Below are 114304 nucleotides of genomic sequence, written 5' to 3' on the forward strand. Positions count from 1 at the left end.
CTCATTTTTATTCAAAAACCTTTTTTATAATTTCTTGTTGTTGGGCAAGATGTCTTTTTGCATAACCTGTAGCTGGAGACGCGTCTGGGCTTCTTCCTATATAAGAAATTCCAGTATTATTAGCGTTAATAGTTTCCAATGTCCATTGTATATAGTCTCTTACAGAAAACCATGCTCCCATATTTTTAGGTTCTTCTTGACACCAATAAAATTTAGCATTTTTAGCATAAGGCTTAAGTTCTTTAACAAGAGTTTTTGCTGGGAATGGATACAATTGTTCTATTCTGAACAATATCACATCATCTTTTTTTAGTTTTTCTCTAGCTTCTAATAAATCAAAATAAACTTTACCTGAACACATTATTACTTTTTTTATCTCTGGAGCTTTTCTTAATTTTATAAAACCATTAGATTTTGGGTCTACTGCATGGTCCCATAATATTCTATGAAATGAATTTTCTTTACTAAAATCTTCTAGGTTGGAAACACAGTACTTATTTCTTAGTAAAGATTTTGGGGTCATCATAATTAGTGGCTTTCTAAAATCTCTATGCATTTGCCTTCTTAATGCATGGAAATAATTTGCAGGCGTAGTACAATTCATTATTTGCATATTGTCATTAGAACATAATTGTAAAAACCTTTCTAAACGAGCTGATGAATGCTCTGGACCTTGACCTTCATATCCATGTGGTAATAGCATTACTAACCCTGATGCTCTTGTCCATTTTCTTTCTCCAGATGCAATAAATTGGTCAATGACAATTTGTGCTCCATTAGCAAAATCTCCAAACTGTGCTTCCCAAAGTGTAAGAGTATTAGGCTCAACGAGACTGTAACCGTACTCAAAACCTAAAACTGCTAATTCTGATAAAAAACTATCTACTACTTCAAACTGCTTTTGATTTTTTGAAATATTATTTAATGGAACATAGCGGCTATTATCTAATTGATTTCTTAAAACTGAATGTCTTTGACTAAAAGTTCCTCTCCCAGAATCTTGACCAACTAATCTGACAGGATATCCTTCTTCTAATAAAGACCCAAATGCTAATGCTTCTGCAGTTGACCAGTCTATATTTGAACCATTTTTAACTGCTTCTTTTCTAGAGTTTAATATTTTAATAATTGTTTTATGTAAATTTAATTCTTCAGAAGAAGAATTTATTTTTTCTGAAATCTCTAAAAGTTTTTTAGTATCTGAGCCTGTTACTCCTCTTTTATCTTTTCCTTTTTCAGGTTTATATGCTGACCATGTGCCTTCAAACCATTCGATTTGGGGTTTATAATTTTTTGCATTTTTAAATTGATCATCAAGTAAATTTTTAAATTCTTTTACTGAATTTTCTAAAATACTATTAGTAATTATATTCTCAGCTATCAATTTATTTCCATAAACATTTACTGGAGAAGGGTGAGATCTAATTTTTTCATACATCAATGGTTGAGTAAATGATGGCTCATCTCCTTCATTATGACCAAATCTTCTATAGCAAATCAGATCTATAACCACGTCTCTATTAAATTTTAATCTAAACTCCGTAGCGATTCTAGCCGCATAAACAACTGCTTCTGGATCATCTCCATTAGCATGAATAATTGGAGCATCAACCATTTTTGCTACATCAGATGGATAAGGTGAAGATCGTGCAAATCTTGGGCTTGTTGTAAAGCCTATTTGATTGTTAACTATAATATGAATTGTTCCACCAGTGTTATGACCTGGCAAACCAGACATTGCAAAACATTCTGCTACTACACCCTGTCCAGCAAATGCAGCGTCACCATGTATCAATATAGGTATTACTTTATTTCTTTCTTTATCTTTATGAAAAAATTGTTTTGCTCTTGTTTGTCCAAGAACTACTGGATTAACTGCTTCTAAGTGAGATGGATTATCTGTTAAACTAACATGTACAGAATTTCCACCAAAATCTCTATTTGAAGATGCTCCTAGGTGATATTTAACATCTCCAGCTCCTTCTTCTGATGATGCATTTATTTCTCCAGCAAATTCATTAAATATTCTTTTATAAGATTTCTGTAAGACGTTTGCTAACACGTTTAGTCTTCCTCTATGGGACATTCCAATCTTAACCTCTTTAACTGCAGACTGACCACTAATCTTAATAATTTGCTCCAAAGCAGGGATTAAACTTTCTCCACCATCTAATCCAAATCTTTTTGTTCCTACATATTTTTTATGTAAAAACTTTTCAAAGCCTTCAGCTTGAATTAATTTATTTAAAATAGCTTCTTTACCATTTTTTGTAAAATTTATATTATCGTCTGATTTTTCAATCCTATCTCTAAACCACTTTCTTTCAGTTGGGTTTGATATGTGCATGTATTCATACCCGATTGGTCCACAATAAGTTTTTTTCAAAAATGCTAATATCTCTTTAATATTTGATTGGTCTTTATTTATAACTCCACCCAAATAAATATTTTTTTGATAATCTTCTTTTTTAAAGCCAAAAGACTCAGGATGAAGTTCATCCAGATAATCTGACTTAAGCAATTCTAATGGATCTAGTTTAGCAATAAGGTGTCCTCTTTGACGGTATGATCTAATCATTGAAACAGCTTTAATTGAGTCTTCATTTGATCTTGGTGAATTTATTTGATTTACATTAATTTGTTGGGCTTTGTTTAATAAATTTTCATCCTCTTGTTCAATTCTTTTTTGAAGTTCGTCTATATCAATTTTTTGTTTTATGCCCCATGATGGACCATTAATTTCCTTAGCAATCATACTTAAATCTTCACTCATACCCTCAAAATAACTTTGCCAGCTTTCAGGAAGATCTTTATCTTTATTAATAAATTTTAAATACATTTGCTCTATAAATGCACTGTTAGATTTACTAAGAAATGAAGTTTTTTCGAATTCGAGATTTTTTGATGATGACATCTATTTTATTGATATAATATCAGATAAATAATTTTCAATTAGATAATTTATTAAATAATGTTTTGCCTAGTTCAGATGGTGATTTTGCAATCATAATTCCACATTCTTCCATTTTTTTTATCTTATCCTCTGCTCCACCTTTGCCACCTGAGATAATAGCTCCTGCGTGTCCCATAGTTCTTCCTGGGGGTGCTGTTATTCCAGCAACAAATCCAACCATAGGTTTTTTTATTTTGTGGTTTTTAACAAATTCAGCTGCTTCTTCTTCTGCAGAACCACCAATTTCTCCTATCATAAGAATAGATTCAGTCTCATCATCATTTAAAAATAAATCTAAACAATCAATAAAGTTTGTTCCATTTATTGGATCTCCACCAATACCTATGCAAGTAGATTGTCCTAATCCATTTTCAGTTGTTTGTGCAACCGCCTCATAGGTTAAAGTTCCAGATCTTGAAACAATTCCCACTGAGCCTTTTTTGTGGATATTTCCAGGCATAATCCCAATTTTACATTCATCAGGAGTAATTATTCCTGGACAGTTAGGTCCTATCAATCTGCTTTTTGAACTATTTAGCTTTTGTTTAACACGAAGCATATCTTGAATTGGTATACCTTCAGTAATACAAACTATAAGCTCAATAGATGCATCAATAGCTTCTATTATGGCTGCTGCTGCAAATTTTGCTGGCACATAAATCATAGTTGCATCAGCACCTACTTCATTTTTTGCTTCAGCCACAGTATTAAATACTGGACGTTCAAGATGTTTTTGTCCTCCTTTTTTAGGAGTAACCCCACCTACAAGATTAGTTCCATATTTTAATGCTTGTTCAGAATGAAAAGTGCCATGTGCACCTGTGAAACCTTGGCATATAACTTTTGTATTTTTATTAATTAAAACTGACATTCTATTTTATAGCCTCTACTATTTTTTGTGCAGCATCATCTAAATTTTCTGCTGAAATTAATTTTAATCCTGAATTATCTAAAATTTCTTTTCCTTCTTTAAAGTTAGTTCCTGCAAGTCTAACTACCAATGGAACACTAATATTTATTTCTTTAGCTGCATCAACAACGCCTTGAGCAAGGACATCACATCTCATTATTCCACCAAAAATATTTATTAGTATGCCTTTAACATTTTTGTCTGAAAGAATTATTTTTAGAGCAGCAGAAACTTTTTCTTTTGAAGCTCCACCACCAACATCTAAAAAATTTGCTGGCTCTTCTCCATATAATTTAATTATATCCATTGTTGCCATTGCAAGACCTGCTCCATTAACCATGCACCCAATGCTTCCATCTAACTTTATATAAGCAAGATCATGTTTGCTTGCTTCTATTTCAGCTGGATCTTCTTCATTTAAATCTCTCAACTCTATAATTTCAGGATGTCTAAATAGTGCGTTAGAATCAAAATTAACCTTTGCATCTAAGCAGATTATATTTTTTTCTTTAGTTAATATTAGTGGGTTAACCTCAACCATATTAGCATCCGTCCCTAAAAACATATTATATACTGATTTAATTAGTGCTATTGCTTGTTTTTTAGCATCATCAGTTAAGCTGTAAATTTTAATTATCTTTTCACAATCAGCGTCTGAAATTTCTTTAACAATATCTACTTTTGTTGTTATAATTTTTTCAGGCGTACTATCTGCAACCTCTTCAATATCCATTCCGCCTTGATCACTTGATATAAATACAATTTTTGAACTTGCTCTATCAATTAAGCAGGATAGATAAAATTCTTTATCTATATTAGAAGACTCTTCCACATATAATCTTTTTACTTCTCTTCCTTCAGGACCAGTTTGATGTGTTACAAGTGTTTTTCCTAATAATTCTTTTGCAGCAACGCCTAGTTCTTCAATAGTATCTAATATTTTTACACCTCCCGCTTTACCTCTTCCACCAGCATGGATTTGTGCTTTTAATACAAACTTTTCTGTTTTTAATGATTTTGCTTTTTCAATCAACTCATCAACTGTGAAAGCAAAAATACCTTCAGGAACAACTGCCCCATATTCTTTTAGGATTTTTTTTGCTTGGTGTTCATGAATGTTCATGATTTATTTAGATAGATCTGGGTCTATTTTTGATGCAGCTTCCCATAATGCTTTCACAGCATCTATCGAGTGCATAAATTCTTTTTTTTCTTTTTCATCCAAGTCTATTTGCTCTATTTTTTCAACACCATCTTTACCAATTATTACTGGTACACCGGCATAAACATTGCTAACTCCATATTCTCCGTTTAAATGAACTGCGCATGGAAGTAATTTTTTTTCATCTTTTAAATATGCTTCTGCCATTTGTACACCTGAAGCTGCTGGTGCATAAAATGCAGAACCTTTTTCTAAATATTTAACAATCTCAGCTCCTCCATCTCTAGTTCTTTGATTAATTTCTTCTAACCTTTCTGGAGATATTTTTCCTTCTTTAACTAAGTCTAATAATGGTTTACCTGAAACTTTTGTGAATCTTGGTAGGGGAACCATTGTGTCTCCATGACCTCCCATAACCATTGCTTCAATTTCTTTTACCAGAACATTAAGCTCTAGAGATAAAAATAATTTAAATCTTGAGCTATCCAAAATTCCTGCCATTCCAACTACTTTATTTACTGGTAAACCTGAAAATTTTTGAAAGGCCATCACCATAACGTCTAACGGATTTGTAATACATATTACAAATGCATTGGGTGCATTTTTTTTAATGCCCTCTGCTACTTGTTTAATAATTTTTAGATTAATACCCAATAAATCATCTCTGCTCATTCCTGGTTTTCTTGGAACTCCTGCAGTAATTATTATTACATCTGAATCTTTTATATCTTCATAATTGTCTGTACCTGAAAATTTCACATTAAAACCATCAACAGAGGAAGATTGAGCTATGTCTAGAGCTTTTCCTTTAGCTATACCACTTGCAACATCAAAAAGTACCACCTCATCAGCTACTTCTTTGGTTCCGATTAAGTGAGCAAGAGTGCCCCCAATTTGACCAGCTCCTATTAAAGATATTTTTTTCATTTCTCTCCTTATTTCATTGTTGGCATGACAAATTCTGCATTAGATCTTATTCCAGAAGGCCATCTTGATGTTACTGTTTTAAGCTTTGTATAAAATTTAATTCCTTCAGCTCCATGCATTGCACTATCTCCAAATAATGATCTTTTCCATCCACCAAAACTATGGAATGCCATTGGTACTGGTATTGGAACATTAATTCCAACCATACCAACTTGAATTTTACTAGCAAACGTTCTTCCAGCATCACCATCTCTTGTGTAAATGCTTACTCCATTACCATACTCATGGTCGTTAATTAATTTTGTTGCTTCTTCAAAAGTTTTAACTCTTATGACTGATAAAACAGGTCCAAATATTTCTTCTTTATAAATTCTCATATCTTTTTTAACATGATCAAATAAACAACCCCCTATAAAAAAACCATTTTCATATCCTTGAAGTTTTATATTTCTTCCATCAACAACTAATTTTGCACCTTCTTCAACTCCGAGATCAACATAACTTTTTACTTTTTCTAAATGTTCTTTGGTAACTAGTGGACCCATCTCAGATGTTTTATCCATACCAGGTCCTACTTTTAATGCTTCAGCTTTTTTTGATAAACGAGCAACTAGCTCATCACCTATATCTCCTACAGCTACTGCCACTGATTGTGCCATACATCTCTCTCCTGCAGACCCATATGCAGCACCCATTAATCCATTTACCGCACCATCAAGGTCACAGTCAGGCATTACAACTAAATGATTTTTTGCACCACCTAAAGCTTGAACCCTTTTTTCATTTTTTGCAGAGTTTTCATAAATATATTTTGCAATTGGTGTTGAGCCTACAAAGCTTACAGCTTTGACATCTTTGTTTGTTAAAATTGCATCAACAGCTTCTTTATCTCCATTAACAACATTAAAAACACCATCTGGTAGTCCTGCTTCTGTTAGTAATTCTGCTAATCTTAGTGGGCAAGATGGATCTTTTTCTGACGGTTTTAAAATAAATGTATTTCCACATGCAATAGCAATAGGAAACATCCACATTGGCACCATTGCAGGAAAATTAAAAGGTGTAATTCCAGCAACAACTCCAAGTGGTTGTCGCATAGACCAACTATCTACATTTGTTCCTACATTTTCTGAAAATTCTCCTTTAAGTAAATGTGGAATCCCACACGCAAATTCAACAACTTCTAGTCCTCTTGTTAAAGAACCTTTGGCATCTTCATAAACTTTCCCATGCTCTGAGACTATTAACTTTGTAAGTTCATCGGCATTTTTTTCTATTAACTCTTTAAATTTAAACATTACCCTTGCTCTTTGAAGTGAAGGTTTTAAAGACCAAGTTTCAAAAGCTTTTTGGGCTACTTCTACAGCTTTATCTAGATCTGCTTTACTGGCTAATCTTACCTCAGACTCTTGTTCGCCAGTTGCTGGATTAAAAACTTTGCTTTTTCTGTCAGAGGAGCCTGAAATTAGCTTTCCGCCAACAAAATGTTCTAATAAATTCATGAATGGTGTTATTTAAAGAGGTAATTAGCTTGTTGCAAGCATTTTTTTCAATTCAGCTATAGCTTTTGCTGGATTTAATCCCTTTGGACAAGCATTAGTGCAATTCATAATAGTATGACATCTATAAAGTTTAAGCTCATCAGCTACTTTTTTTAATCTCTCTTTTTTTTCATCATCTCTACTATCAACTATCCATCTATAAGCCTGAAGTAAAACTGCAGGACCTAAATATTTATCACCATTCCACCAATAACTTGGACAAGATGTTGAGCAACATGCGCACATGATACATTCATATGCACCATCTAATTTTACTCTATCTTCTTTAGTTTGTAATATCTCAGTAGTTTCAACTTTTGTATTTGTTTTTAACCATGGCTCGATTGATTCATACTGTTTGTATAATCCACTTAAATCACCAATTAAATCTTTTTTAACTTTTAAATGAGGTAATGGATAAATATTTATATCACCTTCAATTTCTGAATGAGGCTTTGTACATGCTAAACCATTTTTGCCATCCATATTCATTGCACAAGATCCACAAACTCCATGTGCACACGATCTACGATAAGCTAATGATGGGTCAATTTCGTTTTTAATTTTATTTAAAATATCTAATACTTTTGAAGGACAATTATCCATATCCACTTCATAGGTATCTACTCTTGGGTTTTCTCCATTTGAGGGATCCCATCTGTAAACATTTACTTTTCTAATATTTTTTGACCCAGTCTTATCTTGGTAATAGTTACCTTTTTGAACTTCTGAATTTTTAGGTAAGTTTATTTGAACCACTAGTAAACTCTTTCTTGAGGTGGAAAGTATTGAACTTCATTTGTTAAAGTTGTTTTAGTAACTGGTCTATATCCAATTTTTGAATCTTTTCCATTGCACCAAGCAATAGTGTGTTGCATAAATTTTTCATCATCTCTTTTTGGGAAATCTTCTCTTGCATGCGCACCTCTACTCTCTTGTCTATTATAAGCAGAATCCACTGTTGTAATTGCTTGTCTTATCAAATTATCAAATTCCAATGTTTCCACTAAATCAGTATTGAAAACAAGTGACTTATCTTTTACAGAAATTGATTCCATTCCATCGTATGCTTTTCTAATATTATCAACACCTTCTTTAAGCGTTTTTTCTGTTCTAAAAACAGCACACTTTGATTGCATAGTTTTTTGCATTGAAAGTCTAAGTTCTGCAGTACTATTTTCACCATTAGAGTTTCTTAATTTATCAAATCTTTCTAAACATTTTTCTGTTTCAGTCTCTCCTATATCCTCGTGTGGAGTTCCTGGTTTTACAAGTTCTGCAGCTCTCTTGGCTGCAGCTCTTCCAAATACAACTAGGTCAATTAAAGAATTAGATCCCAATCTATTTGCTCCATGAACAGAAACACAGGCAGCCTCACCAATTGCCATTAATCCTGGAACTGTTTCAGAATCATTTCCTGTTAATACTTCAGCTTTATAGTTTGTTGGGATACCTCCCATATTGTAATGAACAGTGGGCACTACTGGTATTGGCTCCTTAGTTACATCAACATTTGCAAATAATCTTGCTGCTTCCGTTATTCCTGGAAGTCTACTTTCAATAATATTTTTGTCTAAATGACTTAAGTGTAAATGAACATGATCCTGTTCTTTACCCACACCTCTTCCTTCGTTAATCTCAATTGACATTGATCTACTTACTACATCTCTAGATGCTAAGTCTTTAGCTTTTGGTGCGTAACGCTCCATAAATCTTTCACCTTTTGAATTAACTAAATATCCACCTTCACCTCTAACACCTTCAGAGATTAAAGTTCCGTGCCCATAAATTCCTGTTGGGTGAAATTGTACAAATTCCATATCTTGTAATGGTAAGCCTGCTCTTAAAACCATTGCATTTCCATCTCCAGTACAAGTATGTGCTGAAGTTGCAGAATAATAAGCTTTTCCGTAACCCCCTGTTGCAATTATTGTGCTGTGCGCTCTAAATCTATGAATTGTTCCATCATTTAAATTCCAAGCAATAAGACCTTTGCATTCACCATCCTTCATTAATAAATCTAAAGCAAAATATTCAATAAAAAATTCAGTGTTATGTTTTAAAGCTTGTCCATAAAGAGTATGAAGTATTGCGTGTCCAGTTCTATCTGCAGCTGCACATGTTCTTTGAACAATTCCATTACCATAATTTTTTGTCATTCCACCAAAAGGTCTTTGGTAAATTTTGCCATCATCAGTTCTGCTAAATGGAACTCCATATTTTTCTAACTCTATAACAGCAGCTGGAGCTTCTTTACAAAGATACTCAATACTATCTTGGTCACCTAACCAGTCAGCACCTTTAACAGTATCATACATATGCCAACGCCAATCATCTTCACCCATATTCCCTAAAGATGCAGAAATTCCTCCTTGAGCAGCTGAGGTATGACTTCTTGTTGGAAATACTTTTGAAATGCAGGCTGTTTTTAAACCAGCTTCACTTAAACCAACAGCAGCTCTTAGACCTGATCCTCCGGCACCAAGTACGATGACATCGTATTCATGGTCTATTATTTTATATGAGCTCATTAGTTTAAATTCAATATTACAGTTATTGTTATAGTTGGCATTATTATAGCAAAAATATTAAGTACTTTGTTTGCGGCATTTTTGATTTTTTCATTCTGAATATAATCTTCAAATACCTCGCTAATACTTAGGGCAGAAAAAAAGTAAGCAAATACTAGTGTTAAAGAAACTAAAATTTTAGATGGTTGAGTGGTAAAGAAATTAACAACCTCAATATAATCTTTATCAAAAATTGAAACTAAATTTAGAATAAACCAGATCATTAAAGGTACTAAAATTACTGAACTAATTTTCATGAACAGCCATTTTTTTGTTACAGAGTTCATTTTAAATAAAATTCCTTCCTAATAGATAAAATAGAATTGTAAAAAAAATAGATCCAAAAATTACCAATAAACCTGTAATCTTTGTGGTCTTTAGTTCAAAACCATAACCAAGATCCATTACTAAATGTCTTATTTCACTCAATACCTGAAAGCTAAAAGACCAAGTTAAACAAATAATAATAAATTTTCCAAAAATAGATTGCAAAAATAATTTTGTTAGATCGTAGCTAGATTCTCCTAACAACAAAGAAAATATCCACAAACAAATTACTGTTATTGCAAATATATTAACTATTCCTGTAATCCTATGAGAAATAGAAACCAAAGAAGATATGTGCCATCTATAAATTTGAATGTGTGGTGATAAAGGGTTGTTATTATCCATTATTCTTCCTAATTAAAAGCTCAGCTATTTCTACTGCATTCAGTGCAGCACCTCTTAATAAATTATCTGATACTATCCACATATTGAGTGTATTTTTTTTTGTTTTATCTTCTCTAATCCTAGAAATATAAGTTTCATTTTTACCTTCTGCCTCTAAAGGAGTAATGTAGCCTCCATCTTCTCTTTTATCATACACCTCACATCCCTCTGCACTATCTAATAAAGAGTGTATTGTTTGTAAGCTAAATGGTTTTTCAAATTCAATATTTACAGATTCAGCATGAGAAACTAGCACTGGAATTCTTACGCATGTTGCAGTTAGCTCAATTTTGTCATCTAAAATCTTTTTTGTTTCGTTAACCATCTTTAATTCTTCTTTTGTGTAACCATCATCTGCAAAAACATCTATGTGAGGAATTGCATTAAATGCAATTTGTTTAGTAAAATTTTTAGAATTTATTTTCTTTTTATCTAATGATAATTTAGTTTGTTCAATCAATTCATCCATTGATGCTTTACCACCACCAGATACGGATTGATAAGTTGATATAACTACTCTTTTTATATTAAATTCATCATGTAAGGGTTTTAGAGCTATTACTAATTGTGCTGTAGAACAGTTTGGATTAGCAATAATATTTTTTTTTAAAACATTAATTGCTTCTGGATTCACTTGTGGAACAATTAAAGGTACATCTTGATCCATTCTGAAAAAGCTAGAATTATCAATTACTGTAGTATGTTTTGCTGCTTTTTCTGCATATTTTTCTGATATTTTTCCACCAGCTGCAAAAAAGGTAATTTCAGCTTTTGAGAAATCATAAGTCTCTAAGTTAGAAATCTCATGCTCCTTACCATTAAAATTTACTTTTTGACCAGCACTCCTTGGAGAGGCAACTAAAAATAATTGGTCTATTGAAATTTTTTTCTGCTCTAATACTTCGAGCATTTTTCTTCCAACATTACCTGTGGCTCCTACAATTGCTATATTCATGATATTATTTTACTTTTATACTAGATGAAGGGTAAATCACAAACGTTTCCATTAATGGTATTATCGTTTATTTGAATTTTAAAGCCTTGAGATGCTTCCCAGTGGGATTTCTTTATCATTGCTATGCCTATAACCTTTTGAAAATGAGGTGAATAACAAGCCGATCTTAATTCACCAATTACATTATTATTTTCATCATATATGTTTTTTGATCCAGTAAGACTAATTTCTTTTATATCAATTTTAACTCCCCTTAATTTTTTTTGGGGTCCTTTTAATTTTATTTCTTTCAATTTTTCTTTTCCTAAAAAATTTATATCACTATCTAAGCTAACATATTGATCAAAACCACATTCAAATGGATTGTCGTTATTATCAAAGTCATTACCATAAGATAACAGTGCACTCTCAATTCTCTCTATTAAATTCGGACATCCTGGCCCTACATTAAATTCTTTTCCAACTTCAAAAAGATGGTCATACAATTTTTGTCCTGACTGTGTATTTTCAACGTATACTTCATATCCTCCTTGTTTAGACCATCCTGATCTAGCTATAAGGTGCTTTGTGCCTTCAAAATCAAAATAATCAAACCCAAAGAATTTTAGCTCAGTAATTTTTTTTCCAAAAACTTTTTCCATTAACGCAAAGGATTTTGGACCTTGTATTGCCATAATATCAACTACTGGTTCTACAATTTTAACATCAAATTTGTGTCCTGATGCTAAGCCTTTGGCAAAAAAGATTACATCCGAATCTGCTATTGATATCCACCATTTATTTTCATCAAGTTTTAAAACAACTGGGTCATTAATTAAATTTCCATTTTCGTCTATTATTGGACAATAATAACATCTGCCTATTTTAGATTTTGATAGATCCCGACATGTCATCAATTGTACTAACTCTGCCGAGTCTTTTCCTGATATTTCTACTTGTCTTTCTGCAGCGACATCCCATATCTGAACATGTTCTTTTAAATGTTTGTAGCTATCCTCTATTGATCCAAATGCAGCAGGTAACAACATATGATTATATATTGTGTATGCTGTAACTCCTTGTTTCTCTATTCTTGAGGTGTAAGGAGTACTTCTTAATCTTCTTGATTTTGCTATTGAAAAATTTTTCATTTTTTTAAAAATTCAGAGATCTTTTCTCTCATTTCAAAAGCTTTTTCAAACATAATCATATGTCCACAATTTTTAATTATATGAGTTTTTGAATTAAGAACGAGCTCTGCAAATTTCTTACCTTTTTCAATATTAACCATCTTATCTAGCTCACCAAAGATAAATAATGTCGGACACTTGATTGACTTTAACGCCTCAGATCCATTTTTATAATTATTACATGCTATAAGATCGATAGCTAAAACTTCTCTAATATTTCTTGGAGAATTAATAATTTTTTCCACAGGATTACCTCCAATGAATTTTTTATAATTCTCATAGCTCCATTTCATCATTAACTGAACTGCTTTATCATCTCCATTTTCAGCAAGATCAATTAAATCTTGATTAACAGGCATTCTGTAAGAACCACCTATAAATATTAAATTTTTAACTCTTTTAGAATACCTTAATGAATATTCCAATGCTTCCAAACACCCTTGGGAATGACCTATTATTGTTAATTCAGAAACATTAAGTTTTTTAAAAACTTTTTCTAACCAATCTGAAATTTCTTCTATTGATTTTAAACAATCACCTTCAGAATTTCCATGTCCAGGTAAATCTATTGCTAAAACATTATAATTTTGATTTGATAAATACTGTTCTGTTAAGGACCAAACAATATGTGAGAGACCACTTCCATGCAGCAAAACTATTGTGGATTTTTTTTTATCAATACCTTGGCCTGAATCTGATGCAAAGACTTTTTTGTTGTCTACTTGAAAGATCAACTTAATTCCTTAACTTTCTTTCTAAGTTCAAATTTTTGAATTTTTCCTGTTGAAGTTTTTGGTAAATCACAAAAAATAACACTCTTAGGAAGTTTAAATCCTGCCAATGTTTCTCTACAAAAATCTATTATTTCTTTTTCTGTTGCTGGCTTATCTTTAATTAATTCAACAAAAGCACAAGGTGTTTCTCCCCATTTTTCATCTGGTTTAGCAACTACAGCTGCTAAAGAAACTGAAGGGTGTTTTGCAATTGCATTTTCAATTTCTATTGAAGAAATATTTTCTCCTCCAGAGATAATAATATCTTTAGATCTATCTTGAATTTTTATATATCCATCAGGATGGGTCACAGCTAAATCTCCTGAATGAAACCATCCACCTGCCATTGACTTATCTGTTGCTTCTTTATCCTTGTAATATCCCTTCATTACAATATTCCCTCTAATCATAATTTCACCCATAGTCTTTCCATCTTTAGGTACTGGCTTCATTGTTTCTGGATCCATTACAATAGCGCCCTCTGTGTTTGGGTAACGTACACCTTGCCTTGCTTTGATTTCATTCTTTTTATCTTTTTCTAAAGAATTCCAATCATCATTCCACGCACACTGCAACATATGACCATAAGTTTCTGTTAATCCATAAACATGCATAACCTCAAAGCCAAGATTTTCCATTTTTTCAAAAATAATACTAGGTGGAGGTGCACCTGCAGTTAAAACATTGACTTTTCTTTTTAAGGCTTTTTGATCTTCCTTAGGAGCATTAACAATCATATTTAAAACTATTGGAGCTCCACCAAAATGTGTTACTTCATATTTATCAATTAGTTCAAACATCTTTTTAACATCAATATTTCTTAAACAAATTACTCTTGCGTGCAGCATTGCTAATGTCCAAGGATAACACCAACCATTGCAATGAAACATTGGGACAACACATAAAAAATTTAATTTGTTAGGCATATTCCAAGCTGTAATACTACCAGTTGCCATCAAATATGAGCCTCTGTGATGATAAACTACTCCTTTTGGGTTTCCAGTAGTTCCTGACGTGTACCCTAATGAAATCGCTTCCCATTCATCTTTTGGTTTTTTCCATTCATAATTTTCATTACCTGTGTTTAAGAAACTTTCATATTCAAGTTCACCTATTTTTTTAAAAGAACTTGTGTCTATGTCCTGGTCGTCAATATCAATAATTGTAATTTTATTTTTAACATTTTTTAAAGCCTTCTCAATTACATCATGAAATTGTCTATCTACAATTAAAACCTTTGCATCACTATGTTGTAAAATATAACTTATAGTGTTGGGGTCTAGTCTTGTATTGATTGCATTAATTACTGCCCCCACCATAGGTATTGAATAATGTGCTTCAAAAATTTCTGGTGTATTGAAAGCCATTATAGAAACTGTATCTCCAGTTTTCACACCCAATTTATCTAATGCGCTAGCAAACTTAACACATCTTTTATAAACTTCTTCCCAAGTATACGACCTACTTTCATAAACTAAGGCTTCATAATTTGGATATATATCTTTAGTTCTTTCTAAGAATGTTAAAGGAGAAAGAGGAACATAATTAGCCTCATTTTTATCTAAATTTGTATCGTAATGACTCATATTAACTAAATTTAAAATTCATTATATAGTCACTTCCTGATGTGGCTGTTTTAAAATGACTTTCGGCTCTTGGTAAAACTCTTTTAAAATAAAAATTTGCAGTCTGTATTTTATCTTCATAAAAGTCTTTGTTTTGTTCATAATCTTTAAAACTTACCTCTAAAACTTTTATCCACGCATGTGCTATGGACACAAACCCCAATGCTTTTAAATAGTCATTGCATGCTGCGCTTGCATCGTCTTTTGAGTTTTGCACTTTTTCTTTAATCCAATCAGTAAAAGTAGATAATATCTCTAGATGCGTTTTTAATTCTTTTATAAAAGGTTTTAATTTTTCATTTTCAGTACTGCAATCATTCTTGATCAGTTCCAAATATTTATCGATTATATCACCATTTTTATTTACCAATTTTCTAAAAACTAGATCAGCTGCTTGGATAGAATTTGTTCCCTCATAAATTGGGGTGATTCTATTATCTCTATATAATTGCTCTATACCTTGATCTTTCGTATAGCCATAACCACCATGAACCTGCATAGCCTCACTGGTTATTTCCATTCCCATATCACTAAACATCGTTTTAACCACAGGTGTCATTAACGATACAAGATCTGAAGCTTCTTGTTTAATTTTTTCATCTGGGTGATAAAGGCTAACTTCTGTTTGTTGAGACAGCCAAAAACATAAAGCTCTTTCGCCTTCAATAATAGATTTCATATTAAGCAAAGATTTTCTAATATCTGCATGTTCAATTATAAAATCTGCTCCATTAGTTGATTTTGTATTATTTGTTTTTCCTTGTTTTCGTTCTTTTGCGTAACTCAAAGAGTTTTGATAGGCAATTTCAGAAATCCCCAAGCCTTGAATTCCTACAACAATTCTCTCTAAATTCATCATAGTAAACATTGCGTTTAAGCCTTTATTCTTCAATCCGATCATATAACCAGTTGCACCATCAAAATTTAATACACATGTAGCAGAACCTTTAATTCCCATTTTACTTTCTATAGATCCTGTAGAAACTCCATTTCTAGCTCCAATAGATCCATCTTCATTTACTAAAAATTTAGGCACTAAGAATAAACTTATTCCTTTTGTGCCTGCTGGTGAGTCAGCTGCTTTTGCAATAACTAAGTGGATAATATTTTCAGTTAAATCTTGATCACCTGATGTAATAAAAATTTTCTGTCCACTTAACTTAAAAGTTCCATCAGATTGCTCAATAGCTTTAGTTTTTAAAAGACCTAAATCAGTTCCACAAACTGGTTCAGTAAGGCACATCGTACCACTCCATTTTCCTTCAACCATTTTTGGAAGGTATTTTTCTTTTATTTCATCTGTAGCGTGATGAAAAATACAATTATATGCACCAATACTTAACTCACTATAAAGTTTAAATGATAAACTTGCAGATGATAACATTTCGTCAAAAAAAGCACTTACGGTTTTTGGCATTCCTTGTCCTCCATATTTTGGATCACAAGAAAGTGAAGTCCAACCATCTTCTATATATTTAGAATAAGCTTCTTTGTAGCCTGGTGGTGTTCTAACCACACCATTCTCTAGAACTGTTGGATTTTCATCACCTGATTTTGCTAATGGTAATATTAAGTTTTGATTAATCTTGGCTGCTTCTTCTAAAATATCTTTTACTAATTCTGAATTAACCTCTTTATACTTTTCAAGATCATTATAATTTTTATTATTTCTTAATTTATCAAAAAGAAACATCATGTCTTCGACTGGAGCAGTATAATTTGGCATTCCAGAACTCTAGAATAATTATTTAATTATTGCAATTTTGAAATGATTGCATCACCCATAGCTGATGTTGATACTTCTTTTTTTCCCTGAGAAAGAATATCTTTTGTTCTAAGACCATCATTTAAGACATCTTGCACAGCTTTTTCTAAAGCATCAGCTTCACTATCTAAATCTAAAGAGTATCTTAAAGCCATTGCAAAACTTAAAATTGAAGCTATTGGGTTTGCGATTTCTTTTCCAGCAATATCTGGTGCAGAACCATGAATAGGCTCATACATAGCTCTCATTTCTCCATCTTTATTTTTTGCACCTAAAGAAGCAGATGGTAATAAACCTAGAGATCCCGTTAACATTGAGGCTTGATCGGAAAGCATGTCTCCAAATAAATTGTCCGTAACAATTACATCAAACTGCTTTGGGTTTTTTAATAATTGCATTGCACAATTATCAGCAAGCATATGACTTAATTCTACATCTTTATATTCTTTGTCGTGTAGTTCTTGAACTTCTTCTTTCCAAAGTTGTCCTGCTTCCATTACATTTGACTTTTCACATGAAGTAACTCTTTTTGATCTCTTTCTTGCTAAATCAAAAGCTACTTTTGCAACTCTAACTATTTCGCTAGTTGTGTATGAATGGGTATTAATCCCTTTTCTTTCACCATTTTCTATCGGCTTAATTCCTCTTGGTTCACCAAAATAAATTCCACCTGTTAATTCTCTGACTATCATAATATCTAATCCAGACACGATTTCTGGTTTTAAGGTTGAGGCATCAACTAATTGTTCAAAACAAATTGCAGGTCTTAAATTTGCAAATAGTTTTAATTCTTTTCTTAATTTTAATAAGGCTCTTTCAGGCTTTTTTGAAAACTCTAAGTTATCCCATTTTGGTCCACCAACTGCACCTAACATAACAAATTCACTTTCTAGAGCTTTGTAAAAAACTTCATCCGTGATTGGTGTCCCATGTTTGTCATAAGAACAACCTCCAGCTAAATCTTCATCAATTTCAAAATCTAGAGATTTATTTGAATTCAACCATAAAATAACTTTTTTAACTTCTTGAATAACCTCGGGTCCAATACCATCCCCAGGAAGAAGTAAAATTTTTCTTTTTTTAATTTTTATCATTAAATATCCATGGTTTATTATTTTTTAGATTTTCTTCAAAAGTTATAATTTTTTCTTTTTTGGCTAACGATAGTGCAATATCATCAAGTCCTTCTAACAAACATTTTTTCTTAAAAGGATCAATATCAAACTTGATTTCACTATTTCCAAAAATTATTTTTTCTTCATTTAAGTCTATTGAAATTTCTTCTTTTCTTTTTGAATACTCTGATAATTCTTTTATTTTTTCTTCTGGCAGAGTAATTGGTAAAATTCCATTTTTGAAACAGTTGCTGTAAAAAATATCGGCATAACTAGAGCTTATCACACATGTTATTCCAAAATCTAGAAGTGCCCAAGGTGCATGTTCTCTTGATGAGCCACAGCCAAAATTTTTTCCTGCGATTAATATTTTTGATTGATTGTGAGGTTTTTGATTTAGAATAAAATCTTTAATTTCATTTCCATTATCATCGTATCTCATTTCAAAAAATAAGTTTTTTCCTAACCCTGTTCTTTTAATCGTTTTAAGAAATTGTTTTGGAATAATCATATCTGTATCAATATTTACTATTGGTAAATATGCTGGGATACTAGTAAGTGAATTAAATTTTTGCATTTTAGTTTTGATACTTTCTAACATCATCTAAGTTTCCAGAAATTGCAGCTGCAGCTGCCATTCCAGGACTTACTAAATGTGTTCTTCCACCTCTACCTTGTCTTCCTTCAAAGTTTCTGTTTGAAGTTGAGGCACATCTTTCTCCTGGTTTTAATTTATCAGCATTCATTGCAAGACACATAGAACAGCCAGGCTCTCTCCATTCAAAACCTGAAGCTATAAATATTTTATCTAAACCTTCCTGCTCTGCTTGTTCTTTAACCAAACCTGAGCCCGGAACAACCATTGCCTGAACATGGGACGCTTTCTTTTTATCTTTTAATATTTTGGCAGCTTCCCTTAAATCTTCAATTCTACCATTTGTGCAACTTCCTATGAAAACCTTATCAATCTTAATATCTGTAGCTAGTGTATCAGCTTTTAAGCCCATATAATTTAATGATCTTTCTAAAGAGTTCTTTTTATCTTCATCTTGTTCATTTTTAGGATTTGGAACTTTGCCATCTATAGTGATTACATCTTGTGGAGAGGTTCCCCAAGTAATCATCGGTAAAATATCTTCTGCAACTAAGTTGATTTCTTTATCAAATTTAGCTCCATCATCAGTTTTTAAACTTTCCCAATATTTCATAGCCTTATCCCAATTTTCATTTTTTGGAGACATCGGTTTACCCTTTAAATATTCAAATATTTTTTCATCAGGAGCAATTAACCCTGCTCTTGCTCCTCCTTCAATAGTCATATTGCAAATAGTCATTCGTTGCTCTACGCTTAAAGATGAAATTAGACTGCCGGCATACTCAATAACTGATCCTGTTCCTCCCGCAGTTCCAATATTTCCTATAATTTGTAAGATTACATCTTTAGAGGTAACTCCAATAGGAAGTTTTCCGTTAACATTGATTCTAAAATTTTTTGCTTTTTTTTGTACTAATGTTTGCGTTGCTAGAACATGTTCTACTTCTGAGGTCCCAATTCCAAATGCCAAAGCACCAAATGCACCATGTGTTGCCGTGTGGCTATCTCCACAAACAATTACTGTACCAGGTTGTGTAAAACCTTGTTCTGGACCAATTATGTGAACAATTCCTTGTCTCTTGTCATTCATTCCTAAATATTGAACTCCAAATTCCTTACAATTGCTTTCTAAGGTATCTACTTGAATTTTAGACTCTGCATCCGCTATTCCTTTAGATCTATCAGTAGTTGGAACATTATGGTCTGCAACTGCTAGTGTTAAGCCAGGTTGTCTAACTTTTCTATTAGAGTTTCTTAATCCTTCAAAAGCTTGTGGGCTTGTTACTTCATGTACTAAATGTCGATCAACAAATAATAGTGCTGTACCATCATCTTGTTGATCTACTAAATGATCATTCCAAATTTTATCGTAAAGAGTTAAAGGCATTGAAAAAAAAATTATTTTTTTTCTTCTGATTTTTCTATTTTTGGTTCTGCTTGAACTTCTGCTTGTTTTACAGGTTCTACTTGAACTTCTGTTTGTTTTTCTGCTTCTACAGCCACTGGTGCTAAAGTTTCTTCTGTTACCATTTCTGGTTTGACATCAACTTCTATACCAATTTTTTTTCTAATTTTTTCTGCAATTCTAGCTGATTTACCTGTTCTGTCTCTTAGGTAATATAATTTTGCTCTTCTAACTTTACCATGACGGATAACTGTAATTGTATCTATAACAGTACCATATAGTGGAAATGTTCTTTCAACACCTTCACCAAATGAAATTTTTCTAACTGTGAATGAAGAATTTATATCTCTGTTTTTTCTAGCTATACACACACCTTCAAAATATTGAATTCTATCTTTTTTACCCTCTGTAATTCTAACACCAACTTTTATTACATCTCCTGGAAAAAAATCTGGGATTTTCTTCTCAGATAGTATTTTTTTAACGTTTAGTTGATTTATTTCTTCAATTGTTTTCATATTAGTATTTATCAAATTAATTTTTCTTATATTTTTCCCATAAATCTGGTCTTCGGACGCGTGTTATAGCCTCTGATTGTGATAAACGCCAGTCTTTAATTTTGTTGTGATCTCCTGATAATAGCACTTCTGGAACGCTTTTTTCCTCCCAAATTTGAGGTTTTGTGTATTGAGGATACTCCAAAAGTCCGTTCTCAAAACTCTCATCAGTCTTTGATTGTTCATTTCCCAAGACACCTGGAAGCAATCTTAGAACACTATCTAGTACAACAAATGCTGCTGTTTCACCTCCTGATAAAATAAAATCTCCTATGCTAAGTTCCTCTATATTCCTTGTAGATAACAACCTTTCATCAACACCTTCAAAATGACCACAAATTAAACTAATAGATTTTTCTTTAGACAGTTCTAGTGCTAATTTCTGATCAAGCTTTTTTCCTTTTGGTGATAAATAAAAAATTCTTTCTCCTTCTTTTTTATTTTCATCAAGAGATTTTGCTAAAATGTCAGCTTTCAACAACATTCCAGATCCACCTCCAAAAGGGGTGTCGTCTACTGTTTTATGTTTGTCCTCAGCAGCCTCTCTAAAATTTACAACTTTTAAATCCCAAATTTTATTTGTTAAAGCTTTTCCATATAGCCCTTTATTTAAAGGGCCAGGAAAAAAATCAGGATAGAGTGTGAATATCTGAGCTTGCCACATGAATCCAACTATTTAGCTTCTTCCTTTGGAGCTTCTGCTGCTGGTGCTGCTTCTGCTTTAGGAGCTTCTTCCTTTGGAGCTTCTGCTGCTGGTGCTGCTTCTGCTTTAGGAGCTTCTTCCTTTGGAGCTTCTGCTGCTGGTGCTGCTTCTGCTTTAGGAGCTTCTTCCTTTGGAGCTTCTGCTGCTGGTGCTGCTTCTGCTTTAGGAGCTTCTTCCTTTGGAGCTTCTGCTGCTGGTGCTGCTTCTGCTTTAGGAGCTGCTGCTGGTGCTGCTTCGTCTCCTTCTTTTTTTCTTTCTTTTTTAGGAATAGCTTTACTTGGATTACTACCGTTTGCAGGCATTGCTATAATACCATTTTCACCTAAAATTCTTGCAACTCTAGTAGTTGGTTGAGCACCTTGACCTAACCAATATTTAATTCTTTCTGCTTCTAGTCCTACTCTTTCTTTTTTATCTTTTGGTAAAAGTGGATTAAAGAATCCTACCTTCTCAATAAATCTTCCATCTCTTGCACGACGACTGTCAGCTATAACTACTTTATATACTGGTCTTTTCTTTGTTCCACCTCTTGATAGTCTTATTTTTATCATTTTTTTTCCTTTTTTTATTTAAGTTGATTTAGTAGCTCTGGAGGTATTCCTTTATCAGACATACCCTTCAGGTTTCCTTTTGACATCTTCTTCATCATTTCAGACATCATTTTAAATTGCTTAAGCAATTTATTGATAGTGGCCGCATCTGTTCCAGAGCCATTAGCAATTCTTTTTTTCCTAGAACCATCTATGATTTTAGGATTCCCTCTTTCTTTTTTGGTCATAGACAAAATTATTGCTTCGTTTTGAGTAATAATACTTTCATCAATTCCCGCAGCATCCATCTGTGACTTCATCTTTGAAACACCTGGCATAAATGACATTATTCCCTCTATACCACCCATTTTTTTCATTTGTCTTAATTGGGATAGATAGTCCTCCATAGAAAATTGTCCTTTTTTCAAATTTTCTTCAGCTTTTTTTAAATTTTCTTCACCAAGATCTTCTGCTGCTTTTTCTACAAGGGAAACAATATCTCCCATTCCTAGTATTCTATTTGCTATTCTGTCTGGATGAAAAACTTCTAAGTTTTCTATTTTTTCTCCTACCCCTAAAAACTTAATTGGCACTTGAGAAACATATTTCATACTAAGAGCTGCACCACCTCTTGCATCACCATCGGCTCTAGTTAAAACAATACCTGTTAAGTTTACCGTATTTTTAAATTCTTTTGCAACTTCTGCAGCAACTTGCCCTGTTAAAGAATCTGCAACTAAAAATGTTTCAGTTGGATTGATTATATTCTCTATTTGTTTAATTTCGCTCATCATCTGAAGGTCAATTTGAGTTCTACCAGCTGTATCAAACAATATAATTTCTGCTCCATTTAAGCTTGCAGCACTAACTGCTCTTCTACAAATGTCTGCTGGTAATTGTCCTTCAATTATAGGAAGTGTTAAAATATTATTTTGTTCTCCTAGAGACCTTAATTGTTCTTGGGCAGCAGGCCTGTAAACATCAAGGCTAACCATCATTATCTTTTTCTTTTTATTTTTTTCTAAGTATTTGGCTAATTTTGCTGTTGTTGTAGTTTTACCAGAACCTTGAAGACCAACTAGCATCATTGGAACTGGTGGAACTGCATTTAAATTAATATCTGTATTGCTTTCGCCTAAAAGGCTTACTAGTTCATCATAAACAATTTTAACAACCATATCTCCTGGTGAAGTTGATCTGATTATCTCTTGACCTAATACTTTAGGTTTAACTTTTGTTATAAAATCTTTAGCTACATCTAAAGAGACATCAGCTTCTAAGAGGGCCTGCCTAATAGCCCTTAAACCTTCATCTACTTGCTTTTCGTCAAGTGAAGGTGCTTTTTTTAAAGAAGAAAAAATTTCTTCGAATTTATTTGTTAAGTTTTCAAACATATTTATTACGCACAGCAGTTTCGCACTAGTGGGCGAATATCGCTGACTAGTGTTGATCTCTTTGTTTCCAAAGACACCACAAATTTAACGTTTTTGTGGAAACGAAATCAACCTATAATAGAGGTTCAAAAAGTCAATAAATAAGTTAAATATCTGTATATGGATATTAAAGCATTTAAAATGGATGGTTTAGGCAATGATTTTGTAATTATTGATCAAAGAAGCCAAGATTTTAATTTAGATAAAGATCAAATAATTAAGATATGTGATCGTAGTTTTATTGGATGCGATCAACTCATCCTAATTAAGAAAAATAAAGAAATAGATGCAAATGTAGAATTTTTTAATTCAGATGGAAGCATATCTGGTGCTTGTGGAAATGGCACTAGGTGTGTGGCAGATCTTCTATCAAAAGAAAGTGGTAAAAAAGAAATAACGCTCTTAACAACTTCTGGCTCACTAAAATCAAAAATTTTAGGAAATAATTTAGTCGAGACTGAAATTGGAATACCAAAAGTTAATTGGCAAGAAATTCCATTAAGTAAGCAGCTAGATACTCAAGACTTAAAAATTGAAATTATAGATAGAAATACTACCAAACATATTGGTGGAATAGCCATAAATGTAGGCAATCCGCACATAATTTTTTTTGTAGATGATATTGAAGCATTTGACTTAAAAAATATTGGTCCGAAAATTGAAAATCATCCTCTATTTCCTGAAAAATGTAATGTGACCCTGGCCAAAGTTATAAATAGAAATTTAATAAAAGTAAAAGTTTGGGAAAGAGGAGCTGGACTTACCAAGGCTTGTGGGACGGCAGCTTGTGCAACAGCTGTTGCAGCTAACATTAATAATCTGGTAGAAAAAACTACAGATATAGAGTTTGCATTAGGTAATTTAACAATTTCTATTGATGAAAGAAATAGCATTCATATGAAAGGACCTGTGTCTGATATTAAAAATATCAACATTAAGTTATAATGGGAATTTTTGATAAATTTAAAATTGGTTTTAAGAAAAGTGCTTCTGCATTTACATCTGGTTTAAGAGATATAATTGTAAAAAAAGAAATAGATGACAAAACATTAGATCAAATTGAAGAATATTTGATTCAATCAGATGTTGGTCTTGTTGCAGCTGAAGAAATTAAAAAAATTATTGCTCAAGAAACAATTAACCCCAAAAAAGATATTATGCATGAGGTAAACTTGATTCTTAGAAACTATATAGTTACTTTAATGAAACCTTTGGAAAATGAGAATTTTTTTAATAAAAAAGAAAAACTTAATGCAGTCCTAGTATCTGGAGTTAACGGGGTTGGAAAAACAACAACTATTGGAAAAGTTGGTAAAATTTTAAAATCTAATGGTAACAAAGTTATGTTTTCTGCCTGTGATACGTTTAGAGCAGCTGCTATAGAACAATTAGAAAGTTGGGCTATTAAAATTGATGTGCAAATTACAAAATCTACTCAAGGATCTGATCCAGCATCAGTTGCCTACAAGGCAATAGAAGAGGCATTAAAGAACGATTTTAACCATGTTTTGATCGATACGGCAGGGAGATTACAAAATAAAAAAAATTTAATGGAAGAATACAAAAAAATTGCCCATGTAACAAAAAAAATAGATCCAGATGCTCCTCACGATGTAATCCTAGTACTTGACGCAACCTCTGGCCAAAATGTTATCAGTCAAGTTGAAGAGTTTAACAAAATTATACCTCTTACTGGTTTGATAATGACAAAATTAGATGGTACTGCAAAAGGAGGAATTTTATTAGCCCTTGCTAAAAAATATAAACTTCCAATAATCGCTCTTGGACTTGGTGAAAAAGAAGATGATTTACAAATTTTTAATGCAGAAAAATTTGCAGAAGCATTTACTCAAATTAATTGATTAAATTATTCGAGATTAAAGGTTTATAATAATTACATTTATAATTTTCTTTTAATTGTGAGTGACCACAGTTTTTTGCGATCGATGAAATTATAAATTCAAATTTTCCACTAGAAGGATATTGATTTAACTTTTTATTAGTAATATCGAATTGAAAATTTTTATTAATATTTTTAATAGCACTAATCATAACTAGTGTATTATTATCTTTTAATAAATAATAAGCAAAATCCTCTGGGAACACTGGAAAATCATACTCTTCTAAAAAAAATTTAGCCTTTGAAGGAAACCACTCGTATGAAATTAGAGGAAGTGAAGTTTTTGTTTTATAGTTATAGATATAAAGATCCTGAGGAAAATCAGTTATATAATTAGATTCTTCACCTCGTGCTAAAATAGGTTTTTCTCTAGTTTTAAAATAAAGACTAAAATTTTCATCATGTGAATTCATCTGACCTATATGAAAAAAATTATCTGCAGAATAATCTTTTTCATCCGCATAAGTAAAATTAGCTACAAAGATTATAATGAATAAAGTCCTAACAATTTTTTTCATACTTATTGTATAAATATGAAATTTGTAAATTATTTGTTTAGATTGTGGCTTAATTTATTTAAACTTTTCTCTTAACTATATATACCCCGCCAAAAACAAGAGCTGTTCCTATGTAATGATAATACTCGAGCTGCTCATTGAAGAATAAAACTCCATAAATGGCACTATAAACTGTAAAAATGTAAAAAGTAAAACCAGTTATAGATGCCCCAAGTTTTTTTTGCGCCATTGTGTACAAGGTAAAAGCTATAATTCCTGGTGAAATAGCTGCAAATAAAACCCACATAAAAAAATCAGAATTAAATACAGTTCTTACAAAAAAAGCCTCTTCGATTAGATAAAATGGGAGCAAGCTAACCACTCCAAAAAATGCAATCAAAGTGAATCTATCAAAAATTTTTAGATTAGTTTTCCAATAAAATAGATAGATAGAATAAAGAGCCCAACCTATTGCAGAAGCTAGCATCCAGAGGTCGCCAATTGTGAATTTAAGACTAATTAATAAAGATAAATCACCTTTAATAATAATGGCAAAAACACCTATTAAACATGAAACTAGTCCAATAATTCTAAGAAGATTTATTTTTTCCTTAAAAAATAAACTTAAGATTATGATTATAAAAATTGGAGAAGAGGAATATATAATTCCCATGTTGGTAACGGTTGTTGTTTGACCAGCTAAAAATGGAAAAGCTCCACAAACTCCACAACCCATCGATCCAATGAAAAATATTCTTTTATATTCTTGTTTTACAAACTTAAAATTTTTTTTTAAAGAACTGTATGTAAATGGTAGTAATATTAAAAAAACTGCAGTCCATCTCTAAAAAGCTAAAGATATTGGAGGAACATACTCAACCCCACCTCTTGCAACGATTAAGTTGCTAGCCATAAAAATTGGTTGAATAAATAATAATAAGAAAGGTAAATAGCTATTTTTAGAATTATTCACTTAAAGGAAGATTTAATTCTTATCGAAAAAAGCTTCGTAGAACATCATAAAAATTGCTACTGCCATTAAAATAAACACTGGCAATATATCCCAAAATCCTATCATTGAAGATCTAGTTAAAGTTGTTGCAAGACCTATAAGAAATAATGTTGCAAGACCTGATCCTAATAGAGTTGTTATTTTATTTAGCATATTTTTTACAATTTTTTTCCAGCCAGTTGGCTACACCTAGAAATCTTAAATCATCTAGCTTGTCTCCAATTAACTGTATACCTAATGGTAAATTATTTTCTCCAACAAGTAAAGGTAATGAAATAGATGGTAGACCCATATAAGTCCAAATAGTACAAAATTCGGGGCTACCAGTGCTCTTGAGACCCTTAGGTGCAACCCCTGCTGATGATGGAGTTAACACCCCATGGTAATCTTCAAAAACCTCTTTATAAGACTCATAACTTCTCTTCATAAAATCTATCGCTTCAGCATATTCTTTGGCTGAGTATTTTAGTCCTCTTTCAATTGCACTGACCATTTCTTTAGAAAGATGTTTTTTTGATTTTTTATAATAACCTTGAAAATTATTTGCCATATCTGTTTCATGAATTATTTTATGGTATTTTGGAATATCATCAAAATAAGAAGGGGTATCGAATACTTCAATATTTTTTTTAAAAGTTTTTATAAAGAACTCAAAAGATTTTTGAGATTCTTTATCAATATTTTTCCAATTTTTAGTTTTATAAAAAATAAATTTTGGCTCATAAAGTGGTCCTTTTTTACAAACAGTTAACATTTCATCTGCCGCATAATGAATAGTTGATGGATCGTATAAATCTTTTTTTATTAGTGATTTTGCAAATAGGGCAACATCTTCTACCGTTTTTCCAAATACTCCGATGTGATCTAATTTATCAGATTGTCTCATCACTCCACTTCGTGAAATTAACCCATAAGAGGGCTTATAACCAACAACTCCACAGTAAGAAGCAGGTCTAATAATTGAGCCGTTAGTTTGTGATCCAATTGATAATGGTGCCATATGTGCTGCTATAACAGCCGCAGAGCCACTTGATGATCCTCCAGGTGTTCTTGAATTATCATGTGGGTTAGTAGTTTTGCCTGGGTGAAAATATGCAAGTTCAGTGGTTACAGTCTTTCCCATTACTATTGCTCCCTCAATCTTAAGTAGATTAACAACTTCAGAATCTTGTGAGCTTGGCATTTTTTTTCTGACAGGAGAACCACATTCAGTAGGCATTTCAAAAGTACCTATTATATCTTTAACTGCTATTGGTAGACCGTGCAAAGACCCAAGAGGTTTTCCTGATTTTCTATACTCATCTGCTTCAGCAGCTTTTTCTAAAAGCTTTTTTTTATCAAAATATTCCCACGCTTTTACATCTTTTTCAAATTTTTCAATTCTCTCAATATATTGATTACAAACCTCTACTGAAGAAATCTGACCCGATTTTAAGTGCTCAACTAATTTATTAGTTGTTAGAGTAAATATATTTAACATTTTAAATTATTTAGTTTGCAAATAACGTTTCTGGTAGCCACAAAGCAATACCTGGAAACATATACATAAGAAACATAGCAAATATTACTATTCCTAAGAAAGGCATAATTCCGGCAAATATTTCCATCAATTCAACATTTTTCTTTTGAACGCCCTTTAAGTAATAAGCGGACATGGCCATAGGAGGTGTTAAAAATGATGTTTGTAAATTTAGAGCGATTAACATTGCAAAGAAATATGGATTAACATCAAACACCTCAAGTAAGGGTAAAAATATTGGAACAAATATAATTAAAATTTCAGTCCATTCTAATGGCCATCCTAAAAGAAAAATTATTACTTGAGTAATAATTAAAAATTGCCAAGTTGATATTTCAATTGATGTAAAAAAATGTTCAAAAATTTCATGACCTCCTAGATAAGAAAATACAGAAGAAAAAGTCCAAGAACCAATAAACAACCACATGATCATTGCTGTAGTTTTTGCTGTTAGAAAAACAGATTCTTTAAAACTTTGCCACTTAAGTGTTTTGTAAAACCAAGATAACAATATAGCACCAAACGCTCCTGCTGCTGCTGCCTCTGCTGGCGTTGCAATACCTGCTAAGATTGTTCCAAGCACTAACATAATTAATCCAAAAAGAGGAACAAAAGAAACCAATACTTCTTTTAAAATTTCAGCTCTTGGCGGAATATCTTCTGCTCTTGGCTTAGGTGCAATTGATGGTTGGAGCCAAGCTCTACCCACTGCATAAGTTATATATAGTCCTGCAAGTAAAAGTCCTGGAAAAATTGCTGCAGCAAATAATCTCAAAGGAGATAGCTGAGCAATTACTGAATAAACAATTAACATAATACTAGGTGGTATTAAAATACCCAAACATCCACCCGCACAAATTACTCCTGAAGCAAATTTTTTATCATATCCTGCTTTAACCATCGCAGGCCAAGCAAGTAGACCCATTAAAGTTACAACAGCACCAATGATTCCAGTTGCTGTTGAAAATAAAGTACACGTTATTAGAGCAGCTACTGCCATTGAAGCTGGCAATCTATGAGCCGCAAGTCTTATTGCAAAAAATAATTTTGATACAATTCCGGCTCTTTCAACTAAATATCCCATAAATAAAAATAGTGGGACGGCGGTGAGCACGTTATTATCCATAACGGTGTATGTATTTTTTACAAATAATGAAAATATCCTATTATCAAATATGTGATCCATTAAAGCAGGATCGTAATAAGCATAATATCCAAAACCTATTCCCATTGCCATTAAAGTGAAGGCAATTGGAAAACCTAATAGCACTGCAAATAAAAATAGCCCCATCATTAAGATGGCAACTTCTGGGTTTGTTAGACTAAATAACATCTTTTTGATCCTCGTCTTGTGCTGTTCTCATTAAGATTTGTTCTGTTTCTTCTGCAACAACCATTCTTGCTGGCCAATGTCCAGTTTTAATACAAATAATTGCTCTAAACACTTCAGCAATTCCCTGAATAACCAAAAATACTCCTGCAGCTGGTATCAGAGATTTTACCATATAAATATTAATTTGGGCTGGGCTACTCCAACTAGTCTCTTTTATCTTCCAAGCAAGTGCTGCATATTCATAACCATAAAATGCTAAAGCCACGACGCCAGGAAAAAAGAAAATAAAATAAAGTACTAAATCAATATAGCCTTGTGTTCTTGGTTTAAATAATCTGTAAATTACATCACCTCTAACATGAGATTCTGTCGCTAAACAATAAGCACCTGACATCATCAATATTGCACCATACATCTGCATACTAAAGTCAAAATTCCAAAGTGTTGGCTTATTAAATACGTATGCCATCATAACTTCGTAACAAGTTCCACCCATTAAAATAACAATACACCAAGAGAAAGCCTTGCCTATTGAGGTACTTAATGTGTCAGCAAATTTTATGTAGGCTCTCATCATGGTTTAAATAGGATACTCTAATTTTGTTAAAAACTGTACTATAAAAAAGGGGGCCGAGACCCCCTTTTTAAAATATTAAAAAGTTAATTAGATTTTAACTTTTCCAATTGGACCAAACTCATTTTCATAAGCTAGTTTGTAATTAGGCTGATTCATCAGCAAGTACTTCATTACTTTCTTAGCATATGCTTTTTGAGAGTCGATTACCTTCTTGAAGAATGCATCTTTTGCAGAGAATTCTCCAACAATTTTATCCCAACCTTTTAACTGTTCAGCTAAAATGGCATCAGACGTTTGGTAAACGTTAACCTTATGTGTGTTCATCAAATCAGCTAAACTGTCAGAATATCTAACAAGCGCTTTGAAGTAGTTATCTGTATTCGCAGCATAAGCAGCGTTTTTTAAGATAGCTTGATGAGCAGGTGAAAGGCTGTTCAGTCTCTTCGTGTTCATAGGAATTTCAAACATCTCTTGAGATTGGTGGAAACTTCCTAAGTGATAGTGTTTAGAGACATCTTGCATTCCAAACTGTGAGTCTGATGTTGGGTTGTTAAACTCAGCAGCATCAATCAAACCAGTTTTCATTGCTGGTTGAATCTCACCACCTGGTAATTGTCTTACGACCATTCCCATAGCAGTTAAAACGTTAGTCGCTAGACCAACTGTTCTATACTTCATACCTTTAACATCAGATACTTTAGTTACGTTCTTTTTGAACCAACCAAAAGGTTGTGCTGGCATAGGCATATGAAAGAAACCTGTGTAGTTAAATCCAACACTAGCTACTGCTTCTTCATATAGTTTTCTTCCTCCACCATACTCCATCCATCCCATAACTTCTTGAGATGACATTCCGTATGAAGGACCAGTTCCAAAAAGTGAAGCTGCAGCGTTTTTACCGTACCAATATGCAGTCACCCAGTGACCCATATCAACGATTCCATCGCTTACCGCCGCTCCGATTTCTGAAGTTTTAACAATTGCGTTTACAGGCTGAAGATCAATTTTAAGTGATCCACCTGACATATCGCTAACCATGTTACAGTAGTCTTGCGCCATTTCAAAAAAGATGTTTGCGCCTGAAGGCCAAGCAGCTTGCATTTTTAATGTAACGTGTCCGTCTGCAGTTGCAATATTAGGCATTGCTACAGCTGTTGCTGCTGCTGCACCTGTAACTGCTGCTGCTTTAAAGAACTTACGTCTTGAAGGTGTTGTAGCCTTCAAAGATTTTTTATCTTTAATCATTATTTCTCCTCTATTAGTATTTGTTAATTAACAATATGAACTTAATTATAATTGAGCTTAGGAGTCTAGGGAGAAAATGACGCTTTAATGTCATTTTACAATCTGAGATAGAAAAATAATGCTAAATTTAAATTAATTTTTCATCTTCATATACACAACATCTTTCAGCAGGAATATGTAAGCTTATACTGTCTGAAGGTACTTCAGTTTCTCTATTGATTTTAGATTTGATTGTAAGATTTCCAGCTTTAGCCGTTAGAAGTTTATAATTTCCAAGATCTTCTACTTTATCTACCTTTGCAGATAACACATTGTCTTTTTGTTTTTCTGCTAATTTTATATATTCGGATCTTATTCCCAATTTAACATTTTTATTTTTTAACTTTGTTAGATCTGTTGTTGTTTTAATTAAAGTATCATTAATTTTAACACTATTATTAGATGATACTTCTGTTTCAAATAAATTCATTGCAGGAGATCCTATAAAGTATCCAACAAAAGTAGTATTTGGTCTTTCAAACAATTCTTTGGGAGTTCCTGTTTGAACCACTTCACCCTCACTCATAACTATTATATTATCTGCAAAAGTCATCGCTTCATTTTGATCATGGGTTACATAAACTAAAGTTGTTTTATATTGCTCATTTATTTCTTTAAGATTTCTTCTTAATTTAAATTTTAAATCAGGATCTATAACTGTTAATGGCTCATCCATTAAAACTGCTGCCACATCTTCTCTTACAAGTCCTCTACCAAGAGAAATTAATTGTTTTTGATCGGCAGTAAGTTTTCTAGCAGGCAAATTTAAGAAAGATTTTAAATTTAATGTTTCTGCAACAGAATTAACTCTTTCCTGAACTATTTCTTTAGAAAAATCTCTACATCTAAGTGGAAAAGCTAAATTATCATATACTGTCATAGTATTGTAGATCACTGGAAATTGAAAAACTTGAGCAATATTTCTACTTTCAGTTTTAAGATCTGTAACATCTTTGTCGTCAAATAATATTTTGCCAGATGAAGGCCTTACTAGACCTGATACAATATTTAACATTGTTGTTTTACCGCATCCAGATGGACCTAAAATTGCATATCTCTTTCCATCTTCCCAAGTCATTGAAAAAGGGTTTAGTGCATAAGTTGGGTTAGCATCGTTTGGATTATATGAATGAGATATCTTATTTAAATTAATTTTAGACATTACTGCCCCCAAATGGAGATGAAGCTAAATTTCCAGTTTCATCAAATGCGTAAGCTTTGTTTGATCTAAAATTAATTTTAACTTTATCGTGGATTTTAAAATCCATAACTTCTTCTATACTGGTTATAATTTTTGCATTTCCTCTAGTAAGATGGAGTAAAGTTTCTGAACCACTAATTTCTGCAAGCTCTACTTCAAACTCAAACCCATTATCATTTAATTCAACATCTGATGCTCTTATACCAAAATTAAAATTTTTATCTTTTATTTTAGATAGATGATGTGGAATATCTATTTCAATATCTTCGAATTTTATTTTATTAGAATCTATGTCAGCTTTTAAAATGTTCATTGGTGGGTCATTTGAAATAGCTGCAACCTTTAGATTTTTAGGGTTTTCAAATATTTCTTTTGCAGCACCCACTTGGAGTACTCTACCATCATCAAGAACAATGACTTCACCATTAAGTTCCATTGCTTCTCTAGGATCCGTCGTTGAAAAAACTACAATACTCTCTTCTGATAGGCCATTAATGAATATGTTTTTAAACTCTTCACGCAACTGCTCTCTTAACTTGTAATCTAAATTAACCAATGGCTCATCCAATAATAAAATTTTAGCATTTTTTACCAGTGATCTTGCAACTGAAACTCTTTGTTGTTGACCACCTGATAATTCTTGAATTTTTCTTTTTTCATAGCCTTCTAATCCTACTAATTTTAAAGAATTAAAAACTTCATCGTTAATCTTTTGAGAATCTAAACCTCTCTGTTTTAATGGAAAGGCTATATTTTCAAAAACATTTAAGTGAGGGTAGTTAATGAATTGCTGATAAACCATAGCAATATTTCTTTCCCATACTGGTATCTCTAAAAAATTCTTACCTTCAAATTTAATTGTTCCACTATCTGGCATAAGTAGTCCAGCTATTGTTTTTAATAAGGTCGTTTTCCCAGAAAGTGTTCTTCCTAAAATCGTATATAATTTTCCCTTTTCAAAATTAAAAGAGATTTTTCTTAACTGTAGCTCTTCAGTTAATTTGTATGATAAATTTTCTCCAACTAAATTCATTATTTAATTGCTCCAGACAAATTTCCTTTTGACAAATATCTTTCAACAATAAATGCAACTACAATTAATGGTGCAACAGAAACTAATGCAGAAGCGGATAAACTCCACCATGGTGTAATTGAAGAATTTAAGGCAACTATTTTAACTGGTAATAATTGTACTTCGGTAAAAGTTAGAATAAATGCAAAGAAGAAATCGATCCATCCAAATATTATACAAAACATTCCAGCAACAATTAAACCTGGTATTGAATTTGGTAATACAACTTTAAAAAATGCTTGGTAAGGATTACATCCATCTATTAATGCCGTTTCATCTATTTCTCTCGGTACCTTATTAAAGAAATCAACCATAATCCAAACTGCTATAGGCATTAACAAAACGATATAAACAACTATCAGCCCAATTAGACTGTCTAATAAATTGACTGCTCCTAAAAATAAGAAGAAAGGTATTGATAAAACAATTGGTGGCATAATTCTTTGAGATATAAAAAAGAAGGTAATGTCATTATTTTTTATGGGACCTGCTTTAAAAGTATATCTTGAAAGTGCATAGGCAGATAAAGTTCCAAGGATTATGCTTATTAAACTAGCAGTACATGTTACAAACAGACTATTAAAATAAGGCTCAACAATATCTACCCCTCCTTGTGCTGGTGATTTAATTAAGACCCTCCAACCTTCTAAGTTTGGTTCAAAATCAACCCATGGAATATAAGTAACACCTCCATTAACTGAATTAAAATCTTTGAAGGAAGTTGTAAGCGCCCAAAGAAAAGGTGCCACAACAAATACTGTCCAAATTGTTATAAAAAAATATTTTAAGAATGTGTATAATTTTCCCATATCTAATCTTTGAGTAATAATTTAGTTAATACTTTTGCAATAACAGTTAAGCTTATGATCATTATTATTAAATATGTGAATGACATTGAAGCTGCATAGCCCATTTGAAACTCTCTCAATCCCTTAATAAAAATATAAAAGCTTGAAGTCTCAGTTGAAGTTCCTGGACCACCAGAGGTTAATACGTAAACCGTATCCATTATCTTTGAGGCTTCAATCAATCTGATAATAATTGCACCAATAGATATAGGTGCCATTAATGGAAATGTTACATAAATAAATTTTCTAATTGGGCTAGCTCCATCAATTGCAGCTGCCAAAAAGGGTTCTTTTGGAAGTGATAAAAGACCTGCTAGTAATAATAAAAACATAAATGGTGTCCACTGCCAAACCTCAACAATAATAACTGTGAATTTAGCTAAGGTAGGATCTGTAAGCCATTTTGGTGAAAAACCAAAATTCCCTAAAATATCATTTACTGGGCCAAGAGACTCATGAAAAAAAGTTCTCCAAATAACAGTCATAATAACTGGGGTAGTCATCATAGGAATTAAAAACAAAACTCTAAAAAATCTTTGAAATTTAATTTCTTTCCAAACCATATGAGCCAGTGCAAAGCCAATTACATATTGAAGAACAACAGTTGTAACTGATAAAAAACTCAATCTAAAAAATGATTCCCAAAACCGTGGATCATCAGTAAATAATCTTATGTAATTTTCAAGACCTATAAAGTTTAAACCATTATAACTATTCCAGCCTGATAGACTTAAACGAACTACAAATATTATTGGGAAAATTAAGATACCTATAAGAACAAATAAACCTGGGAATAAAAAAACGTATTTATGTTTAAAGTTCATGTAATTGGATTTTGAATATAATGTATGTGGCCACCAATTAAAAGTGGCCACATAAAGTTATTTTTATAACTTGTTGTCTTCCATTTTGACACCAACAGCATAGTCTTCTTGTACTGCTGATTTACCAACTCTTTTGACAATTGCTTCCCACTCTTTAGCAACTTCATCTAAAGCTTCTTGAGGAGATAGCTGACCAGCTAAAGCCTTAGAAGTTCCAGTTGCAACTGCACTAGTGAATTCAAACACACCACGAACTCTTAAAGGGAAAACTCTATTTTTACTTTTTTCCATATCTTTAAGTGTCTTAGTGTATGATTTTGCAATGTCTGCATCCCAACCCATTGTATCTATATAAAGATTTGGATCGAAATCAGAGTTTTTAAATGGATTAACACCAAAGTTACCAATAGCTAAGTCAGCTTGGTGGTTTGCTCCATTAGAAAAGAAACAAAGATAATCAAACGCCATCTCTTGCACTTTACTTTTCTTAGCAACACCTACTGCCCAACCCCATACAATGTACGGTGCTTGGTTATATTTGTTATCCCATTTTCCAGATACTCTATTCCAAACTTTATCTGCACCTGGAAGAGGAGCTGTACCTACTTTATTTTTAATAGGACTATCATCTTGCATCGCTGCAATAAAAGCATCATCCCATGAAAAACTAAATAGAGTTTGTCCACCACCAAATGATCCAATTTCATCACCTAGTCCAAAGTTAATTCCTCCTGGAGGAACATACTTAGTAGCTTCTACCCAATCAGTTAAAGCTTCAACAAACCCTGGATTATTAACATTTGGTTTCATAGTTTCTAAATCAAAAAAGAAACCACCTGGAGTTCTAGGATTTTTAGCATACGCTACTGATCTACTGAAAAAAGCCGCGAACATTAAGTCGTCTTTTTTCATAACTTCAGCTGAACCGTATTCTTTTTCTCCATCTCCATCCCAGTCCCAACCGTTAAAGAATTTAGCCATTTCGCCATACTCTTTCCAAGTCGTAGGAACTTTTAACTCTTTCCCAGTAGCATCTTTATATTTTTTTTGCATTTCAGGATTATCTATTACGTCTTTTCTGTATTTTAGATAATGTCTGTCTCCATCAACTGGATATTGGTACATAGTTCCATCCCAAGAAGAAACACCCACATGAGATTTTGTAACGTCTTTCATCTCTTTTGTGTTCATGTATTTTTTTGGAACTGGTGCTAAATACTGTCTCCAGTCATTTATAAAGTTAGAAAAACCAAATACGATATCGTATGGAGCTTGACCAGCTTTAAAAGGAACCATAGCTTTTGCGTACAAATCACCTGCAGGTGTATGTGTTACATCAACTGTTGCGCCCGTTAGTTTTGCAAACTGTTCAGCATGAAGAGCTGTAGGCTGTCCGATTACTGGAACGGCATGCGTATTTATTTTTAGAGTTTTTCCTTTGTAGTTCTTTTTTGAAATCTCTTCATAAGAACAGTCACCAGAAATATCTCCTGTTGCTTTGATATGTGGAAATTGATCACTCCACTTATCTGCATAAGCTGGACTAAATATCAAAATTCCTGATATCATAGCGCTTAGGCAAGTTTTTATTATTTTCATTACTCTCTCCTTTATTTATTATTATGGAACTAAAACGGCTCTTCCCTTAACTTTACCCTCGTTAAGATCATGAAGCGCTTTATTAGCATCACCTAATTTATATTCTTGCATAGAAAGTGTAACTAACCCTTTGTTAGCTAACTCCATCAGCTCATATAACTCAGACCACGTTCCCACTAAATTTCCAACAATTGTTTTTTCTGAAATAATTACATCAACAGCTAGAACTCTGATTTCTTCACCATAACCTACGATATAATAATATCCACTTCCTGCTGTCATTTTAATACCCATTGCAGTGGATCCTTTTTCACCAACAAAATCGATTACAGCTTCACCACCTTTACCTTTGGTAAGCTCTAGAACTCTTTCAACTTCATTTCCATCAATTAAAACTCCTTCATCACCACCTAAATCCATTGCATGTTTTAAGGCTTGAGCAGATTTTTCAACGATAATAATATTTGCAGCACACATTGCTTTTAAACATTGAATTGCTATATGACCCAGTCCACCCGCTCCAATAATTACACAAGTCTGACCTGGTAATAAATGTCTAGTAGCTTTTTTAACAACTCTATAAGCGGTAAGTCCTGCATCAGAAAATGGTGCCACATCTTTTGGTGCTAATATTGTGGGCAATTTGATTAAATTACGAACACTTGTTTTAAGTAATTCTGCATAACCACCTTCTTTAATGTTTAGTCCTGGAAAAGCACCTTCTTCAGCATGCTGATCTAAGCCTCTACGACAACTTAAACAAGTTCCATCTGTTCCAGAAATGATTGGGTGCAAAATTACTGGATCACCTTTTTTAAATCCAACAACATCCTTGCCTACTTCTTCAACCCAACCTGCATTTTCATGACCCATAACCATAGGTAATAAATCTCCTTTAGGATCTTGGATATGTTCCCAAACACCTTCGATAATGTGTAAATCAGTTCTACAAACTCCCGCAGCACCAATTTTAACAATAACATCTGATGATTTTTCTAATTTTGGATCTGGCATTTCTTGTTCTGTAACCCAAACTTTTTCATCCATTTTTGGATTGTACTTATGTAAAACCTGTGCCTTCATAATTTCTCTCTATTTTTTTAGTTTGTTAATATTTTTTAATAACAAACCCTATCCAATATTGAGGTCAACAGAGAGTCAACTGCGCAAAAAAGTGTTCATAAAGTTAACAAAATACAACTCCTGGTTGGTTGTTCATTTTTAATAAACTCGTAAAATAAGATATGTCAAATTTAGTTTCTGTTGAAAAAAAATTCTCTGACCTAACTAAGAGAAGAGGCTTTTTACCTTCTCTGATTGATAAAGATATATCTGATAGCTGGAAGAGATGTATTTCAACTGGACTAGATCCACTTAAAAACCCAAAGAGAACAATTCTTACTTCTAAAGAGCTTGAAGAGCTTAAAGAAAAAAATGAATATATTAGAAGACTAGTAAACCCTGAACTTGAACTTCTATATTCACAAATAGCAGGGACAAATTTTATGGTAGCATATTCTGACAACACTGGATCAGTTATGGATACTATTTATGATAAAACCTGCCTTAGAACTGATGTTGGAAAAATTGTAATACCAGGTTCAATTTGGAGAGAAGAAATTGGAGGTACAAATGGATTGGGACAAGTTGTTACTCTGAATAAAGATTCCATAGTTTCAGGTAAGGAACATTTTTTTGAGTCACATGGAAAGTTATCTTGTTTTGCAAGTCCAATACTAAATCATGAGGGAAAAACTATTGGTATAATAGATGCCTCTACTGATGTGCATTCAAGAGAACAGCATACCTTGGCACTAGTTAAGCTTGCTACAAAAAGCATTGAAACAAAATTATTTTTAAATCAATTTAATAATGAATTAATTTTATCATTCCATCCACGTCAAGAATACTTAAGTACCAATAGTGTTGGTCTACTTGCAATTAATGGTGACGGATTTGTTGTTGGCTCAAATTCTAATGCAAGAATAATGTTGCATGGACTCGTAACATTAAAGAATGAAAATTTTAATAATATTTTTACAACTTCATTTTCTTCAATAGCAAATGAACTTTTACAAAATAAAATAATGAAAATTTCTGATCATTTAGGCTCATCTGTTTTTGTAATAAAAAGTCAAAATTTTAAGAAAAAAATATCTAAAGAAATAAAAATAAAAAATTATGCATGTAAAAAATGTAAGGGATCAAAATTTAAAGAAGATAGATGTATTTTAATTAAATCTACTTTTTTAGAAAACGGAAATATTAGTGCAGTTTCTCGAAGACTTGGTGTTTCGCGAACTACAATTTACAAACACTTACAATAGAATTAATTCTTTAAATTTTTTATTAAGAAAAATAGGTAAGAAAATAAAGAGGTTAATAAAAAAAATATCATTGCAAATCTAAAACCTGAAATTTCTGAAAAGCCAAAATTCATTGTGATATCAATAATGATACCAATAATCCATTGAAGTGCAAATGCCCCAATAAAAAGAAGTAAATTAAAAGAAGTCAGTGCTTTTCCAGCATTTGAAAGTGAAAAAGCCATCCCAACAGCAGGCTGACTTAATGATAAAAATACTGAACTTACTGCGAAAAATGCCCAATGAAATGCTCCTGCTTTTGGACCTAGATAAATTATGAAGGCTAATACCATTAAGTTTAATGGTGCACCAAATTTTAATAACCTTATTGCATCAGAAACATTTTTAGAAAATCTTGGTACAAAATACCCCCAAGTTAAAAAAGAAAAAAGTAAGGAAAGATAAATAATAAACAAACCGTTTGCACTTTCTTCTGGAGTATATCCAGACACCTTAACCATCCATGGTCCTGCCCATAAAGTTTGGATAGCAAATAAACCACCGTAATTAAAGAAACCCATTGGCACTAAACTTTTAAAAAATTCATTCTGCCATACTTCTTTTAAGGAGCCTTTCTCATTATCTATATTTTCTTTGTCCCAATTGGGAATAAAAATAAGAATTAAAACGATGCTAAAAAAAGTTAGAATTGCTAAAATTCCAAATATTGACCTCCATCCTATTATTGGTAAAAAAAATTGTACTGGCAAACTAGAGGATAACATTCCTATTGCACCAGTCATTAACATCCACGAATTTGCTCTTTGTTGAGTCTCGTCTTGAAACCAAACTCTATAAGCAGTTAACGGTCCCATCAAACATGCTCCAACTCCTATTCCAATTAAAATTCTTGAAATTAAAAGAGAAGTAAAATTTTGTGACAAAGAAAATGAAATTATTCCTACAATTGCAATTAATAAAAAGTATGAAACTATTTTTTTTGGGCCTTTATTGTCTAATAGATAGCCAAGTGGAATTTGAACAGAAGCAAAACCTAAAAAATATCCACCACCCAAAAGTCCTAACTCACCAGCTGATAGATTAAATTCAGATACAAGATTGGGCGAAATAGTTGCTGTAATTGCTCTTAATAAATTAGAGATATAATAACCAAGGGCAAATACTAAAAATATACTAATTGCTTTTTGTTTTGGTAAAATAACTTTATTCATAATCTAAAATTATAAAGAAATTAATTTACTTTATTTTTGCAATTTCCTGTTTTAAAAAACTCATCAATATTGTCTATAGCTAGATTGGCCATAGCAATTCTTGTGTGCTTAGTAGCGCTTCCAAGGTGAGGTAAAATAAAAACACTTTTAATTTTTAAATAACCTGGGTTTAAATTTGGTTCCCCTTTGTAAACATCAAGACCTGCTGCATAAATTTTTCTTCTATTTAGTGCATCAATTAAAGATTCATCATCAACAATATCTCCACGAGCTACATTTGTTATAACAGCACCTGTTGGAAAATATTCTAATGTTTCTTTATTAATTAAATTTTCTGTTTCTTTTGTTGCAGGACAACAAATAGACAATACATCCGAAACTCCAAAAAGACTTTTGATACTGTCGTGATATATAGCGCCCTGTTCTTTTTCACCACTTAGTTTTGATCTGTTGTGATAATGAATAATCATACCTAGAGATTTTGCTATTTTTGCAATCTTTTGTCCTATTCTTCCCATACCTAAGATTCCAAGTCTTGAACCTGTTAACTGTTTTCCTATCAAATAATCTGCTGACCATTTCCAGTTACTTTCTTTTGCAGATTGAATACCTTCTGGAACTCTTCTACATGCTCCAAGAATTAATAAAATTCCAATCTCTGCTGTAGCATCCGATAAAACTTCTGGCGTATTTGTTACTGCTATTCCTCTTTTTTTAGCTGCTTCTAAATCAATGTTTCCAAATCCAACTGCAAAATTAGAAATTACCTTAATACTGTCTGGTAGTTTGCTTATAGTATCTTCATCCATCTTATCAGTTAAAGAAGTTAAGATTGCATCATGGCCTTCACTTAATTCAATAAGTTTTGACTGAGAATATAGCTCATCATTACCATTGAGCTTTGCATCAAATGTTTTAGAAGCTTTTTCCTCAGATTCTTTTAACAATCTTCGTGTAATTATAATTTTTTTCATAGTTAATTCTTTTGTAATATTTTTGGTTTTGGACCACCAGTATACCAATCTAATATCTCAATGGTATGTAAAATTGGAGTTTTGGTTCCATTAGAAATTTGGGTAATACAACCTATATTTCCAGTTGATATAAAATCTGGTTTCAAACTTTCAATATTTTTTACTTTTTTACTTAATAGTTCTTTGGCAATTTCAGTTTGCAAAATATTATAAGTTCCAGCAGACCCACAACAGATGTGTCCTTCTGGAATTTCCATAATTTCATTATTTGTTTTTGAAAGTAATGACATGGGTTGACTGTGTACTTTTTGTCCATGTTGCATTGAACATGCAGAATGATAAGCAATTTTATATTTCTTTTCTTTTGTTTTAAAGTTTAATTTTAAATTGGTATCTAAATATTCAGAAACGTCTTTTGTTAAATCAGAAATCACTTTTGCTTTCTTTTTCATTTCTTCATCATCTTTAAAAATGAAACCATAATCTTTCATGGTGGTTCCACAGCCAGAAGTGTTAGATAAAATAGCATCTAAATTACCTTTTTGATGTTCATCATACCAAGTATTAATATTATTTCTAAAATCTTGGTGGGCATCATCTTCTTTTCCTAAATGATGATTTAATGATCCACAACATCTAATCTTTTTAGGCACAACCACTTCAACTCCATGTCTGTTTAAAAGTCTAATGGTTGCCTCATTAATCTGAGGAGAAATTTCTTTTTGAACACAGCCAGTTAAAAGAGCAACTCTTGCGATTTTATTTTTAGCACTTACAGAATAAACTTCTTTTTGTTTTATAGTTTTTTTAGGAAAACTTGTTGGCATCAAGCTGATCATATCTTTTATTTTTGTTGGCATTAAAAACTGAAAGGGTTTAGCTAATTTAACCATATAACTTGCTAATCTAAAGTATCCAGTATTCGGTAATACTACTGATAAAAAGTTTCTAATTGTTCTATCAAAAAAAGATCTTTCATAGTTTTTTTCAATATATTTTTTACCATGATCAATGATGTGCATATAATTTACTCCAGCAGGACAAGTGGTCATACAGCTGTAGCAAGATAAACATCTATCTATGTGCTTTACTGTCTTTGCTGTTGGCTTTTTTTGATTTTCCAACATGTCTTTAATCAAATAAATTCTTCCCCGTGGTCCATCTAATTCATCACCAAATATTTGATGAGTTGGACAAGTTGCATTACAAAAACCACAATGAACGCACTTTTTAAAAATTTTTTCTGTTGCAGCGTTATCACTGTCTTTTAATTGTTTTTCTGTAAAATTTGTTTGCATTAAATTCCTCTATACATTTTTCCAGGATTAAAAATTCTTTTAGGGTCAAAACTTTTTTTGATCTTTTCTGATATTAAAAGTCTTGTATCATCTACTGTAAAAATTGTTTCTTCGTAATCATATTCATCCGATGTCTTTATAATAGTTAAATAACCACCTAATTCCTTAGTTAATTTTTTAATATCACTAACCTTAGAGTTCTTCTTAGATTGAACCTCTATCCAATATAATGAGCCACACCAGTCAATATAATATTTATACTTATTGCCTAGAAATTGTATCAACTTAGGGCCTTTTGAAGGGGGCACTACTACTCTTAAAAGATTATTTTTTGTTTGTTTGAATAATTCAAGGTTATTTATTTTTTTCCAAAATGGTGTTGATTGATGAACATCTAAAACTGTTGTGTTCAGCTTACTAAGCTCAAGCTCAATTGTTAGAGCTTTTATTTTTTCATCTATTGCAATTTTATCTCCCTCTATTCTTAACGCTAAAAATGAACCTTTGTATTTTAGATCATTAAACTTAAAAACCATTTCTTTATTTTGGTCATAACTTTCATCTTTGGGTTCATCAGGAATATAAACAGCACCAGAGACTTCACTGCTTGAACTAGATATCTTCTCGAATAAATCTTTAATTAATTTTTTATCATCAGTGTGAATTGTAATTGTATTAGATGATTTTTTCTTTGGTAAAACTTTTAAAGTTATTTCTGTTAAAGCAACTAAAGTTCCAAAAGACCCTGTAACTAGCTTTGATAAATCGTAACCCGTAACGTTTTTTACAACTGTGCCACCTGATTTAATTATATCTCCTTTACCATTCACACCTCTAAATCCTAAAATATGATCTCTTATACTTCCAACTTTAAATCTTCTAGAGCCAGCAAAATTACAAGCTAAATGACCTGCTATAGTGCCCTTGTTTGATTTTCCATTTTCAATAAATCCAAAATCAATAGGCTCAAAAGCAAGTTCTTGATTATTTTTTTCTAACTCCTTTTCAACTATCTCTAATGGAGTGTTGGCTTTAACCTTAATGTAGAGTTCTTCAGGTAAATATTCGACTATTCCTGATACCTTAGAAAGAGATAATTTTTTCGCAGATTGTATTCTATTACCAATAAAATTTTTTGATCCTGTACCAATTATTTCTGTTGGTTGGTTTTTTTTATAAAGCTCTTGAACTATATTTGAAACTTGAAGTTCATCTTCTGGATAATAAGTATTATTAGAATCTTGGAAGATCTGGGAATTTTTCTTCATTTCTATGGACATGTACCCTTCCTTCCTCTGCACATTTTCTTAATATTGGATAAACTTTTCCAGGATTTAGTAAGTTTTTTTCATCTAGCGATTTTTTAATATCTAATTGTTGTTGAATATCTGTATTATTAAACATCTCACACATTAGTTCTCTTTTCTCAACTCCAACTCCATGCTCTCCAGTGATCACTCCACCTAATCTCACACACGTCTTTAGTATTTCAGCTCCAAATTCTTCTGTTTTTCTTAATTGCTCTTTATCACTTCCATCAAACATTATTAATGGGTGTAAATTTCCATCTCCTGCATGAAAACAATTTGCTACTGGCAACTCATATTTTTCAGAAAGTCTTTTTATTTCAAGTAAAGCTTCCGCAAGTTTTCCTCTTGGTATGGATCCGTCCATACAATAATAATCTGGTGCCATAGCTCCACATGCTGGAAATGCTGCTTTTCTACCTGCCCAAAATGATAGTCTTTCTTTTTCATTTTTACTCAATTTTAAACTTGAGCAATTATTTTTTTCACAAATACTTCTGACTTGTTTTAATAATTCATCTACCTCAGATTCGGTTCCATCTAATTCTACAATCAATAAAAGTTCTGCATCTCTTGGATATCCTGCTTTACTAAAATTATCTGTTGCCTCTATCAAAGCTTTATCCATTATTTCCATACCTGCTGGAACAATTCCACTTGAAATTATTTCTGATGCTGCGTTTCCACCTTCTTCAATTGTTGGAAAGCCTATTAGCGCTGCTTTAACGACTTGAGGATTTTTTAAAATTTTTACTGTGACTTCAGTAATCACTCCTAATAATCCTTCTGAACCACAAATTAATCCCATTAGATCATACCCTTCTTGATCAAGAGTTTTTCCACCAACTCTACAAACTGTTCCATCCATCATTACCATTTCAACACCTAAAATATTATTAGTTGTTGTTCCATATTTTAGAGAATGGACGCCTCCAGAATTTTCAGCAACATTGCCTCCTATTGAGCATGCCAGCTGACTTGATGGATCTGGTGCATAGTAAAAATTTTTATGTTGGACAGCATGAGTAATTCCTAGATTTGTTACACCTGGTTGGGTTATTACACATTTATTTTCAAAATCAATTTCTATAATTTTATTAAATTTCCCAAGACTTAATAAAATTGCATCATTTAAAGGTAGTGCACCACCTGAAAGGCCAGTGCCAGCACCTCTTGGCACAACTTTAATATTTTCTTTGTGACAAAACTTTAAAATGTTACTTACTTCTTCAGTATTTTCTGGCATCACAACAGCCAATGGTGTTTGCGTGTAGGCTGCTAATGCATCAGTTTCATATGGTTTAATTTCATCCGCATGACTTAAAACATTTTCTGGATTGATAATTTTTGCAAGATTTTTAAAAATGTATTCTTTTTTATTAATCGTTGCTTTGTCAATCTTTGGCAGAACTAATTCACTCATTAGTCTTAGCCTAGCATTTTTTTGATATTTTCCAATGCGTTAGATATGTTGTCTTGTGAAGCTGCATAGCTAAATCTTACGTAATCTTGGCAAGTTTTACCAAAAGCTGTTCCTGGAACTATTGCTACCCCTGCTTCATGCATGCATTTTTTTGCAAATTCTGAACCATTCATTCCTGTTCCAATAACTTTAGGAAATGCATAAAAGGCTCCTCCTGGTAAGCTGCATTCCACACCTGGTAAACTGTTTAAACCCTCGTGAATCAATTTCCTTCTTTGATCAAATTTTACCATCATTTCATGGATTGCATCATCTGGTCCATCTAAAGCTGCAATTCCTGCAAATTGTGAGGGAGCATTAACACATGAAACACTATTAATAATTAGTTTGTTTACATGTGGTATTAATTCTTCTGGCCACACACTCCATCCCATTCTCCAACCTGTCATAGCGTAAGCTTTGCTCCAACCATCTAAAACGATTAATCTATCTTGCAGATCGGGGTAATTAAAAAATGTTGGCATTTCTTTTCCATCATAAATTTGTCTACTATAAATTTCATCGCTAAGGATTGCTACATGAGGATGTTTTTTTAACCCTTCTGCTAAAACATCTATTGCAGATTTTTCAACAAAACTTCCCGTTGGATTATTCGGGTTAATTAATATTAGCAATCTAGTTTTATCTGTAATTAAAGATAGAATCTTTTCTGGATCAAATTTTAAATCTTTATCTTCTGTTAAGTCATAAGGAACTGCAGTTGAACCTGTATAATTAATCATTGATTCATATATTGGGAATGCTGGTGTTGGATGTATAATTTCTGCACCTGGTTCACCAAAACATTGTATCGCATAATACATTGTTGGCTTCCCACCTGGCATTATCAATACTCTTTCAGGGTCAATATCCTTATTATAAAGTTTTTTAATTTTTCTAGTGACAGCTTGTCTGCACTCTAAAATTCCGTTTGATAAAACATATCCATGATGACCCTCGTCTAATGCTTTTTTTGCAGCATCTACTACATGTTGAGGTGTCTTAAAATCAGGCTGACCTAAACCTAAGTGAATCATTGGTTTGCCTTGTGCTTCTAATTTTTTTGCTTCAGCTAAAACACTAAATGCAGATTCTGTTCCTAGTCTTTGTAAATTTTTTGCTAATTTCATAATAATTATATTCTAGTGTTAATATTTTATAATTTAATTTATTTTTTTTATATATAATTTTGATAAGTAAAAACTATTTTCTATAAATTAATTTTGATGCGTCTAATTCTTTCAAAGTCTTACAGCCCATTAATATCATATTTCTATTGATTTCATCATGCATGTTTTGCAATAGACGTTCAACACCTGGTTGACCCCCAGCACTTAAAGCAAATAAAAACATTTTTCCAAAGCTGCATGCTGTTGCACCAGCTGCTAAAGCTTTTAAAACATGAGTTCCACGTCTTATTCCGCCATCTAAAATAATTTCTAATTTATCACCTACAGCTTCTCTAATTGCATTAACTTGATCAAAGGGTGATCTTGAGCCATCTAATTGTCTGCCCCCATGATTTGAAATCATAATAGCCGTACAGCCTATATCTATTGCTCTTTTTGCATCTTCAACTGACATCACACCTTTAAGTGCAAATGGGCCATTCCATCTTTTTACACAATATTCAGCATCCTTCCAATTCATAGCTGGATCATATTGTTCATTTATATATTCGATAACTGATTTTGAAATATTGGTTCCTTTATCTGTTTTATTTTTAACATTGGATAATTCAAATTTTTTATGAGTAAAATAATTAAATACCCATTTAGGTCGCATGGCAAAACTCATTAAGCTTTGAAGTGTCAATTTTGGAGGAGTAGTAAAACCAGTTCTGTGATCTCTTTCTCTGTTTCCAGCAACTAACGTATCAACTGTCAAACACATGCCATTAAAACCAGACACTTTGCATCTGTCTATTAGATCGTCAGTAATTGATTGATCTTTGTGAACATATAATTGAAATAACTTTGGTCCATTTGAAATATCAGCAATCTCTTCAATAGTATTGTTAGCCATTGAAGACATACTATAAAAGGTCCCAAATTTTTCAGCAGCTCTTGCTGAGGCTTTGTCACCTTCATGATGGTAGAGTCTTTGCATTGCAGTTGGTGAAATAAAAATTGGCATATCAATTTTTTTTCCAAAAACAGTTGTTGAAAGATCTGGTTTACCAACACTAGCAAGAATATTTGGAATTAAATCACAATCATCAAAAGAATCTGTATTTCTTTTTAAGGTTTTTTCATCATCTGCACCACCATCAATGTAGTGAAAAATTGGAGAAGGTAATCTTTTTTTTGCTAATTTTCGAAAGTCATTAAAATTATGACAATACTTTAAGTTCATAACTAAAATTAAAAATTCTTAAGAAAATTAAACATATAACTATTGGCACCAGGATTTTTATCTCCTAAACTGGCATTTGATATATGATTATATGACATTCCTAAATTTGTACTTTCTGAAATTGCATAAGACAATTGCACCTCAGTTTTAAACTCTAAAGCATGACCTAAGTCTTTACCATCACCTTCATGGTAAAATCCTGGGGCAAAACTTGGAGTAAATTTAATTTTGTCTCCCATTGCGTAGTTCCACTCAACACCTGTATACACATAAGCAGCTGAGTTTTCAGTTATAAATCCTCCCGTAATAGGAGATGCATTTCCAAGGAAAGTATTTCTTTCTAAATTTTCATTTTGATGTTGAAATCCAAAAAGTATAGCTTTTTGTTTATCATCACTGAAATCAAAATTTCCAGTATAAAAATTATATTGATGCTCACTAACATTTTCCTCAGCACTAACAGTCAAAGAAAATAGTGTTAAAATTACTGCGGATAAAATTTTAATGTAAAAGTTATTTTTCATTTTTTTTTTGAATTTTTTTATACAGTATCGCACCACCAAAGAAAAATAACAATAATGGTAATAACCATAAAATATAAGTGTTTTTGTTTAGTTGAGGATCAAAAATCACCCAATCACCGTACTTTTCTCTTAAAAATTGGTATATTTGTTTTTCTTTTAATCCTTCGTTAATTTTTCTATCAACAATTAATTTAATACTAGAAGCAAACTCAGATTCAGAATCATACACTGACTGACCTTGACAAATTAAACAACGAATATTCTTTAAAATTTTATTTTTTAAAATATCATTTGTTTCAGTTGATTTTAACTCTGAAAAGTTTGCAACTACAAATAGGATTATAAATATTTTTAATACTTTCATTTAATAATTAATTTAATTTCATTAACAATTTCTTGATTGATTGGACCAACAAATTTTTTAATTATATGTTTATTTTTATCTATTAAAAAAGTTTCTGGAACTCCATAAGCTCCAAATTCAACTCCTAGAGTTCCATCTTTATCAATTAAAATTCTTGAATATGGATTGCCAAAGTCATTAATAAATTTTTTTGCATTATTAAAATTGTCTCTATAATTTAATCCAATTAGTTTAATTGATTGGTTTTTACTTAGTTGCATTAATAAGGGATGTTCTGTTCTACAAGGTACACACCAGGAAGCCCAAATATTTACAATATAAAAGATGTTCTCTTCAAAAATTTTCTCTGAATTTATATAATTGTTTGAATAAAAGTCTTTTGCTTTAAAGGTTGGGATATTTTTTTTCTCATTAACCTTGGGTGTGTAGTTATTTGGAGTATTTAATCCTTTATAAAAAATAATAAAACAAAAGCTTAAAAAAATAACTACAACAAATAAGCTAAACTTATTTTTCATATCTCTCTTTTAAATAAACTCATTAATCCACCAAGACTTAACAATAAAACTGATACCCATATCCAAACCATAAATGGTTTTATTTGATATCTAATATTAAAATATTCATTACCCTTTACAAGGTTCATTACTAAAAACTTATCCTCTAATAGTGTTGTTCTTATATCTGCTTCACTAGTAATAATTATAGGCTGATTGTAAATTCTAATCTCAGGTTTTAATTCTATAGTTTTGCCATTTTTGTCTTTTATTTCAAAAGAGGCAATGATGGAGTTAAAATTAGTTTCTTTTCTTTCTTCTACCTTTTTAAAAAAAATTTCACCTTTATTATAATCATATCTTTCACCAATTTTTATGTTGGTTATAATTTCTGAGGATAAAATACTATTAAATAGAATGCTTAATATTAATAAACTAAAACCAAAGTGTGAAACCGTTTGAGAAATATTATTAAATTTTTTAATAAATAATTCTTTTAAAGTTGTAAAGAAAAGAAAAAAAGCAGCTGAAATTAAAACTGTATAAAAAAGTAAGTCAGCAGTTAAATTTTTTATAATAAAAAAGGTTAACATTACCGAAATTATAAATGTGATAATAAGTGAGTTCTTATTTTCAATTTTTGATTTAATCCATTTAAGTCTGGGTCCAAGAGACATAAATAATAGAAATGGTATTAAAAAAGGAACAATTAATTTTTGATAAAAAGGAGGCCCTACTGATATTTTTTCACTAGATATTACATCTAGAAAAATTGGATATACCGTACCTATTAAAACAACAGCTAAAAAATACATCATAAACCAATTGTTTATTAAAATAGAAGTTTCTCTGCTTAGCCAAAAAAAATTATTTGAACTTTTATTATTTTCTTTGTGAAATATAAAAAATATTCCTAACGATAAGACAATTAGTGCAAATAAAAATATTAATATAAAAATACCTCTTGCAGGGTCATTAGCAAAGGTATGTACAGAATTTAATATTCCAGATCTTACTAAAAAAGTTCCACACATACTTAGGGTGAATGTTGTAATAGATAGTATAACCACCCAAGATGTTAGTGATGCTCTTCTTTCTAACACTACAATGCAATGCAACAATGCAGTAAGTGTTAGCCATGGCATTAAAGAAACGTTTTCAACTGGGTCCCAAAACCAAAAACCTCCCCATCCTAGTTCGTAATATGCCCAAATTGATCCAAGCATAATTCCAATAGTTAGAAAAATCCAAGAAACTAAAACCCATTTTTTAATATGCTGCCCCCATTCTTTGGTGACATAATTTTGCGTAACTGCAGCAAGAGATGATGAAAATATTATAGAGGTACCAACATACCCTAAATATAAAATTGGGGGATGAATTGCCAAAGCTGGATCTTGTAAAATTGGGTTAAGACCAAGACCTTCATTGGGAATTGGAAATAAATAATTAAAAGGATTAGATGTCATTAATACAAATAAGAAAAACCCAATAATTATTATTTGCTGAAATAATAAAGTTAAAATTCTATATTTTTTAGGCTGCTCTCTTGATTTAATTAAAAACAAAAAAATAAACAAAGTTAATACTAACAACCATAACAATAAACTTCCTTCATGGTTTCCCCAAGTTCCTGAGATTTTATAGAATAATGGTTTAGTTGTGTGAGAATTATTAAAAACTGTCTCATTACTAAAGTCTGAATTTATAAAAGATATAATCAAACTCAAAAAACTCACAATTACAAAAACTAACTGTAGAAATGATAGAGATAATATATTTTGGTTAATTTGCTTATTAGTTTTATTAAAGTCTTTAATCGAAACTCCACAAAGCAATACCGAAAGTAACAACCCTAAAATTAAAGAATAATAACCTATCTGATTAGCTAGCAATTTATTTATCTCCTAAAGCTTCTTTAACTTCTGGGGGCATATAATTTTCATCATGTTTTGCTAAAATTTTAGTAGCTGTAAAATAATTCTTATCTTTTAAAAAACCTTCAGCAACTACTCCTTTTCCTTCGGCAAATAAATTGGGGACTGCCCCTGTATAGACAACATTAATTTCATTTTGAAAGTCAGTAATAACAAAATTAACTTTATCAGAATCTATAAAAATCGATTGTTCTTTAACCATCCCACCCACTCTTATTTTCTTTTTATTTAATTCTATTAAAGATTTTATTTCAGATGGAGACTGAAAATATACAACGTTTTCTTTTAATGATTGTAAAACTAAAAAAACTGTTAAAATTACTGAAGCTAAGATTAAAGCTAAGAATACAAATCGTAATTTAACCTTTTTACCATACATGGTTTATTAGTTAAATATTTGATGTATTGGATAATATTTCTCTATTAATATTTTGTGATCTTGCAGCTCTAGCTTTCTCAACATTTAGAGAACCAAATTTAGAAGCAAATCTTTTTTGCTCTTTTGAAAGTTGTAATTTAGTTACAAAGTACAGGGCTGTAAAACTAATCAATGTAAAGGAAAAAGCTGACCAAACGTAAGCTCCGTATCCATTCATTGAAATTATTTCATTTATCATAATCTATCTAATCCTTTATTTTTAACTTTTATCAGTTCGGTATTATATTTCATCAAAAAAATGAGTAATGAAAAAAGGGCAAATGCCGCAGTCATAATGCCCAATGGGACTAACATTGATGGATGAATTGCTGTGTTGGTTGATAAAATATTAATTGAAGCTGGTTGATGTAACGTGTTCCACCAGTCTACAGAAAATTTAATGATGGGAACATTTACCACTCCTAAAATTGCAATTAAAGACGTAACCTTTATTACTTGTTCTTTGTCCTCATAAATTCTCCAAGCCAATAAATACATTCCATAAAACAAAGCTAAAATTAACATAGAAGTTATTCTTGCATCCCAAGCCCACCAAGTACCCCAAGTTGGTTTTCCCCAAATTGATCCTGTAACTAATGCTATAATATTAAAAATGAATCCAGAAGGTGCTAAACTTTTAGCAATTAATGCAAAATTTTTATTTTTAAAAACAAAACTTCCAACAGACAAAAAAGCTAAACTTGTAAATATTCCAAGTGATATCCATGCAGCTGGCACATGAACATACATAATTCTTACTGCATCACTTTGTTTATAATCTTCAGGTGAAAGTATAAGCGCTTCTGTTAAACCAATTGTTAGGACAATAATAAATAAAAATAGAACGTACTTTGGTGCTTTAGAGGTTATTGCAAAAATTTTATTAGGTTCAAAATATTTAAACATTTTTAAATTATATATATTAAAAAAAGATAATTTAATTTTTTTTATGGAAGGTCATCCTGATCAAGAATGCAGAGGGAGTCAATAATGATAAAAACGTTATTTAACACTCTTGATCAGAACATAAGTATAGATAGCAACTATATATGTCGAAGATTTGAATTAATTGTGTTTGAAAAAAGAATTAATTAGAGGGCTTAAAGTAGCTAGAGCCTCTTTTGCCAGAAAAAATCTCTTCAATTAAAGGATGTTTAATTGGATCTTCAGAATCGTCCATTAATAGATTTTGTTCTGAAACGTATGCTTCATATGTAATTTCATCATTTTCGGCTAACAAATGATAAAAAGGCTGATCTTTTCTAGGACGAACATTCTTTGGAATAGATTGATACCATTCTTCAGAATTATTAAATTCGAAATCAACATCATAAATTACACCTCTGAACTCAAAGTGTTTATGTTTTACAATGTCTCCTATTGAAAATTTTGCTTTTTGAATTGCCATTGCTATTAATATGGGGGTTTAAAAATAAAAATCAATAAAAAACATTTATATTTTTTTTATTATGTTAATATCTGTCAAGTGAATAAATCTTTTCTTAAATTTGCAACAGACTTTGGGCCTTTGGCCATTTTTTTTTATTATTATTATAATAATGATAAGAATCTAGCAGTTGCGATTCCTCCACTTATAGTTGCAACATTAATTGCACTAGCAGTTGTTTGGTTTTTTGAAAAAAAAATACCTATGATGCCATTAATAAGTGGTATCTTAATTACATTTTTTGGGGGTCTAACAATTTATTTTAATGATCCAGTTTTTATTTATGTAAAGCCAACGATCATTAATATTTTATTTGCCCTTGCTTTATATTTTGGAAAATATTTTACAAAAGAACCTGTCCTTAAAAAGATTATGGGTAAATCAATTGCTCTAACTGATATGGGTTGGGAATTATTAAACAAAAGATGGATGTATTTTTTCTTCTTCCTTGCAATCCTTAATGAATGTGTCTGGAGAACGCAAACAGAAGAGTTTTGGGTAAATTTTAAGGTATGGGGAATGTTACCAATAACTCTTGTCTTTACAGCATTTCAAATATCATTGATTAATAAATACAAGCTTGATGAATAGAAACTTAAAGCTAGTTGTAAATAATCCTCACAAACAAATAGAAGAAAGACAATTTTTTGAAAAAAATGAACTTAAAATCATTTTAGATCTATATGCAAAAATGGTCTCTGAAGGATCATGGAAAGACTATGGTCTAAACATTTCTAACAGGCAGGTTAGTTTTAGTGTCTTTAAAAATGCAGCAGAGAATGCCTTGTATAAAATTTGTAAAAACTTTAAACCCAATAATAAAAATCTAAAGTATTTAATTACAGACTCTAATGGGAAAGTTTTAAAAAATTCTTTTGATCTAGAAGTTTTACTTAAAAATACTAATTGGAAAAACCTTAAGAAATAAAAAGACTATCGTCTTTGACCAAATAATCTTAACAACATTATAAACAAATTTATAAAGTCTAGGTAAAGAGTTAAAGCACCCATTACAGCTTTTTTACCCATCAACTCACCCGTATCACTTGATACGTACATATTTTTAATCTTTTGAGTGTCATAAGCAGTAAGACCTACAAAAATTAAAACACCTAGAATTGAAATTACAAAGTCCATCATCGAAGATTTTAAAAACATATTAACTACTGATGCTACGATAATACCAATTAAGCCCATCATTAAAAATGATCCTAATTTTGTAAGATCTCTTTTAGTTGTGTAACCATACAAACTCATTGCACCAAAAGTAATAGAGGTAATAAAGAATACTCTAGTGATACTCGCTCCAGTATAAACTAGGAATATTGAAGATAATGATAACCCCATTAAAGAGGCAAAAACCCAAAAAGTAGTTTGAGCAGCCGAAGCTGTCATTTTATTAATTCTAGCACTCATGTAAAAAACTACTCCAAGTGGAGCAAGCATAACCACCCATTTAAAACCTGAAAGAAATATAGTATTTCCTAAGCTTGTTAATGCTGTAATTGATCCATTGGCATCTGTTACTACAGATAGTTTGAAAAATATTAAAGATATAAGTCCTGTTAACAAAATACCAGAAGCCATGTAGTTATAGACTTTTAGCATGTAGGCTCTTAAGCCCTCATCCATTACTACAGTTGATTGCTGAGCTTCTTTTACTTTATTTAATATGTTTTGCTTATTGAATTCCATGTCACATATATAATAGCCTTTTACTATTATTTCAAGATGTCTTAATAAGGTTAAATTATTGTGAATTATAAAAAATTAGGAAATACAGATTTAAAAGTAAGCACTATTTGTCTCGGTACAATGACTTGGGGTGAGCAAAACTCTGAAAATGAGGGTTTTGAACAGATGGATTATGCCTTAGATCAAGGTGTAAATTTTTGGGATACTGCAGAGCTTTATGCTGTTCCTCCAAGAGAAGAAACTTACGGTCATACAGAAATCATAATTGGTAATTGGTTTAAAAAATCTAATAAAAGAGACAAAGTTATTTTAGCAACTAAAGTTGCTGGACCTATGAGAGCCTATTTAAGAGGTGGTGGAAATAATTATGGAATAGAGAAAATGACTCAAGCTGTAAATGATAGTCTAAAAAGACTACAAACAGATTATATCGACCTCTATCAACTACACTGGCCAGAAAGAAATACCAATATGTTTGGAAGGTTGGGTTATGAACATAAAGATAATGGAGAATGGAATAAATTTGAAGATGTTTTAGGCAACTTACAAAAATTTGTTGATGCTGGTAAAATTAGAGAAGTGGGTTTATCTAACGAAACACCTTGGGGTGTCTCTAAGTTTTTAGAGTTATCAAAAGAAAAAGGTCTTCCAAGAATGATGTCAATTCAAAATCCTTATAACTTATTAAACAGAACTTATGAAGTTGGTCTTGCTGAAATTTCGGTAAGAGATGAAATTGGTTTATTGGCCTACTCTCCTTTAGCAAGTGGATATTTATCTGGAAAATATAGGAATAATCAAATGCCAAAAAATTCAAGAATTGAACGTGATGGTAGTTTTTGGACTCGGTACGCAAAACCTAATACTGGTAAAGCAGTAGATGCATACTTTGAAATAGCTAAAAAACATAACCTTGATTTAACTCAAATGTCTTTAAAGTTTTGTGAAATACAGTCTTTTATGACAAGTGTTATTATTGGGGCAACTACAATGGAGCAGTTGAAAACCAACGTGGAAAGTGTAAATATAGATTTAACTGATGAAGTAATTAAAGAAATAAATGAAGTACAAACAATTTACCCTAATCCATGTCCATAATTAAAAATTTCATAATCCTAATTATTGTAAGTGTGTTTTCTCTTAGTGCAAATTCACAAGAAGTAAAAAAAATTGGTAAATTTAAAGACTGGGAAACAATGGTTATCACTGAACAAGCAGGTAAAGTTTGTTTTGCTCAATCAGTTCCGGTATTACAAGCTCCAAAATCTAACCCTAGAGAAGCAAGGATGTTTGTTTCATTTAGACCAAGTGAAAAAGTGAGTAATGAAATAAGCATTACTGGTGGCTATGAATTTAACAACAAAAATTCTATTATAGCTACTTCAGGTAAATCTAAATACAAATTTGATATTGCTCAAGAGGGATTTGCTTGGATTGCTGATAACAAACTTGAAAACAAAATGATTAAGACCATGAAGAGAGGATCAAGAATTATGATCACTGGTCATAATCAAAAAGGCTCTCAAACTATAGACCATTATTCATTGTTAGGATTTACTAAAGCCTATAATGCTGCAAAAACTAGCTGCAGTTAATTAAATGAAATCTAAAAAGAAAATTGTACTCGCATATTCTGGCGGACTAGACACTTCTATTATTTTAAAATGGCTTCAAGAAAATTATGATGCAGAAGTTATTTGTTATACTGCAGATGTTGGGCAAGAAATTGATAGAAAAAAAATTATAAAAAATGCCAAAAGACTAGGTGTTAAAAATATCATTATTGAAGATTTAAAAGATACATTTGTAAAAGACTATGTCTTTCCAATGATTAGAGGACACGCAATTTATGAGGGTGTTTATTTATTGGGTACTTCAATTGCAAGACCTTTAATTGCAAAACGTCAAATTGCTGCTGCTAAAAAATTTGGAGCTTATGCAGTTTCTCATGGTTCAACTGGCAAAGGAAATGATCAAGTGAGATTTGAATTAGGATATCATTACTTTGGTCCAAAAGTAAAAATTATTGCACCATGGAGAATATGGAAATTAAACTCTAGAACAGATTTAATTAAATACGCAAAAAAAAATAATATTCCAATTCCAACAGATAAAAAAGGTGCTCCTCCTTTCTCTATTGATGATAATTTATACCACACATCAACTGAAGGTAAGGTTTTAGAAAACCCAAAAAATTCAGCTCCTGAGTTTCTTTTTCAAAGAACAGTGTCACCTGAAAAAGCACCTAACAAAGCTTCATTTGTAACTATAGGCTTTAAAAATGGAGATCCTATAAATGTTAATGGTAAAAAATTATCACCTGGAAATTTATTAGAAAAACTTAACGATGTTGCTGGTAAAAATGGAATAGGTAGAGTTGATCTAGTTGAAAACAGATTTATTGGAATTAAATCTAGGGGTGTTTATGAAACACCTGGTGGAACACTTTTAATGTCAGCGCACAGAGCAATTGAGTCTGTTACTTTGGACAAAGAAACTATGCATAAAAAAGATGAAATTATGCCTAAATATGCTGAACTTATTTACAATGGTTACTGGTACTCAAAAGCAAGATTTAAACTTCAAAAAATTGTCGATCTTAAAAAGAATAAAGTTAATGGGTCTGTTAAGCTTAAATTATACAAAGGTAATATCACCATAATGTCTAGACAGACAAAAAGTAATGCTTACTCAATGAAAAAAGTTTCTTTTGAAGAAAATAAAACCTTTAATAAATCAAATGTAGAAAGATTTATTAACTTTCATAAACAAAAGCTTCGTTCATAAATTAATGAAAATAAAAGTATTTGCTGACACAATTTGTGGGTGGTGTTTTATTGGTCAAACAAGATTAAATAAAGCATTAAAAAATTTTCCTGAAACTAAGTTTGAGATAGAGCATGTTCCATTTCAACTAAATACTGACATGCCTAAAGAAGGAATTGAAAGAAACAAGTACTTAGAAATAAAGTTTGGTGGAAAAGAGTTTGCTCAACCAATGTATGATCGAATGATAGAAGAGGCGAATAAAGAAAATCTTAATTTTAATCTAGATAAGATAAAGAAAACACCCAATACAGTATTTTCTCACTTATTAATAAAATTAGCCGAACAATCTAATGTGCAAAACGAAATTAAAGAAAAAATATATCAATCATACTTTATTGAAGGTCTTGATATTGGAGATAAAGAAATCTTAATTAATATTGGCAAAGAATTTAATATTAATGGAGATACAATCAATAATTTTTTTAATTTAAAAAATATTGAAGAAATTAATTCATATATTTCAGTCGCAAGAGAGAAAGAAATTAATGGAGTACCCTTCTTTGAAATAGGAACAGATTTTATTTCAGGCGCCCAAAGCTCTGCAAATTTAGAAAGTGTAATAAAGTCCAATTTAAGCTAAAAATTAAAGGACACTTTATCCTTTGCCTTTAACATATAAATATCTATTCTAGCTATATGGAAGCACTAAAAAATTGGATGAAAGATGCCGCTAACATTTTATTTGATGATAGCAAAAATGATCTAAGATCTTTACCAAGATCTGTTAGATTACAAATTTTATTAGTTCTGAGTTTCGTTTGGACAACTGTTTTTAGTTTATACATATTTTCTTATACAACTTTTGCATTTGGTTGGGCCGGTTTATACGTTGCTCATATTGGATTGATATTTGCAGTTTATATGACATTCAAACATTTTCATAAAGCAGAGGCGCAATCTAGCAGTGTATTCAAAACTAAAAACTTTGATCCATTTAAGATTATGGTTATTGTTTTTGTAATTGTATTCATCTTTGTATTTTCTAAGGGAATAGAAATTTTAACAAGTCCAAACCCTAGCTCTTATTCAATTCCATATGATGGACCAGTAAAATCAGTGTTTGAAAAATGGCTACCATTTAGTAAAGATAAGTAATGGATAAAATAGCAAAAAATTTACAACTAGCTCTAATGTGCATTATTTTAGTGAGCACTGTAATTGCTGTTGGTATGGAAATTAATAATATGTTTCTAAATCAATCTGTAATGCTAGCAGATTTACTTTTAATGTTTCTTTATTTAGAAGTCTTAGCAATGGTTCGTGTTTTTTGGAGTCAGCAATCAATCAGTATAACTTTACCTCTTTTAATTGCCATCACTGCTCTCGCACGATTTATTATATTACAAGGAAAAGAAATGGATCCATCAGCATTAGTCTATGAAGCTATAGCTATAGTTCTAATTGCATCTGCAATAGTTATTTTAAGATTAAGACACAGTGATAAATTGGGTCTAAAGAAAAGAAAATCTAAATAGTTTAAAATGATTTTTGAAGCTTCAAGGGCTAAAGCCGTTGATAAATTAAATACTTTTGTCGAACAAAATCTTTCAGATTATTCAAAACTAAGAAATTTTGATTTTGGGCCTAGTAATAGATCTAATGTTTCTTGTTTATCCCCCTATATAACTCACGGAATAATTAATGAATTAGAAGTAATTAATAAATCTCTTAAAAAGTTTTCATTTGCAAATAATGAAAAATTTATTCAGGAAGTTCTTTGGCGTGTTTATTGGAAAGGTTGGCTAGAACTAAGACCTGATGTTTGGTCAGATTACTTAATAGAATTAGATAAAATTAAAAAAGAATTTAAAAACAATCAAAGCTATTTGGATGCAACTGAAGGAAAAACAAATGTAGATTGTTTTAATCAATGGGTAAGTGAACTTAAAGAAAACAATTATCTTCATAACCACACAAGAATGTGGTTTGCTAGCATTTGGATTTTTACACTAGAATTACCATGGCAGTTGGGGGCTGAGTTTTTTATGCAACATCTATATGATGGAGATGCTGCATCAAATACCCTTGGTTGGAGATGGGTAGCCGGAGTTCAAACTCAAGGCAAGCATTACCTCGCAAGTGAATGGAATATAAATAAATTTACAAATAATAGATTTGAAAACATAAAACTTAATGAAAATGCCAAACCTATATCCAATGATAAGATATATTCTGTTATTAACAAAAGCTTTAAAAATTCTGAGATTTTGGAAGATAAAACTTTATTAATATTTGAAAATAATATGACATTTGAATTTTCTGATTTTAAAGAACATAAGTTTAAAAAAATTTTGTTAATCTCAAATAATACAGATAGAACTATCAAATTAAGTGAAAAGGTGTTGAAATTTAAAGCAAATCTTTTAGAGGATCAAAAAAAAAGATTGAAAGAAAAATCAATAAATTGTGAAACTATTAACATTAATGATTTAAAAAATATTACTGAAGAAGTTTATGCGCTTTATCCAACTGTTGGTGAAAATTTAAATTTTATTCAAAATAATCAATTAAAAAATATAAAATTTTTATATAGAAAGTTGGATCAGTTTTCTTGGCAATATTGTAATAAGGGTTTTTTTAATTTTAAAAATTATATTCCAAAAATTATTGGTAATTTTAATTAAAACCAACGTATCATTCCAATTATACCTGCTGTTGCATAAAAAAATTGCAACACAAGTATTCCCTTGTGACCTCCTCTATATGCCCAGATACCAATTAAAATGGCAGATAATAGTAACAAACAAAATCCTAAAAACTCTATTCCAATGTTTAAGGCTACAAACATAGAATAAAGAATTGCTGTAAAAACCCCTGTCCATTCAAAAAATTTATTATTCATTTTATAATTTTTTTATTTGTTTAAAATTTTTATCAAAATTTATTTTTTTTAAATAATTCAAAAATCTTTTTTTATTTTTAGGCCATTCTTTATCCAAAATAGAGAACCAGGCCGAATCTCTGCTTCTACCCTTAAAAATAAACATCTGTCTAAACACACCTTCAAATTTAAAACCCAATCTTAGAGCTGCTTTTTTTGAGGATGAATTTAAATTATTACATTTCCACTCATATCTTCTGTTACCCAAAACTTCGAAGGCATTTTTCATCATCAAATACATCGTTTCAGTTCCTTCAACTGAATTTTGAAGAAGTGGAGAATAATTAATGTGCCCAACTTCAATTGATCCATGATCTGGTTCAATTCTTAGATAGCTTGCCATTCCACAATATTTTTTGTGTTTTTTGGAATAAATTGAATAAAAAAAAGGATTCTTGTTTAAACAAAATGATTTCATCCAATTTCTAAAATTTAAATAAGTTTTAAATGGCCCATAAGGCAAGTATGTCCAAATTATATTTTTTTTATCTTTTAAATATTCTGAATATATGTCTTTTGAATGTTTGCTAACATTTAAAGGTTCAAGAATTGTATAATTGCCAACTAATTTTTTCTTTAATGGTAACTTTGCTTTTTTAAATTTTACCTTAGGGCCTAGTTTTAATTTATTCATAATATTTTTTTAAAACTCTTATAAAGAATCTTGGAATAATTATTCATATCAGACATATTATTTTTTGCAGCTTGATCAAATTTATCTAAAGCTCCCTCACCTAATTGACTTTCAAGAGCTTTTTTATATTCAGGCACACACCCCCATTCATTAACTGTTGTATCTTTAATCTCTATATGAAATTGAATTGCATATGCGTGATTTTGGTATTTAAAAATTTGATACTTGGTTACTGGAGATGATGCTAACAAAGTAACATCTTTGTTATTATCTATTCCTTGCACTTCATATGAATGCCACTGCAAACTTTTAATTTGATCTGGAAATTTTGAAAATAAAATATCTTCCTTTTTTTCTTTAGTAAAATTTATATCCATTATTCCAATTTCTGCTGGATTTGATCTAACTACCTTACCACCTACTACCTCGCCTAATAATTGACACCCAAGACAAAAACCTAAATAAGGTTTTTTTAAATTAACAACAAATTCTTTAATTGCTTTTTTTTCTTCAATTAGCCATGGATATTCTTGTTCCATAAAAGTATCCATTGGACCACCCATACAAAACATTCCATCAAATTTTCTTAGATCACTTGGAATTTTTTCACCTTCATCCAGTTCTATGGTGGTTAAGTTAAAACCATCAGCTAACATTAAATCTTTGATATAGCCTGGGTCTTCAATCTTTATATGTTGTAAGATAATTATTTTCATTATTCTTATTTGTTATTTTAAAATGTTTAAAAAACTAAATTAATCTCTGAGCTCAAAAAATCCATTGAGTCCATCCGTTTTTATTAAATCATAGTTATATTTATTTAAATAATCCCTAAGTTTTTTTTCTTTTATATTATTTTGATTATTGGTCATTTCTACACATAAAATTTTTGCATTAAATAATGATAGATCTATACCTTCTAAAACTTCTAAATCATGCGCCTCAACATCAATATTAATAAAATCAATTTGCTTTATTTTGATATTATATTTCTGAATAATTTGGTTAAATTTATATGTATAAATTTTTTTTTCTTTTTGCTTCCTAATTGAAAATTTTTTAGATGCAATAACAGAAAATTTTTTATCTAAAGTATTAATGGGGCTAAAGAGATGATCAAAATACTGAGTAGTTTCTCCGCTAGTATTTGAAATAGCAGCACATATATTTTTGTCTCTTTTCCTCAGTATATTAAATAAATCTATAGATGTTTGATTCATATCAATATTGATACCATGCCAGCCCTTATTATAAAGTAATGCTGTATTGCTGTACTTAATTGGATGATAACATCCTATGTCAATATAAAAGCCCTTATCTTTTTCTTTAAAATAATCATTAATAAATAAATCTTCTTGGTTTTGTGAGTATGTACTTTTTTTTTTTAAAGCTTTATGTCGAATATATAGATTATAATATAAATATAGTTTATAGAAAATATTTTTTTCAGAAATTCTACTCATATTACTTCACCCTATAAAGTTTTTTATTCCATCTAAAATATACTGAACACTTAATCCAACTAGAATAATTGCTATTACTCTTGAAATTACACTAATAACTTTTTTGTTTATTATCTGAGAAAATTTTGAAGCAGTAAAAAAAAATATAAAAGTTAAAAGCAAAACTGAAGCTAAAGCAATCATTCCAACAGATTGGTTTGTAAAATTACTTCCCATATCTGAAACAGAAACAATAACAGATGTGATTGCAGCTGGTCCTGCTATAATGGGTGTTGCTAAGGGAAATACACTTACATTTTCAGAATTAAAATCAATGTCATCTTCTTTTCGTTGTTGTCTTTTATCAAACAACATTTCCATGGAAATTATTAATAAAATGATGCCTCCACCAATTGTAAATGCTGGAAAAGATATATTCAAATAATTTAATAAAGTGCTTCCAAGAAATGCAAAGAATAGCAATATGATTGATGCAATTATTGTTGCGCTCAATGCAGTTTTAACTCTTTGTTGGCTGCTCATATTTTGAGTTACTGCTAAGAATAAAGGTGTATTTCCTAGTGGATCAATAACAATAAAATATAAAAAGAAAGTTTGAATAAATATTTCAAGCATTCACTTTTCTAGCATAGTTACCTGGATAAATTCAGTAAATATTAAAACAAATAATAAATTAAGACGTACCTACTTACTTTTCCAATTGCCACTAAAATAATAAAATCTAAAAATCTAACTCTTAATAAACCTGCAACTAAAGTCAGTGGATCACCTATTATTGGAACCCAAGCAAATAATAATGACCATTTACCAAATTTATTAAACCATTTTGAAGAGCTTTCTATTTGTTTGTCTTTAAACGGAAACCACTTTTTTGTACTAAGATTTCTTGAATAAAATCCCAAGACCCAGTTAACAACTGATCCCAAAATATTCCCAAAACTAGCAACAATTAACAATAATAAATTATCAAAATTTGATGTTGCAATTAATCCTGCCAATGTGAGTTCAGATGAAAATGGTAAAATGGTTGCAGCTAAAAAAGATATAGCAAATAAAGATAGGTAAATCACTTAGAGCACTTTTTGGAGCAATACTTTACCTTATCCCAATTAAGCTTCCATTTCTTACGCCAAACAAAAGGTCTTTTACAAACGGGACAAACTTTTGAAGGTAGATTTTCTTTTTTCATTAAATAGTATTTTGTTTAATAAATTTATCAGCTTCAGATAAAATCATTTTCTTTCTTTCATCTTTCATTTTATCAAAAACATAAACCATCATAGACAATCTAGGGTTCTTTAAAAAAAATTTTCTATTTTTATCTATAAACCTCCAATAAAGACCATCCATCGTATTACACCATTCCCCTTTTTTAAAATCCATCATTTTCATAAAATAACTTGATCCACAAATGTATGGTTTCGTTGCAAAAATACCTCCATCACTAAATAAGCCCATTCCATAAACATTAGGAACCATCACCCAATCAGAAGAATCGACAAACATTTCCATAAACCACTTATAAACAATTGTTGGTTTCACCTCACAAAGGTTCATTATATTTGATAAAATCATCAATCTTTCAATATGGTGAGACCAGCCATGATTAAGGGCATTTTTAATTGCATGATCCAATGGAGGCAAACCTGTTGTGCCTTCATACCAAGACTTTTTCATTTTTCTCTCATGGTTGAAAAAATTTTTTGTTTCCATTTCATCAGAGTAACCTTGATAAATTCCACGCATGAACTCTCTCCAGCCTATTATTTGACGAATATAACCTTCAAGTGAGTTCATTCTAATTTTGTGTTTTTTATGAAATTCTAAAATTTTTTGAATGATAATTTCAGGGGTTATCAATCCTAAATTAATGTACGGGCTTAATGCGCTATGAAATAAAATATTGTCTTTTTGATTAACAGCATCTTCATAATCGCCAAATAAATTTGATTTTTCTTTAATAAAAAAATCTAAAAGTTTGACCACATCATTGTATTCTGTTGCTAACCAAAAATCATTTGTGCTACCAGGATGATCTTTAAATAATTTTTCAATAATTGGTTTTAATTTTTTAGTATGATTAGTTTCGTAAATTTTTGGAAATTTTGGTATTGATATATCTTTTGGTAATTTATTTCTGTTATCTTCATCAAAACTCCATTTACCCCCAATAGGATTTCCATCTGCTCCCATTAATATTCCAGATTTTTTACGAACTTCTTTGTAAAATGTTGCCATAAAAGGTTTTTTTGATTTTACTAAATAATTTTTAAACTCATCTCTTGAGTTTAAAAACATTGGAGTTTTAATAATATTCCAGTTTATTTTTTCTTTTTTTAAAAATTGATAAATTTTCTTTTCAAAAAATTTATCCTCAACCTCAAAACTTGAAATTTCAGTAATTTTTTTTTGATTAATGATAATTTTTAATTTTTTAAAATAAGTATCTTTAAAACCTTTGTCCTCAATTTTAGAATATTCAAGTTTGTATTTATTTGCTCTAAGCTTATCTGCATAAGACCTCATAGAAGAGAGAAATAGCAGTATCTTTTGCTTATGATGCTTTTCATAAGTACATAATTCATAGTCTTCTGCCATGTAAAAAGAGTGGTCCTTTTTGAAGCGGTCTACGTATTTTAATGGAAATAATTGATTGCCAAGTATAAAAAACAATTTCATAGTTAAATATAACTAAATAAAAATTATATGTCAGAAAAATATCTTATTTTTGGTGCGACAGGTTCTGTAGGCTCTAGCTTAGCTGAGCAATTAAAAAATTCAGGTAATGATATTCATCTAGTTGCAAGAAATGAAAGTGAAGTTAAAGCAATTGCAGAAAAATTAGGTTGTTCTTATACAGTTGCTGATGTCTTAGAAGATGGGTTTATAGAAAAAGTAAAATCAGATATTAATGATATCAAGGGTATCGCTTACTGTGTGGGCTCTATTGATTTAAAACCATTAAGAATGGTTACAGAAGCAGATATGAATAAATGCATGAAATTAAACCTTTATTCAGCCATTGAAGTGATAAAAGGATTTCAAGAAAGTTTAAAAAAGAACAAAGGCTCAGTTGTTTTATTTTCAACTGTTGCTGCTCAAAGAGGTTTTACTAATCACACAATTATTGCTTCTGCTAAAGCAGCTGTTGAAGGATTAACTGTTACACTAGCTGCTGAGTTTGCTCCACATATTAGAGTGAATTGTATTGCACCCAGTTTATCAAAATCTAAAATTGCAGAACCAATGTTAAAAAATTCTGCAATTGCAGAAGGAATTGCTAAAGCTCATCCTCTTAAAAGATTGGGTGAAGGAAAAGATTCTGCAGCACTTGCAAAATTTTTGATTACTGAAGATAGTTCTTGGATTACTGGACAGATAATAGCTGTTGATGGTGGTAGATCAAAACTTTCTTAAAGTGAAAAAATATTTTTTATTAGTAATTTTTTTTCTTTTATTTGCTTCAAAAAGCTATTCCAATAATTATACATTCACTAAAATTATAGAGTTAAATGAACCTTGGGGATCATCCTTTATTAACAATGATGAAATCATTATTACTGAAAAAATTGGAAAAATTAAAATTGTTAATGTTATTTCAAAAGAAGTTACAGAGATTAAACATAATCTCAATTTTTTAGAAGTCGGCCAGGGTGGGTTATTAGATATTATTCACCAAGATAATACTCTATGGATTTCTTATTCAGAAGATAGGGGAAATTTAAAAACAAGCACATCAATTGCAAAAGCACAATTAAACAAACAAGAATTAAATTTTAAAAATATTTTTCAAGCAAACCCTCCTATAGATTCTGGTTATCATTTTGGTTCAAGATTAGCGATTAAAGATAGTTATATTTATGCATCAGCTGGTGAAAGAGGCCAAGGTATGATTGCTCAAGATCCCACAAAACATCCTGGTAGTATTATTAGAATTCATACTGATGGTCGTATTCCCAAAGATAACCCAAAGTTTACTGGTAAACCAGATTGGTTGCCTGAAATTTATCAAATAGGTGTTCGTAATCCACAAGGTTTAACACTCTCTGATTATGATGGAAAAATATATTTAAGTAATCATGGAGCAAGAGGTGGTGATTGGTTTGGAGAGGCTAAAAAAGGAGAAAATTATGGATGGAAAATTTTAGGTTGGGGTGGAAAAAATTATTCTGGAATTCCTATTGGCCCAAAATGGAAACCAGGTTTTACTAAAGCAATTCAATATTGGGTACCTTCCATAGCTACAAGTGCTATTACAATTTACAGAGGAAATGAGTTTAAAGAGTGGAATGGGCATGCACTAGTTACTTCTTTAAAAGATAGATCTTTAAGAAAACTAATATTTAATGATCCAACTAATGTGAAAGAAGATGTTATATTTAAAGATAATGTTGGAAGAATAAGAGATATTCAAGTTCATCCATCTAATGGTAAAATATTTTTTTTAAGTGAAAATGCTTTATGGTTAATGGAAAAAAAATAATCTTAATTTGATAATATATTTTTTAAAGAGTTTATCTCTCCAATTTTAAAGATAATAGCATCCTCTTTTTTAAAACCATATTTTTCTGCACTAGCTTTAAATCTTACTGGTGGTTCCATAATAGGTTCCAGTGATAAAACAAAAGTTCCCCAGTGTGTTCCCATAACCTTTTTACTTCTTAAATCTTTTGCTACATTTAAAGCTTCTTCTGGTGTTGTGTGATAAATCGATTTATCAAACATAGGCTTAAAGTCATAAGCTCCAATATTAATCATTGTTAAATCAATTGGACCATATTTTTCACCTAATTCTTTGTAAATATTTCCATAGCCAGTATCGCAAGCAAATAAGATTTTTTTACCCTTATATTCAATTAAGAAATTGCCCCAGAGTGTTTTGTTCATATCTGTAAGGCTTCTCTTCGACCAATGGACAGCTGGGAGTAATGTTACTTTCAGATCATCATTAACCTGAATTTCCTCATACCAATCCATTTCATTTACATCTTTAAATTTATTTTTTGTAAAGTATTTTCCAAGATTTAGTGGTATCAAAACTTTTGTATTCTTAAACGGATATTTTCTAATGGTGCCCATATCTTGATGATCATAATGATTATGTGTTAATAATAATAAATCTGTCTTTGGAATTTCATTTAAATTTAAGGCAGGCTCAGTAAATCTATCTGGGCCAAAAATTAAAGGTCCCGCATTTTTTGAAAACACTGGGTCAGTTATAATTGTTGTATCTCCAAGTTTAATTAAGTAAGTAGCATGACCAATCCAAGCAATATAATCTTCATTTTTATACTTTTCTAAATCAGATAAAACTTTTTCTTTATCAACAACGTGTTCTTTTGGAACAGTCATATCTATTTTTTTTTTCAATTTAATGAATTGTGTATATGAAAACTTCGCTTGACTAGTTCTAACAGGTGATCCTTCTGGATTTCTAAAAGTTCCATCTGGTAAATGATGATAAGGTTTTTTTTCCATAGTAATTATTGGTGAGTTATAAATTGTAATTATAATTAGAAAAGTTAAAAATTTTTTCATCTATCTTTTCTTAATTTTACAATCTTTTAAAAATATGACTAAAAACTCCTGACCATAATAATTTATAGTTTTTATCAATTAAAAAATTATAGATATCACTTTTTTCTATTTCTTTTGCGTGAATTTCAACACACACTAATTCTGGTTTAAACTTATCAAAAGATAGTCCCCTTAGAACTTTTAGGTCAGCCCCCTCTACATCAATATCTAAAAGATCAATTTTAGAATCTTTATATTTTTCTCTGCTCAGTATTTCATCCAATGTAAAAGCTTCTATTTCTTTTTCTTTAACCTCGCCTTGGAACACACTTTCTGCCTGACTCTTTTCTATTGTGCTTAACTGACTAAGTTCTTTTTGATAAAATAGTTTTATATTTTTATTTTTATCTGAGATTGCACAATTATAGTTAAGATCTCTTGGTCTCATAAAGTTAAAAAGGTCAATAGAAAATTTACTTGTATCTATATTAACTCCACTCCAATTCTGCATATGTAATAGGTGAGTATTATTTCTATGTATAGGGTGATAGCAGCCAACATCTACATAAAAACCATTTTTTCTGTCTTTAAAATAGTTTAAAATAGCGGTGTCTTCATTATTCATTGAATAAGATTTTTTTTTGATAAAAAATTTATGCTTAATATAAATACTATGAAGTATATGAAGTTTTTTGAATATTTTTTTTAACACCTATTTTTGTGATCTTTTAAAGCACTCAATAGTATTTTTTAATAAACAGGCAATAGTCATTGGTCCTACTCCACCTGGAACAGGTGTTAAAGCTCTTGCAACTTTTGAAACTTCTTCAAAAGCAACATCACCAACAATACCATTTTCAGTTTTATTGATCCCAACATCTATTACAATTGCATCTTTTTTAACCCAATCAGCTTTCACAAGTTCTGGAATACCAACAGCAGCAACGATAATATCTGCCTCCAAGCATTCTGCTTTTAAATCTTTAGTCTTTGAATGAGTAATTGTTACCGTGCAATTTTCTTTTAAAAGTAATTGCGCCATTGGTTTACCGTTTAAATTTGATCTACCAATCATAACAGCTTTTTTTCCACTCAAATTTGGTTCAATTTTTTTGATCATTAAATAACATCCTAAAGGAGTACAAGGAACTGAACTTTCATAGCCTGAAGAAAGATTTCCAACATTCATTGGGTGAAACCCATCAACATCTTTTCCTGGTAAAATAGTTTCAATCACTTTTTGCTTATCAATATGTTTTGGTAAAGGTAGTTGAACTAAAATTCCCGAAATACTTTCATCTTTATTTAATTCTTCAATTTTATCTAATACTGTTTTTTCTTCCACAGCTTCAGGGTATCTAATTACTTCAGATTTTAACCCTACTTCATTCGCAGCTTTCTCTTTCATACGAACATAAATTTGACTAGGGGCCATTTCTCCAATTAAAATAACTGTAAGTCCTGGAATTTTGTTGTGTTTAGCTTTTAGCTCTACGACCTCTTGTCTTAATTCTTCTCTAAGTTCAGCTGCTATTTTTTTTCCATCTATTAAAATCATGTGTTCCCTTAAAAAATCATTGGCGCAATGTACAACTTCATACACATTTCTATAAACCAAATCAATAAAAGTAATATAACTGGTGAAATATCTATTGATCCTAAATTAGGTAAAAAACTTCTTATTTTATTAAGTGCAGGATTTGTTAATCGATAAGTCACCTCTAAAATAGAATAAACAAATCTATTTTGAGTATTTAAAACATTAAATGCAACCAGCCAGCTGATAACTACATTTGCAATTACCACATAAGAATAGAGCTTTAATATTTGAAGAACCAAATAAAAAATTGCTATCATTTTTTCTCGATATAAATTGACTGACTTGGGAATGCAAATGAAGCTTTGTTTCCTTCTACTATTTCTTTAATTGCAATCGCTAATCTTTCTTTAACTAAAAGAGAGTCGCTCCAACTGTTGCTGGCCGTAAAACATCTAACTAATAAATCTATTGAGCTATCAGAAAACTTTTCAATTCTTACCGCAACACCAACACTTTGGCTGAAGTCCTCGCTTTTATTAATATAGTTTTCTATTTCTTCTCTTACTTTTTTTAACTGTGCAACAGTGGTATCGTATTGAAGAGTAATGGACCATCTTATTCTCCAATTGGTTGTTTCACTAATATTAACTACTGAGTTTTCAGCAAATTGAAAGTTTGGAATTATTGCTAAAGATTTATCAAATTTTCTAATCACTGTTGATCTAAATCCAATTTTTTCAACAATACCTTCAATTGTTCCTTCAACTAAAATCCAATCTCCAATTTTAAATCTTTTTTCAACTAAAACTAAAATTCCTGATATTAAATTTTTAAATAAGTCTTGTGCACCTAAAGCAACTGCAACACCAAATAAACCCAGTCCAGCAATAATTGGTCCAATTTTTATTCCCCAAAGTTCAAGAACAGCCGCTAAACCTAGAATGAAAATCAAAATTTTTAATGATTTAATAATCCAGCCAATTAACTCTCTAGTTAACATTTTATCTAAACCACTTAAAATATAAGAGATGGGTTCAACAATTTGATGTATCACCCAAAAAATAAAAATAGTTATTAAAGTTCTATTAATTGTATCAATAGCTACTTTGCCATCTTCTCCAAAAGACATGTAATAACTTGCAATAAAAAAACCTAGAACAATGGGAAGAAATCTTGCTGGCCCAACCATTGCATGGACGAAAGTGTCATCTAGTTTATTGGTTGTTCTTTTAGAGATACTTTCTAATCTTTTAATAATTACTTTACTGATAATTCCTCTAAAAATTAAAAAAATAAAAAAAATCCCAATTCCAATTAATATTTGAAAAATATCAATACCGTGAATTCCCTTTGACCAAACTGAAAAAAATAAGTCACTAAAATTGTTAAAAATTTCCATAGCTAAATTTTATATAGCAAAAATTCCTCTTCTCCAGGGTTAAAAAGAAAAATTTTTTTCCACTTTATTTCATTAAGAATTGAAGAGGTTTTTTCTCCAATACACATTAAATTAGTATTCATCCATAGGGTTTCTAGCTTATAATTTTTAATTACTTTTAAAAAATTAATCGCACTATTTTGCGAATAAATGTAAGTAATTTCAGGCATCTTTAATTTTAATTTTTCGATAAAGCTTTCATCGTATTTTTCAATTGGGTTAGCTCTGTAATTAATTAATCGTTCTATCGTATACCCACTCGAAACAAGCTCTTTGTCCAAATCGCTAGAGATTATCTCTCCACTTATATAAATTAGCTTTCCTTCAGAAGGTTTAAAATTTTGCAAGATTAATTCCTTAAGATTATTAACATTTCCTTCGGCTGCAAAAACATTTTGAAAACCAACACTTCTAGCTTTTTTTTCAGTAGCACTTCCAACACAAAAACATTTTAATTTTTTATCAATGTTCTTTATATCCAAAAATTTAACAGCATTAGCACTGGTAAAAATAATTGCTTTAAACTCCGAATAGTTTGGTGCTTCGTATTTTAAACCTTCAATATTAATTAAAGGTAAATGAGATATTTCATGACCCAATGATTGAAATTTTAATATCATTTCATGACAATCTTCTAGAGGTCTTGTAAATAAAATATGCATATTATTTTTTGTAAGAATTATTAGACATCTTTTTAAGAGTTTTTCCCATCTCTATTCCCAATTCTTCTGCTTTATCTACACTTTCAGATGATTTTAAATAAAATCTTTTACTGCCATCTAGTGAAAAAAGCTCTACTTCAAGATTAATTTTGTTCCCCTCAATGTTTGCAAATGCTCCTACTGCTGTTTCACAATCTCCTTCTAAAACTTTTAAGACGTTTCTTTCAGCTTTTATTGAACTGTGTGTTGATTGATGATCAACTTGTTTTAATAATTCAATTAAACTTTCATCGTTATCTCTACACTGCAAGGCAATAACTCCTTGTCCAGCACAAGGTATAATTTCTGAAGTAGAAAAAGTTTGAGAGATATTTTGATTTAATCCTAAAGAATCGATTCCAGCATAAGATAAGATAATTGCATCATATAAGTTTTCGTTAAGTTTTCTTATCCTTGTATCAACGTTTCCTCTAATTAATTTACAATTAAGATCATTTCTTATTTTTTTAATCTGAAATTCTCTTCTATATGAGGATGTTCCAATAATTGAATTTGATGCTAAATCTTTTAGATGTTTATTGTCTTTGCTAATTAAAATTTCTCTAGGATCATTTCTTTCTAAAAAGCAATCTGTCAACAATCCTCTAGTTTCTTCAGAAGGCATATCTTTTAATGCATGTACCGCTATATCTATTTTTTTTTCTAATAATTCAACCTCTATAGTTTTTGAGAAAAGTCCCTTACCCCCTACTTCAGATAACCTTTTGTCTTGAACTTGATCGCCCTTAGTTACAATTTCTTTAATGATTACTTCTTCAATTCCAAAATCTTTTGAATGTTTGAGAATTTTTTCTCTAGCCTTTTCAGCATAGATTATTGCTAATTTGCTTCCTCTAGAGCCTATAATAATTTTTCTATTTTTCATTTAATTGCTTTATACTTCATACTTATATTGAGAATGTATTATTAATAAAAACTAATTTAATGAATAAAAAACCCATAATTTTAGGAATTGAATCAAGCTGTGATGAAACAGCAGCCTCTATCATAACTGAAAATGAGGAAGGTATGCCAACAATTTTATCAAGTATTGTTTCAAGTCAGGTGGATGTTCATAAAGAGTTTGGTGGTGTTGTGCCAGAACTTGCCGCAAGATCCCATATGGAAAAAATAGATTTAATCACAAAAAAAGCATTTGATAAAAGTGGAGTAAAAATGGAAGAACTGGATGCAATAGCAGCCACAGCAGGACCTGGTCTTATGGTCTGTCTGTCTGTTGGTTTAAGTTTTGGAAAAGCAATGGCCTCCTCGCTAAATAAACCTTTTATAGCTGTTAATCATTTAGAAGGACATGCCTTAAGCCCAAAACTAAATTCTGAATTAAATTATCCTTATTTATTACTTTTAATCTCTGGAGGTCACACTCAGTTTTTAAGTGTGCAGGGCTTGGGAAATTATAAAAGATTAGGAACAACTATTGATGATGCTGTAGGTGAGGCATTTGATAAAACGGCAAAATTATTAGGAATAGAATTTCCTGGTGGTCCCCAAATTGAAATATACGCAAAAAAAGGTGATCCCAATAAATATGAGCTACCAAAGCCAATTTTTCATAAAGGAGGATGTAATTTATCATTTGCAGGTTTAAAGACTGCTGTTTTAAAAATATCAAAACAAATAAAAACTGAACAAGAAAAATATGATCTTGCAGCATCTTTTCAAAAAACAATTGAAGAAATACTATATAAGAAAAGTAAAATTGCTTTTGAAGAATTTAAAAAAATGAACACAACAGATAAAAATAAATTTGTAGTTGCAGGTGGTGTTGCTGCTAACAAGAGAATTAGAGAAGTTCTAACTAATCTTTGCAAAGAAGAAGAGTTTGAAGCGATATTTCCACCTATTAATTTGTGTGGAGATAATGCAGCAATGATTGCAATGGTTGGATTAGAAAAATTTAAGTTAAAACAGTTTAGTGAATTAGATAGTCCTGCAAAACCTAGGTGGCCCCTAGATGCAGATGCTGCTTTTTTAAAGGGTGCTGGAGTAAGATTGTAGTGCAGTTTGGAAAAAAATAGTAGATCCACGATTAAAACAAAAAACGTTATGTTCTTGTTTAAGTAGTTGATTAACTATAGCTGTACTAATATGACCTGTACCACCTACTATACATATTTTCATAATCAGTTATATATCAGAGTTTATGTGTAATTTTTTATCTAAAAAAAGTAAGACATAAAATTACAATAGTATGATTTTGGGTGCTTAAAGTAATATTGCATAATTATAAAAAAATTGATTAAATTATTCAATTAAAATGTTAAATATTAACTAGACAAATTTAAATGAAAATTGCAATAATTGGAGAACAAAGCAGCAAAGGTGGGGGTTCTTACCATCAATCGTTAAAATCATATAAATTGCTCTCTGACATAAAAGGATTTGAATTTATACTTATAAATATAAATTCAGAAAATAAGTCCGATGAAAAAATTACTCACTCTATTGATTACAATACAAATTTAATAGATAAATTATTTTTTCTATTCAACTCTTCAAAAGTATTAAAGTCATTATTAAAAAAGTATAATATCCACAATAGATTTGAGAAACTTGTCAAAAAAGAGGGTATAGATTTGATATTATTTTTAGGTAACACTAGACTTGCTGAGTTTTGTGATAGAATTAATTACGCAACCTACATATATGAATTTCATCATATTTTTAGACCAGACCTGCCAGAGTATAAAGAATGGACAGACTATGATTTCAGAGAGCACATATTAAACACAAATATTAAAAAATCAATTTCATTAATTGTGGATACGAAGAAAAAAAAGGATGCTATTGAAAAGTATTACAACTGTTATGAAAAAAAAATAAAAGTAATTCCTTTAAGTTCTAATATTTCAACCTCAAATAAACAGAACACAAAACTTAACTTGGAACAAATAAAAAATTGGGTTGGTGAAACTAACGAGTTTTTTTTTTATCCAGCTCAGTACTGGTCACACAAAAATCATTATTATATTTTAGAGGCTATTAAAGTTCTAAATAGAAAATATAATAAAAAAACAAAATTTATATTTACTGGTCATAAAAAAAATAACTTCAGCTATATAAAAAAAAAAATAGATGAGTTGCATCTTAACGATCAAGTAGTTTGTCTAGAATACCTTGGTGATGAAGAAATAAGAAATTTATATAGAAATTGTAAAGCACTAGTGATGCCTTCATTGATTGGCTACTCATCATTGCCTCTCTATGAAGCTTTTTATTATAAAAAACCTGTTTTTTATACACTGGGTCTCTTGGATGATTCGCTTAAAGAGTTTGTGACTGAAATTGATATTGAGAATCCAGAAAATTTAGCTGAAGAAATAAATAATCTTGAGAATAATATAGAAAAAATTAATAAAAAAAAATTGAATGCATACGAGTATTTTATTAAAAATTTATCTGATGAAAAAATAAAAAACTATTATACTGATTTTTTTATGGAAATAAAAAAACAAATGAAGCTCTATAGATAAATTTTTAGATAAAAATTTTAATAACAAACTTATAGATTATTTTTCTATTGATATTGAGGGTAGTGATTTTGAAGTAATTATGGCTCTTAATTTAAAGAAATTTAAAATCAAAAATATTTCACTAGAATATTTACATTTAACCAAAATTCAAAAAACAAAAATATTAAAAAACTTTTGGATAATGGATACTCGTATTTTGGTTTTGGAGTAGATCACATGAAAATAGACTGGTTGTTCAAAAAGGAATATAATTGGTGGAAAAATAAAATTTCAAAACTACTACCCATAATTCACAGAAAACATTATAAGAGATTAAATAAATTATTAATAAAAAATAGTAAAGTCTGAATGCAATACTGGTTAATGAAATCAGAACCTGATGTTTGGTCAATTGATCAGCAAAAAAAAGCTGGTGCTAAAGGTGCTCCTTGGGATGGAGTAAGAAATTACCAGGCAGCTAAAAATTTAAGAGGAATGAAAAAAGGAGACCTTTGTTTTTTTTATCACTCAAATATAGGTAAAGAAATTGTTGGTATAGTTGAGGTTATTAAAGAAGCTTTCTTAGATAAAACTGACAAAGATGGACGATTTGTAGCTGTTCAAGTAAAGTTTAAGGAAAAATTAAAGAAAAGTGTAACTCTAGAAGAGGTTAAAAAAACCAAGTCTCTTAGCCATTTATCACTTATTAAACAAAGTAGATTATCTGTTATGCCAATAGACTCTAAAAGCTGGAAAATTTTAAACAAGATGAGTAATATTTAGAAATATATGCCAAAAAAAAAATCAATATCAAAAGTTAAAAAAGTTTCTAAAAAAACCAAGGCTAAAAAAAAAGTAAAGCCTTTTAAGAAAAAGGTTTTAAAAAAAATCGAAGAAAATGAATTAATCATAAAAACTAAACTTGAGTGGGTAAAAAGTGCTTTAGTAAATAAAACAAAATATCAAAAAAAATACTCAGACTCGATTAAAAATAACAATGACTTTTGGAAGAATGAGGGGAAAAGAATTACTTGGACTAAACCATATAAAAAAATTAAAGACGTTAAGTACAGTAAAAAAGAAGTTAGAATTAAATGGTATGAAGATGGGACTTTAAATGCTTCTGCTAATTGTATAGACCGTCACCTTAAAGATAAAAAAGATAAAACCGCTATTATTTGGGTGGGGGATGACCCAAAAGATACAAAAAAAATTTCATACAAACAATTACATAATGAAGTTTCAAAAACTGCAAATGGTTTAAGAAAATTAGGAATTAAAAAAGGTGATAGAGTTACAATTTATTTAACTATGATTCCAGAGCTTGCAGTAACAATGCTTGCTTGTGCTAGAATTGGTGCCGTTCATTCTATTATTTTTGGTGGATTTTCAGCAGATTCTATTTCTGGCAGAGTTAATGATTGTGAATCAGAATATATTATTACAGCTGACGAAGGAGTTAGAGGTGGAAAAACTATTCCTTTAAAAGAGATCACAGATGAAGCTTTAAGAAGCTGTCCAAATGTTAAAAAATGTATAGTTGTTAAAAGAACTGGAAACAAAGTGAACTGGAATAAAGATAGAGATATCTGGTATGACAATTTAATTAAAGATGTTCCAAAACATTGTGATCCAGAAGAAATGAATGCAGAAGATCCTTTGTTTATTCTCTACACATCTGGTTCTACTGGAAAACCAAAGGGGGTTTTACATACAACGGGTGGTTATATGGTTTATGCATCTATGACCCATCAATATGTCTTTAACTATAAACCAAAAGATATTTATTGGTGTACAGCTGATATTGGTTGGGTTACTGGCCATAGTTATATAATTTATGGTCCTCTTGCTAATGGTGCCACAACAATAATGTTTGAAGGAATTCCAACCTACCCTGACAGCTCAAGATGGTGGGAAATCATTGATAAATATAAAGTTAATATTTTTTATACAGCACCCACTGCTATTAGAGCTTTAATGAGAGAGGGAGATAAACCTGTTAAAAAAACCTCAAGAAAATCTTTAAAATTATTAGGTACTGTTGGAGAGCCAATAAATCCTGAAGCTTGGATGTGGTATTATAAAACAATAGGAAATTCTAAATGCCCAATAGTTGATACATGGTGGCAAACTGAGACAGGTGGAATATTAATTAGTCCACAAACAGGTGCTATAAATTTAAAACCAGGGTCGGCTACTAAACCATTCTATGGAATTAAACCTTCAATAGTCGATAAGGACGGAAAAGAAATTAAAGGAGCTGGTGAGGGAAGACTGTGCATTTCTCAATCTTGGCCTGGACAAATGAGAACTGTGTACGGTGATCATCAAAGATTTATTGATACTTATTTTTCTCAATTTGATGGCAAATACTTTACTGGGGATGGGGCTAGAAGAGACAAGGATGGCTACTACTGGATAACTGGTCGTGTAGATGATGTAATTATTGTCTCTGGTCATAACCTTGGAACTGCTGAAATTGAGAGTGCATTTGTTGCTCATCCAAAGGTTGCCGAAGCTGCTGTAGTTGGATACCCACATGACATTAAAGGTAATGGCTTATACTGCTATGTCACTTTAAATGTTGGGGAGATAGCTGACCTAGATCTTGAGAGAGATTTAAAACTTTGGGTAAGAAAACAAATCGGTGCACTAGCGACACCTGACATTATTCATTTCTCACCTGGTCTTCCAAAAACTAGATCTGGGAAAATTATGAGAAGAATTTTAAGAAAAATTGCCGCTAATGAGCATGACCAATTAGGGGATACAACAACTTTAGCAGACCCAAGTGTTGTGCAAAGTTTGGTGGATAATAGAAAGAATATTTAAAATTCTATTAATTTCTCAAATTCTTTTTTAATAATATCCCATTTCAATATCATAGAATTCAATACGATTTTTCGATCTAAAGTTTTAAGCTCTTCAGCAATTGGGGCCCATTTGTATAATGACAAAGCACTAGGATTAAAAGGTAAATCTTTATAATAAATTTCCCAGTTTATATTTTGAAGTCTTTCATTAAAAGTTTTTTTTGCTTCCTCAATAATATCAAGTGGCATCTTATTAGAAATCTCATCATCTAAAATTTTAGAAAAAATCTCTTTAGACTGGTCAACGTTTTGAAAATTAAAGTTAACTTTTAAATAAGAAAACGTAAATAACATCAAATCTTGTAAGGCTACAGAATAAATATTCCATTTGGCAATATTAAGGGAAGACATGAACACATCATTATCAAAGTGAAGAACATACCTTGTTCCCATCCTGGTTTTTAAATAACTATATAAAGTTACTTGTGTTACCCAAGCAGATTTTGTTTGAATAAAGTGTTCAAGCTCATCTAAATTCTTAATTTTTTTCTTTGGAATAAAAGCCCTAAACATGGCAAACAAATAAACTTTAAAATCATCAAACGATATGTCTTTCCAGGAGAGTTTATATTTTTGCATAAAAATTCATATATGCTCATTATACCTTAAAAAGGTAGGTAAATAAGCACCTAATATGAACAATTTTAAGTCTTTTAAAAACTTACAGAATGGTTATGGTTTAGGGTAGTTATAACTAAAAATAGAGAGGTATAAATGTCAAACGCAACAAAACACTGGGAAAAAACTAGGTCATTGTTATTCGTAACACTGGCTATTTGGTTTGTTTTCTCAATCGGCATCTTCCTATTTGCAGCTGAAATGAATGAGGTTACAGGACCTTTCGGTTATCCATGGACATACTGGTTTACATGTCAAGGATCTCTTGGAATTTTTGTAATTTTATGTTTCTGGTTTGCTAATAGGCAAGAGAAAATCGATGAAGAATTCGGCTTCAACGAAAGAGGAGATCAATAATGATTAAAGGTAAATTTATAGACAATTTGCCAAAAGTTTACGGAATCTATACAGGAGGTTTTATAGGTTTCATAATCTTAATGGCAATTGGTGAGCAGATGGGTATGACTGCTAAAGCAATAGGTGTTGCTTTTGTAGCCTTTACAATATTCATCTATGCACTGATCGGTTATCTATCAAGAACAGCTCAAGCAGACGCATATTACGTGGCCGGAAGACAAGTGCCCACTGTATTTAATGGAATGGCGACAGCAGCAGACTGGATGTCTGGTGCTTCATTCGTTGCAATGGCAGGTGGTATTTACTTTAAAGGTTACGGATATATGGCCCTACTTGTTGGTTGGACTGGTGGTTACATATTGGTTGCAACTTTATTAGCACCATACTTAAGAAAATTTGGATGTTACACAGTTCCAGATTTTGTAGGTACAAGATACGGTGGTAATTTAGCAAGATTGTGTGCAGTAATAGTTTTAACTGTTGCTTCGTTCACTTATGTGACTGCTCAGATTAACGCTACTGGTACTATTGCATCTGTTGCTCTAGATATCGACTTTAAATACGCTGTATATATTGGACTAATAAGTATTTTACTTTGTTCAATGTTAGGGGGTATGAGAGCGGTAACTTGGACACAGGTTGCGCAATATATCGTGCTAATTATAGCTTACTTACTTCCAATTTTTTGGATCAGTAACAAATTGGGTGCGGGTTTCTTCCCTCACTTTATGTTGGCTGATGAAGTAGCTAGAATTGGTGAGTTAGAGCAACAGTTTGGGTTTATTAAAAACTCTGCTGCTGATCTAGCAACGGTACCTAAAGGGTTAGCTGGAATAACTAAAGCACACTCTGCAGTAAACGCTACGCCTTGGGCATTTATTTCATTAGCACTTGCGATGATGATGGGAACAGCATCATTACCACACGTGATGATGAGATACTTTACTACTCCAAGCGTAAAAGCAGCAAGAAAATCAGTTGGTTGGTCGTTATTCTTTATCTTCCTTCTGTATTCTTCTGCGCCAATGTTAGCAACACTGTCTAAACTATCATTAATTGATCCAACTTTACCTACAGGTATTATTGGTAAATCATTTGCTGAGGTTCAAGCTTTGTCATGGTTCCAAAACTGGAATAGTGCAAACTTGATGTTCATCAGTGACTTTAACGGTAATGGAACTCTTGAATTAAACGAGTTTTTTATGGGCGGTAAAGCAGTTGTGTTAGCAACACCAGAAATAGCTGGATTACCATATGTAATCTCAGGTCTGGTTGCTGCTGGAGGTATGGCTGCTGCCATGTCAACAGCTGATGGTTTGATTCTAGCAATTGCTAATGCGATCTCTCATGATGTTTATTACAAAATGATTGATCCAAAAGCAGAGACTGCAAAAAGACTACTTGTTGCAAGGGTATTACTTGTAGTAATTGGTTTTGCTGGAGCAACTATTGCGGCAATGGAGATCCAAGGTATCTTAGGTTCAGTGATCTGGGCTTTTGACTTTGCGATGTCTGGATTGTTCTTCCCACTTGTACTTGGTGTATGGTGGAAAAGAGCTAACAGAGAAGGTGCTGTTGCTGGTATGGTTTTAGGTCTTGGTTCTGCTATTTGGTACCTAGTTTGGGTACGAACTGGTGGAAGTGGGTTCTTAGGACTTACTCAGTTAACATTTGGTATCTTCGGAGCAGCTGTTAGTTGTATAGCAATGGTGGTAGTGAGTTTAATGACTTCTGCACCTGAAGCTGCAATTCAAAAAATGGTTGATGAAGTTCGTATACCAAGTGGTAGAACTGTCACTGGTAAATAGAGCCAATAAATCTTAATTCTAGGGGCGATTAATTTCGCCCCTTTTAATTCAAACTTTTTTCAAATATAAATTCTAAATGTCTGCTAACTTTCATCCTCTAGTTTATTTTATAGATTATCTCCTTGGAGTTATCATGTGGACTTTAATAGGAAGAGTTGCGATGAATATTTTTCAAAAAGAAGATTCGGAATTTTTTTTTATGAAGATATTTGTAAAATATACTAATCCATTAATAAAAACTTTTAAACCAATTACCCCTTCTTTCATTATAGGACCTCTGGTTCCTTTATATGTTGCTTGGTTCTTTTATATGATTAGATTTTACTTTATGCCCTGGGTCTTGGGTTATTCTGTGATGGGGATGTTGTCCTTTCCTCTAGAAAGTGAAATTTCTAAGCAAATTTATCAATTATTTAATTCAATTAAATTTTAAAAATTGATATTAGTAGAATTACTAATCAATGAAAAAAATACAAATATCACCTTCAATTTTATCTGCTGATTTTAGTCAGCTAGGAAATGAAATAAAAAGGCTTGAAGAAGGTGGGGCAGATATGATCCATGTGGATGTGATGGATGGCCATTTTGTTCCAAATTTAACAATGGGACCTCCAATTATTAAGGCTTTAAGAAAATACACAAAACTCCCGTTTGATGTTCATTTAATGATTTCTCCCGTACACAAATATATTAAAGATTATGCAGATGCTGGAGCAGATATAATCACCATACATCCAGAGGCTACTGAGAATTTAAAAAGTTCAATAGATCATATAAAGAGCTTAAATAAAAAAGTAGGAGTTTCTTTAAATCCAGAAAGTAAAATTAATTTAATAACTGGCTTACTAAACGAGATAGATTTAGTGCTAATTATGAGTGTAAACCCTGGATTTGGAGGACAAAAGTTTATGCCAGAAGTTTTAGAAAAAATAAAAGAATTAAAAAAGATAAGGGATCAAAAAAATTTAGATTTTGATATCGAGATTGATGGTGGAATTAATTTTGATAATAATAAACTAGCAATAGAAGCTGGTGCAAACATTTTAGTATCTGGGACAACTATATTTAAAAACAATAATGGAGATATAAAAAAAAATATAGACCTTTTAAAATCAAGTTAGAATAATGATTTTAAACAATTCACTTAAGCTTATCAAAAAAAAAATTCGTCATTTTTATTTAAATTCTAATCTATATAATAAAAAAATTACACCCCCCTCTATTGAGTTAATAGAATATCAACCAAGCCCTAGCTTGCTAGATGGTCTTATAAAATATGACAAAAAAAAAATTAATATAGAAAATTATTCATTAAATGAAATTTGGGATAATCCAAATTTAAAAGAAAAAGACCAACAGAATTTAAACAGTTTTTTTTGGTTATTTAGTCTAGACCTTAGATCTTCAAAAAAAGATACTCAAAATGTCATTTATCAATGGATTAATACAAATAACAGATACAACTCTAAAAATTGGAAAATTGATATAATTGGAAAAAGAATAATAGCTTGGATTTCAAATTCTAGGCTTACCTATGAAGATGGTAGTATTGATTATAAAGACAATTTTAATGGCATTATAAAGAAGCAAATTAATCACCTTATTAATGAAATTGAAACCTCTGAATTAATCAATGATAAGGTTATAGGGTGTGCTGCTATCATTTTAACTGGTCTATCATACCCTCAAAATAATAATTATTTAAATACTGGGTTAAATTTACTAAAAAAATTAGCAAAATATTCATTGGATAATGATGGCTTTCCAAAATCAAGAAATATCAGACAGTTAAGTTTTTACTTAAAATATTTTATATTAATTAGAGAGTGGTTTAAAGAATCTCAAAATGAAATACCTGATTTTATAAATGAAAATATATATTATTTGGGTCAGGCTTACGCTTTTATTTGGCAAAACAATAAAATAGATTTTCTCTTTAATGGCAATCATAAAACAAATAATCATAATTTTGACCTTTATTTAAAAAGACTTGGCTATAACTTTAAAAATCAAAATAATGAATTGGGTGGCTATGTAGTACTTAACAATAAAAAAAATTCTCTAATAATGGATATTGGATCAAGCCCCGATACAAAATTATCTACAAATTATCAAGCTGGAGCTTTATCTTTTGAGATTGTATCAAATGGTAAAAAATTAATTAGTAATTGTGGTTATTTTCAAAAAGCTGATCATCAACTAAATGAAATATCTAAATCAAGCGCAGTCCATAGTACACTAATTGTAAATGACAAATCCTCTTGTAATTTTAGCAAAGTAAAAGGTAAAAAATCTAAAATTAATCAAGGTTTAAGAATATTAAAAAAAAAATAGTATTTGAAAAAAATTATTGGAAAATTAATGCTTCTCACGATGGTTATTTAAAACTAAATGGTATTGTTCATGATCGAGAAATAGAATTTTACCCAGAACAATTAAAATTCATTGGTCATGATAAAATAATTTCTAATAAGGGTATTAAGAATTTAAAATTTGATATTAGATTTCATTTGGAGCCAAATATTAGATTAATGAAAACACAAGATGGAAAATCAATACTTATAGATCTTGATGGAGAAGGCTGGAAGTTTAGCTCAGAGAACTCAATGATGAATATTGATAAAGGGCTATATTTTGGAGAAAAAAATTCTTTTACAGATAATCAAAATATATTTATTTCAGGAATGACTAATGAAGAAAATCAAACTATAAGATGGGAAATCACAAAATTATAATGAAAAAAATAAAAAAAGCTCTTATTTCAGTATCTGATAAAAAAAATTTAGGCAGCCTTTTAAAAGTTTTAGCTAAATACAAAATTGAATTAATCAGCTCTGGAGGAACCTATAAAGAAATAAAGAAACTTAAATTTAAATGCCAAGAAGTTTCTGAGTATACTGGTTCACCAGAAATTCTTGGTGGAAGAGTTAAAACACTACACCCAAAAATTCATGCTGGTATATTAAGCAAAAGAAACGACAAATCTCACACTAAAGAACTAAAAGCTAATCAATATGATGAAATTGACCTTGTTATTGTTAACTTTTATCCTTTTGAAAAAACTTTAGATCAAACAACCAATCATTCAAAAATAATAGAGAATATTGATGTTGGAGGTCCCACTATGGTTAGGGCAGCTGCCAAAAACTATAACGATGTTACTGTTATTACATCCTCAGATCAATATCAGACTCTAATTAATGAATTAGAATATAATAAAGGATCAACATCTATTGAATTTAGAGAAAAGATGTCTTTAGAGGCCTTCTCTGAAACGGCTTATTATGATGCTGTAATTTCTAACTATTTTAATAAAATTAAAAAAAACAATTTTCCCAAAAAAAAAATTATTTATGGAAATTTAATTGAAAAATTAAGGTATGGAGAAAATCCACATCAAGAAGCTGCAATTTATTCTAAAACTCAAAATCTTAATATTAAACAAATTCATGGTAAGCAGTTAAGTTATAATAATTATAATGATATTTTTTCTGCATTAACAATATCAAAATCTTTACCAAAAAACTCCGGAACCGTTATAGTTAAACACGCTAATCCTTGTGGTGTTTCGATCAATAAAGATGGTTTAAAAAGTTATAAATTGGCTCTTGCTTGTGATCCAGTTAGTACTTTTGGTGGAATAGTTTCTTGTAATTTCAAAATAAATAAAACTCTAGCATTAGAGCTTAATAAAATTTTCTTAGAGGTTATTATTGCTAATGGTTTTCAAGCTGATGCTTTAAAAATTTTAAAAAAGAAAAAAAATATAAGAATTATTGATGCATCAGAATTTATGATGAAGGATTTAATAAGATTTGGCTCTGTGAATGAATCTATTTTAACACAATCTGAGGATTTAAAAGTATTTAAACCTAAAGATTTCAAAGTTGTTTCAAAACTAAAACCAAATAAATCTCAGTTAAAAAATTTAATTTTTGCATTTAATGTTTGTAGATATGTAAAATCAAATTCAATTGTTCTTGCAAGCCAAGAAGCAACAGTTGGTATTGGTTCAGGGCAACCAAGTAGACTTGATAGCTGTCAAATTGCTATAGATAAAATGAATAAATTTCAAAACTTAAATGAAGATGTTGTGGCAGCCTCTGATGCTTTTTTTCCATTTGTTGATGGTATTGAAAAATTAGTACAATCAGGAGTTTCAGCTGTAATACAGCCTTCTGGATCTATTAGAGATAAAGAGATAATAAAATTTGCAAACCAAACTGGTACTATTTTAGTTTTTTCTAAAACAAGACATTTTAGACATTAAAAATTTGATCAATTTTAGCTGCTAGAATAAAATCATTTTCTGACAGTCCTTCAATAGCGTGAGTAGTAATTATAATTTTAGCATATCCCCAACCAAATGAAATATCTGGATGATGATTTTCATTTTCCGATATTTCACCAACTTTATTTATAAAATTTTGACTATTAATAAAATTCTTAAAAATAAAATTTTTCTCTAAAAAATATATTTCTTTTGCATTTTTTTTAACATCCCAACCATCAACTTTTTTTTGATATTTGTGAATTTCACTGATATCAAAAGGCAAAATTCCACCCTCACATGGTACACATTTCTTATTAAGTAAATCACTCATTGATTAATATGTTTCAAAATTTTGGAGCGGGTCAAGGGAATCGAACCCTCTACCTAATCGTTGGCAACGATTCGCTCTACCAATGAGCTAGACCCGCTTATAAAAGACACTATAAATAGATGGTTTTTTTAGTTCAATCAATAATAAAGTGTTTCATTGGTATATAGATTTTCAAAAATTTGCTAAAAGAAAGAATGAAAAAACAAGATTTACCAAAAACTATCCCTGTATTTCCATTAAGTAACTTTATTATATTTCCTCATACAACAGTTCCATTAAATATATTTGAACCAAGATATATTGAAATGATTAATGATAGTATGAAAACAAACAAGATGATTGGTTTGATTCAACCAAAAAATAATGATGATAATTCAATCCCTGGTCTTCATAAGGTTGGCTGTTTAGGTAAAATAACCAATTTTAAAGATACATCAGATGGTAGATATATGATTGATCTAAATGGTATAACGCGGTTTGAAGTGACTAAAGAAATTAAAAGTTCAAAACCTTATCGTATTTGCGAAACTACTTATGATAATTTTGAGCTAGATTTAACTTCTGAAAAAAAGAAATTAAAATTTTCTGATCTAGAGTCAATATTTAAAGATTTAAAATTATTATTTGAAAAAAAAGGATATATTATAAATTGGAAATCTTTAGAGAAACAAGATTTAAATGAAACGATAAATGCTCTAGCAATGGCATCTCCTTTTTCACTAGAAGAAAAACAAATTTTATTAGAAAGTAAAAATTTAGAAGCACGAAAAGATAAAATTTCCGAAATATTGAGTACTTACAGTTTTGATGATTTTCACAATACAACTATTCAGTAAACTTAAAAATTTATTCCTGCATCCGCTAGTTTAATAAAATAATTATTTAGATTTTTATTTTTTCCAATGTTTTTAATAATTTTGCTAAAGCTTTTATTTTGAACTTTTTTATCTAAATTAAAAGATTCATAAATTAAGTCTATGGCTTTAGAAAAAACAAAGTTTTTATCCTTCGTTTTTTTTTCAAATTCATCAAATATCTGTGAATCTAACTGCATACCTAATTCAATTTTGTCTTCAATAATTTTAGTTAGAATTCTAAGATCTCGTATTGTCATATTAAATCCTTGTCCTGCTAATGGGTGCACTCTGTGAAGCATGTCTCCAAAAGCTAAGATATTTTTATGATAATAGTTTCTTAAATTTGAAGAACTCAACTCGAAACTATTTAATTTATCAATTTTATTAATTAGATATTTGGGGTTATTTTTATTAATTAAATCTATTACATCGCTATTATCAAATTTTTTATTCTTAATATCCATCGAGTATACTACAGACGTTTCAGTGTTAGAGATTGGTAAAAATGCAATTGGACCTTGCTTTGTAAAAATTTGAGTTGCTGTATTATTCACTATTTTTTTATGTTTTAAAATAGTGGTATAAGCAAGATTATAATAATTTTTACTAATTTTTTTAGTGAAGTACTTTTTTGCTAAAAAATTATTTACATCACAATTTATTATTAAATCATATTCTTTTTTATTTAAAAACTCCTCATTAATATTTTTGCTTAATATTATTTTTTTAAAAAATTTACTTTTAATAAGGTTACTATTTAACGATTTTAGAAGCTCATCATTTTTTATAATATAAAACAGATCATTTTTATCATTTTCAAATTTTAATAAATTTTCTGTATCAATTTTATCAGTATAAATTTCTATTCTATTTATTTTCCAGTAATTATTTTTTGAAATCTGAAAAATTTTTTCTTTGAAAAATTCAAAATTACTTTTAGATATTCCTATTGTTCTATTGGAGGAAAAATTACTATTTCTACTTTTACAATAATAATGAACATTTATTTTTTTATTTATAAGGCTTTTAGCTAAAGATAGAGCAGTTAGACCTTCACCAATAATACAAACATTCATAATAATTTTAATTTTAACAATAAAAATTAGATGATACAAAGTGATTAATTAGACTCATTTATTTATGGAATTTAAAAAATTAGCCAACAATACAATTAATTTCGGTATAAACAGAATTATAGAAACTGCTGGAATTGCTTTTGTTATAATTGGTCTTCTTTTGTTGATTTCCCTTGCAACTTTTTCTCCCGATGACCCTAATTTTATTTTTCCAGATAATACAGAAATTAAAAATTTGCTTGGTTTTAATGGAAGTTACACAGCTGATCTTTTTTTTCAAACCTTTGGGCTCATTGCTTTATTAATTCCATTTACGCTCATATTTTCTGGCATAAATATAGTTCTGAATAAGAAAATTTTTTTGATATTTGAAAGTATTTTTTATTCAGTTCTTTATTCTTCATTTGGTTCTTTATTTTTTTCTTTTTTTTACCCAACTGCCTTCAACCTTTACATTAATGGAAATGGTGGTTTTATTGGAAAATATTTAGAAACAACTTTTTTAACTTCTTTAATTAATATTAATTCTCAAATTTCTTATTACTTTTTAATTTTAATTATTTTAATTTTATTTTTAATTAGTATCCATTTTAAAATAATTTATTTTTATAAATTAATAAAAAAACTTTTTAAATTAATCTTTATAAAAAAAGAAAAGAGTTATACTAATGAAAATGAGATAATTAGTGAATTTATACCACAAGAAGAAATTACAAATTTAATTCAAGAGGATTTACCTTTTATAAAAAGTGAAAATAAATCTCCAAGTAAAAAAATTCGCTTCAAACTACCTACTATCGACTTACTCAAAATCCCAACACAAAAAGATAGGGGAAAACTAAAAGATGAAGATTATATTGATAGTGAGTTTTTAGAAAAAATCTTATTAGATTTTGGGGTTAGTGGGGATATAAAGAAGGTTAGTCATGGCCCTGTAGTAACACTCAATGAATTTGAGCCTGCAGCAGGTGTTAAAGTATCAAAAATTATCAATCTCTCAGATGATATTGCTCGAAATACTAGCTCTGAATCTGCAAGAATTGCTACTATTCCAGGACGTAGCACCATCGGTATAGAGCTTCCAAATTCTAGTCGTGAGAATGTTTATTTAAGTGAAATACTCTCTAACTCTGATTTTAATAAAAAAGATATTCGATTACCAATTGCACTTGGCAAGAACATTTCTGGTGTTCCTATTGTTGGAGACTTAGCTTCTATGCCTCACTTATTAATTGCAGGAACTACTGGATCAGGTAAATCTGTTTGTATAAATACTATAATCTTGTCTTTACTCTACAGGCACACACCAGACAAATGTAAGTTCATACTAATCGATCCTAAAATGCTTGAACTATCAACCTATGAAGGCATACCTCACTTATTGTGTCCTGTGATTACTGAGGCAAAGAAAGCTGCTTCTGTCTTAGGTTGGGTTGTTAAAGAGATGGAAAATAGATACCGACTTATGACCAAAGAAGGAGTCCGTAATATTGATGGCTATAATGCTAAGCACACTTTGGCTATGCCCTATATTGTTGTTGTAGTAGATGAAATGTCTGACCTAATGCTTGTTGCTGGTAAAGAGATAGAAAATTATATTCAAAAATTATCACAAATGGCAAGAGCTGCTGGAATTCACATTATAATGGCCACTCAAAGACCAAGTGTTGATGTTATTACAGGAACTATTAAAGCAAATTTTCCTACAAGAATATCTTTTCAGGTAACATCAAAAATAGATAGTAGAACAATTTTAGGTGAACAAGGTGCTGAGCAACTACTTGGTAAGGGAGATATGCTTTATATGTCTTCAGCAAATAAGATCGTTAGAATTCATGCTCCATTTGTATCTGAAACTGAAATTGAAAAAGTTAATAATTATTTAAGAAGTCAAGCAGAGCCAGATTATATAGATGAAATCTTAAATTTTGCTGATGAGAAAGAATTGAGTGGAGAAACTTCTAGCTCTGGAGATAAAGATGAGTTGTACCAGGCTGCACTTGATATTATTAGATCTGAGGGCAAAGCATCTACCTCGTTTTTACAAAGAAAATTACAAATAGGGTATAATAGAGCTGCAAGAATTATTGATATGATGGAAGCTGACGGGGTTGTGGGTAAAGCTAATCATGTTGGTAAAAGAGATGTGCTTTAATGCTTAAAGTAATAATCATCTTATTGTTTTTCAGTTTTTATCTTCCAGCCAACTCATCCCCAAAAGATAAAATAATTTTGCAAATGAAACTTACTAATAATTTAAGTTTTAATTTCAAACAAACCATTAATGATAAAAGTGAAGATGGAAAATGTATCATTGAATATCCTAAAAAAATTTTTTGTGTATACAATAATGCTAATAAAAAAATTTTAGTTTCAAATGGAAGTTCTTTAGTTATTGAGACTAATAATAAAGGAAGTTATTATCGTTACCCACTTAACAAAACTCCTTTAGAATTTTTACTAGATAAAGAATATCTAATTTCTGAGATAGAAAAACTGGAGCCAAGGGATATTGACAATAAGTATTTAAATTTTAAAATTTTTGAGAATAATAATGAAATTAATATTTTTTTTGATAAGAAAGATTTAAATTTAATTGGATGGCAAACCGAAGATATTTATCAAAATTTATCAATAACATTTATTTCTTCTGTTAAAAAAAACCAAGAGATAGATGAAAAGATTTTTAAATTACCTGAAAATAATTAATCATCTAATTAAAGTTTCAAACTTAAAATTTTTCATACCTCTGGCTAGGTAATTTTTTAACGCATTTTTGTGATCTAGAGAACAAGTGTGAAGCCAAACTCTTACACCACCCATATTAAATGAGTACTTAATTGCCTCACTTAATAAATATCCTCCTAATTTTTTTCCAAAATATTCTTCTAAAATTCCAAAATAAGCAATTTCAGCTTCTTTGCTTTGTTTATTAAATAACAGTTCAAAATAGCCAGCTATTTCACCTTTATCTTTAAGAATGTATGTAAATAACTGATCATTAGAAACATAATCTGTCCATTTTAAATCTGTCCAAATAAGTCTATCAATCCATTGACAATTCTTACCAATAGATTTGTAAAAAAATTTATTTAATTGAAAATCTTTTGGCTCTACAAGCTCTACAGAATAATTCTCTGCAGGCCTCTTAACTTCTTTTAATTCATCTAGGGATCTTATCTCTAAATAACTTCGGTAAATTTTTTCTGTCACTCAACCATTTTTCCAACTTTTTCTCCTCCAAATAAATGGAAGTGTAAATGTGGAACCTCTTGACCGCCATCTTCACTCAAATTTGTTAAAGCTCTATAACCTTTACCTGTGTCTGTTGAGATATTTAATATTTTCGAAACTTCTGAAATAGCTTTACTTAATGCAACTATCTCTTGATCTGAAGCTCTAGCATTAAAATCATCTAAATCAATGTACTCACCTTTTGGAATAACTAGTGCATGTATTTTTTTTTGAGGACTTATATCATGAAAAGAAAGAACATGTTCATTTTCAAATATTTTTTTACAAGGAATTTCTTTTCTCAAAATTTTTGCAAAAATATTATTTTCATCATAATTCATTTTTTTCTTTCATCTAATTCTGACATCACGTCTTCGATTTTTACATCATTTGCTTCAAGATAAATTAATAAATGATAAAAAACATCTGCAGCTTCATGAATTTTATTTGAATTTTTTTCTACTGCTTCAATTAACTCATAAATTTCTTCTATTACTTTTGCCTTACTTAAAAGTTTATCTGTAAGCAACTTGTTAGTATAAGAGTTTTCGACAGGGTTAAACTTTCTTTTTCGCGCTAGTAAAACAATATTTTCTAAAGATTTTAACATTTATTACTTTTAAATATTTTAATTATCTAAGTATATTTGATCTATAACTTTAATCAAATTAACATTGATCATTTTTGAACCTTTTTTACTTAAATGATCTGTATCAACAAAATATATGTCTTCTGAAGAATTTCCCAAACATTTGTCTTTTATGATTTCATTACAAAAAATAGATTCTGGAAAAACCCTATATAAATTTTTATGTTCTAAATAATTTAAATTCTGAATTATGCTTTTTACATCTGAACTAAATTTGTCATAATCTAAACTAATATAATTTTCTTCCTTTGAAATATTATTCAAAAAATTTTTTTTATCTTTATGATATAATTCATACAATGAACTTGATACATTGTTTTGAAATTGTGGTATCGGATAAATCAATATTATATTATAATCTAGATTTAAATATTTGTTCACATTTTCCAAAAAGAGATTTAATTTTATATTTTCAGCATCAAGATTTTGATAATTTAGATGTAAAATAATTGTTGAATTTTTATATTTTTTAATTTTAATTTCCCTTTGTTTTTGTATTTTAGAATTACAAAATTTATTTTTTTTTATTCGTTTATCAATTATTAAAAAATCACAACCTGCATTTGTCATTATTATAAAATTTTTATTACGTTTTTTTAAAGAAAGTCTTAATTCCTCTTGTAAAGATGCCATTATAGAGTCTCCAACTAAAAAAATGGTGTCTTTATTGTCTTTATCACCAAAGTCACAAAAAATAAATTTTCTTTGAAAACAAGGTTTAAAAAATTGCTTTGTTGTCCACCAGGTTTGATTTTTAATATCTGTTAAAATTTTTGGATATCTTAATTTATGGCTAGAAGGTAAATAAACAGTAAATAAAATTAAAATAGTAATAGTCGAAATTAAAATTACAAATAATTTTTTAAATGAAATAAAATTTGAATTCCTTAATTTTTTTTCAACCATATGATATGTTAGAGCTGACAAGACAAAAGACAAAAGTATGAGTAAAATTTTAAAAAAAATACTCCCATCTGTAATTCCTGAAATTTTTCCAAATGATAAAATTGGATGATGCCACAAATATAACGAGTAAGAGATTAACCCTATATTTACAAACCATTTGTAAGATAAAAATTTGTTTATTGAGCTATTTGAGTCTTTATCGACTATAATCAGGCAACACCCAAAAACTGGTATTAATGTTAAAAAAGAAGGATGCCGATGAGGATCTTCAAAAAATATGAATGAGAAGATAATTAAAAAAAAACCTAAATATGACAGAAAATTATAATGATTTCTTTTCTTTTCTTCTAAGTGATATAAAGCAATGAGCGCTCCACACATCAGCTCCCACGACCTTGTGAAAAGCATATAAAAATTAAAAGAAGGATGATTTTCACTTATATAAGATGCAAAAATTAATGAGAATAAAATGATTAAATAAAAGAGAATTTTTATTTTTTTTTTAAACAGATAAATACTAAAGATTAAAAAAATTGGATACAAAATATAAAATTGCTCTTCTACTGCTAAAGACCATGTGTGTAATAAAGGTTTTGTTGACAAAATGGTCTGACCGTAAGCTTGGCCTGAATAATGAAAGTAGAAATTTGAATAGAAGAATATAGAAGAAATAATAGAGTCTAGATATGATTTAAACTCAACTGGCAAAAATAAAAAATATGAAAAAATTAAACTTACAAATAAGACTACTAGGAGAGCTGGAAGAAGTCTTCTAATTCTACGTATGTAAAAATTAATAAAAGAAAATTTTTTGACTTTATTTTCTTTATAAATTATTGATGTAATCAAATATCCCGAAATAACAAAAAAAATATCAACTCCAAGAAAACCTCCAGAAAATATTAATACTTTATTAATTAAAATTTCAGAATGATAAAAAACGACTCCTAGTACTGCTAATGCACGAAGTCCGTCAATATCTCTTCTATAACTTTTTTTTTTTGCATTGTTAAATTCTAATTGGAATGTTTTTCGATGATAAGTATTCTTTTGCTTCTTTTATGCTAAATTTTCCATAATGAAAAATTGAGGCTGCCAAAACAGCGCTGACATTTCCTAATTTTATCCCTTCAACTAAGTGCTCTAAATTACCAACTCCACCAGAGGCAATTATGGGTATATTAACTGTTGAAGATATTTTAAACATTAAATCATTATCATAACCAATTTGGGTGCCATCTCTATCCATTGAAGTCACCAGTAACTCCCCTGCTCCACTATCTTCCATTTTTTTTGCAAATTCTATTGCATCTATATTTGTGTTGTTTCTTCCACCATGAGTAAAAACCTCCCATTTATCGCCATTTTTTTTAGCATCTATTGCAACAACAATGCACTGTGATCCAAATTTTTTTGAACTTTCAATTATCATTTCAGGGTTTTGAACTGCCGCAGTATTGATTGAAACTTTGTCTGCACCACAATTTAATAATTTATTAATATCTTCAACTCCTCTAACCCCACCCCCAACCGTTAACGGCACAAAACATTTTTTGGACGTTCTTTCAACAACATCATATATTGTGTCTCTATTTTCATTGGAAGCAGTGATGTCTAAAAAACAAATCTCATCAGCACCACTATCACTATAAATTTTAGCTTGCTCAACTGGATCACCGGCATCCTTTAAATCTACAAAGTTAATTCCTTTAACAACTCTCCCATTTTTAACATCTAAACAGGGTATAATTCTATTTTTAAGCATCTAATTCTTTTACTAATTCTTCCAATTTAATATCACCATCATAAATAGCCTTACCAACTATTATTCCTTCAATATTTTTTAAACCTTTTGCTTTTTTAATGTCATCAATTGAAGACACCCCTCCTGAAATAATTACTGGGCAATTAGATGCATTTGCAACATTGGTTGTTTCTTCAAAATTAGGACTTTGTTTGGTGCCGTCTCTATTTATGTCTGTATAGATTAATCTGCTTGCACCATAATCGTTTACTTCTTTTAAAAAATCTAAAGTCAATTGCTTAGAATTTTCCTTCCATCCCGAAACTGACAAGTATCCATCTTTAGCATCTAGACCTAAGGCAATTTTGTTAGGAAATTTTTGACATGCTTCTTTTAAAAAATTTTTATCCTTTATAGCTGCACTTCCTAAAATAACTTTTTCAACTCCTACATCTATGTATTTTTCAATACTATTAATGTTTCTAACGCCTCCACCTACTTCAATTTTTAAATCAAATTTATGAACTATTTCTTTAATAATACCCAGGTTAACTGTCTCTCCCGTTAAGGCGCCATCTAAATCAACAATGTGTAAATTTTTAAAGCCATGATCTTTGTATTTACCAGCTTGATCAATTGGTGATATTTCATATTCGGTTTTATTATTAAAGTCCCCTTTAATTAACCTCACACATTTTTTGTCTTTAATATCTATAGCTGGAAATATTTTCATTTTTATAAATTTAAAAAATTTTCTATGATTTTAAGTCCTAATTTATCACTTTTTTCAGGGTGAAACTGAGTTCCAAAGATATTTTCTTTTTCAACTGAGCAAACAATATTTGATGAATAATCTGTTGTTGCTGAAATTACACTTTTATCATCAGGTATAAATTCGTAGCTGTGTACAAAATACATGTGTGATTTATTTTTTATGTTCTTAAAAATTTTACTTTCTTTAACAATATTAATTTCATTCCAACCAATGTGCGGAAGTTTGAATTTATTATTTTGATTATCAATCTTTGAAACTTTTCCTGAAATCCAACCAAGCCCTTTTGTTTCAGTTTCTTCATATCCAAGATCTGCAAACATCTGTAAACCAACACAAATTCCAAGAAGAGGTTTTTTATTAGTAAGTGTAAACTCACTTAGTGTCTCTACTAGACCGTTTATGCTGTTTAATGCATCGACACAGCTCTTAAACGACCCCTGTCCTGGTAAAACTACTTTATCACATGATTTAATATTATTTAAATCTGAAGTCACTTCGATATTAACTTTATCTTTAGCGACTTCTTTAAAGGAATTTATTACAGAGCTGATATTTCCTGAATTATAATCAACAATTGTGACATTCATTAAACTTATAATGAGCCTTTAGTTGATGGAATGCTCTTCTTATTTCTAGGATCTATCTCTAAAGCTGTTCTTAATGATCTTGCTAGAGCCTTATAACAAGACTCAATTATATGATGACTATTATCTCCATAAATATTTTCCATATGCAAAGTTATTCCTGCTGATTGAGAGAAAGCTTGAAACCATTCTTTAAAAAGTTCTGTGTCCATCTCTCCAAGTCTTTCTACTTTCAATTTAACTTTCCATATTAAATAAGGTCTATTTGAAACATCAATTGCAACTCTTGTTAACGTTTCATCCATTGGAATCATTGCATGAGCGTATCTTTTGATTCCTTTAAAATCTTTCAATGCTTTTTTTAAAGCCTCACCTATAGCAATTCCAGTATCTTCTGTTGTGTGGTGAAGATCTATATGAGTGTCACCTTTTGCTTTAACTTTTAAATCAATCAGTGAATGCTTTGATAATTGTTCAAGCATATGATCTAAGAAACCTATTCCAGTATCAATTTTATATTGACCTTTGCCATCAATATTAACTTCAACACTAATACTGGTTTCTTTTGTTTTTCTAGAAACTTTTCCAATTCTGCTCATAATATATAATATGTATATAGGGATTAATTAACTATATCAATATTTGCAATCTACTACTTGAAGAATAAAAATTAATATCCATTTATAGTCTATGACTACAATAGTGCTTATTAGAAAAAACAATGAAGTAGTGGTTGCAGGAGACGGGCAAGTTAGTATGGGTAATACTGTTATAAAAAGTACTGCTGCAAAAGTTAGAAAAATTGAAAAAAGAAATGTAATAGCTGGGTTCGCCGGATCAACTGCAGATGCATTAACTTTGTTTGAAAGGCTAGAAGCAAAACTTGAAAAACATGCTGGTAATCTTCCAAGAGCAGCTGTTGAGTTAGCAAAAGACTGGAGAACTGACAAATACTTGAGAAGACTTGAAGCTTTAATGGCTATTGGCGATAAAGAAAATAGCTTTATAATCTCAGGAACTGGTGATGTATTAGAACCAGAGGGTGATGCCATAGGTATAGGATCGGGTGGAAATTATGCTTTGGCTGCTGCTAAAGTTTTATTAGATACTGATTTGAGTGCTGAAGAAGTTGCTAAAAAAGCAATTCAAGTTGCATCTGAAATTTGTGTATTCACTAATAATAATATTAAAATTGAAAAAATTTAATGGAAGACACAAACGTTACACCTTTTCCAAAAGAAAAAACTGAAAAGAAAGATAACTCTTTAGTCAGTTCTTTATCACCTAGAGAAATAGTTTCTGAATTAGACAGATATGTTGTTGGACAAAATAAAGCTAAAAAAGCAGTGGCTATTGCTTTAAGAAATAGGTGGAGAAGACAAGCTTTAAAAGGTGAAATGAAGAATGAAGTTTTACCTAAAAATATTTTAATGATTGGGCCAACTGGGGTTGGTAAAACAGAAATTTCTAGAAGACTATCTAAGTTAGCTGAAGCTCCTTTTGTAAAAGTAGAAGCCACAAGGTTTACTGAGGTTGGGTATGTAGGGAGAGATGTTGAACAAATTATAAGAGATCTTCTTGAAATTGCAATTTCAATGGAGAAAGTAAAGAAAAGAAAAGAAGTTCATGCAAAGGCACAAAAATTAGCAGAAGAAAAAGTTTTGGATGCTCTAGTTGGAAATAAAGCAAGTCTTGCTACTAGAGAAAGTTTTAGAAAAAGATTAAGAGATGGTGATTTAGATGACAATGAAATTGAAATTGAAGTAAATAATAGTGGCTCTCAAGCTGCATTTGAAATTCCTGGAATGCCTGGAGCAAACATTGGAATGATAAATATTGGAGAGATGATTGGAAAATCTGTTGGTAATAAACAGAAAAAGAAGAAAATGACTGTCAAAGAATCTCATGAAATTTTAATTAATGATGAAGCTGACAAGCTAATAGAAGAAGATAAAATTATAAAATCAGCAAAAGATTCAACAGAAAATAATGGGATAGTTTTTTTAGATGAAATAGATAAAATTTCAGGAAGAACAGATAGATCTGGTGGAGATGTTTCTAGAGAAGGAGTACAAAGGGATTTACTTCCTTTAATTGAGGGAACAACAGTAAGTACAAAGTACGGTACAATTAAAACTGATCATATCTTATTTATTGCATCTGGAGCCTTCCAGCTTGCTAAACCTTCAGACTTACTTCCAGAGTTACAAGGTAGACTTCCAATAAGAGTTGAACTTGAAGCTTTAACCAGTGATGACTTTAAAAGAATTCTTAAAGAACCAGACTATAGTTTGATAAAACAATATGTTGCTCTTTTAAAAACAGAAAACGTTGAGCTAGAATTTTCTGATGATGGTATCGATGCAATTGCCAATATGGCTTCAGAAGTTAATAACACTGTAGAAAATATTGGTGCTAGAAGACTTCATACTATTATAGAAAGAATATTAGATGATATTAGTTTTACTGCAACAGATAGGGCTGGTGAAAAAATTATAATAGATTCTAATTATGTAAAACAAAATCTAGATGAGCTTGTTAAGGATACAGATTTATCTAAATTTATTCTTTAAATTTATTTTTATTTTTAAGATAAATATAAAAAGCTCCACTACCACCATCTTCAATCATAGCATCTGTTGTTTCAATAATAAGTTGGTTTAAACTTCTATTTTTTTCAATAAATTCTGGAACTGAATATTTTAATATGCTCAAATCTTTTGAGAGGTAAGGATTTTCAATATTTTTAGATCTTAGTCCTTTGCCTGTAATCACTATTATTTTAGTAACATTTTCATCAAAACATTTTTGAATAAATTGTTCTATGGCCTTATTTGCTTCTTCAATAGTGTAACCATGCAGATCTATTTTCTTTATCTTCTCGTACCTTATATTTTTTTTAAGAATAAAATCTTTATTGGGAATTTTCTCTTTAGTGTTTAAAAAGTTTTCCCAGTCCTGTTTGTTTTTGTCTGGATTATTTATTTTTTTTTGTTTTACTGAATTTTTATTAAGAATTTTTTTTTTATTGTTTAGGAAATTTTCCCAATCTTCTTTATCTTTGTCTGTTATCTTCTTAATCAATTAGGTAATAGTATTAATTAATAACCAATTTGGATTTGATGATTTAATGTCTTTTGAAAAAACCCAAGTATCATAAACAGTTTTTATTTTCTCACTATCCCCTGATACAATATTTTTATCTTTATCTTTTATGCATGTTATAATTTCACTAACAAAATCTACCGTAACCTCTAGGCTATCTTCAATTTTTTTATGCGTTTTAATTACAGCTGACTTAATCCCTATAAAAGTTATTTCAGCAAAATGACCTTTGTTAGCTCTATCTTCAAGCGCCTCTTTAAACTGATCATAAATTTTTTTACCTAAAAGTGGTTTGCTTGCTATCAGCTTATTATCACTATCACTAAAATCTGTAATAATTGTTTCATAAGCAATTTTTGCACCTTTTAAAAATTCTTTTTGTGACGCTTCATCAAAATTTTCACTAATTGGTTTTGGAGTTATATTTGTTTTTTGAAATTCCTTTTCAAATTGTGGTGGAATTTTCCCTTCGAAACCAGTTTTTTTACCAAGTATTCCTCTTAGACGAAGAAAAATAAAACCAGCAATCATTGCTAAAAGAATAATATCTATGTACTCAAAACTATAACTCATAGTTTAATAATATTTACTATGTTGATTAATTACAACTAGCAATTTACACTAAGGACAAATGAACACATTTTTATTATTATTAGTTGGTATTCCGATAGTTGAGATTTATTTGTTTATCAAGCTGGGTTCTCAAATTGGAGCTTTTAACACTATTTTACTTATCTTTATTACGGCTTTTTTTGGGGTTATCTACGCCAGATATGAGGGCTTTAACACTCTTAAGTCCGGAATGTCTCAAATGGTAAAAAATGAATTGCCAGTTTATGAAATTATTTCTGGTGCGGCTTTAGCGTTTGCAGCATTACTTTTGATTTTACCTGGTTTTGCTACAGACTTCTTGGGTTTATTAATAATATTTCCACCAACAAGAAAATTGATATTTAAAAAAGTATCAATTAAACAAAAACCCATAAATAAAAAACAAGATTTTATTAATGGTGAATTTGAAGATATAGAGGATGAAAATGACAGAAAATTATAAAATTATTGGAAGCTTTATTAAAGATATGTCTAGTGAAACACCTGACACTCCAACACATATATTTGTAAGAGATAAAATTTCTAAATACAGATTAAATATTGATATTAATTCAAAGGCGGTGAAAGACGGAATTATTGAAGTCAACACAATCTTAAAATTTTCAGACCAACCTGAAATTTTAAAAAAAGCACATTTTGAAATAACTTACACAACTATAGTTAAGGTAGATGAAAAAGTTTCTGATAAAAAAGAAATGGAAAAAATTATTCTATGTGATGTCCCTAATAAAATTTATCCTGACTTAGAAAGAATATTTTTAAATTTATTAACCGACTCTGGCTATCCTGGAATAAAATTTGAAAAAAAAATTGATTTTACTGAATTATACAAACAAAGAGCTAATTAAAAAAATTCTTCTTTAAACTATTTTTTAAATATTCTTTATGAAGTTTAAGTTCCGTTTCTGATGGTTTAATTACTTTTTTGTAATACTGATTTGTGTCATTGGGGTTTATTATTATTTTTTCATTATCTTCATTTTTAAAGTTTAACGTTGGTTCTTTTTGATCAAGAAGATTAATATAAACTTTAGCTAATAGATCACAGTCAATAAGTGCAGTATGTTGTGTTCTTTTTGAGTTATCTACTCTGTATCTTTTGCACAACGCATCAAGACTTATTGGAGAGCCTGGAAATTTATCCCTGGCTAAAGCAAGTGTATCCACAACATTTTCACTATTTAATTTTTCCTTGCCTAGTAATGATAATTCATTATTTAAGTGAGATAGATCAAATTCGGCGTTGTGTATTACAAGTCTTTTATTTTCTATAAAACCCAAAAACTCATCAACTATATCTCCAAACTTTTTGTGGGTAGATAAAAATTCATCCGTATAACCATGAACTTCTAGGGCTTTTTCAGAAACTTTTCTTTCAGGATTAAGATAGCAATGAAATCTATTTTTGGTTGGTATCAAATTTTCTAACTCGATGCATCCAATTTCTACAATTCTATGTCCGTCTCTAACAGATAGTCCTGTTGTTTCAGTGTCTAGTATCACTTCTTTCATTTTATATAATTTTTTTTAGTATTTTTTTTACACTTTTCTTAACAAGCTTATTGGTAAAATTATTTTTAATAACATGATTGGCTTTTTTCTTTTTATGGTTTAGTGGTAACTGTATTTTTTTAAACTGATTATATAAATTTAAATTAAAATTATCTCTTTTTTTTAGTCTTTTAATAATTTCACTTTTTTTTGACTGAACAAAAACTATTATATCACTTTTTTGGTTTAATTTATTTTCTAATAAAAGAGGAATGTCTAAAATTATAGCTTTTCTTTTTTTATTTTTTTTTAAAAAAATAGTTAATTTCTTTCTAACTTCTGGATGAATAATTTTAGTAATTTTTTTTAAATTTTTTTCACTATCCTCTATTGCTTTTATAATTTGTATTTTGTTTGCTGGAAATACTGAAAAATATTTAGGTAAATTTTTTTTTAATTTTCTAAAACAATTTTTGTTTTTTTTATATATGCTTGCTACTTCTTGATCAGCATTAAAAACTGGATAACCAAAAAGTTTAGCAATATGGCTTTTTCCAGAACCAATATCTCCTACAACTGCAATTTTAATCATACATCTAAAAGATTAATTATTTCATTGTCTACTTCTGGTACAACTTTATGCCAGATAAAAAAGGCTTTTTGAGCTTGATAAATAAACATCATTTTACCATTTTTTGTTATTCCACCGTACTTTTTTGCATTTTTTAAAAAATTTGTTTCTGGTGGGTTATAAATTACATCATAAAAAAATTTGTCTTCGCTTATTTTTTTATAATTAATATTAATTTCATCTTCCTCTTTTAATCCAATGCTTGTTGCATTTATAATTATATCAAAATCTAAAATTTCTCCCCATTTAACTATTTCAATTTCTGGAAAGTGTTTCTTTAACTCTATTGCTTTTAATTCTGTTCGATTACTTAAATAAATTTTTTCAATTTGCATTTTTTTAAGCGCAACAATAATTGAAGGAACAACTCCACCCGCCCCAAGTATTAGAGCTTTTTTATTTTTAGTTTCTTGTTCTGTTTTTTCTAAACTAAGTTTAAAACCTTCAATATCAGTGTTATCGCCTAAAATTTTATTATCCTTTTTATAGATTGTGTTCACTGATTGAGAAATTTTTGCTTCTTCGCTTAATTCATCTAAAAAAGGTACAACCGTTTTTTTAAATGGTACTGTTACATTTATTCCATGAATTTTTTCTTCTCTGATATTAAAAATTAAATCTTTTATCTCATTATTATTTAAAAGCTTTTTTTCATAGGTTGCATTAATTTTATATTTTTTTATCCAATAATTATGTAATTTTGGTGATAAGCTATGATCAATTGGATTTCCTATAACTAAAAAAGTTTTTTTCATTTTATAATTTTAAGATATTCTTTAATTTTTTTGACTGGAAGGCCCATAATTGTATCTTCATCTCCTTCTATCTTTGAAAATAAATTTCTTCCTTCTCCTTCAATTTGATAAACATTATAAGCATAGAGATCCTTATCAGAAATTTTTTTTAAGTATTTCTCTAATTCTAAAAAAGTCATATTTTTCATGGTTAACGAGGCTTTATCAGTGTAATTCCATATCATCGATCCACCCCTTGATATACAAACTGAACTTATCAATTGATGAGTTTTTCCATTCATCCTTTTAAGTATTTCTAGGGCCCCTACTCTATCGTTTGGCTTTGATATTATTTCACCTTCTAAATCTATTACACTATCTGCTCCAAGAACTATTTCTTCTATAAATTTTTGGCTAATTTTATTAGCTTTTAATTCTGCTAAGTTTTTTGAAATAATTGTTGGAGTTGCCTTTTCTTTTTGCAAACTTTCTTTAACACTATCCTCATCCACATTGGATGGTTCTATTTTACACTTAATGTTGTTTGCCTCTAAAATCTTTTTTCTCACACCACTTTTTGATGCAAGTATTATTTCTTTAACCATTATTTTTTTTTATTTCATATATTTTAATTATTGATGCTGCGGTTTCTTCTACTGATTTTCTAGTAACATCAATTGTTGGCCATTTATATTTGGCAAATGTTTTTTTGGCTTCATTAATTTCTTTTTCTATCTTATTGATATTTGTATAATTTGTGTTTTCTTTTTCTTTAAGCGCATTCATTCTATTTTTTCTAATATCAACTAATCGCTGAGGTTCAGTTGTTAAACCCACTACACAAGAAAGTTTGGGGTTCTTTTTTAAGATTTCTGGTATTGATTGCTCATTTACCAAAGGAATATTTAAAGTTTTATAACCCCTGTTAGCAAGATAAATTGATGTTGGTGTTTTACTTGTTCTGCTTACCCCCAATAATATCAAATCCGCTTTATCTACATCTTCAACAAGGTTTCCGTCATCATGAGCCATGGTAAATTGGATGGCCTCTATTCTTTCATAATACTCCTCGTTTAAAGCATGTTGCCCGCTTGGAACATGGGATGCTTTTTGATTTAAAAGTTTAGAGAAGTTCATTATTAAATTTCCCAAGACGCTAAAGCATGGAATTTTTTTTTCATCTCCTTTGTTTGCTAAAAACTTTGCAAGAGAGGTATCAACAATTGTATATAAAATTATTGCATTATCATTTTTTTTTGCCTCATCCATTATTTTAGAAACTTGATTTTCTGTTCTAGTAAAAAAATAAGATTTAACATCATACTCTATGTTTTTAAATTGGGCTTTAATCGCTAGAAAAACTCTATCTAGTGTTTCACCCGTGGAGTCAGAAATAAGGTATATTTGATATGTATTACTCATGAATAAAATGTTGATAATTAAGTATTATTTTATCATTCTTTAAAATAATCTTGTTTATTATTTTTCTTTGTAAAAACCTATTTTTATAAACATTAATAAACATGTTAAGCATTAATATACATTTTATCTAATAATATTAAATAAACCCTTAAATTTAAGACTATGTGCTAATTCTATAAATTATTAATTGTTGATAAATAATGTATAAAAACTGAAAAACAATTAATTACCATTATTCACATACTATATAACTAATACTATAATTAAATATTTACTTATTATTATGACACCTATTCAAGAAACCATAATAAACAAAAAAACTAATAATTCTCCAATATGGTTAATGAGACAGGCAGGTAGATATTTACCAGAGTTTAGAGAAATTAGAAAATTAAATCCAGATTTTATAAACTTGTGTCTAAACGAAAACCTATCTTCAGAAATAACCTTACAACCTCTTAAAAGATTTGATCTAGATGCTGCTATAATTTTTTCAGATATTTTAATGATTCCATATGGATTAAACCAAGAGGTAAAATTTGAAAAAAATTTTGGTCCAAAACTGGGTTCATTAGATTTAGAAAAAATATCTAAGATTGATGAAATTGATTTTATAGAAAAATTATATCCAGTTTATAAATCAATCAAAAAAGTTAGCGAAGACAATTTAATAAAAAATAAAAATTTAATAGGATTTGTGGGTGCACCATGGACATTGTTAGTCTATATGATTAATAAACATTCCCCAAAAAAAGATTTAGTAAAAGATTTTTTTAAAGATGAATTTTTAATAAATAGAATTTTGATAATTTTAGAAAAGTTTTTGAAATTACATATTGATCAGCAAATTAAAAACGGTGCAACAGTAATTCAAATTTTTGACAGTTGGGCCGGTCTCTTAGAAAAAAAAGACCTACCAAACTATGTATATGTGCCAACACTAAATTTAGTGAATTATATTAAATCATTAAATATTCCTGTAATTTGCTTTCCAAGAGGAATAAAAAATTATAAAAACTATTGTGATATCGTTAAACCTGATGCAGTTAATATTGACTATGATGTCGATCCTGTTTCAATATGTAGAGAAATAAAAATACCAGTTCAAGGCGGCCTTGATCCTAAAGTTTTGTTAACGGATAAAGAAAATTTGAAAAAAGAGACTTTGAAATATTTAAACACCTTTAAAGATCATCCTTATATATTTAATTTGGGCCATGGGGTGTTACCCGAAACCAATCCTGACATGGTCGATTACTTAGTCAAAACAGTGAAAGATTATTAAATGAAAAAAGCAGTAATTTTATTTAACCTTGGTGGTCCTGATAAAATTGAAAATGTAGAGCCGTTTTTATTTAACTTATTTAATGATCCTGCAATTCTAAATTTACCAACTTTATTAAGATACCCTTTGGCAAAACTGATATCTAATAGAAGAGCACCAGTTGCTAAAAAAATTTATGAAGAGCTAGGTGGCTCATCGCCGATACTAAAATTAACCATGGAGCAATCAGAAGCACTAGAAACAAAATTAAACCAAACCAGAACCGATAGCGAATATAAATGTTTTATTATAATGAGGTGCTGGAACCCTAGAGCAAATGATGTGATCAAAGATGTTCAATTATTTAATCCCGAAGAAGTTATTTTAATGCCCCTTTACCCACAATATTCTGCCGCAACCTCAGGGTCTTCAATTAAAGAATGGAAAGATGTTTGTAAAAAAAATAACTACAAAGTTAAAACAAGCACAATTTGTTGTTATCCTACAGATCAAAATTTTATCAACGCACACACAAAAGAAATAGAAAAAAAAATTAAGGATCTTAAAAATTTTAAACTAATATTTTCTGCTCATGGCCTGCCAGAAAAAAATATTAAAAAGGGAGATCCATATCAATGGCAAGTAGAACAATCTGTTAAAAAAATAGTTGAGAATTTGAACATTGAAAACTTGGATTGGATATTAAGTTATCAAAGTAGAGTTGGTCCACTGAAATGGATAGGACCATCTACTGAAGAAATAATTGTTGAAAATTCTAAACTTGGCAAGCACATTGTTTTGGTCCCTATCGCATTTGTTTCTGAACACTCAGAGACACTGGTTGAATTAGATATAGAATATAAGGAATTAGCAGACGCTAATGGATGCAAAAATTATACACGTGTTCCAGCCCTTGGCACAAATGAAGATTTTATTAAAGCAATGTCAGAGTTAATAATAAAAAAAAATGAATATAAATTAAGTGAAAATCTTTATCCTCCAAAAATTCAGTGCCCTTCAAATTTCAAAAAATGTCCTTGTTTAAATTATGAATAGTTATTTACTGTTTAAAAGCCTCCATCTGATAGCCGTAATTTCTTGGATGGCTGGACTTTTATATCTTCCAAGAATTTTTGTTTATCATGTTGAAAATATTGATCACAAAATTTCATCCTCAATATTTAAAATAATGGAAAGAAAATTATTTTATTTTATCATGATGCCAGCAATGATTTTATCCTGGATTTTTGGATTAATATTAATCATTGTTGTTGGCTTTGAGGTTATTTTAACACTTTGGTTAAAACTAAAATTAATATTAATAACTTTACTAACAATTTATCATTTTTATTTAGGAAAATTACTTAATGATTTTAAACTAGATCAAAATACTAAATCCTCTAAATTTTTTAGAATAATTAATGAAGTGCCAACAATATTGCTTATTTTGGTTGTTTTTATTGTTATATTTAAACCGATCTAGACTTGAAATACTCGTTAGAGTATATATATTCAAATCTTCCAACAACCTTAAACACAATCCTTCATCATGAATATTCAAGAATTAAAACTAAAATCTTCTGAACAATTAATAGCTCAAGCAGAAAAGCTTGGGATTGAAAATGCTAGCACACTTAGAAAACAAGAAATTTTATTTGCGATACTAAAAAAAGTTGCAGAAAAAGAAGAGATAACTGGGGCTGGAGTTTTGCAATTATTGCAAGATGGATTTGGTTTTTTAAGAGCAATGGAATCTAATTATTTAGCTGGACCAGACGACATCTATGTTAGTCCAAGTCAGATAAGAAAATTTGGTTTGAGAACAGGAGATACAGTTGAAGGCCCTGTTAGAGCCCCCAAAGAAGGAGAAAGATATTTTGCATTATTGCAAGTAGAAAAAATAAATTTTGAAGAACCAGAAAAAGCTCGTCACAAAATCGCATTCGATAATTTAACTCCACTTTATCCAAATAAACAAATGGTGATGGAAGTTGAGACAACAAAGATTGAAAAAAAACCAGATTTAACTCCAAGATTAATTGACCTTGTGAGCCCTATTGGAAAAGGTCAAAGATCGATAATTATCTCACCTCCTAAAGCTGGTAAGACAATGATTTTACAAAGTATTGCAAACTCAATTGCAAAAAACTATCCAGAAAGCTACTTGATGGTTTTATTGATTGATGAAAGACCAGAAGAAGTAACGGATATGAAAAGAACGGTTAAGGGTGAGGTTATCAGTTCTACTTTTGATGAACCTGCATCAAGACACGTTGCTGTAGCTGAAATGGTAATTGAAAAAGCAAAAAGATTAACTGAACACAAAAAAGACGTGGTAATTTTATTAGACTCAATAACAAGATTGGGTAGAGCCTATAACGCTGTGATACCAAGTTCTGGAAAAGTATTAACAGGTGGTGTTGATGCAAATGCATTACAAAGACCTAAAAGATTTTTTGGTGCTGCAAGAAATATTGAAGAAGGTGGATCTCTAACAATCATCTCAACTGCACTGATTGATACAGGATCAAGAATGGATGAAGTTATTTTCGAAGAATTTAAAGGAACGGGAAATAGTGAAACAGTTCTTGATAGAAAGATTGCGGAGAGAAGAATTTATCCTGCAATTGATATAACAAAATCTGGTACAAGAAGAGAAGAATTACTTTTTGATAAAGATGACCTCTCAAAAATGAATGTGCTAAGAAGAATTATTAGTCCGATGGGAACAATGGATGCTATTGAATTTATTAATTCAAAACTTAAAGAAACAAAAAGTAATGCAGATTTTTTTAGCTCAATGAACAAACCAGCTTAATTAATTTTAGTTAAGATAGTTTAACTCTTTCATTTCACTATAAAAACATTGTTCAATATTTTTCTTAATAGATACGGGCAGAAGTTTTTGCCAGTTATTCTTCTCCCCCATATTGAAAAATTTTTGGTTGCTCCTAGCCTCACTAAAACCCCTATCCTGTTCCATCTTTGATAAATTTTCAAAACTAGCATCAACGACTGCTCTTTCAGCTTTTTCAATATTAAATGAATAATTTTTTATATTCTGAACATTTGCTATAAAATCTATTATCTTTCTAAGCTCAGCAAGAGTATCTTTAACTAAATCTTCATATTTTATGAGACAAATAGGGACACCCAATTTATTGCGAAACCAAGAATTATAATTATCTGCCCAAGATCCAATAAACTCATAACTTTTATACTCACCTTTTTTTTGTGAAAATAAATAAGCTTCTTTATTTTTCATATGATATAAAATTTTTTCATATGTTTTCTTTTCAAAGTTTTTATAAGAAGTTATTACATTTCTTGGATCCCTTACAACATAAATACACCCAGCAGTATTATTTGAATCTGTAAACAAATTATTATTTAAAGCAACACAAGCATTATGAGTTTTAAAAAAAAGAGTTTTTTTATAATTTTTATTTATCCCTCTTTGCACATTTAACCATTGTTTCGCCACGTCAACGCCGTTTTGGATTATCAAATTATCATTGATAAAATCATTTACAGAAAAATTTGGTATCGTTTTTAAGTCTGAGAAATTAAATTTATCTTTAGAAAAATAATATGAACTTATTAAAGAACGTAACCATGTGTTTCCACTTTTAGGGTATGAGGCAATCCAAATAATCATTTTAAAAATTAAATTTTTATTGGGTTACACTTGTTTGCCTGTTGATCAATATAATTAAGCTCTAACATTTCTTTTTGAAATTTTTTTTCTATTTGACTAACAATTTTTTCCTCCAAAACTCCCCGCCAATTACCCTTCTTGCCTGAGCTAAAAAAGGGTATTTTATTACCTTTAAAATCCTTAGAGTTTTCTGGGAAAAGTCCATTTTGATCCATAATTTTCATGCTTTGAAATGAAGAACTCTCTATACAGTTTATAATTTTTTTTTCATCAAATGATATTTTAACAAACTTATTTAAAAAACTAATAATTCTTCTAATTTCATTTTCTTTATTTTCTATTAAGTTCTCATATTTGATTAACAAAACATTTTTACAATTTTTTGTCCATGAATTGTAGTGATTTGGCCAAGATCCTAAAAAAGTGTTAAATGGACTTCCCTTCATATTATTAATTAAATCCATTTTTTCATTAAACATATTATTTTTTGTTTCATCATGACTTAGATCATAATATTTTGATGCAGAAACAACCACATCTCTTGGATCTCTTACAACATAAATACATCCAGCAGTATTATTCTCATTTGTAAAAGCATTTCCATTAATAGTACAAAATGCATTATGTGTTTTAAAAAATTTTAATTTTTTATTTTTATTTAATTCTTCTTGTGCTTTAATCCAATATTTTGATGTCTCCAAAATATTTTCATAGCTGGAGATAAATTTTTTAAAAAAAAATCCATTTGAAAAATTGCTTATGCGATGAAGATTTTTAAAATCAACAATTCCGTCTTCACTAAAAATTAATGAAGTTAATATTGCTCTTATCAGCGTGTTTCCACTTTTGGGGTATGAAGCAATCCAAATAATCATTTCATATTTTATTATTTAACATTGAGGGTAATTAACTATTAATTTTTAAACAAATATCATAATATTAAATATCAAATATGACAATTTATGCTTTATCTACAGGCCCAGCAGTTTCAGGTGTGGCGATAATCAGGGTATCGGGCGATGATACTAAAAGAGTAATTAAATTATTAACTAAAGGTAAAATTCCAGAACCTAGAATAGCATCATTAAGAAAAATCAACAAAATCAACACTTCTGAGCTTATAGATGAGGGTATAATATTATGGTTTCCCGGCCCGGAGAGCTACACAGGCGAGGATATGGCAGAATTCCACGTACATGGTAGTAAAGCTGTAATTGACGCTCTACACTCATCTATTTCTCTAATTGAAAATTGCCGCTTAGCAGAACCTGGTGAGTTTACAAAACTTGCATTTCAAAATGGAAAAATAAATTTGCTTAAAGCTGAAAGTATAGCAGATTTAATTTCAGCAGAGACTGAAATTCAAAGGCAGCAAGCGGTAAAAATAATGAATGGTAAATCATCAGAAATATTTAATGATCTTCGAGAAAAACTTTTAAAAATTTTATCAAATGTCGAAGCAAAAATAGATTTTCCTGATGAAGACCTACCAGAAGATATTTTGAAAAATATTAAAAAAATTTCAAATGAAGTAATTTTAAATATTAAAAAAATTTTAGATGATCAAAAAGTTGGAGAAAGGATTAGAGAAGGTTTTAAAATTGCGATCGTAGGACCAACCAATGCTGGAAAGTCTAGTTTACTAAATCACCTTTCTAATCGAGATGTAGCAATCGTTTCAGAAATTGCTGGAACCACTAGAGATGTGATCGAGACGCATTTAAATATTGATGGTTTTCCAGTCGTGGTTTCTGATACTGCAGGAATTAGAGATTCTAAAAATGAAATAGAAAAAAAAGGAATAAAATTAGCACTTGATAAAGCAGAAAATGCAGACTTAAAGTTAATCGTTATAGACACTAAAAACATTGATTTTAAAGGTATTTTGAAGGAATTGATGGATGAAAATGCAATTCTTGTAGTTAATAAATCTGATCTTTTAAAAGAAGATTTAAATTTTGAAATAAAGAATTATGAACATGTTTTAATTTCAGTAAAAAACAATCTCAACGTAGAAGATTTAATTTTAAAAATTAAAAATAAATTGAAAAATAAATTTATCACAAGTGAAGATATTTTAATTACCCGTGCAAGACACAGACAACATCTTGAACAAAGCTTAAATTATTTGAAAAACTTTGAAGAAAAAAATGAAACTGAGGATTTTGATAAAGCTGCAGAAGATCTTCGTTTAGCAACACGACATTTAGGGATGATAGTTGGAAAAGTAGATGTTGAAGAGATATTAGGTAGTATTTTCAATGATTTTTGTATTGGCAAATAATCAACATTTAAGGGGTCTTTTAGCCTATTTTCTCTATTTTAGTTGATAGCTATAATTAATTCTTCAATTTTGATCATAAAAACGTAGCCTTAATTAACTTTAGAAATATTTATTAAAAAAATACTGTCTGCTTGTAAATATTTATATCAGTTATAAATTTAACTTATGAAAAATGATTTATCATTTGATGTAGTAGTTATTGGAGGAGGACATGCTGGCTGTGAAGCTGCTGCAGCGTCTGCTCGTCTTGGAGTTAACACTGCCCTATTCACACACAAAATTGAGACTATAGGAGAGATGTCTTGTAACCCAGCAATAGGCGGTCTTGGTAAAGGTCACCTTGTTAGGGAGATAGATGCTTTAGACGGTGTGATGGGAGACGTTGCTGATAAATCAGGTATACAATTTAGATTATTAAATAGAAGCAGAGGGCCTGCAGTTCAAGGACCCAGAACTCAATCAGATAGATCATTATATCGTAAATATATGCAAGAAAAATTATTAAACTACTGTAATTTAAACATTTTTTCTGATCCAGTAATAAGATTTATTTTTAATAAAAATAATATAAGTGGTTTTGAAACAAAGTCAGGAAAAAAAATTCTATGTAGCAAACTAATTTTGACAACGGGCACATTTTTGAATGGTTTGATTCATATTGGTGATGAGAGAACACCAGCTGGAAGGTTTAATGAAAAGCCTTCAACAGGATTAAGTGAGCAACTTGAAAAGTATAATTTCAAAATAGGAAGACTTAAGACAGGAACACCACCAAGACTAGATGCTAGAACAATTAAGTATGATAATTTAGAAGAACAGTTTGCAGATGAAGATCCTTACTTTTTTTCTTTCTTAACTAAAAAAAATTTAAATAAGCAAGTTTCATGTCGGATGACTTATACAAATGAAAAAGTTCATAAGATAATCCAAAAAAATTTAAAAAGAAGCGCGATGTATTCAGGAAGCATTCAAGGGATTGGTCCAAGATACTGTCCTTCAATAGAGGATAAGATAGTAAAGTTTGCAGATAAGGACCGTCATCAGATATATTTAGAGCCTGAGGGCTTAAATGACCACACAATATATCCAAATGGAATATCCACATCTTTACCTGAAGATGTTCAGCAAGAAATTTGTAACAATATCAATGGTTTAGAAAATGTTAAAATAATTAGACCAGGTTATGCCATAGAATATGACTATATTGACCCCAGGGAACTATTTTTAACTCTTGAAACTAAAAAAATTCAAAATTTATATCTTGCTGGACAAATAAATGGGACGACTGGTTATGAAGAAGCTGCAGCCCAAGGATTAATTGCTGGAATTAATGCTGCGTTATCTTTTAAGAAAGAAGAGCCATTTATTTTAGATAGATCAGATGCATATATTGGGGTTATGATAGATGATTTGGTAACAAAGGGTGTTGCCGAGCCTTATAGAATGTTTACTTCAAGAGCAGAGTATAGACTAAGTCTCAGAGCAGATAATGCCGATCAAAGGTTAACAAATAAAGGAATTGAAATTGGATTAGTATCAAAACAAAGAGAAGATATTTTTAAAGATAAAGAACATAAATTAGGTATAATATCTAAAATAATGTCTGAATCATCAATATCTCCAACAAAAATAAATAATTTTGATATTAAAATTGCAAAAGATGGTATTATTAGGAAATCTAATGAAATATTAACACAGAAAGGTGTTGATATGAAAAAAATAAGAGAAATTTGGCCTGAAATTCCTTATTTTGATAAAAAAATAGATGAGCAAATTGAAATAAATGCTCATTACAGAGGTTATCTTAAAAAACAGAAAGCAGATATATTAGCATTTAAAAGAGACGAAAATTTAGTTATACCCGAAAATGTTAATTATGATGATCTTTCTGGACTATCAAATGAGGTAAAAACCAAATTTAAACAAATAAAACCAAAAACTATGGGACAAGCATTGAGAATTGATGGAATAACTCCAGCTGCCGTATATATTTTGTTGTCACACGTAAAAAGAAAGTCTATTAAGCTAATAGCTTGATGGAAGAAATTTTAAAAAAATATTCACTACTAAAAGATCAAAATGTTCCACGTGAAACATTAATTGATTTTGAGCAATTTATATCAATGCTACAGCAAGGAAATGATAAAATTAATATAATTAGTAAAGAAACTGCCAAAAATGAGGTTATTAGAGAACGTCATATAATAGATTCAGCACAAATTATTGAATTCGTTGATTTAAATAGCAATATAATAACAGATATAGGTTCAGGTGGAGGTATGCCAGGTATAATTATATCAATCATGATTAAAAATCTGAAAAATTCGACTAAAGTTCACTTATATGAAAAAAGTCACCATAAAAGCTCTTTTTTAAGAAAAGTATCTAGAGATTTAAAATTAAATACTGAAGTCATGCAAGAAAATATTTTTGAGGCACAAAATTTAGACTCGGGTACAATAATGGCAAGAGCTTTTAAACCTTTATCAATAATTTTAGATTTAGTTTATAAAAATTTTACCAGTTATAAAAATTTAATTGTCTTCATGGGAAAAAACGGAGAAAAAGTTTTAGAAGAAACTTTAATAAATTGGAATTTTGATTTTGAAAAAAAAAAAGTATTACAAGCGAAGATTCATTTTTATTAAATATAAAAAACATTAAAAAAAAACATTAAAAAATTAAATGCAAATTATTTCTATAATAAATCAAAAGGGTGGGGTTGGAAAAACAACAACAGTAATTAATCTTGCAGCAGGTTTAGCTCAACAAGAGAAAAAAGTTTTAGTAATCGACCTTGATCCACAAGGAAACGCTACTACGGGTCTTGGTCTTTCCAATTTAGAAGGCTCGACAGATACTATTTATGGGGTGCTAAATGGAACAAGAGTCATTTCTGATGTGATTAGAAAAACTGAGTTTAAAAATTTAGATATTATCACTTCGAATGTAGATTTATCTGGGCTTGAGGTTGAGACAGCTGATGATAGCATGAGAGCATTTATTTTAAAACGTGAATTAACCTCTTATTTAAATGATTCTAGAGCAACCTATGATTATGTGCTTATAGACTGTCCACCATCACTAAGCTTGCTTACGGTTATGGCTCTTGTGTCTTCTCACTCACTATTAGTTCCACTGCAGACTGAATTTTTTGCTTTAGAGGGTTTAACCCAGCTAATGAAAACCATAGAACGGATAAAAGTTAATTTAAATCCTGAATTAAAAATTAGAGGCATACTTTTAACAATGTTTGATAAAAGAAATAAGCTATCCACACAAGTTGAAAAAGAAGCAAGAGACTATTTTAATGAAAAAGTTTATCTAACAGTGATCCCAAGAAATGTTAGACTGTCTGAGGCACCATCTCATGGCATGCCAGTTTTAATGTATGATAAATCTTGTCCTGGTAGTAAATCATATTTTAACTTTACAGATGAATTTATTAATCAAGAACAAAAAATAGGGAGCGCTGCATAATGGACTCAAATAAAATAAAAAAAGGTCTTGGTAGAGGTTTGTCATCTTTAATAGGTGAATCAAAAGTAGAAAAAAATATTAATAAAGTTTCGATATCTGATCTCGTGAGCAATAAATTTCAACCAAGAAAAATATTTGATGAAGATAGCTTAAAAGATTTAACAAACTCGATAAAAGAAAG

General features: G+C 30.1%; 128 protein-coding genes, 1 tRNA gene and 2 pseudogenes (2 of these 131 cut by a window edge). 42 read left to right on the plus strand and 89 right to left on the minus strand.

The genetic code is table 11. The features are described from left to right. The 22 genes in view from odhB to ffh are tightly spaced (at most 34 nt apart) and all read right to left on the minus strand, a layout consistent with a single transcriptional unit that may run on beyond the window. On the minus strand, positions 1–5 hold the 5' end (the start) of the coding sequence (odhB, locus tag AC5SMR_RS06205) for a 2-oxoglutarate dehydrogenase complex dihydrolipoyllysine-residue succinyltransferase (RefSeq protein ID WP_494576712.1). The gene continues 1273 nt to the left of window position 1, outside the view; 5 of the gene's 1278 nt are visible here — the first part of the coding sequence; the start codon lies at positions 3–5; its stop codon lies beyond the left edge, outside the window. Positions 6–7: 2 nt separating this feature from the next. Next, on the minus strand, positions 8–2914 hold the full coding sequence (locus AC5SMR_RS06210; RefSeq protein WP_494576714.1) for a 2-oxoglutarate dehydrogenase E1 component: 2907 nt from the start codon (positions 2912–2914) through the stop codon (positions 8–10). A gap of 34 nt (positions 2915–2948) precedes the next feature. Further along, positions 2949–3824 (minus strand): succinate--CoA ligase subunit alpha, encoded by an 876-nt coding sequence (gene sucD, locus AC5SMR_RS06215; protein ID WP_494576716.1) that lies wholly within the window; start codon positions 3822–3824, stop codon positions 2949–2951. 1 nt (position 3825) lies between these two features. Beyond that, positions 3826–4986, minus strand: a complete 1161-nt coding sequence (gene sucC, locus AC5SMR_RS06220) for an ADP-forming succinate--CoA ligase subunit beta (protein ID WP_494576718.1) — start codon at positions 4984–4986, stop codon at positions 3826–3828. Positions 4987–4989: 3 nt separating this feature from the next. Beyond that, on the minus strand, positions 4990–5952 hold the full coding sequence (gene mdh, locus AC5SMR_RS06225) for a malate dehydrogenase (protein WP_494576720.1): 963 nt from the start codon (positions 5950–5952) through the stop codon (positions 4990–4992). Positions 5953–5960: 8 nt separating this feature from the next. After that, positions 5961–7454: a CoA-acylating methylmalonate-semialdehyde dehydrogenase gene (locus tag AC5SMR_RS06230; protein WP_271767454.1), complete on the minus strand. Its 1494-nt coding sequence runs from the start codon at positions 7452–7454 to the stop codon at positions 5961–5963. Between the two features lie 24 nt (positions 7455–7478). After that, positions 7479–8252 (minus strand): succinate dehydrogenase iron-sulfur subunit, encoded by a 774-nt coding sequence (locus AC5SMR_RS06235; RefSeq protein WP_011281565.1) that lies wholly within the window; start codon positions 8250–8252, stop codon positions 7479–7481. Next, on the minus strand, positions 8252–10024 hold the full coding sequence (gene sdhA, locus AC5SMR_RS06240; RefSeq protein WP_494576722.1) for a succinate dehydrogenase flavoprotein subunit: 1773 nt from the start codon (positions 10022–10024) through the stop codon (positions 8252–8254). The genes AC5SMR_RS06235 and sdhA overlap by 1 nt, the downstream gene beginning before the upstream one ends. Next, positions 10024–10350: a succinate dehydrogenase, hydrophobic membrane anchor protein gene (sdhD, locus tag AC5SMR_RS06245; RefSeq protein WP_494576724.1), complete on the minus strand. Its 327-nt coding sequence runs from the start codon at positions 10348–10350 to the stop codon at positions 10024–10026. Before sdhD ends, sdhA begins: the two co-directional genes overlap by 1 nt. 1 nt (position 10351) lies before the next feature. Then, on the minus strand, positions 10352–10735 hold the full coding sequence (sdhC, locus tag AC5SMR_RS06250) for a succinate dehydrogenase, cytochrome b556 subunit (protein ID WP_006997665.1): 384 nt from the start codon (positions 10733–10735) through the stop codon (positions 10352–10354). Then, complete coding sequence (locus tag AC5SMR_RS06255; RefSeq protein ID WP_494576726.1) at positions 10728–11729, minus strand: aspartate-semialdehyde dehydrogenase; 1002 nt, start codon at positions 11727–11729, stop codon at positions 10728–10730. Before AC5SMR_RS06255 ends, sdhC begins: the two co-directional genes overlap by 8 nt. A gap of 20 nt (positions 11730–11749) precedes the next feature. Further along, positions 11750–12859 carry a dimethylsulfoniopropionate demethylase gene (locus AC5SMR_RS06260; RefSeq protein WP_006997663.1) on the minus strand — a complete coding sequence of 370 codons (1110 nt, stop codon included), beginning with the start codon at positions 12857–12859 and terminating at the stop codon, positions 11750–11752. Continuing rightward, on the minus strand, positions 12856–13632 hold the full coding sequence (locus AC5SMR_RS06265; protein WP_006997662.1) for an alpha/beta fold hydrolase: 777 nt from the start codon (positions 13630–13632) through the stop codon (positions 12856–12858). Before AC5SMR_RS06265 ends, AC5SMR_RS06260 begins: the two co-directional genes overlap by 4 nt. Next, positions 13629–15257, minus strand: coding sequence for an acyl-CoA synthetase (locus tag AC5SMR_RS06270; protein ID WP_494576729.1), 1629 nt, complete (start codon positions 15255–15257; stop codon positions 13629–13631). The genes AC5SMR_RS06265 and AC5SMR_RS06270 overlap by 4 nt, the downstream gene beginning before the upstream one ends. A 1-nt stretch (position 15258) precedes the next feature. Then, positions 15259–17022, minus strand: a complete 1764-nt coding sequence (locus AC5SMR_RS06275; RefSeq protein WP_494576731.1) for an acyl-CoA dehydrogenase C-terminal domain-containing protein — start codon at positions 17020–17022, stop codon at positions 15259–15261. 26 nt (positions 17023–17048) lie between these two features. Beyond that, positions 17049–18155, minus strand: coding sequence for a 3-isopropylmalate dehydrogenase (leuB, locus tag AC5SMR_RS06280; RefSeq protein ID WP_494576733.1), 1107 nt, complete (start codon positions 18153–18155; stop codon positions 17049–17051). Then, positions 18142–18753 (minus strand): 3-isopropylmalate dehydratase small subunit, encoded by a 612-nt coding sequence (leuD, locus tag AC5SMR_RS06285; RefSeq protein WP_011281572.1) that lies wholly within the window; start codon positions 18751–18753, stop codon positions 18142–18144. Before leuD ends, leuB begins: the two co-directional genes overlap by 14 nt. 1 nt (position 18754) lies before the next feature. Further along, complete coding sequence (gene leuC / locus AC5SMR_RS06290) at positions 18755–20158, minus strand: 3-isopropylmalate dehydratase large subunit (RefSeq protein ID WP_018413624.1); 1404 nt, start codon at positions 20156–20158, stop codon at positions 18755–18757. 11 nt (positions 20159–20169) lie between these two features. Continuing rightward, positions 20170–20694 (minus strand): 50S ribosomal protein L19, encoded by a 525-nt coding sequence (gene rplS, locus AC5SMR_RS06295; protein WP_494576735.1) that lies wholly within the window; start codon positions 20692–20694, stop codon positions 20170–20172. 16 nt (positions 20695–20710) lie between these two features. Further along, the gene (gene trmD, locus AC5SMR_RS06300; protein WP_271580142.1) at positions 20711–21397 is read right to left on the minus strand and encodes a tRNA (guanosine(37)-N1)-methyltransferase TrmD; all 687 of its coding nucleotides are present in this window, start codon (positions 21395–21397) and stop codon (positions 20711–20713) included. Positions 21398–21405: 8 nt separating this feature from the next. Further along, positions 21406–21987, minus strand: a complete 582-nt coding sequence (rpsP, locus tag AC5SMR_RS06305; RefSeq protein WP_018413627.1) for a 30S ribosomal protein S16 — start codon at positions 21985–21987, stop codon at positions 21406–21408. Between the two features lie 14 nt (positions 21988–22001). Continuing rightward, the gene (gene ffh / locus AC5SMR_RS06310; RefSeq protein WP_018413628.1) at positions 22002–23360 is read right to left on the minus strand and encodes a signal recognition particle protein; all 1359 of its coding nucleotides are present in this window, start codon (positions 23358–23360) and stop codon (positions 22002–22004) included. 159 nt (positions 23361–23519) lie between these two features. Between ffh and dapF the strand changes: the two genes are divergently transcribed. Further along, positions 23520–24344 carry a diaminopimelate epimerase gene (gene dapF, locus AC5SMR_RS06315; protein ID WP_494576738.1) on the plus strand — a complete coding sequence of 275 codons (825 nt, stop codon included), beginning with the start codon at positions 23520–23522 and terminating at the stop codon, positions 24342–24344. Next, on the plus strand, positions 24344–25261 hold the full coding sequence (ftsY, locus tag AC5SMR_RS06320) for a signal recognition particle-docking protein FtsY (protein WP_494576740.1): 918 nt from the start codon (positions 24344–24346) through the stop codon (positions 25259–25261). The genes dapF and ftsY overlap by 1 nt, the downstream gene beginning before the upstream one ends. Here ftsY and AC5SMR_RS06325 read toward each other — a convergent pair. The 15 genes and pseudogenes from AC5SMR_RS06325 to AC5SMR_RS06395 all read right to left on the minus strand — a co-directional run bounded on the left by AC5SMR_RS06325 (position 25254) and on the right by AC5SMR_RS06395 (position 38148). Then, positions 25254–25817 (minus strand): hypothetical protein, encoded by a 564-nt coding sequence (locus tag AC5SMR_RS06325; RefSeq protein WP_006997650.1) that lies wholly within the window; start codon positions 25815–25817, stop codon positions 25254–25256. The genes ftsY and AC5SMR_RS06325 overlap by 8 nt on opposite strands. 58 nt (positions 25818–25875) lie before the next feature. Further along, entirely contained in the window at positions 25876–26361 is a 486-nt protein-coding gene (locus tag AC5SMR_RS06330; RefSeq protein ID WP_494577406.1) for a DMT family transporter, read from the minus strand. Continuing rightward, positions 26353–26628: pseudogene (locus tag AC5SMR_RS06335) on the minus strand (EamA family transporter); the annotation flags it as partial. The pseudogene AC5SMR_RS06335 and the gene AC5SMR_RS06330, both read right to left, overlap by 9 nt. 12 nt (positions 26629–26640) lie before the next feature. Next, positions 26641–26769, minus strand: a complete 129-nt coding sequence (locus AC5SMR_RS06340; protein WP_494576742.1) for a hypothetical protein — start codon at positions 26767–26769, stop codon at positions 26641–26643. A 12-nt stretch (positions 26770–26781) separates the two neighbouring features. Then, positions 26782–26961, minus strand: coding sequence for a hypothetical protein (locus AC5SMR_RS06345; protein ID WP_020168902.1), 180 nt, complete (start codon positions 26959–26961; stop codon positions 26782–26784). Then, positions 26951–28288, minus strand: a complete 1338-nt coding sequence (locus tag AC5SMR_RS06350) for an amidase (protein WP_006997647.1) — start codon at positions 28286–28288, stop codon at positions 26951–26953. The genes AC5SMR_RS06345 and AC5SMR_RS06350 overlap by 11 nt, the downstream gene beginning before the upstream one ends. A gap of 10 nt (positions 28289–28298) precedes the next feature. Then, positions 28299–29660: a TRAP transporter large permease gene (locus AC5SMR_RS06355; protein ID WP_494576745.1), complete on the minus strand. Its 1362-nt coding sequence runs from the start codon at positions 29658–29660 to the stop codon at positions 28299–28301. Next, entirely contained in the window at positions 29650–30234 is a 585-nt protein-coding gene (locus AC5SMR_RS06360; protein WP_494577407.1) for a TRAP transporter small permease subunit, read from the minus strand. The genes AC5SMR_RS06355 and AC5SMR_RS06360 overlap by 11 nt, the downstream gene beginning before the upstream one ends. Before the next feature lie 90 nt (positions 30235–30324). Next, on the minus strand, positions 30325–31482 hold the full coding sequence (locus AC5SMR_RS06365; protein WP_494576746.1) for a TRAP transporter substrate-binding protein: 1158 nt from the start codon (positions 31480–31482) through the stop codon (positions 30325–30327). Positions 31483–31609: 127 nt separating this feature from the next. Next, entirely contained in the window at positions 31610–32683 is a 1074-nt protein-coding gene (locus AC5SMR_RS06370) for an ABC transporter ATP-binding protein (protein ID WP_494576748.1), read from the minus strand. Further along, complete coding sequence (locus AC5SMR_RS06375; protein WP_494576750.1) at positions 32676–33755, minus strand: ABC transporter ATP-binding protein; 1080 nt, start codon at positions 33753–33755, stop codon at positions 32676–32678. The genes AC5SMR_RS06370 and AC5SMR_RS06375 overlap by 8 nt, the downstream gene beginning before the upstream one ends. Beyond that, a complete protein-coding gene (locus tag AC5SMR_RS06380) occupies positions 33755–34603 on the minus strand; it encodes a carbohydrate ABC transporter permease (RefSeq protein WP_168606993.1) in 849 nt (282 codons plus the stop codon). Before AC5SMR_RS06380 ends, AC5SMR_RS06375 begins: the two co-directional genes overlap by 1 nt. 2 nt (positions 34604–34605) lie before the next feature. Continuing rightward, on the minus strand, positions 34606–35466 hold the full coding sequence (locus AC5SMR_RS06385; RefSeq protein ID WP_168606992.1) for a carbohydrate ABC transporter permease: 861 nt from the start codon (positions 35464–35466) through the stop codon (positions 34606–34608). A 63-nt stretch (positions 35467–35529) separates the two neighbouring features. Further along, a complete protein-coding gene (locus AC5SMR_RS06390) occupies positions 35530–37065 on the minus strand; it encodes a type 2 periplasmic-binding domain-containing protein (protein ID WP_168606991.1) in 1536 nt (511 codons plus the stop codon). A 21-nt stretch (positions 37066–37086) separates the two neighbouring features. Next, positions 37087–38148, minus strand: a complete 1062-nt coding sequence (locus tag AC5SMR_RS06395; RefSeq protein ID WP_168606990.1) for an NAD(P)-dependent alcohol dehydrogenase — start codon at positions 38146–38148, stop codon at positions 37087–37089. 161 nt (positions 38149–38309) lie between these two features. On the opposite strand from AC5SMR_RS06395, the gene AC5SMR_RS06400 reads away from it, so the two are divergent. Continuing rightward, a complete protein-coding gene (locus AC5SMR_RS06400) occupies positions 38310–39392 on the plus strand; it encodes a GAF domain-containing protein (protein ID WP_494576754.1) in 1083 nt (360 codons plus the stop codon). A 2-nt stretch (positions 39393–39394) separates the two neighbouring features. Here the strand turns inward: AC5SMR_RS06400 and AC5SMR_RS06405 are convergent, their stop codons facing one another. From AC5SMR_RS06405 to hspQ, 15 genes are all read right to left on the minus strand, one after another. Next, positions 39395–40603, minus strand: coding sequence for an MFS transporter (locus AC5SMR_RS06405; protein WP_494576756.1), 1209 nt, complete (start codon positions 40601–40603; stop codon positions 39395–39397). 20 nt (positions 40604–40623) lie between these two features. Further along, a complete protein-coding gene (locus tag AC5SMR_RS06410) occupies positions 40624–41577 on the minus strand; it encodes a 2-hydroxyacid dehydrogenase (protein WP_494576758.1) in 954 nt (317 codons plus the stop codon). A gap of 2 nt (positions 41578–41579) precedes the next feature. After that, the gene (glcF, locus tag AC5SMR_RS06415) at positions 41580–42875 is read right to left on the minus strand and encodes a glycolate oxidase subunit GlcF (RefSeq protein ID WP_494576760.1); all 1296 of its coding nucleotides are present in this window, start codon (positions 42873–42875) and stop codon (positions 41580–41582) included. Further along, positions 42875–44143 (minus strand): FAD-binding protein, encoded by a 1269-nt coding sequence (locus AC5SMR_RS06420; RefSeq protein ID WP_494576762.1) that lies wholly within the window; start codon positions 44141–44143, stop codon positions 42875–42877. Before AC5SMR_RS06420 ends, glcF begins: the two co-directional genes overlap by 1 nt. Further along, the gene (locus AC5SMR_RS06425) at positions 44109–45605 is read right to left on the minus strand and encodes an FAD-linked oxidase C-terminal domain-containing protein (protein ID WP_494576764.1); all 1497 of its coding nucleotides are present in this window, start codon (positions 45603–45605) and stop codon (positions 44109–44111) included. The genes AC5SMR_RS06420 and AC5SMR_RS06425 overlap by 35 nt, the downstream gene beginning before the upstream one ends. Before the next feature lie 5 nt (positions 45606–45610). Further along, positions 45611–46774 carry a pyridoxal phosphate-dependent aminotransferase gene (locus tag AC5SMR_RS06430; RefSeq protein ID WP_271486044.1) on the minus strand — a complete coding sequence of 388 codons (1164 nt, stop codon included), beginning with the start codon at positions 46772–46774 and terminating at the stop codon, positions 45611–45613. Positions 46775–46847: 73 nt separating this feature from the next. Then, on the minus strand, positions 46848–47999 hold the full coding sequence (locus AC5SMR_RS06435) for an alpha-hydroxy acid oxidase (protein ID WP_494576766.1): 1152 nt from the start codon (positions 47997–47999) through the stop codon (positions 46848–46850). A gap of 8 nt (positions 48000–48007) precedes the next feature. Beyond that, on the minus strand, positions 48008–48523 hold the full coding sequence (locus tag AC5SMR_RS06440) for an acyloxyacyl hydrolase (protein WP_494576768.1): 516 nt from the start codon (positions 48521–48523) through the stop codon (positions 48008–48010). Further along, a complete protein-coding gene (locus tag AC5SMR_RS06445; RefSeq protein WP_494576770.1) occupies positions 48513–48887 on the minus strand; it encodes a cytochrome c-type biogenesis protein in 375 nt (124 codons plus the stop codon). The genes AC5SMR_RS06440 and AC5SMR_RS06445 overlap by 11 nt, the downstream gene beginning before the upstream one ends. Next, a complete protein-coding gene (locus AC5SMR_RS06450) occupies positions 48884–49405 on the minus strand; it encodes a DsbE family thiol:disulfide interchange protein (protein ID WP_494576772.1) in 522 nt (173 codons plus the stop codon). Before AC5SMR_RS06450 ends, AC5SMR_RS06445 begins: the two co-directional genes overlap by 4 nt. Next, positions 49402–51279, minus strand: a complete 1878-nt coding sequence (locus AC5SMR_RS06455) for a heme lyase CcmF/NrfE family subunit (protein ID WP_494576774.1) — start codon at positions 51277–51279, stop codon at positions 49402–49404. The genes AC5SMR_RS06450 and AC5SMR_RS06455 overlap by 4 nt, the downstream gene beginning before the upstream one ends. A gap of 1 nt (position 51280) precedes the next feature. After that, positions 51281–51700: a cytochrome c maturation protein CcmE gene (ccmE, locus tag AC5SMR_RS06460; protein ID WP_494576776.1), complete on the minus strand. Its 420-nt coding sequence runs from the start codon at positions 51698–51700 to the stop codon at positions 51281–51283. Between the two features lie 10 nt (positions 51701–51710). Then, a complete protein-coding gene (locus tag AC5SMR_RS06465; RefSeq protein WP_011281601.1) occupies positions 51711–51938 on the minus strand; it encodes a heme exporter protein CcmD in 228 nt (75 codons plus the stop codon). Beyond that, positions 51935–52645: a heme ABC transporter permease CcmC gene (gene ccmC / locus AC5SMR_RS06470; protein ID WP_020168911.1), complete on the minus strand. Its 711-nt coding sequence runs from the start codon at positions 52643–52645 to the stop codon at positions 51935–51937. The genes AC5SMR_RS06465 and ccmC overlap by 4 nt, the downstream gene beginning before the upstream one ends. Positions 52646–52826: 181 nt before the next feature. Further along, positions 52827–53147 (minus strand): heat shock protein HspQ, encoded by a 321-nt coding sequence (gene hspQ, locus AC5SMR_RS06475; RefSeq protein WP_006997624.1) that lies wholly within the window; start codon positions 53145–53147, stop codon positions 52827–52829. 78 nt (positions 53148–53225) lie between these two features. Here hspQ and AC5SMR_RS06480 point away from each other — a divergent pair, with 78 nt between their 5' ends. Both AC5SMR_RS06480 and AC5SMR_RS06485 read left to right on the plus strand, forming a co-directional pair. After that, complete coding sequence (locus AC5SMR_RS06480; protein WP_020168912.1) at positions 53226–53777, plus strand: septation protein A; 552 nt, start codon at positions 53226–53228, stop codon at positions 53775–53777. Then, positions 53770–54114 (plus strand): DUF2794 domain-containing protein, encoded by a 345-nt coding sequence (locus AC5SMR_RS06485; protein ID WP_494576779.1) that lies wholly within the window; start codon positions 53770–53772, stop codon positions 54112–54114. Before AC5SMR_RS06480 ends, AC5SMR_RS06485 begins: the two co-directional genes overlap by 8 nt. 5 nt (positions 54115–54119) lie before the next feature. Here AC5SMR_RS06485 and AC5SMR_RS06490 read toward each other — a convergent pair whose 3' ends face one another. Next, a complete protein-coding gene (locus AC5SMR_RS06490) occupies positions 54120–54881 on the minus strand; it encodes a Bax inhibitor-1/YccA family protein (RefSeq protein ID WP_020168914.1) in 762 nt (253 codons plus the stop codon). A gap of 60 nt (positions 54882–54941) precedes the next feature. Here AC5SMR_RS06490 and AC5SMR_RS06495 point away from each other — a divergent pair, with 60 nt between their 5' ends. From AC5SMR_RS06495 to AC5SMR_RS06525, 7 genes are read left to right on the plus strand one after another with little or no spacing between them, the layout of a single operon-like run. Continuing rightward, complete coding sequence (locus AC5SMR_RS06495) at positions 54942–55979, plus strand: aldo/keto reductase (protein WP_271564555.1); 1038 nt, start codon at positions 54942–54944, stop codon at positions 55977–55979. Next, entirely contained in the window at positions 55970–56476 is a 507-nt protein-coding gene (locus AC5SMR_RS06500) for an invasion associated locus B family protein (RefSeq protein WP_271564332.1), read from the plus strand. The genes AC5SMR_RS06495 and AC5SMR_RS06500 overlap by 10 nt, the downstream gene beginning before the upstream one ends. Before the next feature lie 4 nt (positions 56477–56480). Then, positions 56481–57668, plus strand: coding sequence for an argininosuccinate synthase (locus tag AC5SMR_RS06505; RefSeq protein ID WP_494576781.1), 1188 nt, complete (start codon positions 56481–56483; stop codon positions 57666–57668). Positions 57669–57672: 4 nt separating this feature from the next. After that, positions 57673–58290 (plus strand): DsbA family oxidoreductase, encoded by a 618-nt coding sequence (locus tag AC5SMR_RS06510; RefSeq protein ID WP_494576783.1) that lies wholly within the window; start codon positions 57673–57675, stop codon positions 58288–58290. 56 nt (positions 58291–58346) lie between these two features. Then, on the plus strand, positions 58347–58805 hold the full coding sequence (locus tag AC5SMR_RS06515; protein ID WP_011281609.1) for a membrane protein: 459 nt from the start codon (positions 58347–58349) through the stop codon (positions 58803–58805). Continuing rightward, the gene (locus tag AC5SMR_RS06520) at positions 58805–59185 is read left to right on the plus strand and encodes a phosphate-starvation-inducible protein PsiE (protein WP_494576785.1); all 381 of its coding nucleotides are present in this window, start codon (positions 58805–58807) and stop codon (positions 59183–59185) included. Before AC5SMR_RS06515 ends, AC5SMR_RS06520 begins: the two co-directional genes overlap by 1 nt. Positions 59186–59191: 6 nt before the next feature. Further along, complete coding sequence (locus AC5SMR_RS06525; protein ID WP_494576787.1) at positions 59192–60334, plus strand: FAD-binding domain-containing protein; 1143 nt, start codon at positions 59192–59194, stop codon at positions 60332–60334. On the opposite strand, the gene AC5SMR_RS06530 is transcribed toward AC5SMR_RS06525, so the two are convergent. The 8 genes from AC5SMR_RS06530 to AC5SMR_RS06565 are packed head-to-tail and all read right to left on the minus strand — an operon-like array spanning position 60331 to position 65367. Further along, a complete protein-coding gene (locus AC5SMR_RS06530; protein WP_494573077.1) occupies positions 60331–60552 on the minus strand; it encodes a hypothetical protein in 222 nt (73 codons plus the stop codon). The two genes, AC5SMR_RS06525 and AC5SMR_RS06530, sit on opposite strands and share 4 nt — an antisense overlap. 1 nt (position 60553) lies before the next feature. After that, on the minus strand, positions 60554–61225 hold the full coding sequence (locus AC5SMR_RS06535; protein WP_494576789.1) for a GNAT family N-acetyltransferase: 672 nt from the start codon (positions 61223–61225) through the stop codon (positions 60554–60556). Next, the gene (locus AC5SMR_RS06540; protein ID WP_494576791.1) at positions 61222–61941 is read right to left on the minus strand and encodes a type 1 glutamine amidotransferase; all 720 of its coding nucleotides are present in this window, start codon (positions 61939–61941) and stop codon (positions 61222–61224) included. Before AC5SMR_RS06540 ends, AC5SMR_RS06535 begins: the two co-directional genes overlap by 4 nt. A 39-nt stretch (positions 61942–61980) precedes the next feature. Further along, positions 61981–62688 (minus strand): FkbM family methyltransferase, encoded by a 708-nt coding sequence (locus AC5SMR_RS06545; protein ID WP_494576793.1) that lies wholly within the window; start codon positions 62686–62688, stop codon positions 61981–61983. A gap of 6 nt (positions 62689–62694) precedes the next feature. Continuing rightward, positions 62695–63303 carry a MarC family protein gene (locus AC5SMR_RS06550; RefSeq protein WP_494576795.1) on the minus strand — a complete coding sequence of 203 codons (609 nt, stop codon included), beginning with the start codon at positions 63301–63303 and terminating at the stop codon, positions 62695–62697. 41 nt (positions 63304–63344) lie between these two features. Continuing rightward, positions 63345–63758 carry a YqaA family protein gene (locus AC5SMR_RS06555; protein ID WP_494576797.1) on the minus strand — a complete coding sequence of 138 codons (414 nt, stop codon included), beginning with the start codon at positions 63756–63758 and terminating at the stop codon, positions 63345–63347. Then, complete coding sequence (locus AC5SMR_RS06560; protein ID WP_018413654.1) at positions 63755–63877, minus strand: DUF2256 domain-containing protein; 123 nt, start codon at positions 63875–63877, stop codon at positions 63755–63757. The genes AC5SMR_RS06555 and AC5SMR_RS06560 overlap by 4 nt, the downstream gene beginning before the upstream one ends. Further along, the gene (locus AC5SMR_RS06565) at positions 63877–65367 is read right to left on the minus strand and encodes a cryptochrome/photolyase family protein (protein WP_494576799.1); all 1491 of its coding nucleotides are present in this window, start codon (positions 65365–65367) and stop codon (positions 63877–63879) included. Before AC5SMR_RS06565 ends, AC5SMR_RS06560 begins: the two co-directional genes overlap by 1 nt. A gap of 27 nt (positions 65368–65394) precedes the next feature. Between AC5SMR_RS06565 and AC5SMR_RS06570 the strand changes: the two genes are divergently transcribed. Together AC5SMR_RS06570 and AC5SMR_RS06575 are read left to right on the plus strand one after the other, a co-directional pair. Continuing rightward, positions 65395–66105: an SDR family NAD(P)-dependent oxidoreductase gene (locus tag AC5SMR_RS06570; protein ID WP_494576801.1), complete on the plus strand. Its 711-nt coding sequence runs from the start codon at positions 65395–65397 to the stop codon at positions 66103–66105. Further along, positions 66080–67171, plus strand: a complete 1092-nt coding sequence (locus AC5SMR_RS06575) for a PQQ-dependent sugar dehydrogenase (RefSeq protein ID WP_494576803.1) — start codon at positions 66080–66082, stop codon at positions 67169–67171. The genes AC5SMR_RS06570 and AC5SMR_RS06575 overlap by 26 nt, the downstream gene beginning before the upstream one ends. Positions 67172–67173: 2 nt before the next feature. Here the strand turns inward: AC5SMR_RS06575 and AC5SMR_RS06580 are convergent, their stop codons facing one another. From AC5SMR_RS06580 to hemC, 7 genes are all read right to left on the minus strand, one after another. After that, on the minus strand, positions 67174–68226 hold the full coding sequence (locus AC5SMR_RS06580; protein ID WP_494576805.1) for an MBL fold metallo-hydrolase: 1053 nt from the start codon (positions 68224–68226) through the stop codon (positions 67174–67176). Positions 68227–68242: 16 nt separating this feature from the next. After that, positions 68243–68830 carry an FkbM family methyltransferase gene (locus AC5SMR_RS06585; protein WP_494576807.1) on the minus strand — a complete coding sequence of 196 codons (588 nt, stop codon included), beginning with the start codon at positions 68828–68830 and terminating at the stop codon, positions 68243–68245. An 87-nt stretch (positions 68831–68917) separates the two neighbouring features. Then, positions 68918–69763: a bifunctional 5,10-methylenetetrahydrofolate dehydrogenase/5,10-methenyltetrahydrofolate cyclohydrolase gene (locus AC5SMR_RS06590; RefSeq protein ID WP_271486119.1), complete on the minus strand. Its 846-nt coding sequence runs from the start codon at positions 69761–69763 to the stop codon at positions 68918–68920. 8 nt (positions 69764–69771) lie between these two features. Beyond that, positions 69772–70062: a YggT family protein gene (locus tag AC5SMR_RS06595; protein WP_006997601.1), complete on the minus strand. Its 291-nt coding sequence runs from the start codon at positions 70060–70062 to the stop codon at positions 69772–69774. Next, entirely contained in the window at positions 70059–71144 is a 1086-nt protein-coding gene (locus AC5SMR_RS06600; RefSeq protein ID WP_271616710.1) for a mechanosensitive ion channel family protein, read from the minus strand. Before AC5SMR_RS06600 ends, AC5SMR_RS06595 begins: the two co-directional genes overlap by 4 nt. Positions 71145–71146: 2 nt before the next feature. Next, on the minus strand, positions 71147–71845 hold the full coding sequence (locus AC5SMR_RS06605; RefSeq protein WP_494576810.1) for a uroporphyrinogen-III synthase: 699 nt from the start codon (positions 71843–71845) through the stop codon (positions 71147–71149). A 1-nt stretch (position 71846) separates the two neighbouring features. Further along, positions 71847–72770 (minus strand): hydroxymethylbilane synthase, encoded by a 924-nt coding sequence (gene hemC, locus AC5SMR_RS06610; RefSeq protein ID WP_494576812.1) that lies wholly within the window; start codon positions 72768–72770, stop codon positions 71847–71849. 59 nt (positions 72771–72829) lie between these two features. Here hemC and tsaD point away from each other — a divergent pair, with 59 nt between their 5' ends. From tsaD to acs, 5 genes are all read left to right on the plus strand, one after another. Beyond that, positions 72830–73903: a tRNA (adenosine(37)-N6)-threonylcarbamoyltransferase complex transferase subunit TsaD gene (gene tsaD / locus AC5SMR_RS06615; protein ID WP_494576814.1), complete on the plus strand. Its 1074-nt coding sequence runs from the start codon at positions 72830–72832 to the stop codon at positions 73901–73903. Positions 73904–74190: 287 nt separating this feature from the next. Beyond that, positions 74191–75378, plus strand: coding sequence for a glycosyltransferase (locus tag AC5SMR_RS06620; RefSeq protein WP_494576816.1), 1188 nt, complete (start codon positions 74191–74193; stop codon positions 75376–75378). A 46-nt stretch (positions 75379–75424) separates the two neighbouring features. Further along, positions 75425–75589: a hypothetical protein gene (locus AC5SMR_RS06625; RefSeq protein WP_494577408.1), complete on the plus strand. Its 165-nt coding sequence runs from the start codon at positions 75425–75427 to the stop codon at positions 75587–75589. A 137-nt stretch (positions 75590–75726) separates the two neighbouring features. After that, the gene (locus tag AC5SMR_RS06630; protein WP_494576818.1) at positions 75727–76140 is read left to right on the plus strand and encodes an EVE domain-containing protein; all 414 of its coding nucleotides are present in this window, start codon (positions 75727–75729) and stop codon (positions 76138–76140) included. A 6-nt stretch (positions 76141–76146) separates the two neighbouring features. After that, the gene (gene acs / locus AC5SMR_RS06635) at positions 76147–78189 is read left to right on the plus strand and encodes an acetate--CoA ligase (RefSeq protein ID WP_494576820.1); all 2043 of its coding nucleotides are present in this window, start codon (positions 76147–76149) and stop codon (positions 78187–78189) included. Here acs and AC5SMR_RS06640 read toward each other — a convergent pair. After that, positions 78186–78809: a hypothetical protein gene (locus AC5SMR_RS06640; RefSeq protein WP_018413665.1), complete on the minus strand. Its 624-nt coding sequence runs from the start codon at positions 78807–78809 to the stop codon at positions 78186–78188. The two genes, acs and AC5SMR_RS06640, sit on opposite strands and share 4 nt — an antisense overlap. Before the next feature lie 135 nt (positions 78810–78944). Here AC5SMR_RS06640 and AC5SMR_RS06645 point away from each other — a divergent pair, with 135 nt between their 5' ends. From AC5SMR_RS06645 to purH, 7 genes are all read left to right on the plus strand, one after another. Further along, a complete protein-coding gene (locus tag AC5SMR_RS06645; protein WP_006997592.1) occupies positions 78945–79205 on the plus strand; it encodes a DUF4212 domain-containing protein in 261 nt (86 codons plus the stop codon). Beyond that, positions 79205–81013: a sodium:solute symporter family protein gene (locus tag AC5SMR_RS06650; protein ID WP_494576822.1), complete on the plus strand. Its 1809-nt coding sequence runs from the start codon at positions 79205–79207 to the stop codon at positions 81011–81013. Before AC5SMR_RS06645 ends, AC5SMR_RS06650 begins: the two co-directional genes overlap by 1 nt. Before the next feature lie 76 nt (positions 81014–81089). Next, positions 81090–81446 (plus strand): hypothetical protein, encoded by a 357-nt coding sequence (locus AC5SMR_RS06655; protein WP_494576824.1) that lies wholly within the window; start codon positions 81090–81092, stop codon positions 81444–81446. Between the two features lie 28 nt (positions 81447–81474). Further along, positions 81475–82134 carry a ribulose-phosphate 3-epimerase gene (gene rpe, locus AC5SMR_RS06660; RefSeq protein WP_494576826.1) on the plus strand — a complete coding sequence of 220 codons (660 nt, stop codon included), beginning with the start codon at positions 81475–81477 and terminating at the stop codon, positions 82132–82134. 4 nt (positions 82135–82138) lie between these two features. Beyond that, a complete protein-coding gene (locus AC5SMR_RS06665; RefSeq protein WP_494576828.1) occupies positions 82139–83347 on the plus strand; it encodes a heparinase II/III family protein in 1209 nt (402 codons plus the stop codon). A gap of 62 nt (positions 83348–83409) precedes the next feature. Beyond that, on the plus strand, positions 83410–83748 hold the full coding sequence (locus AC5SMR_RS06670; protein WP_494577409.1) for a heparinase II/III domain-containing protein: 339 nt from the start codon (positions 83410–83412) through the stop codon (positions 83746–83748). Then, positions 83727–85283, plus strand: a complete 1557-nt coding sequence (gene purH / locus AC5SMR_RS06675; RefSeq protein WP_494576830.1) for a bifunctional phosphoribosylaminoimidazolecarboxamide formyltransferase/IMP cyclohydrolase — start codon at positions 83727–83729, stop codon at positions 85281–85283. The genes AC5SMR_RS06670 and purH overlap by 22 nt, the downstream gene beginning before the upstream one ends. Here the strand turns inward: purH and AC5SMR_RS06680 are convergent. Continuing rightward, entirely contained in the window at positions 85273–85617 is a 345-nt protein-coding gene (locus AC5SMR_RS06680) for a 4a-hydroxytetrahydrobiopterin dehydratase (RefSeq protein ID WP_494576832.1), read from the minus strand. The genes purH and AC5SMR_RS06680 overlap by 11 nt on opposite strands. 22 nt (positions 85618–85639) lie before the next feature. Then, positions 85640–85714 (minus strand) — tRNA-Gly (locus AC5SMR_RS06685). Between the two features lie 97 nt (positions 85715–85811). On the opposite strand from AC5SMR_RS06685, the gene AC5SMR_RS06690 reads away from it, so the two are divergent. Next, complete coding sequence (locus AC5SMR_RS06690; RefSeq protein ID WP_494576834.1) at positions 85812–86453, plus strand: LON peptidase substrate-binding domain-containing protein; 642 nt, start codon at positions 85812–85814, stop codon at positions 86451–86453. 2 nt (positions 86454–86455) lie between these two features. Here AC5SMR_RS06690 and AC5SMR_RS06695 read toward each other — a convergent pair whose 3' ends face one another. Further along, positions 86456–87550: an FAD-dependent monooxygenase gene (locus AC5SMR_RS06695; protein ID WP_494576836.1), complete on the minus strand. Its 1095-nt coding sequence runs from the start codon at positions 87548–87550 to the stop codon at positions 86456–86458. A 64-nt stretch (positions 87551–87614) separates the two neighbouring features. Here AC5SMR_RS06695 and AC5SMR_RS06700 point away from each other — a divergent pair, with 64 nt between their 5' ends. Both AC5SMR_RS06700 and AC5SMR_RS06705 read left to right on the plus strand, forming a co-directional pair. After that, positions 87615–89705, plus strand: a complete 2091-nt coding sequence (locus AC5SMR_RS06700) for an FtsK/SpoIIIE family DNA translocase (RefSeq protein ID WP_494576838.1) — start codon at positions 87615–87617, stop codon at positions 89703–89705. Then, positions 89705–90259, plus strand: coding sequence for a LolA family protein (locus AC5SMR_RS06705; protein WP_494576840.1), 555 nt, complete (start codon positions 89705–89707; stop codon positions 90257–90259). Before AC5SMR_RS06700 ends, AC5SMR_RS06705 begins: the two co-directional genes overlap by 1 nt. Here the strand turns inward: AC5SMR_RS06705 and AC5SMR_RS06710 are convergent, their stop codons facing one another. The 8 genes from AC5SMR_RS06710 to hisB are packed head-to-tail and all read right to left on the minus strand — an operon-like array spanning position 90260 to position 96041. Continuing rightward, positions 90260–90763, minus strand: a complete 504-nt coding sequence (locus tag AC5SMR_RS06710) for a GNAT family N-acetyltransferase (protein WP_494576842.1) — start codon at positions 90761–90763, stop codon at positions 90260–90262. Then, positions 90760–91125 carry an HIT domain-containing protein gene (locus AC5SMR_RS06715; RefSeq protein ID WP_494576844.1) on the minus strand — a complete coding sequence of 122 codons (366 nt, stop codon included), beginning with the start codon at positions 91123–91125 and terminating at the stop codon, positions 90760–90762. Before AC5SMR_RS06715 ends, AC5SMR_RS06710 begins: the two co-directional genes overlap by 4 nt. After that, positions 91122–91394, minus strand: coding sequence for a phosphoribosyl-ATP diphosphatase (gene hisE, locus AC5SMR_RS06720; RefSeq protein ID WP_494576846.1), 273 nt, complete (start codon positions 91392–91394; stop codon positions 91122–91124). Before hisE ends, AC5SMR_RS06715 begins: the two co-directional genes overlap by 4 nt. Before the next feature lie 18 nt (positions 91395–91412). Next, a complete protein-coding gene (locus AC5SMR_RS06725) occupies positions 91413–93317 on the minus strand; it encodes an acyltransferase family protein (RefSeq protein WP_494577410.1) in 1905 nt (634 codons plus the stop codon). 31 nt (positions 93318–93348) lie between these two features. Next, positions 93349–94104: an imidazole glycerol phosphate synthase subunit HisF gene (hisF, locus tag AC5SMR_RS06730; RefSeq protein WP_494576848.1), complete on the minus strand. Its 756-nt coding sequence runs from the start codon at positions 94102–94104 to the stop codon at positions 93349–93351. Beyond that, the gene (hisA, locus tag AC5SMR_RS06735) at positions 94097–94816 is read right to left on the minus strand and encodes a 1-(5-phosphoribosyl)-5-[(5-phosphoribosylamino)methylideneamino]imidazole-4-carboxamide isomerase (RefSeq protein WP_494576850.1); all 720 of its coding nucleotides are present in this window, start codon (positions 94814–94816) and stop codon (positions 94097–94099) included. The genes hisF and hisA overlap by 8 nt, the downstream gene beginning before the upstream one ends. Before the next feature lie 2 nt (positions 94817–94818). Beyond that, positions 94819–95445, minus strand: a complete 627-nt coding sequence (hisH, locus tag AC5SMR_RS06740; protein WP_494576852.1) for an imidazole glycerol phosphate synthase subunit HisH — start codon at positions 95443–95445, stop codon at positions 94819–94821. A 5-nt stretch (positions 95446–95450) separates the two neighbouring features. Next, the gene (hisB, locus tag AC5SMR_RS06745; protein WP_018413686.1) at positions 95451–96041 is read right to left on the minus strand and encodes an imidazoleglycerol-phosphate dehydratase HisB; all 591 of its coding nucleotides are present in this window, start codon (positions 96039–96041) and stop codon (positions 95451–95453) included. Between the two features lie 91 nt (positions 96042–96132). Here hisB and hslV point away from each other — a divergent pair, with 91 nt between their 5' ends. Together hslV and hslU are read left to right on the plus strand one after the other, a co-directional pair. After that, positions 96133–96648: an ATP-dependent protease subunit HslV gene (gene hslV / locus AC5SMR_RS06750; protein ID WP_006997574.1), complete on the plus strand. Its 516-nt coding sequence runs from the start codon at positions 96133–96135 to the stop codon at positions 96646–96648. After that, entirely contained in the window at positions 96648–98015 is a 1368-nt protein-coding gene (gene hslU, locus AC5SMR_RS06755) for an ATP-dependent protease ATPase subunit HslU (protein ID WP_494576854.1), read from the plus strand. The genes hslV and hslU overlap by 1 nt, the downstream gene beginning before the upstream one ends. On the opposite strand, the gene AC5SMR_RS06760 is transcribed toward hslU, so the two are convergent. Both AC5SMR_RS06760 and AC5SMR_RS06765 read right to left on the minus strand, forming a co-directional pair. Then, complete coding sequence (locus AC5SMR_RS06760; protein ID WP_494576856.1) at positions 98005–98526, minus strand: Smr/MutS family protein; 522 nt, start codon at positions 98524–98526, stop codon at positions 98005–98007. The genes hslU and AC5SMR_RS06760 overlap by 11 nt on opposite strands. After that, a complete protein-coding gene (locus tag AC5SMR_RS06765; RefSeq protein ID WP_271499261.1) occupies positions 98527–99120 on the minus strand; it encodes a Tim44/TimA family putative adaptor protein in 594 nt (197 codons plus the stop codon). Positions 99121–99178: 58 nt separating this feature from the next. Here AC5SMR_RS06765 and AC5SMR_RS06770 point away from each other — a divergent pair, with 58 nt between their 5' ends. Further along, entirely contained in the window at positions 99179–99601 is a 423-nt protein-coding gene (locus AC5SMR_RS06770; protein WP_271499259.1) for an FxsA family protein, read from the plus strand. Next, a complete protein-coding gene (locus AC5SMR_RS06775; protein ID WP_494576859.1) occupies positions 99585–100007 on the plus strand; it encodes a protein-export chaperone SecB in 423 nt (140 codons plus the stop codon). The genes AC5SMR_RS06770 and AC5SMR_RS06775 overlap by 17 nt, the downstream gene beginning before the upstream one ends. Here AC5SMR_RS06775 and dnaQ read toward each other — a convergent pair. The 5 genes from dnaQ to AC5SMR_RS06800 are packed head-to-tail and all read right to left on the minus strand — an operon-like array spanning position 100000 to position 103437. Beyond that, positions 100000–100671 (minus strand): DNA polymerase III subunit epsilon, encoded by a 672-nt coding sequence (gene dnaQ, locus AC5SMR_RS06780; RefSeq protein ID WP_494576861.1) that lies wholly within the window; start codon positions 100669–100671, stop codon positions 100000–100002. The genes AC5SMR_RS06775 and dnaQ overlap by 8 nt on opposite strands. Position 100672: 1 nt before the next feature. Next, the gene (coaE, locus tag AC5SMR_RS06785) at positions 100673–101242 is read right to left on the minus strand and encodes a dephospho-CoA kinase (RefSeq protein WP_494576863.1); all 570 of its coding nucleotides are present in this window, start codon (positions 101240–101242) and stop codon (positions 100673–100675) included. Beyond that, positions 101239–102036 carry a shikimate dehydrogenase gene (gene aroE / locus AC5SMR_RS06790; RefSeq protein ID WP_494576865.1) on the minus strand — a complete coding sequence of 266 codons (798 nt, stop codon included), beginning with the start codon at positions 102034–102036 and terminating at the stop codon, positions 101239–101241. Before aroE ends, coaE begins: the two co-directional genes overlap by 4 nt. Further along, complete coding sequence (locus AC5SMR_RS06795; protein ID WP_494576867.1) at positions 102033–102620, minus strand: Maf family protein; 588 nt, start codon at positions 102618–102620, stop codon at positions 102033–102035. Before AC5SMR_RS06795 ends, aroE begins: the two co-directional genes overlap by 4 nt. Beyond that, complete coding sequence (locus AC5SMR_RS06800) at positions 102613–103437, minus strand: pyruvate, water dikinase regulatory protein (protein WP_494576869.1); 825 nt, start codon at positions 103435–103437, stop codon at positions 102613–102615. Before AC5SMR_RS06800 ends, AC5SMR_RS06795 begins: the two co-directional genes overlap by 8 nt. A 283-nt stretch (positions 103438–103720) precedes the next feature. Here AC5SMR_RS06800 and hemE point away from each other — a divergent pair, with 283 nt between their 5' ends. The 4 genes from hemE (at position 103721) to rho (ending at position 107519) form a co-directional block, all read left to right on the plus strand. Beyond that, positions 103721–104722, plus strand: a complete 1002-nt coding sequence (gene hemE / locus AC5SMR_RS06805) for a uroporphyrinogen decarboxylase (RefSeq protein WP_494576871.1) — start codon at positions 103721–103723, stop codon at positions 104720–104722. Next, complete coding sequence (gene hemH, locus AC5SMR_RS06810) at positions 104723–105757, plus strand: ferrochelatase (protein WP_494576873.1); 1035 nt, start codon at positions 104723–104725, stop codon at positions 105755–105757. Beyond that, positions 105750–106184: a protoporphyrinogen oxidase HemJ gene (hemJ, locus tag AC5SMR_RS06815; protein WP_494576875.1), complete on the plus strand. Its 435-nt coding sequence runs from the start codon at positions 105750–105752 to the stop codon at positions 106182–106184. Before hemH ends, hemJ begins: the two co-directional genes overlap by 8 nt. A gap of 66 nt (positions 106185–106250) precedes the next feature. Next, positions 106251–107519: a transcription termination factor Rho gene (gene rho, locus AC5SMR_RS06820; protein ID WP_006997560.1), complete on the plus strand. Its 1269-nt coding sequence runs from the start codon at positions 106251–106253 to the stop codon at positions 107517–107519. 6 nt (positions 107520–107525) lie between these two features. Here rho and AC5SMR_RS06825 read toward each other — a convergent pair whose 3' ends face one another. Both AC5SMR_RS06825 and AC5SMR_RS06830 read right to left on the minus strand, forming a co-directional pair. Next, positions 107526–108359, minus strand: coding sequence for a sulfotransferase domain-containing protein (locus AC5SMR_RS06825; RefSeq protein ID WP_494576877.1), 834 nt, complete (start codon positions 108357–108359; stop codon positions 107526–107528). Between the two features lie 8 nt (positions 108360–108367). Continuing rightward, positions 108368–109234: a sulfotransferase domain-containing protein gene (locus AC5SMR_RS06830; protein WP_494576879.1), complete on the minus strand. Its 867-nt coding sequence runs from the start codon at positions 109232–109234 to the stop codon at positions 108368–108370. A 77-nt stretch (positions 109235–109311) separates the two neighbouring features. On the opposite strand from AC5SMR_RS06830, the gene mnmE reads away from it, so the two are divergent. The 5 genes and pseudogenes from mnmE to AC5SMR_RS06855 all read left to right on the plus strand — a co-directional run. Beyond that, on the plus strand, positions 109312–110643 hold the full coding sequence (gene mnmE / locus AC5SMR_RS06835) for a tRNA uridine-5-carboxymethylaminomethyl(34) synthesis GTPase MnmE (protein ID WP_494576881.1): 1332 nt from the start codon (positions 109312–109314) through the stop codon (positions 110641–110643). Positions 110644–110808: 165 nt separating this feature from the next. Continuing rightward, entirely contained in the window at positions 110809–112680 is a 1872-nt protein-coding gene (gene mnmG / locus AC5SMR_RS06840; RefSeq protein ID WP_494576882.1) for a tRNA uridine-5-carboxymethylaminomethyl(34) synthesis enzyme MnmG, read from the plus strand. Then, positions 112680–113320: pseudogene (locus AC5SMR_RS06845) on the plus strand (16S rRNA (guanine(527)-N(7))-methyltransferase RsmG). The gene mnmG and the pseudogene AC5SMR_RS06845 overlap by 1 nt, the downstream one beginning before the upstream one ends. 8 nt (positions 113321–113328) lie before the next feature. After that, complete coding sequence (locus AC5SMR_RS06850) at positions 113329–114123, plus strand: ParA family protein (protein WP_494576883.1); 795 nt, start codon at positions 113329–113331, stop codon at positions 114121–114123. Then, positions 114123–114304: the beginning of a ParB/RepB/Spo0J family partition protein gene (locus tag AC5SMR_RS06855; protein WP_494576884.1), read on the plus strand. Its footprint extends 667 nt past the window's final position; 182 of the gene's 849 nt are visible here — the first part of the coding sequence; the start codon lies at positions 114123–114125; its stop codon lies beyond the right edge, outside the window. Before AC5SMR_RS06850 ends, AC5SMR_RS06855 begins: the two co-directional genes overlap by 1 nt.

It is taken from the genome of Candidatus Pelagibacter sp. PS_28 (assembly GCF_059417885.1).

What these genes read in the sequence shown, in the direction of transcription:
- AC5SMR_RS06210 (WP_494576714.1), bottom strand. Translation starts at nt 2,914, where the DNA reads ATGTCATCATCAAAAAATCTCGAATTCGAAAAAACTTCATTTCTTAGT.
- sucD (WP_494576716.1), bottom strand. Translation starts at nt 3,824, where the DNA reads ATGTCAGTTTTAATTAATAAAAATACAAAAGTTATATGCCAAGGTTTC.
- sucC (WP_494576718.1), bottom strand. Translation starts at nt 4,986, where the DNA reads ATGAACATTCATGAACACCAAGCAAAAAAAATCCTAAAAGAATATGGG.
- mdh (WP_494576720.1), bottom strand. Translation starts at nt 5,952, where the DNA reads ATGAAAAAAATATCTTTAATAGGAGCTGGTCAAATTGGGGGCACTCTT.
- AC5SMR_RS06230 (WP_271767454.1), bottom strand. Translation starts at nt 7,454, where the DNA reads ATGAATTTATTAGAACATTTTGTTGGCGGAAAGCTAATTTCAGGCTCC.
- sdhA (WP_494576722.1), bottom strand. Translation starts at nt 10,024, where the DNA reads ATGAGCTCATATAAAATAATAGACCATGAATACGATGTCATCGTACTT.
- sdhD (WP_494576724.1), bottom strand. Translation starts at nt 10,350, where the DNA reads ATGAACTCTGTAACAAAAAAATGGCTGTTCATGAAAATTAGTTCAGTA.
- sdhC (WP_006997665.1), bottom strand. Translation starts at nt 10,735, where the DNA reads ATGGATAATAACAACCCTTTATCACCACACATTCAAATTTATAGATGG.
- AC5SMR_RS06255 (WP_494576726.1), bottom strand. Translation starts at nt 11,729, where the DNA reads ATGAATATAGCAATTGTAGGAGCCACAGGTAATGTTGGAAGAAAAATG.
- AC5SMR_RS06260 (WP_006997663.1), bottom strand. Translation starts at nt 12,859, where the DNA reads ATGAAAAATTTTTCAATAGCAAAATCAAGAAGATTAAGAAGTACTCCT.
- AC5SMR_RS06270 (WP_494576729.1), bottom strand. Translation starts at nt 15,257, where the DNA reads ATGAGTCATTACGATACAAATTTAGATAAAAATGAGGCTAATTATGTT.
- AC5SMR_RS06275 (WP_494576731.1), bottom strand. Translation starts at nt 17,022, where the DNA reads ATGCCAAATTATACTGCTCCAGTCGAAGACATGATGTTTCTTTTTGAT.
- leuB (WP_494576733.1), bottom strand. Translation starts at nt 18,155, where the DNA reads ATGATAAAAATTAAAAAAAGAAAAATTTTACTTCTTCCTGGGGATGGT.
- leuD (WP_011281572.1), bottom strand. Translation starts at nt 18,753, where the DNA reads ATGCAAAAATTTAATTCACTTACTAGTATCCCAGCATATTTACCAATA.
- leuC (WP_018413624.1), bottom strand. Translation starts at nt 20,158, where the DNA reads ATGCCTTTAACTCTTTACGATAAAATTTGGAATGATCATTTAGTAGAT.
- rplS (WP_494576735.1), bottom strand. Translation starts at nt 20,694, where the DNA reads ATGAAAACAATTGAAGAAATAAATCAACTAAACGTTAAAAAAATACTA.
- trmD (WP_271580142.1), bottom strand. Translation starts at nt 21,397, where the DNA reads ATGTGGCAAGCTCAGATATTCACACTCTATCCTGATTTTTTTCCTGGC.
- rpsP (WP_018413627.1), bottom strand. Translation starts at nt 21,987, where the DNA reads ATGATAAAAATAAGACTATCAAGAGGTGGAACAAAGAAAAGACCAGTA.
- ffh (WP_018413628.1), bottom strand. Translation starts at nt 23,360, where the DNA reads ATGTTTGAAAACTTAACAAATAAATTCGAAGAAATTTTTTCTTCTTTA.
- dapF (WP_494576738.1), top strand. Translation starts at nt 23,520, where the DNA reads ATGGATATTAAAGCATTTAAAATGGATGGTTTAGGCAATGATTTTGTA.
- ftsY (WP_494576740.1), top strand. Translation starts at nt 24,344, where the DNA reads ATGGGAATTTTTGATAAATTTAAAATTGGTTTTAAGAAAAGTGCTTCT.
- AC5SMR_RS06325 (WP_006997650.1), bottom strand. Translation starts at nt 25,817, where the DNA reads ATGAAAAAAATTGTTAGGACTTTATTCATTATAATCTTTGTAGCTAAT.
- AC5SMR_RS06345 (WP_020168902.1), bottom strand. Translation starts at nt 26,961, where the DNA reads ATGCTAAATAAAATAACAACTCTATTAGGATCAGGTCTTGCAACATTA.
- AC5SMR_RS06350 (WP_006997647.1), bottom strand. Translation starts at nt 28,288, where the DNA reads ATGTTAAATATATTTACTCTAACAACTAATAAATTAGTTGAGCACTTA.
- AC5SMR_RS06355 (WP_494576745.1), bottom strand. Translation starts at nt 29,660, where the DNA reads ATGTTATTTAGTCTAACAAACCCAGAAGTTGCCATCTTAATGATGGGG.
- AC5SMR_RS06360 (WP_494577407.1), bottom strand. Translation starts at nt 30,234, where the DNA reads ATGAGAGCCTACATAAAATTTGCTGACACATTAAGTACCTCAATAGGC.
- AC5SMR_RS06365 (WP_494576746.1), bottom strand. Translation starts at nt 31,482, where the DNA reads ATGATTAAAGATAAAAAATCTTTGAAGGCTACAACACCTTCAAGACGT.
- AC5SMR_RS06370 (WP_494576748.1), bottom strand. Translation starts at nt 32,683, where the DNA reads ATGTCTAAAATTAATTTAAATAAGATATCTCATTCATATAATCCAAAC.
- AC5SMR_RS06375 (WP_494576750.1), bottom strand. Translation starts at nt 33,755, where the DNA reads ATGAATTTAGTTGGAGAAAATTTATCATACAAATTAACTGAAGAGCTA.
- AC5SMR_RS06380 (WP_168606993.1), bottom strand. Translation starts at nt 34,603, where the DNA reads ATGGGAAAATTATACACATTCTTAAAATATTTTTTTATAACAATTTGG.
- AC5SMR_RS06385 (WP_168606992.1), bottom strand. Translation starts at nt 35,466, where the DNA reads ATGAACTTTAAACATAAATACGTTTTTTTATTCCCAGGTTTATTTGTT.
- AC5SMR_RS06390 (WP_168606991.1), bottom strand. Translation starts at nt 37,065, where the DNA reads ATGAAAATAATAAAAACTTGCCTAAGCGCTATGATATCAGGAATTTTG.
- AC5SMR_RS06395 (WP_168606990.1), bottom strand. Translation starts at nt 38,148, where the DNA reads ATGAAGGCACAGGTTTTACATAAGTACAATCCAAAAATGGATGAAAAA.
- AC5SMR_RS06400 (WP_494576754.1), top strand. Translation starts at nt 38,310, where the DNA reads ATGTCAAATTTAGTTTCTGTTGAAAAAAAATTCTCTGACCTAACTAAG.
- AC5SMR_RS06405 (WP_494576756.1), bottom strand. Translation starts at nt 40,603, where the DNA reads ATGAATAAAGTTATTTTACCAAAACAAAAAGCAATTAGTATATTTTTA.
- AC5SMR_RS06410 (WP_494576758.1), bottom strand. Translation starts at nt 41,577, where the DNA reads ATGAAAAAAATTATAATTACACGAAGATTGTTAAAAGAATCTGAGGAA.
- glcF (WP_494576760.1), bottom strand. Translation starts at nt 42,875, where the DNA reads ATGCAAACAAATTTTACAGAAAAACAATTAAAAGACAGTGATAACGCT.
- AC5SMR_RS06420 (WP_494576762.1), bottom strand. Translation starts at nt 44,143, where the DNA reads ATGAAGAAAAATTCCCAGATCTTCCAAGATTCTAATAATACTTATTAT.
- AC5SMR_RS06425 (WP_494576764.1), bottom strand. Translation starts at nt 45,605, where the DNA reads ATGAGTGAATTAGTTCTGCCAAAGATTGACAAAGCAACGATTAATAAA.
- AC5SMR_RS06430 (WP_271486044.1), bottom strand. Translation starts at nt 46,774, where the DNA reads ATGAAATTAGCAAAAAATTTACAAAGACTAGGAACAGAATCTGCATTT.
- AC5SMR_RS06435 (WP_494576766.1), bottom strand. Translation starts at nt 47,999, where the DNA reads ATGAACTTAAAGTATTGTCATAATTTTAATGACTTTCGAAAATTAGCA.
- AC5SMR_RS06440 (WP_494576768.1), bottom strand. Translation starts at nt 48,523, where the DNA reads ATGAAAAATAACTTTTACATTAAAATTTTATCCGCAGTAATTTTAACA.
- AC5SMR_RS06445 (WP_494576770.1), bottom strand. Translation starts at nt 48,887, where the DNA reads ATGAAAGTATTAAAAATATTTATAATCCTATTTGTAGTTGCAAACTTT.
- AC5SMR_RS06450 (WP_494576772.1), bottom strand. Translation starts at nt 49,405, where the DNA reads ATGAAAAATAAGTTTAGCTTATTTGTTGTAGTTATTTTTTTAAGCTTT.
- ccmE (WP_494576776.1), bottom strand. Translation starts at nt 51,700, where the DNA reads ATGTATGGTAAAAAGGTTAAATTACGATTTGTATTCTTAGCTTTAATC.
- AC5SMR_RS06465 (WP_011281601.1), bottom strand. Translation starts at nt 51,938, where the DNA reads ATGATAAATGAAATAATTTCAATGAATGGATACGGAGCTTACGTTTGG.
- ccmC (WP_020168911.1), bottom strand. Translation starts at nt 52,645, where the DNA reads ATGTTTAAATATTTTGAACCTAATAAAATTTTTGCAATAACCTCTAAA.
- hspQ (WP_006997624.1), bottom strand. Translation starts at nt 53,147, where the DNA reads ATGGCAATTCAAAAAGCAAAATTTTCAATAGGAGACATTGTAAAACAT.
- AC5SMR_RS06485 (WP_494576779.1), top strand. Translation starts at nt 53,770, where the DNA reads ATGAATAGAAACTTAAAGCTAGTTGTAAATAATCCTCACAAACAAATA.
- AC5SMR_RS06490 (WP_020168914.1), bottom strand. Translation starts at nt 54,881, where the DNA reads ATGGAATTCAATAAGCAAAACATATTAAATAAAGTAAAAGAAGCTCAG.
- AC5SMR_RS06500 (WP_271564332.1), top strand. Translation starts at nt 55,970, where the DNA reads ATGTCCATAATTAAAAATTTCATAATCCTAATTATTGTAAGTGTGTTT.
- AC5SMR_RS06505 (WP_494576781.1), top strand. Translation starts at nt 56,481, where the DNA reads ATGAAATCTAAAAAGAAAATTGTACTCGCATATTCTGGCGGACTAGAC.
- AC5SMR_RS06510 (WP_494576783.1), top strand. Translation starts at nt 57,673, where the DNA reads ATGAAAATAAAAGTATTTGCTGACACAATTTGTGGGTGGTGTTTTATT.
- AC5SMR_RS06515 (WP_011281609.1), top strand. Translation starts at nt 58,347, where the DNA reads ATGGAAGCACTAAAAAATTGGATGAAAGATGCCGCTAACATTTTATTT.
- AC5SMR_RS06520 (WP_494576785.1), top strand. Translation starts at nt 58,805, where the DNA reads ATGGATAAAATAGCAAAAAATTTACAACTAGCTCTAATGTGCATTATT.
- AC5SMR_RS06525 (WP_494576787.1), top strand. Translation starts at nt 59,192, where the DNA reads ATGATTTTTGAAGCTTCAAGGGCTAAAGCCGTTGATAAATTAAATACT.
- AC5SMR_RS06530 (WP_494573077.1), bottom strand. Translation starts at nt 60,552, where the DNA reads ATGAATAATAAATTTTTTGAATGGACAGGGGTTTTTACAGCAATTCTT.
- AC5SMR_RS06535 (WP_494576789.1), bottom strand. Translation starts at nt 61,225, where the DNA reads ATGAATAAATTAAAACTAGGCCCTAAGGTAAAATTTAAAAAAGCAAAG.
- AC5SMR_RS06540 (WP_494576791.1), bottom strand. Translation starts at nt 61,941, where the DNA reads ATGAAAATAATTATCTTACAACATATAAAGATTGAAGACCCAGGCTAT.
- AC5SMR_RS06545 (WP_494576793.1), bottom strand. Translation starts at nt 62,688, where the DNA reads ATGAGTAGAATTTCTGAAAAAAATATTTTCTATAAACTATATTTATAT.
- AC5SMR_RS06550 (WP_494576795.1), bottom strand. Translation starts at nt 63,303, where the DNA reads ATGCTTGAAATATTTATTCAAACTTTCTTTTTATATTTTATTGTTATT.
- AC5SMR_RS06560 (WP_018413654.1), bottom strand. Translation starts at nt 63,877, where the DNA reads ATGAAAAAAGAAAATCTACCTTCAAAAGTTTGTCCCGTTTGTAAAAGA.
- AC5SMR_RS06565 (WP_494576799.1), bottom strand. Translation starts at nt 65,367, where the DNA reads ATGAAATTGTTTTTTATACTTGGCAATCAATTATTTCCATTAAAATAC.
- AC5SMR_RS06570 (WP_494576801.1), top strand. Translation starts at nt 65,395, where the DNA reads ATGTCAGAAAAATATCTTATTTTTGGTGCGACAGGTTCTGTAGGCTCT.
- AC5SMR_RS06575 (WP_494576803.1), top strand. Translation starts at nt 66,080, where the DNA reads ATGGTGGTAGATCAAAACTTTCTTAAAGTGAAAAAATATTTTTTATTA.
- AC5SMR_RS06580 (WP_494576805.1), bottom strand. Translation starts at nt 68,226, where the DNA reads ATGAAAAAATTTTTAACTTTTCTAATTATAATTACAATTTATAACTCA.
- AC5SMR_RS06585 (WP_494576807.1), bottom strand. Translation starts at nt 68,830, where the DNA reads ATGAATAATGAAGACACCGCTATTTTAAACTATTTTAAAGACAGAAAA.
- AC5SMR_RS06590 (WP_271486119.1), bottom strand. Translation starts at nt 69,763, where the DNA reads ATGATTTTAATAGATGGAAAAAAAATAGCAGCTGAACTTAGAGAAGAA.
- AC5SMR_RS06595 (WP_006997601.1), bottom strand. Translation starts at nt 70,062, where the DNA reads ATGATAGCAATTTTTTATTTGGTTCTTCAAATATTAAAGCTCTATTCT.
- AC5SMR_RS06600 (WP_271616710.1), bottom strand. Translation starts at nt 71,144, where the DNA reads ATGGAAATTTTTAACAATTTTAGTGACTTATTTTTTTCAGTTTGGTCA.
- AC5SMR_RS06605 (WP_494576810.1), bottom strand. Translation starts at nt 71,845, where the DNA reads ATGCATATTTTATTTACAAGACCTCTAGAAGATTGTCATGAAATGATA.
- hemC (WP_494576812.1), bottom strand. Translation starts at nt 72,770, where the DNA reads ATGAAAAATAGAAAAATTATTATAGGCTCTAGAGGAAGCAAATTAGCA.
- tsaD (WP_494576814.1), top strand. Translation starts at nt 72,830, where the DNA reads ATGAATAAAAAACCCATAATTTTAGGAATTGAATCAAGCTGTGATGAA.
- AC5SMR_RS06620 (WP_494576816.1), top strand. Translation starts at nt 74,191, where the DNA reads ATGAAAATTGCAATAATTGGAGAACAAAGCAGCAAAGGTGGGGGTTCT.
- AC5SMR_RS06630 (WP_494576818.1), top strand. Translation starts at nt 75,727, where the DNA reads ATGCAATACTGGTTAATGAAATCAGAACCTGATGTTTGGTCAATTGAT.
- acs (WP_494576820.1), top strand. Translation starts at nt 76,147, where the DNA reads ATGCCAAAAAAAAAATCAATATCAAAAGTTAAAAAAGTTTCTAAAAAA.
- AC5SMR_RS06640 (WP_018413665.1), bottom strand. Translation starts at nt 78,809, where the DNA reads ATGCAAAAATATAAACTCTCCTGGAAAGACATATCGTTTGATGATTTT.
- AC5SMR_RS06645 (WP_006997592.1), top strand. Translation starts at nt 78,945, where the DNA reads ATGTCAAACGCAACAAAACACTGGGAAAAAACTAGGTCATTGTTATTC.
- AC5SMR_RS06650 (WP_494576822.1), top strand. Translation starts at nt 79,205, where the DNA reads ATGATTAAAGGTAAATTTATAGACAATTTGCCAAAAGTTTACGGAATC.
- AC5SMR_RS06655 (WP_494576824.1), top strand. Translation starts at nt 81,090, where the DNA reads ATGTCTGCTAACTTTCATCCTCTAGTTTATTTTATAGATTATCTCCTT.
- rpe (WP_494576826.1), top strand. Translation starts at nt 81,475, where the DNA reads ATGAAAAAAATACAAATATCACCTTCAATTTTATCTGCTGATTTTAGT.
- AC5SMR_RS06665 (WP_494576828.1), top strand. Translation starts at nt 82,139, where the DNA reads ATGATTTTAAACAATTCACTTAAGCTTATCAAAAAAAAAATTCGTCAT.
- purH (WP_494576830.1), top strand. Translation starts at nt 83,727, where the DNA reads ATGGGAAATCACAAAATTATAATGAAAAAAATAAAAAAAGCTCTTATT.
- AC5SMR_RS06680 (WP_494576832.1), bottom strand. Translation starts at nt 85,617, where the DNA reads ATGAGTGATTTACTTAATAAGAAATGTGTACCATGTGAGGGTGGAATT.
- AC5SMR_RS06690 (WP_494576834.1), top strand. Translation starts at nt 85,812, where the DNA reads ATGAAAAAACAAGATTTACCAAAAACTATCCCTGTATTTCCATTAAGT.
- AC5SMR_RS06695 (WP_494576836.1), bottom strand. Translation starts at nt 87,550, where the DNA reads ATGAATGTTTGTATTATTGGTGAAGGTCTAACTGCTCTATCTTTAGCT.
- AC5SMR_RS06700 (WP_494576838.1), top strand. Translation starts at nt 87,615, where the DNA reads ATGGAATTTAAAAAATTAGCCAACAATACAATTAATTTCGGTATAAAC.
- AC5SMR_RS06705 (WP_494576840.1), top strand. Translation starts at nt 89,705, where the DNA reads ATGCTTAAAGTAATAATCATCTTATTGTTTTTCAGTTTTTATCTTCCA.
- AC5SMR_RS06715 (WP_494576844.1), bottom strand. Translation starts at nt 91,125, where the DNA reads ATGAATTATGATGAAAATAATATTTTTGCAAAAATTTTGAGAAAAGAA.
- hisE (WP_494576846.1), bottom strand. Translation starts at nt 91,394, where the DNA reads ATGTTAAAATCTTTAGAAAATATTGTTTTACTAGCGCGAAAAAGAAAG.
- hisF (WP_494576848.1), bottom strand. Translation starts at nt 94,104, where the DNA reads ATGCTTAAAAATAGAATTATACCCTGTTTAGATGTTAAAAATGGGAGA.
- hisA (WP_494576850.1), bottom strand. Translation starts at nt 94,816, where the DNA reads ATGAAAATATTTCCAGCTATAGATATTAAAGACAAAAAATGTGTGAGG.
- hisH (WP_494576852.1), bottom strand. Translation starts at nt 95,445, where the DNA reads ATGAATGTCACAATTGTTGATTATAATTCAGGAAATATCAGCTCTGTA.
- hisB (WP_018413686.1), bottom strand. Translation starts at nt 96,041, where the DNA reads ATGAGCAGAATTGGAAAAGTTTCTAGAAAAACAAAAGAAACCAGTATT.
- hslV (WP_006997574.1), top strand. Translation starts at nt 96,133, where the DNA reads ATGACTACAATAGTGCTTATTAGAAAAAACAATGAAGTAGTGGTTGCA.
- hslU (WP_494576854.1), top strand. Translation starts at nt 96,648, where the DNA reads ATGGAAGACACAAACGTTACACCTTTTCCAAAAGAAAAAACTGAAAAG.
- AC5SMR_RS06765 (WP_271499261.1), bottom strand. Translation starts at nt 99,120, where the DNA reads ATGAGTTATAGTTTTGAGTACATAGATATTATTCTTTTAGCAATGATT.
- AC5SMR_RS06770 (WP_271499259.1), top strand. Translation starts at nt 99,179, where the DNA reads ATGAACACATTTTTATTATTATTAGTTGGTATTCCGATAGTTGAGATT.
- AC5SMR_RS06775 (WP_494576859.1), top strand. Translation starts at nt 99,585, where the DNA reads ATGACAGAAAATTATAAAATTATTGGAAGCTTTATTAAAGATATGTCT.
- dnaQ (WP_494576861.1), bottom strand. Translation starts at nt 100,671, where the DNA reads ATGAAAGAAGTGATACTAGACACTGAAACAACAGGACTATCTGTTAGA.
- coaE (WP_494576863.1), bottom strand. Translation starts at nt 101,242, where the DNA reads ATGATTAAAATTGCAGTTGTAGGAGATATTGGTTCTGGAAAAAGCCAT.
- aroE (WP_494576865.1), bottom strand. Translation starts at nt 102,036, where the DNA reads ATGAAAAAAACTTTTTTAGTTATAGGAAATCCAATTGATCATAGCTTA.
- AC5SMR_RS06795 (WP_494576867.1), bottom strand. Translation starts at nt 102,620, where the DNA reads ATGGTTAAAGAAATAATACTTGCATCAAAAAGTGGTGTGAGAAAAAAG.
- AC5SMR_RS06800 (WP_494576869.1), bottom strand. Translation starts at nt 103,437, where the DNA reads ATGAGTAATACATATCAAATATACCTTATTTCTGACTCCACGGGTGAA.
- hemE (WP_494576871.1), top strand. Translation starts at nt 103,721, where the DNA reads ATGACACCTATTCAAGAAACCATAATAAACAAAAAAACTAATAATTCT.
- hemH (WP_494576873.1), top strand. Translation starts at nt 104,723, where the DNA reads ATGAAAAAAGCAGTAATTTTATTTAACCTTGGTGGTCCTGATAAAATT.
- hemJ (WP_494576875.1), top strand. Translation starts at nt 105,750, where the DNA reads ATGAATAGTTATTTACTGTTTAAAAGCCTCCATCTGATAGCCGTAATT.
- rho (WP_006997560.1), top strand. Translation starts at nt 106,251, where the DNA reads ATGAATATTCAAGAATTAAAACTAAAATCTTCTGAACAATTAATAGCT.
- AC5SMR_RS06825 (WP_494576877.1), bottom strand. Translation starts at nt 108,359, where the DNA reads ATGATTATTTGGATTGCCTCATACCCTAAAAGTGGAAACACATGGTTA.
- AC5SMR_RS06830 (WP_494576879.1), bottom strand. Translation starts at nt 109,234, where the DNA reads ATGATTATTTGGATTGCTTCATACCCCAAAAGTGGAAACACGCTGATA.
- mnmE (WP_494576881.1), top strand. Translation starts at nt 109,312, where the DNA reads ATGACAATTTATGCTTTATCTACAGGCCCAGCAGTTTCAGGTGTGGCG.
- mnmG (WP_494576882.1), top strand. Translation starts at nt 110,809, where the DNA reads ATGAAAAATGATTTATCATTTGATGTAGTAGTTATTGGAGGAGGACAT.
- AC5SMR_RS06850 (WP_494576883.1), top strand. Translation starts at nt 113,329, where the DNA reads ATGCAAATTATTTCTATAATAAATCAAAAGGGTGGGGTTGGAAAAACA.